The sequence below is a fragment of the Flavobacterium sp. ACN2 genome, assembly GCF_002303885.1.
Classification (GTDB): Bacteria; Bacteroidota; Bacteroidia; order Flavobacteriales; family Flavobacteriaceae; genus Flavobacterium.
Map to the genome: position 1 here is coordinate 115,343 of NZ_MRCM01000004.1, position 115,343 is coordinate 230,685.

The 115,343-nt window shown below is 33.0% G+C and carries 108 protein-coding genes, 3 tRNA genes and 1 pseudogene (2 of these 112 running past the window's edge); 63 read left to right on the forward strand and 49 right to left on the reverse strand.

Annotated elements, in window-relative coordinates:
• The 3 genes from BSF41_RS06030 to BSF41_RS06040 form a co-directional block, all read left to right on the forward strand.
• Nucleotides 1–234: the 3' portion of a SulP family inorganic anion transporter gene (locus tag BSF41_RS06030; protein WP_095928616.1), read on the forward strand. Its footprint begins 1,296 nt before the window's first position; only the last 234 of its 1,530 coding nucleotides appear in the window; its start codon lies off the left edge, out of view; it ends in the stop codon at nt 232–234.
• A 334-nt stretch (nt 235–568) separates the two neighbouring features.
• Nucleotides 569–1,477, forward strand: coding sequence for an AraC family transcriptional regulator (locus BSF41_RS06035; protein ID WP_095928617.1), 909 nt, complete (start codon nt 569–571; stop codon nt 1,475–1,477).
• 92 nt (nt 1,478–1,569) lie between these two features.
• On the forward strand, nt 1,570–2,409 hold the full coding sequence (locus BSF41_RS06040; protein ID WP_095928618.1) for an oxidoreductase: 840 nt from the start codon (nt 1,570–1,572) through the stop codon (nt 2,407–2,409).
• 323 nt (nt 2,410–2,732) lie between these two features.
• Here BSF41_RS06040 and BSF41_RS06045 read toward each other — a convergent pair whose 3' ends face one another.
• The 11 genes and pseudogenes from BSF41_RS06045 to BSF41_RS06095 form a co-directional block, all read right to left on the reverse strand.
• A complete protein-coding gene (locus BSF41_RS06045; RefSeq protein ID WP_095928619.1) occupies nt 2,733–3,932 on the reverse strand; it encodes an ectonucleotide pyrophosphatase/phosphodiesterase in 1,200 nt (399 codons plus the stop codon).
• 452 nt (nt 3,933–4,384) lie between these two features.
• Nucleotides 4,385–6,016 (reverse strand): chaperonin GroEL, encoded by a 1,632-nt coding sequence (gene groL / locus BSF41_RS06050; protein ID WP_095928620.1) that lies wholly within the window; start codon nt 6,014–6,016, stop codon nt 4,385–4,387.
• Nucleotides 6,017–6,094: 78 nt separating this feature from the next.
• Nucleotides 6,095–6,370: a co-chaperone GroES gene (gene groES, locus BSF41_RS06055; protein WP_008467105.1), complete on the reverse strand. Its 276-nt coding sequence runs from the start codon at nt 6,368–6,370 to the stop codon at nt 6,095–6,097.
• 144 nt (nt 6,371–6,514) lie between these two features.
• Nucleotides 6,515–6,859, reverse strand: a complete 345-nt coding sequence (gene secG, locus BSF41_RS06060; protein ID WP_095928621.1) for a preprotein translocase subunit SecG — start codon at nt 6,857–6,859, stop codon at nt 6,515–6,517.
• 3 nt (nt 6,860–6,862) lie between these two features.
• The gene (locus BSF41_RS23880) at nt 6,863–8,680 is read right to left on the reverse strand and encodes a tetratricopeptide repeat protein (RefSeq protein ID WP_216359039.1); all 1,818 of its coding nucleotides are present in this window, start codon (nt 8,678–8,680) and stop codon (nt 6,863–6,865) included.
• Nucleotides 8,681–8,779: 99 nt separating this feature from the next.
• Nucleotides 8,780–9,283: an LptE family protein gene (locus tag BSF41_RS06070; RefSeq protein ID WP_095928622.1), complete on the reverse strand. Its 504-nt coding sequence runs from the start codon at nt 9,281–9,283 to the stop codon at nt 8,780–8,782.
• Nucleotides 9,284–9,364: 81 nt separating this feature from the next.
• Complete coding sequence (locus BSF41_RS06075; protein WP_095928623.1) at nt 9,365–10,624, reverse strand: sigma-54-dependent Fis family transcriptional regulator; 1,260 nt, start codon at nt 10,622–10,624, stop codon at nt 9,365–9,367.
• Nucleotides 10,625–10,732: 108 nt separating this feature from the next.
• On the reverse strand, nt 10,733–11,104 hold the full coding sequence (locus BSF41_RS06080) for a GxxExxY protein (protein ID WP_095928624.1): 372 nt from the start codon (nt 11,102–11,104) through the stop codon (nt 10,733–10,735).
• 78 nt (nt 11,105–11,182) lie between these two features.
• Nucleotides 11,183–12,628, reverse strand: coding sequence for a tRNA (N6-isopentenyl adenosine(37)-C2)-methylthiotransferase MiaB (gene miaB / locus BSF41_RS06085; protein ID WP_095928625.1), 1,446 nt, complete (start codon nt 12,626–12,628; stop codon nt 11,183–11,185).
• Between the two features lie 300 nt (nt 12,629–12,928).
• Nucleotides 12,929–14,023 (reverse strand): annotated as a pseudogene (locus BSF41_RS06090) (ATP-dependent endonuclease); the annotation flags it as partial.
• Nucleotides 14,024–14,038: 15 nt separating this feature from the next.
• Nucleotides 14,039–14,977, reverse strand: a complete 939-nt coding sequence (locus BSF41_RS06095; RefSeq protein ID WP_095928627.1) for a hypothetical protein — start codon at nt 14,975–14,977, stop codon at nt 14,039–14,041.
• 270 nt (nt 14,978–15,247) lie between these two features.
• Here BSF41_RS06095 and topA point away from each other — a divergent pair, with 270 nt between their 5' ends.
• The 8 genes from topA (at nt 15,248) to BSF41_RS06135 (ending at nt 26,240) form a co-directional block, all read left to right on the forward strand.
• Complete coding sequence (topA, locus tag BSF41_RS06100) at nt 15,248–17,764, forward strand: type I DNA topoisomerase (RefSeq protein ID WP_095928628.1); 2,517 nt, start codon at nt 15,248–15,250, stop codon at nt 17,762–17,764.
• A 6-nt stretch (nt 17,765–17,770) separates the two neighbouring features.
• A complete protein-coding gene (locus tag BSF41_RS06105) occupies nt 17,771–18,922 on the forward strand; it encodes a formimidoylglutamase (protein WP_095928629.1) in 1,152 nt (383 codons plus the stop codon).
• Between the two features lie 262 nt (nt 18,923–19,184).
• Nucleotides 19,185–20,579 (forward strand): gliding motility lipoprotein GldK, encoded by a 1,395-nt coding sequence (gene gldK, locus BSF41_RS06110; protein WP_095928630.1) that lies wholly within the window; start codon nt 19,185–19,187, stop codon nt 20,577–20,579.
• Nucleotides 20,580–20,635: 56 nt separating this feature from the next.
• Complete coding sequence (gldL, locus tag BSF41_RS06115) at nt 20,636–21,283, forward strand: gliding motility protein GldL (RefSeq protein ID WP_095928631.1); 648 nt, start codon at nt 20,636–20,638, stop codon at nt 21,281–21,283.
• A 51-nt stretch (nt 21,284–21,334) separates the two neighbouring features.
• Nucleotides 21,335–22,876, forward strand: coding sequence for a gliding motility protein GldM (gene gldM / locus BSF41_RS06120; protein WP_095928632.1), 1,542 nt, complete (start codon nt 21,335–21,337; stop codon nt 22,874–22,876).
• Between the two features lie 44 nt (nt 22,877–22,920).
• On the forward strand, nt 22,921–23,910 hold the full coding sequence (gldN, locus tag BSF41_RS06125) for a gliding motility protein GldN (RefSeq protein WP_095928633.1): 990 nt from the start codon (nt 22,921–22,923) through the stop codon (nt 23,908–23,910).
• Between the two features lie 188 nt (nt 23,911–24,098).
• Nucleotides 24,099–25,088 (forward strand): gliding motility protein GldN, encoded by a 990-nt coding sequence (gene gldN / locus BSF41_RS06130; protein ID WP_095928634.1) that lies wholly within the window; start codon nt 24,099–24,101, stop codon nt 25,086–25,088.
• Between the two features lie 78 nt (nt 25,089–25,166).
• Entirely contained in the window at nt 25,167–26,240 is a 1,074-nt protein-coding gene (locus BSF41_RS06135; RefSeq protein WP_095928635.1) for an FAD-binding oxidoreductase, read from the forward strand.
• Here the strand turns inward: BSF41_RS06135 and BSF41_RS06140 are convergent.
• Nucleotides 26,221–26,604, reverse strand: a complete 384-nt coding sequence (locus tag BSF41_RS06140; protein WP_095928636.1) for a DUF983 domain-containing protein — start codon at nt 26,602–26,604, stop codon at nt 26,221–26,223. The two genes, BSF41_RS06135 and BSF41_RS06140, sit on opposite strands and share 20 nt — an antisense overlap.
• 337 nt (nt 26,605–26,941) lie before the next feature.
• On the opposite strand from BSF41_RS06140, the gene BSF41_RS06145 reads away from it, so the two are divergent.
• The 17 genes from BSF41_RS06145 to BSF41_RS06230 all read left to right on the forward strand — a co-directional run bounded on the left by BSF41_RS06145 (nt 26,942) and on the right by BSF41_RS06230 (nt 42,913).
• Nucleotides 26,942–27,517 carry a TerD family protein gene (locus BSF41_RS06145; protein WP_095928637.1) on the forward strand — a complete coding sequence of 192 codons (576 nt, stop codon included), beginning with the start codon at nt 26,942–26,944 and terminating at the stop codon, nt 27,515–27,517.
• 9 nt (nt 27,518–27,526) lie between these two features.
• Nucleotides 27,527–28,192, forward strand: coding sequence for an HAD family hydrolase (locus BSF41_RS06150; protein WP_095928638.1), 666 nt, complete (start codon nt 27,527–27,529; stop codon nt 28,190–28,192).
• Nucleotides 28,193–28,194: 2 nt separating this feature from the next.
• A complete protein-coding gene (locus BSF41_RS06155) occupies nt 28,195–29,001 on the forward strand; it encodes a phosphoribosyltransferase family protein (protein ID WP_095928639.1) in 807 nt (268 codons plus the stop codon).
• A gap of 3 nt (nt 29,002–29,004) precedes the next feature.
• Entirely contained in the window at nt 29,005–29,559 is a 555-nt protein-coding gene (locus BSF41_RS06160; RefSeq protein WP_095928640.1) for a TerD family protein, read from the forward strand.
• Between the two features lie 3 nt (nt 29,560–29,562).
• Nucleotides 29,563–30,171 (forward strand): TerD family protein, encoded by a 609-nt coding sequence (locus BSF41_RS06165; protein ID WP_095928641.1) that lies wholly within the window; start codon nt 29,563–29,565, stop codon nt 30,169–30,171.
• A gap of 5 nt (nt 30,172–30,176) precedes the next feature.
• Nucleotides 30,177–31,262: a toxic anion resistance protein gene (locus BSF41_RS06170; protein ID WP_095928642.1), complete on the forward strand. Its 1,086-nt coding sequence runs from the start codon at nt 30,177–30,179 to the stop codon at nt 31,260–31,262.
• A 35-nt stretch (nt 31,263–31,297) separates the two neighbouring features.
• Nucleotides 31,298–32,263 carry a hypothetical protein gene (locus BSF41_RS06175; protein WP_095928643.1) on the forward strand — a complete coding sequence of 322 codons (966 nt, stop codon included), beginning with the start codon at nt 31,298–31,300 and terminating at the stop codon, nt 32,261–32,263.
• Between the two features lie 7 nt (nt 32,264–32,270).
• The gene (locus BSF41_RS06180) at nt 32,271–32,822 is read left to right on the forward strand and encodes a TerD family protein (protein ID WP_095928644.1); all 552 of its coding nucleotides are present in this window, start codon (nt 32,271–32,273) and stop codon (nt 32,820–32,822) included.
• Between the two features lie 19 nt (nt 32,823–32,841).
• The gene (locus BSF41_RS06185) at nt 32,842–33,501 is read left to right on the forward strand and encodes a TerD family protein (RefSeq protein WP_095928645.1); all 660 of its coding nucleotides are present in this window, start codon (nt 32,842–32,844) and stop codon (nt 33,499–33,501) included.
• A 177-nt stretch (nt 33,502–33,678) separates the two neighbouring features.
• Nucleotides 33,679–34,317, forward strand: a complete 639-nt coding sequence (locus BSF41_RS06190; protein ID WP_095928646.1) for a VWA domain-containing protein — start codon at nt 33,679–33,681, stop codon at nt 34,315–34,317.
• A gap of 77 nt (nt 34,318–34,394) precedes the next feature.
• The gene (locus BSF41_RS06195; protein ID WP_095928647.1) at nt 34,395–35,030 is read left to right on the forward strand and encodes a VWA domain-containing protein; all 636 of its coding nucleotides are present in this window, start codon (nt 34,395–34,397) and stop codon (nt 35,028–35,030) included.
• An 18-nt stretch (nt 35,031–35,048) separates the two neighbouring features.
• Complete coding sequence (locus BSF41_RS06200) at nt 35,049–35,498, forward strand: hypothetical protein (RefSeq protein ID WP_141248123.1); 450 nt, start codon at nt 35,049–35,051, stop codon at nt 35,496–35,498.
• A gap of 252 nt (nt 35,499–35,750) precedes the next feature.
• Nucleotides 35,751–36,803 carry a TerY-C metal binding domain-containing protein gene (locus tag BSF41_RS06210; protein WP_095928650.1) on the forward strand — a complete coding sequence of 351 codons (1,053 nt, stop codon included), beginning with the start codon at nt 35,751–35,753 and terminating at the stop codon, nt 36,801–36,803.
• 5 nt (nt 36,804–36,808) lie between these two features.
• Nucleotides 36,809–38,218 (forward strand): PP2C family serine/threonine-protein phosphatase, encoded by a 1,410-nt coding sequence (locus tag BSF41_RS06215; RefSeq protein ID WP_095928651.1) that lies wholly within the window; start codon nt 36,809–36,811, stop codon nt 38,216–38,218.
• Nucleotides 38,219–38,220: 2 nt separating this feature from the next.
• Nucleotides 38,221–39,732: a helix-hairpin-helix domain-containing protein gene (locus BSF41_RS06220; RefSeq protein WP_095928652.1), complete on the forward strand. Its 1,512-nt coding sequence runs from the start codon at nt 38,221–38,223 to the stop codon at nt 39,730–39,732.
• Between the two features lie 29 nt (nt 39,733–39,761).
• Nucleotides 39,762–40,760, forward strand: coding sequence for a TerC/Alx family metal homeostasis membrane protein (locus tag BSF41_RS06225; RefSeq protein ID WP_095928653.1), 999 nt, complete (start codon nt 39,762–39,764; stop codon nt 40,758–40,760).
• 230 nt (nt 40,761–40,990) lie between these two features.
• Complete coding sequence (locus BSF41_RS06230; protein WP_095928654.1) at nt 40,991–42,913, forward strand: ABC-F family ATP-binding cassette domain-containing protein; 1,923 nt, start codon at nt 40,991–40,993, stop codon at nt 42,911–42,913.
• Nucleotides 42,914–43,119: 206 nt separating this feature from the next.
• Here the strand turns inward: BSF41_RS06230 and BSF41_RS06235 are convergent, their stop codons facing one another.
• Nucleotides 43,120–44,082, reverse strand: a complete 963-nt coding sequence (locus tag BSF41_RS06235; protein WP_095928655.1) for an App1 family protein — start codon at nt 44,080–44,082, stop codon at nt 43,120–43,122.
• Nucleotides 44,083–44,143: 61 nt separating this feature from the next.
• On the opposite strand from BSF41_RS06235, the gene BSF41_RS06240 reads away from it, so the two are divergent.
• Nucleotides 44,144–45,013 (forward strand): diacylglycerol kinase family protein, encoded by an 870-nt coding sequence (locus BSF41_RS06240; protein ID WP_095928656.1) that lies wholly within the window; start codon nt 44,144–44,146, stop codon nt 45,011–45,013.
• 197 nt (nt 45,014–45,210) lie between these two features.
• Here the strand turns inward: BSF41_RS06240 and BSF41_RS06245 are convergent, their stop codons facing one another.
• Nucleotides 45,211–46,356 (reverse strand): GNAT family N-acetyltransferase, encoded by a 1,146-nt coding sequence (locus BSF41_RS06245; protein ID WP_095928657.1) that lies wholly within the window; start codon nt 46,354–46,356, stop codon nt 45,211–45,213.
• Nucleotides 46,357–46,475: 119 nt separating this feature from the next.
• Nucleotides 46,476–46,964, reverse strand: coding sequence for a DUF1761 domain-containing protein (locus tag BSF41_RS06250; RefSeq protein WP_095928658.1), 489 nt, complete (start codon nt 46,962–46,964; stop codon nt 46,476–46,478).
• Nucleotides 46,965–47,142: 178 nt separating this feature from the next.
• Between BSF41_RS06250 and BSF41_RS06255 the strand changes: the two genes are divergently transcribed.
• Both BSF41_RS06255 and BSF41_RS06260 read left to right on the forward strand, forming a co-directional pair.
• A complete protein-coding gene (locus BSF41_RS06255) occupies nt 47,143–47,985 on the forward strand; it encodes a Two component regulator three Y domain protein (protein WP_095928659.1) in 843 nt (280 codons plus the stop codon).
• A 260-nt stretch (nt 47,986–48,245) separates the two neighbouring features.
• Nucleotides 48,246–48,551 carry a hypothetical protein gene (locus tag BSF41_RS06260; RefSeq protein WP_095928660.1) on the forward strand — a complete coding sequence of 102 codons (306 nt, stop codon included), beginning with the start codon at nt 48,246–48,248 and terminating at the stop codon, nt 48,549–48,551.
• Between the two features lie 74 nt (nt 48,552–48,625).
• Here the strand turns inward: BSF41_RS06260 and BSF41_RS06265 are convergent, their stop codons facing one another.
• The 3 genes from BSF41_RS06265 to BSF41_RS06275 form a co-directional block, all read right to left on the reverse strand.
• Complete coding sequence (locus tag BSF41_RS06265) at nt 48,626–49,882, reverse strand: PQQ-binding-like beta-propeller repeat protein (protein WP_253251764.1); 1,257 nt, start codon at nt 49,880–49,882, stop codon at nt 48,626–48,628.
• Between the two features lie 168 nt (nt 49,883–50,050).
• Nucleotides 50,051–50,122 (reverse strand) — tRNA-Glu (locus BSF41_RS06270).
• Between the two features lie 298 nt (nt 50,123–50,420).
• The gene (locus BSF41_RS06275; protein ID WP_095928661.1) at nt 50,421–50,648 is read right to left on the reverse strand and encodes a helix-turn-helix domain-containing protein; all 228 of its coding nucleotides are present in this window, start codon (nt 50,646–50,648) and stop codon (nt 50,421–50,423) included.
• 154 nt (nt 50,649–50,802) lie between these two features.
• Between BSF41_RS06275 and BSF41_RS06280 the strand changes: the two genes are divergently transcribed.
• On the forward strand, nt 50,803–51,132 hold the full coding sequence (locus BSF41_RS06280) for a hypothetical protein (RefSeq protein ID WP_095928662.1): 330 nt from the start codon (nt 50,803–50,805) through the stop codon (nt 51,130–51,132).
• 66 nt (nt 51,133–51,198) lie between these two features.
• Here BSF41_RS06280 and BSF41_RS06285 read toward each other — a convergent pair whose 3' ends face one another.
• Nucleotides 51,199–52,101 carry a DUF4238 domain-containing protein gene (locus tag BSF41_RS06285; protein ID WP_095928663.1) on the reverse strand — a complete coding sequence of 301 codons (903 nt, stop codon included), beginning with the start codon at nt 52,099–52,101 and terminating at the stop codon, nt 51,199–51,201.
• A 255-nt stretch (nt 52,102–52,356) separates the two neighbouring features.
• Nucleotides 52,357–52,734, reverse strand: coding sequence for a hypothetical protein (locus BSF41_RS06290; protein WP_095928664.1), 378 nt, complete (start codon nt 52,732–52,734; stop codon nt 52,357–52,359).
• Between the two features lie 562 nt (nt 52,735–53,296).
• Here BSF41_RS06290 and BSF41_RS06295 point away from each other — a divergent pair.
• The 6 genes from BSF41_RS06295 (at nt 53,297) to BSF41_RS06320 (ending at nt 58,225) form a co-directional block, all read left to right on the forward strand.
• The gene (locus tag BSF41_RS06295) at nt 53,297–53,674 is read left to right on the forward strand and encodes a DUF4440 domain-containing protein (RefSeq protein WP_095928665.1); all 378 of its coding nucleotides are present in this window, start codon (nt 53,297–53,299) and stop codon (nt 53,672–53,674) included.
• 46 nt (nt 53,675–53,720) lie between these two features.
• On the forward strand, nt 53,721–53,999 hold the full coding sequence (locus tag BSF41_RS06300; RefSeq protein WP_095928666.1) for a hypothetical protein: 279 nt from the start codon (nt 53,721–53,723) through the stop codon (nt 53,997–53,999).
• A 443-nt stretch (nt 54,000–54,442) separates the two neighbouring features.
• Complete coding sequence (locus tag BSF41_RS06305; RefSeq protein ID WP_095928667.1) at nt 54,443–55,276, forward strand: AraC family transcriptional regulator; 834 nt, start codon at nt 54,443–54,445, stop codon at nt 55,274–55,276.
• A 152-nt stretch (nt 55,277–55,428) separates the two neighbouring features.
• On the forward strand, nt 55,429–56,799 hold the full coding sequence (locus BSF41_RS06310; protein ID WP_172426856.1) for a serine hydrolase domain-containing protein: 1,371 nt from the start codon (nt 55,429–55,431) through the stop codon (nt 56,797–56,799).
• A 396-nt stretch (nt 56,800–57,195) separates the two neighbouring features.
• Nucleotides 57,196–57,726, forward strand: a complete 531-nt coding sequence (locus BSF41_RS06315) for a hypothetical protein (protein WP_095928669.1) — start codon at nt 57,196–57,198, stop codon at nt 57,724–57,726.
• A 148-nt stretch (nt 57,727–57,874) separates the two neighbouring features.
• The gene (locus BSF41_RS06320; protein ID WP_141248124.1) at nt 57,875–58,225 is read left to right on the forward strand and encodes a hypothetical protein; all 351 of its coding nucleotides are present in this window, start codon (nt 57,875–57,877) and stop codon (nt 58,223–58,225) included.
• Nucleotides 58,226–58,361: 136 nt separating this feature from the next.
• On the opposite strand, the gene BSF41_RS06325 is transcribed toward BSF41_RS06320, so the two are convergent.
• From BSF41_RS06325 to BSF41_RS06335, 3 genes are all read right to left on the reverse strand, one after another.
• Nucleotides 58,362–58,434: transfer RNA gene (locus BSF41_RS06325), tRNA-Met, on the reverse strand.
• 91 nt (nt 58,435–58,525) lie between these two features.
• Nucleotides 58,526–59,050 carry a DUF4269 domain-containing protein gene (locus BSF41_RS06330; protein WP_095928671.1) on the reverse strand — a complete coding sequence of 175 codons (525 nt, stop codon included), beginning with the start codon at nt 59,048–59,050 and terminating at the stop codon, nt 58,526–58,528.
• Nucleotides 59,043–60,575, reverse strand: a complete 1,533-nt coding sequence (locus BSF41_RS06335; RefSeq protein WP_095928672.1) for a glycosyltransferase family 39 protein — start codon at nt 60,573–60,575, stop codon at nt 59,043–59,045. Before BSF41_RS06335 ends, BSF41_RS06330 begins: the two co-directional genes overlap by 8 nt.
• A gap of 230 nt (nt 60,576–60,805) precedes the next feature.
• Here BSF41_RS06335 and BSF41_RS06340 point away from each other — a divergent pair, with 230 nt between their 5' ends.
• Nucleotides 60,806–61,225, forward strand: coding sequence for a hypothetical protein (locus BSF41_RS06340; RefSeq protein WP_095928673.1), 420 nt, complete (start codon nt 60,806–60,808; stop codon nt 61,223–61,225).
• A gap of 68 nt (nt 61,226–61,293) precedes the next feature.
• Here BSF41_RS06340 and BSF41_RS06345 read toward each other — a convergent pair whose 3' ends face one another.
• Nucleotides 61,294–61,842 carry a DUF4494 domain-containing protein gene (locus BSF41_RS06345; protein ID WP_095928674.1) on the reverse strand — a complete coding sequence of 183 codons (549 nt, stop codon included), beginning with the start codon at nt 61,840–61,842 and terminating at the stop codon, nt 61,294–61,296.
• Nucleotides 61,843–62,262: 420 nt separating this feature from the next.
• On the opposite strand from BSF41_RS06345, the gene BSF41_RS06350 reads away from it, so the two are divergent.
• Nucleotides 62,263–62,520: a hypothetical protein gene (locus BSF41_RS06350; protein WP_253251765.1), complete on the forward strand. Its 258-nt coding sequence runs from the start codon at nt 62,263–62,265 to the stop codon at nt 62,518–62,520.
• An 11-nt stretch (nt 62,521–62,531) separates the two neighbouring features.
• Here BSF41_RS06350 and BSF41_RS06355 read toward each other — a convergent pair whose 3' ends face one another.
• Both BSF41_RS06355 and BSF41_RS06360 read right to left on the reverse strand, forming a co-directional pair.
• On the reverse strand, nt 62,532–63,470 hold the full coding sequence (locus BSF41_RS06355) for a hypothetical protein (RefSeq protein ID WP_095928676.1): 939 nt from the start codon (nt 63,468–63,470) through the stop codon (nt 62,532–62,534).
• 117 nt (nt 63,471–63,587) lie between these two features.
• Nucleotides 63,588–64,097, reverse strand: a complete 510-nt coding sequence (locus BSF41_RS06360) for a helix-turn-helix domain-containing protein (RefSeq protein ID WP_253251766.1) — start codon at nt 64,095–64,097, stop codon at nt 63,588–63,590.
• 179 nt (nt 64,098–64,276) lie between these two features.
• Here BSF41_RS06360 and BSF41_RS06365 point away from each other — a divergent pair, with 179 nt between their 5' ends.
• The gene (locus tag BSF41_RS06365) at nt 64,277–65,743 is read left to right on the forward strand and encodes a glycoside hydrolase family 130 protein (RefSeq protein ID WP_095928677.1); all 1,467 of its coding nucleotides are present in this window, start codon (nt 64,277–64,279) and stop codon (nt 65,741–65,743) included.
• A 148-nt stretch (nt 65,744–65,891) separates the two neighbouring features.
• Here the strand turns inward: BSF41_RS06365 and BSF41_RS06370 are convergent, their stop codons facing one another.
• Both BSF41_RS06370 and BSF41_RS06375 read right to left on the reverse strand, forming a co-directional pair.
• A complete protein-coding gene (locus BSF41_RS06370) occupies nt 65,892–66,668 on the reverse strand; it encodes a TIGR03915 family putative DNA repair protein (protein WP_095928678.1) in 777 nt (258 codons plus the stop codon).
• 5 nt (nt 66,669–66,673) lie between these two features.
• The gene (locus BSF41_RS06375) at nt 66,674–67,930 is read right to left on the reverse strand and encodes a putative DNA modification/repair radical SAM protein (protein WP_095928679.1); all 1,257 of its coding nucleotides are present in this window, start codon (nt 67,928–67,930) and stop codon (nt 66,674–66,676) included.
• 294 nt (nt 67,931–68,224) lie between these two features.
• Between BSF41_RS06375 and BSF41_RS06380 the strand changes: the two genes are divergently transcribed.
• Nucleotides 68,225–68,470 carry a hypothetical protein gene (locus BSF41_RS06380; RefSeq protein WP_095928680.1) on the forward strand — a complete coding sequence of 82 codons (246 nt, stop codon included), beginning with the start codon at nt 68,225–68,227 and terminating at the stop codon, nt 68,468–68,470.
• 37 nt (nt 68,471–68,507) lie between these two features.
• Here the strand turns inward: BSF41_RS06380 and BSF41_RS06385 are convergent, their stop codons facing one another.
• Nucleotides 68,508–70,088, reverse strand: a complete 1,581-nt coding sequence (locus BSF41_RS06385; protein ID WP_095928681.1) for a hypothetical protein — start codon at nt 70,086–70,088, stop codon at nt 68,508–68,510.
• Between the two features lie 541 nt (nt 70,089–70,629).
• On the opposite strand from BSF41_RS06385, the gene BSF41_RS06390 reads away from it, so the two are divergent.
• The 7 genes from BSF41_RS06390 to BSF41_RS06420 all read left to right on the forward strand — a co-directional run bounded on the left by BSF41_RS06390 (nt 70,630) and on the right by BSF41_RS06420 (nt 77,389).
• Nucleotides 70,630–71,751 carry a DcaP family trimeric outer membrane transporter gene (locus tag BSF41_RS06390; RefSeq protein ID WP_253251767.1) on the forward strand — a complete coding sequence of 374 codons (1,122 nt, stop codon included), beginning with the start codon at nt 70,630–70,632 and terminating at the stop codon, nt 71,749–71,751.
• A gap of 36 nt (nt 71,752–71,787) precedes the next feature.
• On the forward strand, nt 71,788–73,236 hold the full coding sequence (locus BSF41_RS06395; RefSeq protein ID WP_095928683.1) for an aspartate ammonia-lyase: 1,449 nt from the start codon (nt 71,788–71,790) through the stop codon (nt 73,234–73,236).
• Between the two features lie 20 nt (nt 73,237–73,256).
• Nucleotides 73,257–74,327 (forward strand): type II asparaginase, encoded by a 1,071-nt coding sequence (locus BSF41_RS06400; RefSeq protein ID WP_253251768.1) that lies wholly within the window; start codon nt 73,257–73,259, stop codon nt 74,325–74,327.
• Between the two features lie 81 nt (nt 74,328–74,408).
• Nucleotides 74,409–74,888 carry a DUF4440 domain-containing protein gene (locus BSF41_RS06405; RefSeq protein ID WP_095928684.1) on the forward strand — a complete coding sequence of 160 codons (480 nt, stop codon included), beginning with the start codon at nt 74,409–74,411 and terminating at the stop codon, nt 74,886–74,888.
• Between the two features lie 86 nt (nt 74,889–74,974).
• The gene (locus BSF41_RS06410; protein WP_095928685.1) at nt 74,975–75,454 is read left to right on the forward strand and encodes a hypothetical protein; all 480 of its coding nucleotides are present in this window, start codon (nt 74,975–74,977) and stop codon (nt 75,452–75,454) included.
• A 77-nt stretch (nt 75,455–75,531) separates the two neighbouring features.
• The gene (locus tag BSF41_RS06415; protein WP_253251769.1) at nt 75,532–76,596 is read left to right on the forward strand and encodes a hypothetical protein; all 1,065 of its coding nucleotides are present in this window, start codon (nt 75,532–75,534) and stop codon (nt 76,594–76,596) included.
• 505 nt (nt 76,597–77,101) lie between these two features.
• Nucleotides 77,102–77,389 (forward strand): hypothetical protein, encoded by a 288-nt coding sequence (locus BSF41_RS06420; RefSeq protein ID WP_095928687.1) that lies wholly within the window; start codon nt 77,102–77,104, stop codon nt 77,387–77,389.
• Between the two features lie 31 nt (nt 77,390–77,420).
• Here the strand turns inward: BSF41_RS06420 and BSF41_RS06425 are convergent, their stop codons facing one another.
• The 8 genes from BSF41_RS06425 to BSF41_RS06460 form a co-directional block, all read right to left on the reverse strand.
• On the reverse strand, nt 77,421–77,840 hold the full coding sequence (locus BSF41_RS06425; protein WP_095928688.1) for an arsenate reductase ArsC: 420 nt from the start codon (nt 77,838–77,840) through the stop codon (nt 77,421–77,423).
• A gap of 131 nt (nt 77,841–77,971) precedes the next feature.
• Nucleotides 77,972–78,445 (reverse strand): DUF6428 family protein, encoded by a 474-nt coding sequence (locus BSF41_RS06430; RefSeq protein WP_095928689.1) that lies wholly within the window; start codon nt 78,443–78,445, stop codon nt 77,972–77,974.
• A 59-nt stretch (nt 78,446–78,504) separates the two neighbouring features.
• Nucleotides 78,505–78,831, reverse strand: coding sequence for a helix-turn-helix transcriptional regulator (locus BSF41_RS06435; protein WP_095928690.1), 327 nt, complete (start codon nt 78,829–78,831; stop codon nt 78,505–78,507).
• A gap of 122 nt (nt 78,832–78,953) precedes the next feature.
• Entirely contained in the window at nt 78,954–80,054 is a 1,101-nt protein-coding gene (locus BSF41_RS06440; RefSeq protein ID WP_095928691.1) for a DUF1254 domain-containing protein, read from the reverse strand.
• A 58-nt stretch (nt 80,055–80,112) separates the two neighbouring features.
• Complete coding sequence (locus BSF41_RS06445) at nt 80,113–81,513, reverse strand: DUF1254 domain-containing protein (RefSeq protein WP_095928692.1); 1,401 nt, start codon at nt 81,511–81,513, stop codon at nt 80,113–80,115.
• 225 nt (nt 81,514–81,738) lie between these two features.
• Nucleotides 81,739–82,836, reverse strand: a complete 1,098-nt coding sequence (locus tag BSF41_RS06450; RefSeq protein ID WP_095928693.1) for an exopolyphosphatase — start codon at nt 82,834–82,836, stop codon at nt 81,739–81,741.
• 336 nt (nt 82,837–83,172) lie between these two features.
• Nucleotides 83,173–83,709: a porin family protein gene (locus tag BSF41_RS06455; protein ID WP_095928694.1), complete on the reverse strand. Its 537-nt coding sequence runs from the start codon at nt 83,707–83,709 to the stop codon at nt 83,173–83,175.
• Between the two features lie 88 nt (nt 83,710–83,797).
• Nucleotides 83,798–84,934 (reverse strand): AraC family transcriptional regulator, encoded by a 1,137-nt coding sequence (locus BSF41_RS06460; RefSeq protein WP_095928695.1) that lies wholly within the window; start codon nt 84,932–84,934, stop codon nt 83,798–83,800.
• Nucleotides 84,935–85,301: 367 nt separating this feature from the next.
• On the opposite strand from BSF41_RS06460, the gene BSF41_RS06465 reads away from it, so the two are divergent.
• Nucleotides 85,302–86,114 (forward strand): SUMF1/EgtB/PvdO family nonheme iron enzyme, encoded by an 813-nt coding sequence (locus tag BSF41_RS06465; protein WP_095928696.1) that lies wholly within the window; start codon nt 85,302–85,304, stop codon nt 86,112–86,114.
• 181 nt (nt 86,115–86,295) lie between these two features.
• Nucleotides 86,296–86,937 carry a hypothetical protein gene (locus BSF41_RS06470; RefSeq protein WP_141248125.1) on the forward strand — a complete coding sequence of 214 codons (642 nt, stop codon included), beginning with the start codon at nt 86,296–86,298 and terminating at the stop codon, nt 86,935–86,937.
• A gap of 81 nt (nt 86,938–87,018) precedes the next feature.
• On the opposite strand, the gene BSF41_RS06475 is transcribed toward BSF41_RS06470, so the two are convergent.
• Complete coding sequence (locus tag BSF41_RS06475) at nt 87,019–88,062, reverse strand: serine hydrolase (RefSeq protein ID WP_095928698.1); 1,044 nt, start codon at nt 88,060–88,062, stop codon at nt 87,019–87,021.
• 371 nt (nt 88,063–88,433) lie between these two features.
• Between BSF41_RS06475 and BSF41_RS06480 the strand changes: the two genes are divergently transcribed.
• The gene (locus BSF41_RS06480) at nt 88,434–89,822 is read left to right on the forward strand and encodes a serine hydrolase (RefSeq protein ID WP_095928699.1); all 1,389 of its coding nucleotides are present in this window, start codon (nt 88,434–88,436) and stop codon (nt 89,820–89,822) included.
• 153 nt (nt 89,823–89,975) lie between these two features.
• Here BSF41_RS06480 and BSF41_RS06485 read toward each other — a convergent pair whose 3' ends face one another.
• A complete protein-coding gene (locus BSF41_RS06485; RefSeq protein ID WP_095928700.1) occupies nt 89,976–90,383 on the reverse strand; it encodes a helix-turn-helix domain-containing protein in 408 nt (135 codons plus the stop codon).
• 399 nt (nt 90,384–90,782) lie between these two features.
• On the opposite strand from BSF41_RS06485, the gene tssD reads away from it, so the two are divergent.
• From tssD to BSF41_RS06515, 6 genes are read left to right on the forward strand one after another with little or no spacing between them, the layout of a single operon-like run.
• Nucleotides 90,783–91,181, forward strand: coding sequence for a type VI secretion system tube protein TssD (gene tssD / locus BSF41_RS06490; protein WP_095928701.1), 399 nt, complete (start codon nt 90,783–90,785; stop codon nt 91,179–91,181).
• A 12-nt stretch (nt 91,182–91,193) separates the two neighbouring features.
• Nucleotides 91,194–94,433 carry a phage baseplate assembly protein V gene (locus BSF41_RS06495; RefSeq protein WP_095928702.1) on the forward strand — a complete coding sequence of 1,080 codons (3,240 nt, stop codon included), beginning with the start codon at nt 91,194–91,196 and terminating at the stop codon, nt 94,431–94,433.
• Between the two features lie 9 nt (nt 94,434–94,442).
• The gene (locus BSF41_RS06500) at nt 94,443–95,231 is read left to right on the forward strand and encodes a hypothetical protein (protein ID WP_095928703.1); all 789 of its coding nucleotides are present in this window, start codon (nt 94,443–94,445) and stop codon (nt 95,229–95,231) included.
• Nucleotides 95,232–95,281: 50 nt separating this feature from the next.
• On the forward strand, nt 95,282–95,695 hold the full coding sequence (locus BSF41_RS06505; RefSeq protein ID WP_095928812.1) for a hypothetical protein: 414 nt from the start codon (nt 95,282–95,284) through the stop codon (nt 95,693–95,695).
• A 24-nt stretch (nt 95,696–95,719) separates the two neighbouring features.
• Complete coding sequence (locus BSF41_RS06510; RefSeq protein WP_141248126.1) at nt 95,720–96,136, forward strand: hypothetical protein; 417 nt, start codon at nt 95,720–95,722, stop codon at nt 96,134–96,136.
• Nucleotides 96,121–96,459 (forward strand): DUF4280 domain-containing protein, encoded by a 339-nt coding sequence (locus BSF41_RS06515; RefSeq protein WP_095928705.1) that lies wholly within the window; start codon nt 96,121–96,123, stop codon nt 96,457–96,459. The genes BSF41_RS06510 and BSF41_RS06515 overlap by 16 nt, the downstream gene beginning before the upstream one ends.
• A 380-nt stretch (nt 96,460–96,839) precedes the next feature.
• On the opposite strand, the gene BSF41_RS06525 is transcribed toward BSF41_RS06515, so the two are convergent.
• A tRNA-Met gene (locus BSF41_RS06525) sits at nt 96,840–96,912 on the reverse strand.
• A 117-nt stretch (nt 96,913–97,029) separates the two neighbouring features.
• Between BSF41_RS06525 and era the strand changes: the two genes are divergently transcribed.
• From era to BSF41_RS06540, 3 genes are all read left to right on the forward strand, one after another.
• A complete protein-coding gene (era, locus tag BSF41_RS06530; RefSeq protein WP_095928707.1) occupies nt 97,030–97,911 on the forward strand; it encodes a GTPase Era in 882 nt (293 codons plus the stop codon).
• Between the two features lie 237 nt (nt 97,912–98,148).
• Complete coding sequence (gene der / locus BSF41_RS06535) at nt 98,149–99,462, forward strand: ribosome biogenesis GTPase Der (RefSeq protein WP_095928708.1); 1,314 nt, start codon at nt 98,149–98,151, stop codon at nt 99,460–99,462.
• A 157-nt stretch (nt 99,463–99,619) separates the two neighbouring features.
• Nucleotides 99,620–102,370, forward strand: coding sequence for an outer membrane beta-barrel protein (locus BSF41_RS06540; RefSeq protein ID WP_095928709.1), 2,751 nt, complete (start codon nt 99,620–99,622; stop codon nt 102,368–102,370).
• 195 nt (nt 102,371–102,565) lie between these two features.
• Here BSF41_RS06540 and BSF41_RS06545 read toward each other — a convergent pair whose 3' ends face one another.
• The 8 genes from BSF41_RS06545 to BSF41_RS06580 form a co-directional block, all read right to left on the reverse strand.
• On the reverse strand, nt 102,566–103,306 hold the full coding sequence (locus tag BSF41_RS06545; protein ID WP_253251770.1) for a DUF2490 domain-containing protein: 741 nt from the start codon (nt 103,304–103,306) through the stop codon (nt 102,566–102,568).
• A 146-nt stretch (nt 103,307–103,452) separates the two neighbouring features.
• Complete coding sequence (locus BSF41_RS06550; RefSeq protein WP_095928710.1) at nt 103,453–105,999, reverse strand: TonB-dependent receptor; 2,547 nt, start codon at nt 105,997–105,999, stop codon at nt 103,453–103,455.
• A gap of 251 nt (nt 106,000–106,250) precedes the next feature.
• Nucleotides 106,251–106,664, reverse strand: a complete 414-nt coding sequence (locus BSF41_RS06555) for an Rrf2 family transcriptional regulator (protein WP_012023964.1) — start codon at nt 106,662–106,664, stop codon at nt 106,251–106,253.
• 93 nt (nt 106,665–106,757) lie between these two features.
• Nucleotides 106,758–107,597 carry a YgcG family protein gene (locus BSF41_RS06560; protein ID WP_095928711.1) on the reverse strand — a complete coding sequence of 280 codons (840 nt, stop codon included), beginning with the start codon at nt 107,595–107,597 and terminating at the stop codon, nt 106,758–106,760.
• 3 nt (nt 107,598–107,600) lie between these two features.
• A complete protein-coding gene (locus tag BSF41_RS06565) occupies nt 107,601–108,038 on the reverse strand; it encodes a TPM domain-containing protein (protein WP_095928712.1) in 438 nt (145 codons plus the stop codon).
• Between the two features lie 31 nt (nt 108,039–108,069).
• Nucleotides 108,070–108,654: a LemA family protein gene (locus BSF41_RS06570; protein WP_095928713.1), complete on the reverse strand. Its 585-nt coding sequence runs from the start codon at nt 108,652–108,654 to the stop codon at nt 108,070–108,072.
• A gap of 34 nt (nt 108,655–108,688) precedes the next feature.
• Nucleotides 108,689–109,021: a MerR family transcriptional regulator gene (locus tag BSF41_RS06575; RefSeq protein ID WP_026730479.1), complete on the reverse strand. Its 333-nt coding sequence runs from the start codon at nt 109,019–109,021 to the stop codon at nt 108,689–108,691.
• Between the two features lie 48 nt (nt 109,022–109,069).
• Nucleotides 109,070–110,047 carry a M23 family metallopeptidase gene (locus BSF41_RS06580; protein WP_095928714.1) on the reverse strand — a complete coding sequence of 326 codons (978 nt, stop codon included), beginning with the start codon at nt 110,045–110,047 and terminating at the stop codon, nt 109,070–109,072.
• A gap of 276 nt (nt 110,048–110,323) precedes the next feature.
• Between BSF41_RS06580 and alaS the strand changes: the two genes are divergently transcribed.
• Nucleotides 110,324–112,963 (forward strand): alanine--tRNA ligase, encoded by a 2,640-nt coding sequence (gene alaS / locus BSF41_RS06585; RefSeq protein WP_095928715.1) that lies wholly within the window; start codon nt 110,324–110,326, stop codon nt 112,961–112,963.
• A 186-nt stretch (nt 112,964–113,149) separates the two neighbouring features.
• Complete coding sequence (locus BSF41_RS06590) at nt 113,150–113,527, forward strand: GxxExxY protein (RefSeq protein ID WP_095928716.1); 378 nt, start codon at nt 113,150–113,152, stop codon at nt 113,525–113,527.
• Between the two features lie 96 nt (nt 113,528–113,623).
• On the opposite strand, the gene BSF41_RS06595 is transcribed toward BSF41_RS06590, so the two are convergent.
• Nucleotides 113,624–115,343: the 3' portion of an ABC transporter ATP-binding protein gene (locus tag BSF41_RS06595; RefSeq protein WP_095928717.1), read on the reverse strand. Its footprint extends 26 nt past the window's final position; 1,720 of the gene's 1,746 nt are visible here — the last part of the coding sequence; its start codon lies off the right edge, out of view — the gene reads right to left on this strand; the stop codon is at nt 113,624–113,626.

Below are 115,343 nucleotides of genomic sequence, written 5' to 3' on the forward strand. Positions count from 1 at the left end.
AAATTTGATATTCAGAACGATCCTGATCATATTATAATAGATTTTAAAGAAAGTCGAGTTTCTGATATGTCGGCAATAGAAGCTTTAAATAATCTGACAAAAAAATACAATCAGCTAAATAAAACAGTAGAGTTGCAGCATTTAAGCCCAGACTGCAGGCAATTACTCAAAAATGCAGATGCGGTTATAAATGTTAATGTTATTGAAGATCCGACATATAAAGTGGTTAGTTAATTAGATAATGTGTCCATTTGATAATGTGTTAATTTGAGAACGTGTCAATTAGAAAATGTGGCAATTTGATAATTAGATAATGATTTTGGAAACGTGTATCTGTAGAGACGCACTGCAGTGCGTCTACACAATGTATATAAATAACAAACCCGACAGGTTTTAAAATCTGTCGGGTTTGGTGTTTTTGTCAGGCTGAGCGAAGTCGAAGCCCGCGAGCTAATTAGAGCACCCTTCGACTTCGTTCAAGGTGACAATCAGTTTATTATCAAATTTTCTAATTGACACATTCTCAAATTATCTAATTGAAATAATTTGATTTTTGTAACTTTGCCAAATGAAACTGACAGAAACTTTAGAAGACTTTTATACAGTAAAAATAAAAGGAATGCCGGAGAATCTTAAAAAGGAGATCGGACATTTTAATGTTTTTAAATTGGATGATTATGTTGGAAGCACTTGCAATCCATTGCCTTATACCAGAAAAGACTTTTATAAGATAAGTTTAATCATTGGTAAAAACAAAGTGCATTATGCAGATAAGGTTGTAGCGATTGAAGATCAGGGATTATTCTTTGCAAATCCACAAATTCCGTATAGTTGGGAGCATATTGATGAAAATCAAACGGGCTTTTTCTGTATTTTTACAGATGCATTTTTTAGTCAGTTTGGAAATTTAAAAGAATATCCATTATTTCAGCCAGGCGGGAATCCTGTTGTTCCTGTTTCTGCAGCATTAGCAGAATCTCTAAAAACAGTTTATTTAAAAATGTTCGAAGAAATCAATTCTGATTATGCTTTTAAATATGATGTGCTTCGAAATCTGGTTTTTGAAATTATTCATTTAGCATTAAAAACACAAACCGTAACTGCTTCATTATATAGTAAATCGAATGCTACAATTCGAGTTTCTTCTTTGTTTTTAGAATTATTAGAAAGACAATTTCCTGTCGAATCCATTTCACAGCAAATTAATTTTCGTTCGCCGTCAGAATATGCCAATCAGTTAAATGTACATGTAAATCATTTAAATAAAGCGTTAAAAGAAACAACAGGAAAAACAACTTCTCAGATCATTTCGGAGAGAATTGTTCAGGAAGCCATGATTCTTTTAAAGCAAACTAATTGGAATATTAATGAAATTGCTTGGTGTTTAGGTTTTGAAGAATTGTCTCATTTTATTAATTTCTTCAAAAAAAATGTCCAGGTTTCTCCTAAAAACTATCGATTATCAGAAATTGATTGATTTTTGTAACTTCTTACTTGATTGCTTTAATTTTTAAGAAGCGCTTCGCCAATACCTTTGTCCTGTAATTATAAACGTAAAAATTTAAAGTCATGGGAAATAACAAAGTTTGGTTCATTACAGGTGCTTCAAAAGGACTTGGATTAGAGTTAGCTAAAAAATTATTAGCAGAGGGTTTTAAAGTGGCTGCAACGTCAAGAAATGAAGCTTCTTTAAGTGCAGCATTAGGAAAAGCATCAGAGAATTTTCTTCCTCTTGAGATGGATTTAGTGGATGAAAAAAGTGTAAAAAAAGCAATTGATAAAGCCGTAAATCATTTTAAAACAATCGATGTTTTAGTCAACAATGCTGGTTACGGATTATTAGGAGCTTTAGAAGAATTAACAGATGCAGAAGCTAGAAAAAACTACGAAGTAAATGTTTTCGGATTATTAAATGTAATTAGAAATGCAATGCCTATTCTTCGTGCCAATCAATCGGGGCATATTTTTAATATTTCTTCTGTTGGAGGATATTATGGGGAATTTCCGGGTTGGGGAATTTACTGCTCGACTAAGTTTGCGGTTGCAGGTCTAACTGAATCTTTAGCGGCAGAAATTAAGCCTTTTGGAGTGCATGCTACAATTGTTTATCCAGGTTATTTTAGAACCGATTTCTTAAAAGACAGCTCGCTTTTAGTGCCAGAAAATCCAATTGCCGAGTATAAAGAAGTGAGACAATCTGAAAGTGCTCATAAAGACGATATCAATGAGAATCAGCCAGGTGATCCAGTTAAATTGGCGGAAGCTTTAATTAAAGTAAGTCAAGACCAAAATCCGCCTTTGCATTTATTTTTAGGTGAAGATGCTTTTAATATGGCAAACCAAAAAATAGCAAGTGTTCAGAAAGAATTAGAAGGATGGAAATCGGTTTCGGTTTCGACTGGTTTTTAATGGGCCAATTTGATAATGTGTCAATTAGAAAATTTGTTAATTAGAAAATGATTTGACATCATGTATGTCTGTAGAGACGCACTGCGGTGCGTCTCTACAGATATATACTGTGCGAATTTGTTTTTTTTGAATTGCCTCCAGCTTTAGCTGGAGGTAAGCATTTAGAATAGAAGAAAGGCTTTAGCCAAACGACAAAGTTTGCCTAAAGCCTTTCTCTTATAAAGTTTAATTTTTTTATTCAGCTTTAGTTGCAGGCAATTCAATTAATTATTTAATTCAAGAATTTTCTAATTATCAAATTTTCTAATTGCCTCATTCTCTTATTAGCGAAGCATCGATTTTACATCACTTAACTTCCCGTCAATTTCTCCAATCTGCAGACCTAAAATATGAGCAATTAAAGGGTAAACCGACACATTCTGAAATGTTTTTACTGTTTTATCAACTTTAAAAGCAGGACCTTTTGCATAAAATATAGCGTGCATGTCTTTTTCCTCATTGTCATAACCATGCGTTCCGCCATTTATATGTGTGCTTTCTTTGCTTACTAAACTCCAACCTTTATCGGCTTCTATAACGAAATCATGCACACGCGGATTTGTTCCGTAATGTAATCTTTTTGGGACTTCTGTCGCTTTCCAAAATTTAATATGTGGCACTTTTTTCAAAGCATTGGCAATAGAATCCTGATAGCCTGGTTTTGCCTGCAAACTCATAATTGGATTGACAACATCCTTATATCCTAGCCATTCTGGTTTTAAATAATCTAAAACAGCTACTTTTTTATCGTTACTGATGGTGGCCATTCCGTGATCTGAAACGATAATTAAATTAATTTGTTTTCCAATAGGCAATTGATCTAATCTTCTTGATATTTCGCCCATAATCGAATCCATTTTGATCACTGTTTTTTCAGTTTTTGGCGAAAGCGGACCAAAATTATGACCTGTATGATCGGGTTCGTCAAAATATAAAGTAACCAAATGCGGACGTTGCTTTTCTGGAAGCTGTAACCATTTCATAACCGTATCAATTCTAGTGCCGTATGGAACTTTACCATCGTAGTTTTTGAAATAACTCGGATTTCTTTTGTCAATATCAGAACCTGGCCAAAAGAAAGAAGCGGTTTTTACACCTTGCTGTTCAGCTAAATTCCAAATCGGATTTCCGCCATAAAATCTCGAATCATTTTTAGCATTACTAGATAATGAGAAAGATTGATTCAAAGAAGCATCATAAAACACATTATTGATGATTCCGTGATGATCTGGGTAAAGTCCCGTTACAATCGAATAATGATTTGGAAAAGTTTTACTTGGGTAAGAAGGTTTCATTGATTTGGCATGAACGCCTTCTTTTTCAATTTGCTTCAGATTCGGAAGATTATACATTTTGCCATAATCCCAACGAAATCCGTCCATGGAAATTAAAACAACATAATTGTCTTTGCTATTTTGGGCTTGTAAAAAAGTAGTAAGAAGTAAAAATGTGAAAGATAAAAAGTGAGTTGTGAATGTTCTCATTGTGCAATTTTTAATAGAACTGCAAAGGTAGAGATAACAGATTTTTTAAAGAAAAAGAGAATGTTAAATAAAAAAGATAGCCACGACTCGACCGAAGAATAGCCACGAATTCACGAATTATTTTTTTTATAATCTGTATCTATTTTATTAGCCACAGATTACACAGATTAAAAGGATTAAAATAAAATCTGCGAAATCTGTGGGAGTAAATTTTCACGCAGATTTAAAAAAGATTTAAGCAGATTTTTTAAATTTTAATCTGCATAGATCTGCCAAAATCAGTAAAATCTGCGTGAAAAAAATTATAGAGAAAGCTTGGAAAATCCATTAAATCAATGAAATCTGTGGCAAAAAATAAACACACAGATTTGAAAATATAATTCGTGAATTCGTGGCTAAAAAAAAGCGCCAGAAGTAAATCCAGCGCTTTTAAGTTTTAAGAAGAGAATGAATTACATCATTCCTGGCATTCCGCCTCCCATTGGCATTCCGCCTCCAGCATTTTCTTCTTTAATATCAATTAATGCACATTCTGTAGTTAAGATCATTCCAGAAACAGATGCAGCGTTTTCAAGAGCTACACGAGTTACTTTTTTAGGATCGATAATTCCAGCAGTAAGCATGTCTACATATTCGTCAGTTTTAGCGTTGTATCCAAAATCACCTGAACCTTCAGAAACTTTAGCCACAACAACAGAACCTTCAAGACCAGCGTTTTCAACGATAGTTCTTAATGGAGCTTCAACCGCGCGAGAAACGATTTGGATTCCAGTAGCTTCGTCAGCGTTGTCTGCTTTTAAATCCGCTAAAGCAAGTTTAGCTCTTAATAAAGCAACACCACCACCAGCAACGATTCCTTCTTCTACAGCAGCACGAGTTGCGTGTAGAGCGTCATCAACTCTGTCTTTTTTCTCTTTCATTTCAACTTCAGAAGCTGCACCAACATAAAGAACTGCAACACCTCCAGCTAATTTAGCTAAACGCTCTTGTAATTTTTCTTTATCGTAATCAGAAGTAGTAGTTTCCATCTGACCTTTAATTTGGTTTACTCTGTTTTTGATGATATCAGCTTCACCAGCACCGCTTACGATAGTTGTATTATCTTTATCGATAGAAACTCTTTTTGCGTTTCCTAACATTTCGATAGTTGTATTTTCTAGCGTATAACCTCTTTCTTCAGAAATTACAGTTCCGCCAGTTAAGATTGCGATATCTTCTAACATTGCTTTTCTTCTGTCTCCGAAACCTGGAGCTTTTACAGCAGCAATTTTAAGCGCACCTCTTAATTTGTTTACTACTAATGTAGAAAGAGCTTCTCCGTCAACATCTTCAGCAATAATCAATAATGGTTTTCCTGATTGAGCAACTGGCTCTAAAACTGGTAGTAATTCTTTTAAAGAAGATACTTTTTTGTCGTATAATAAAATGTAAGGAGAATCTAATTCAACTTCCATTTTCTCTGGATTTGTTACGAAATAAGGAGAAAGGTATCCTCTGTCAAACTGCATTCCTTCAACAACGTCAACGAAAGTATCAGTTCCTTTAGCTTCTTCTACAGTGATAACACCTTCTTTTCCAACTTTAGCGAAAGCTGTAGCGATTAATTCACCAATAACTTCGTCATTGTTAGCAGAGATAGAAGCAATTTGTTTGATTTTATCAGAATCGCTTCCAACAACTTTAGCTTGTTTTGCTAAGTCAGCCACGATAGTTTCAACAGCTTTGTCGATACCACGTTTCAAGTCCATTGGGTTTGCACCCGCAGCAACGTTTTTAAGACCTTCTTTTACAATTGCTTGCGCTAAAACTGTAGCCGTTGTAGTTCCGTCTCCAGCTAAATCATTGGTTTTAGAAGCAACTTCTTTTACCATTTGCGCACCCATATTTTCTAGTGCGTCTTTTAATTCGATTTCTTTTGCAACAGAAACACCATCTTTAGTAACAGTTGGTCCACCAAATGATTTTCCGATAATTACGTTACGACCTTTTGGTCCAAGAGTTACTTTTACAGCATTTGCTAATGCATCAACACCACGTTTTAATCCGTCACGTGCTTCAATATCAAATTTTATATCTTTTGCCATTTTTTTATTTTTGTTTAAAGTTTGATTTGTTTCAAGTTAAATGAAGTTCTTAATACTTCGTACTTAATACAATATTTTTTAGATGATTGCTAAGATATCGTCTTCACGCATAATCAAATAATCAGTACCCTCTAATTTTAATTCAGTACCAGCATATTTACCGTAAAGAACAGTATCTCCAACTTTTACAGTCATTGTGTGATCTTTAGTTCCGTTTCCTACTGCAACTACAGTTCCTTTTTGTGGTTTCTCTTTGGCAGTATCTGGAATAAAAATACCTGAGGCAGTTTTAGTTTCAGCTGCAACAGGCTCGATAAGTACGCGGTCTGAAAGCGGTTTAATGTTTAAAGCCATGATTTTATATTATTATAAGTTATACGTTTTTTTTCTGTTCTATAAACTTTCAGAAACTATGCCATGCTAGAAAAACTGACATTATTTCTTAAAAAAAATGCCAGCTTTGACAGGCTGGCATTAGATTGTATATCGAGCTACTTTTTATTTTGCTGGTGCAGGTGTTGCAGGAGCAGGAGTAGTTCCTTGTGCTGGAGCTGCAGGTGCATTTACAGGAGCTTCAGTTTTATCAATGATTTTAGAATCTGTATCACTTAAAGATCCAGAGAAGCTTAAGCTAGAAAGTAAAATTAGCACAATTAAAACAGTAGCTAAAGTCCAAGTACTTTTATCTAAAAAGTCAGTTGTTTTTTGTACTCCACCTAACATCTGCGTTCCGCTGATAGTAGAAGACAATCCGCCTCCTTTAGGGTTTTGTACCATGATAACGATGATCAATAGAAAACAAACTATTGTAATTAAAACTAAAAAAATTGAAAATGTGCTCATTACTTAATTATTGTTATTGTTATTTTGTTGTAAAATCTTTATATCCGATATGCGGTCTGCAAAGAAAGTAATTTTTTCTGGATATTTCAAAATTAATATTTCATAAGCTTGAATTGCTTTTGTATATTTCTTTTGTTCCAGATATACTCTGGCCAGAGTCTCGGTCATTAAATACGAATTGTCCTCTATAACGGGCTCAATTTGAACTGTTGGAGTACTTGTTCCAGGTTTAATTGGAGAGATTTTCGGATTGGTTTCGATAAATTTATCGATAATTTCAGCCTTCTTTTGTCTCTCTTCTTCTTTAGCCGCTTCAATTTTAGCTTGTTCTTCTGGAGAAATTTCATTTGAGCGGTCAATTGGTTCTGTTCGAGACAATTGAAGCCATTCTTGAAATGAATGTTTTTCGCTAAGAGAAAAATCCAAAGGTTTTCCAATTTCTAAATGTTCTGCAGCTGTTCTAGCAGGCTCATTAGGCTCTTCCTCTTCGATTATTTCTTCAAGCGGCTCTTCATTTTCTTCTATGATTTGCTCTTCTTCTTTATCCTCAGATTTAAGAACTTCTAGGATTTCTGCTTTTGGTTCCTCAGGTGTTTTTGTTTCAGCTTCTTTAATCGAAGAAAGAATAGATCGTTCAACAGAGTTCATTTTAAATTCTGGAATAATCATTTCTTCAATTACGCTGTCGTCTTCATCTTCTTCAACAACATTTAGAGCAGGTTCTTCTACAATAGGATCTGCTTTTACTTCTTCAGTTTCTATAGGTTGTTCAGCGCTTTTGGCTTCTGCTTTTTTAATCGAACTTAAAATAGAGTTTTCGACACGCTCATTTTTAGGTTCTTCAGCTTTTACAGGTTCTGGTAGAGAAGGTGTTTCAGAGCCCTTTATCGAACTTAAAATGGAACTCTCTATACGATCAATTTTAGGTTCTTCAGTTTGTATTGATTCTGAAAACGGAGCTGTTTCAACTTCTTCTTCTATATTACCTGAAATAGTAAGTTCAACAGAATCAATTTTCTGTTCCTCTTCTATTGTAGGTTTTTCAAAAGTTACAGTTTGCGCTTCTTTTATGGCAGTAAAAGTAGATAAATCTATTTCTGGAAGAGGTTTTGGTTTTTCCTCTTCTATTATAGGTTTTTCAAAAGTTACATTTTGTGCTTCTTTTATCGCAAAAATAGAAAAATCTATTTCAGGAATTGGTTTTGGCTCTTCTTCCTTAATTGATGGCTTTTCAAAAGTTATTGTTTGAGCCTCTTTTATGGCAAGAAAAATAGAAGGATCTATTTCTGGAAATTTTTTAGGCTCTTCAACAATTACTGGTTCTTGAGCTTTTATTTCCTCAACTTTTACTGGTTCTTCAGTTTTTGCAAATTCTTCAACTTTTGCAGGCTGTACAACCGAAGGTGTTTCAATAACCGAAGGTTGAGTTTCTTTAATTGTATCTGAAACAGGTAGTTCTTCAATATCTGCTTTTACTTCAATTGCTTTTTGAATCTGCTCTGGTGAAATTATTTCACTGTCAAAAACAGTAATCTCGAGAAGATCTCTCAATTTCTGTTCGTAAAAATCATTTTGAATAGAGGTGAAAGCTTCAGATGTAATAAAATCAAATAAAACAGAACGATCAGCCGTGTATGCTGCTGTAACTTTCAAAGCATAATTATACTTAAAACTATTTTGATTGTAAAGTCCTTTTAATCGCAATGCGCGCGCACTTTGAAAATACGGAAATTCATTCAAAACACTTCCTAATGCGTCCGCCTGCTTTTCTGTAATAGCATCGGGTTTATTCATTAAGTAGGTATAATCGCTAACGTTCATTATTTGTTTTTTTGTTTGATCGGTTAATTGTTTATTTGTTTTTGCTTGTTTTATCGATTAAACGGTTTTATAGTTTAACGACTAAACAAACAGGTGAAACTACCATTTTGCCAATGATTGATTAAAGATATCTTGCGTGATTCTTTCAAAAATTACTCTGATTGCCTCGTTTAAAACAGACCCTGTTGGAAGATCACGTCCAGGGAAATCATAATAGAATTCAAAAGATTTTTCAAAATCGTCTGTTTCTTTCTTTTTGTTTGTAAAACGCACATTTACACGAATAGATAAACGGTTTTGTGCTGCCTGCTGATCTGCAGTTGCTGTCATTGGTGTAATTCGGTAATCTGTAATTTCACCTTCGTAAACCAAATCGCCACTATTGCTAACCAAGTTTAAGTTGGTCTGATTCATAATCAAATCCTGCAAAGCCAAAGTAAAAGTTCTATCGATTCCTGGTTCAATCAAATCTGCATTATTCTGAAAGAAGTTAACCTGAAATGTTTTGGCATCGATTTTTCCAGTTCCTGTAAAGTTGTAAACAGAACAGCCACTCAACATAAAAAGGCTTAATAGTGCGAAAAGAGAATATATTTTTTTCATAATGTGTATTAGTCAAATTCCAAATTCCAAATTTCGCCAAATATAGTAATTTGGGATTTGGGATTTAAAAATTGAGATTTATTATAGGTCGAATTGCTTGATTTTACGGTATAAAGTTCTTTCAGAGATACCTAATTCATCAGCAGCGGCTTTACGTTTTCCTTTATTTTTTTCTAATGATTTTTTGATCATTTCGATTTCTTTCTGCTCCAAACGTAAAATTTCTTCCTCCTCGATAGTTTCAGCAAATAAATAATTATCGTCTTGCATCTGATAATTATCTTCACGAACAACAGGAGAGGTCACAACAGCGGTTCTTGGCTCTTCTTCAAAATCAATCTCGCTATCATTTTGCTGATTTCCGTAAATTTTCTGGATCAAATTCGGGTTAATGTCTTGAACTTTAGAAGTCCCATTTTTCATCAATTCGAGAGTCAGTTTTTTCAAGTCGTTCAAATCGCTTCTCATATCAAAAAGCACTTTGTACAAAATATCTCTTTCGGTACTAAAATCACTTTCTTTTTTGCTGTCGTTAATAACTGAAGGTAAATTGCTTCCTTCGGCAGGCAAATAAGATTGTAAAGTAGCTAAGGTAATATCACGATTAGTTTCTAAAACTGAAATTTGTTCTGCCACATTTCGAAGCTGACGAATATTTCCGCTCCATCTGAATTTCTGCAAAAGCTGAACAGCATCATCATCCAGTCTTAAAGGAGGCATTTTGTATTTATGAGCAAAATCGGCTACAAACTTTCTAAACAACAAATGGATATCGTCGTTTCTTTCTCTTAATGGAGGTAAAGTAATTTCGACTGTGCTTAAACGATAATACAAATCTTCACGGAATTTACCTTTTTCAATAGCATTAAATAAATTCACGTTGGTTGCTGCAACAATTCTCACATTCGTTTTTTGAACCTGAGAAGATCCTACTTTTATAAATTCACCATTTTCCAAAACACGAAGTAATCTTACTTGAGTTGTTAATGGTAATTCTCCAACTTCATCAAGAAATATTGTTCCGCCATCAGCCACTTCAAAATAACCTTCACGCGTGCTTGTTGCGCCTGTAAAAGCTCCTTTTTCGTGACCAAAAAGTTCACTGTCAATAGTTCCTTCTGGAATTGCACCGCAGTTTACGGCAATATATTTACCATGCTTTCTGTGCGAAAGCGAATGTATAATTCTAGGAATATTTTCTTTACCAACACCACTTTCCCCAGTTACCATAACCGAAATATCAGTTGGAGCAACCTGAATGGCTTTTTCGATAGCACGATTTAATTTTGGATCATTACCAATAATCTCAAATCGCTGTTTTATTGCTTGAACTGTTTCCATATCGATTTTGTTTCAAGTTTTTTGTTTGTTTTAGGTTTTGCCTAAAACTTTGGCTTGTATTTTTGTTTGCCACGAATTTCTCGAATTTCTCGAATTTTTGAAATTGTGTCAATGAATAACTCTTTTGTGTTGTAATGTCTTTTTATTAAAATTAACGATAATTCCTAAATCACTATCAGCTAGCTTTAAATAATTTATTGTTTGAGCAGTATATTCATCAATGATTTCTTTTGATGCTTTTACTTCTAAAATGATTTCGTCATAGACAACAAAATCAGCAAAGAATTTATGTGCTAAGACAATTTCTTTATATTGAATGTTATATTCTTTTTCACGTTCGTAAGGAATACTATGTTTTCTAAATTCATATTCTAATGCATCTTTGTAAACAATTTCCAATAGGCCACCACCTAAAATTCTATGTACTTCCATACAAAGCCCAACAATTTTATAATATTCTTCTTTTCTATATAATTCCATGATTTGTTTTTAAAGCAAATCTATAGAAATTTTTGAAAGAAAATTCGTGTAAATTTGTGAAATTCGTGGCAAAAAAAATTAATTCATGCTACTCAAACCAACCGCTTCACCTTTTAAAGTTCCACTTGTACAGCTTGTGATTTTTACATTTACGAAATCTCCAATTTTATAATTCTCTTTTGGGAAAACAACCGTAATACTTTGAGAGTTTCTTCCAGAAAATTCGTCTTTTGATTTTTTAGAAACTTTCTCGACTAAAACTTCAACTGTTTTTCCAACAAATTCTTCGCTTCTAAACCAAGCATGTTTTTGTTGTAAATCAACGATTTCTTGTAATCTTCTTGCTTTAGTTTCTTCCTCCACATCATCTTTCATTTTTCTCCCTGCCAAAGTTCCAGGGCGCTCAGAATACGAATACATATAACCGAAATTATATTTTACATATTCCATCAAGCTCATTGTATCTTGGTGGTCTTCTTCAGTTTCTGTTGGGAAACCAGCAATCATATCTTGCGAAATCGAAGCATCAGGAATAATTGCCTTAATTTTATCAATCAAAGCCATATATTCTTCACGAGAATGCAGACGATTCATTTCTTTTAAAATTCTATTACTTCCAGATTGAACCGGTAAGTGAATATGTTTACAGATGTTTGGATATTTCGCAATAACATGCAGAATGCTTTCGTGCATATCTTGCGGATTAGAAGTCGAAAATCGAATACGCATTTTTGGAAAACCAACAGCAACCATTTCTAGCAATTGATCAAAATCAACCGCAGTTGCTTTCTGCATTTCAGAAGCGTTTATAAAATCCTTTTTCAAACCGCCGCCATACCAAAGGTAGCTGTCAACGTTTTGGCCTAAAAGAGTAACTTCTTTATAGCCTTTGTTCCATAAATCCTGAATTTCAACCATAATACTCTGTGGTTCACGACTGCGTTCGCGTCCGCGTGTAAAAGGCACAACACAGAACGTACACATATTATCGCATCCACGAGTAATCGAAACCAAAGCTGTAATTCCGTTACTCATTAAACGTACGGGTGAAATATCTCCATACGTTTCTTCTTTTGATAAAATTACATTAATGGCATCACGTCCTTCTTCAACTTCAGCCAATAAATTCGGAAGATCTTTATAAGCATCTGGACCAACAACTAAGTCAACGATTTTTTCTTCTTCTAGAAATTGGCTTTTCAAACGCTCCGCCATACAGCCCAAAACGCCTACCTTCATTTTTGGATTCGTGCGTTTTACTGCATTGTATTTCTCTAAACGCTTGCGAATAGTCTGTTCTGCTTTATCTCTAATAGAGCAAGTGTTCACCAAAACCAAATCGGCTTCTTCTAGAACAGAAGTAGTGTTATAACCTCCGTCAGACAAGATGGAAGCTACGACTTCACTGTCCGAAAAATTCATCGCACAACCGTAACTTTCTATAAATAGTTTTTTAGTATTCTCAGGTTTATTTTCCAAAACAAGACTTTCGCCCTGTTTGCTTTCTTCAATAATCTTTTCCATTGTAAAAATTCAAAGTGCAAAGATAGCGTAATTGAATCTAATATGACAAGATGTCAGATAAAGAATTAACAATGTTTTGAGAAATGTTGATTAATAGTATTTTATATTTCTCTTTTACGTTTTTACAATATTTTAGGAGCTATTTCCAGCTTTCCACTTCAAGTCCTCATAAAAAAAGCAAAGTTTCTAATGTTTCAAAAAGAGCTTCCTTTGGTCGCTTTTTTAAAACAAGAAACTTTTGCTTTTTTTACTCCGGGCTTTCCGTTGCAATCTGGGCTATCAGCTTATATGGTAGGAGAGTTATTTCTTCAGTATAAATTCAAATATTTCTTCAGTTATAATCTTTACGGTTTCATTTTTTGAAAAATCTTCCCAAGTAATCTCTTTGTTGATTGTTTTGTCTAAAATTATTTTACTTAAATAAGCTTTGTACTCACTTTTAAGTGATTTGGGGGTTTTTCCAGAAGATTCAAAAACATCGTTTAACTCAGATATTTTTAATGCTTTAAGATACTCTCCAATATATTTATCTTTATAGTTTTCAAGATTAGTTTTTGCAATTTTATTATTTATGGATTCTTGAACTGATATTTTTTCTTCTTCCTTTTTGATTTTATTTTTATTGCATAATTCAATCATCGTTTTTGACCATATTTCACCACTTAATAAGTTTTCGATTTCTCGATACGGACTCGTTGATTTGTATTTTAAATTTTCAGGATTTAATTCACAAAGTTCTTTATGTTTTTCATGTTTTTCTTCTTTTCCAGAATCATTATCAGCAAGAATGAAAATCTTATTATTTAAAGCAAAAGCTTTAATGTTGTCGTTTTCTTCATAACTAAATTCATAGTGTACTAAGTTTGATCCAGCATATTCAAGGAAGGCAAAGTCAATATCTTCACGTGGCATGGACTTTTTTTCAGAATTGCAATAAGCAATAAGAAAAGCTTTGATATAATTTCTATCTGATATACCTTCAACCCAAATACTTGAATTGGCAAGAAATACTGAAGAATTATTAACACCCAATTCTCTTATTATTTCATTGTTTCCTGCATTAACATTTTTGATTTGGAATTTACCATTTTCTTTTTTGGAAAATGAATAAACAGAAATATTGTCTTTTTCTATTGTTAAATCTAATAAATGATTAGAATGAGTAGCAATTACATAGGTTAGTTTTTTCTTCGTTAAGGCAGGGTTGTTTGTTATTTGTTCGAGGAATAATCGTTGCATTCCTGGGTGTAAATTCAATTCAGGCTCATCAATAAAAACCATTGTGTTTTCAGGAGCGATAAATATCGTATACATTAATATAATCAAAGATTGTATACCATCTCCTAGATCGTGGAGATAGTTGCTTTTGTCTTTTATATGAATATTGATAATTTCATTTTTATCATTGTTTTAATGTTTTTCATTAATGTTGAATTGTGCTACAATATCTATAGGTTCGCTATTAAAAAATTCTTTTCCTATGAATTTTTCAAACTCATCAAATCTTTTTCTCTCTTCTTTTAAGCCATTTCGAGCGTTAACAATTTGATTGTAGAGATCTAGTCCTGTAAAAGTGTATATTTTTTTTTCTGAAGACTCTTGTTTTTCTTTAATAGTTGGTTCTATACTTTTAAAAGAGCTTAAATTATAATTTTTTGTAATTGTATCTAAAAAAATATTTTTTTTAATCTTGCAGTAATCATTATTTCCAATTTCTTTTTCTTCAAAAAGAGAATGAGCTGTTCTAAGTGTTGGGATTAAATAATTTAATTTGGTTCCTATGATTTTAACTTTGTAAAAAGTAGTAATCTCTTCATTTAAAAAAATAGTTTCAGCTAGTAATTGTTTAAAGTTAGAAGGTATATTTACACGTATGTTGTACTTTGCATCAATATAATAATTTTGTATAGTGCTGAAATGTATCGCATGAAGGTCATTTAAAAGTTTTTTTTGATTTTCAAACTTTCCTATAAAGGTTGTTTTGAAATAGTCATCCTTTTGTAAGTCTAATGGTAATATTTCAAGCTTAAAATTTTCAGTAATAAACGGATGTATGGAACTTGAATATATGTTAGGATCTTTTATCCAGTCAATATTCAGATTTAATAGGCTTGTGTTGTAATTTTCAATTTTCTCCTCTAAAATATTCAAATCAAATATTCCAGAATTTGTATTTTGTTTCATCAATGCTCTTATAAATCTACTTTTTCCGCTATTGTTTGATCCAACAAAAATATTTATTGTATTAAAGTTTGGTAATATTTGAATAGATTCTTCTTCATTGAATAAAGAATAATCGTTAAAATCAAGTTGTTCTGACTTGTGTAATAAAAGGTCATATTTATTCATTGCTAGATGATTGAAATGTTTAAACTAAAAATGGAATTATTCTTTTAAGACATTCTAAACTTATAAAAAAAATATTATTTAATCTAGAATCTAAAATTAAAAGGGATTTCTTGGTTAAAAATCACTAAAAGTTATACCTATATATATTATCGAGATTATTACAGATAAATCTGCAATTTTAAGTTTCATAATATCAAAATACCTCAAAAATGCATTCGTAAGGTTAATATTTAAAAAAAATAAATACTTTTGTTGCAGAAAAATAGAGCAATGGCAAAGAATTTAGTAATAGTGGAGTCACCTGCAAAGGCGAAAACGATCGAGAAATTTCTTGGGAGTGATTTTCAGGTGGAGTCAAGTTATGGACACATAGCAGACTTACCATCAAAGGAAATAGGAGTAGATGTAGAAAATGGTTTTAAACCTAAATATGAAGTTTCTCCGGATAAAAAAGCCTTGGTAACGAAGCTGAAGTCACTTTCTAAAAATGCCGAAACGGTTTGGTTAGCATCCGATGAGGACCGCGAGGGAGAGGCTATTTCATGGCACTTGGCGGAAGAATTAAAGCTAGATAGAAAAAAGACCAAACGAATTGTTTTTCACGAGATCACAAAATCTGCGATTCTTAAGGCAATCGATAATCCAAGAGAAATTGATTATAATTTAGTAAACGCACAACAAGCACGTCGTGTTTTAGACCGTTTAGTGGGTTACGAATTATCTCCAGTTTTATGGAGAAAAATTAAAGGCGGACTTTCAGCTGGTCGTGTACAGTCAGTTTCTGTACGTTTAATTGTAGAAAGAGAACGCGAAATTCAAAACTTCAATGCAGTTGCAACGTACTCAATTGTTGCAGAATTTGTAAACGAAGCAGGAAAAGCTTTCAAAGCAAAACTTCCAAAAAACTTCAATACTAAAAAAGAAGCCGAAGATTTCTTAAATCAAAACATCGGTTCTAAATATAAGGTAGCTGATTTAGAAACTAAACCTACCAAAAAATCTCCAACAGCGCCTTTTACAACCTCTACATTGCAGCAAGAAGCAGCAAGAAAATTGTACTTGCCAGTTGGAATTACCATGCAATTAGCACAGCGTCTATACGAAGCGGGACTTATTACTTATATGAGAACCGACTCGGTAAACCTTTCTAAAGAAGCAATGGATGCTGCACAAGCAGAAATTATCAAATCTTACGGAAAAGAATTCTCTAAACCGAGAGTTTTTGCTAATAAAAGTAAAGGAGCACAAGAAGCGCACGAAGCAATTCGTCCGACTGATATGTCTCGTCACACCGTAAATATTGACCGTGACCAAGCTCGCTTATACGATTTGATCTGGAAAAGAACTTTGGCTTCGCAAATGAGCGACGCACAATTGGAAAGAACAAACGTAAAAATCGAAGCAGATAATCACAGCGAAATTTTTACAGCTTCTGGAGAAGTATTGCTTTTTGAAGGTTTCTTAAAGGTGTACTTAGAAGGTCATGATGATGATGAGGAAGAGCAAGAAGGAATGCTTCCGGCTTTAAAAGTAAACGAAAAACTGGCGAATAACTATATTACAGCCACAGAACGATATTCAAGACCACCTGCACGTTACACTGAGGCATCTTTGGTTAAAAAATTAGAGGAGCTTGGAATTGGTCGTCCATCTACATACGCACCAACTATTTCGACAATTATCAATAGAAATTACGTTGAAAAAGGAACTCTTGAGGGTGTAGAACGTAATTATACACAACTTACTTTGCAAAACAGTAAAGTAGGAGAGAAGCTTCTGAAAGAAAATACAGGTTCTGATAAAGGAAAATTGGTTCCAACAGATATCGGAACTATTGTTACAGATTTCTTAGTGAAGAATTTCGGAAACATTCTAGATTATAATTTCACTGCAAAAGTTGAGCAAGATTTTGACGAAATCGCCGAAGGAAATATTGACTGGGCAAAAATGATGCAGGATTTCTACAACAAATTCCACCCAAATGTAAAAGAAGTTGAAGCAAATGCTGAACGCGAAAGTGGTGAAAGAATTCTAGGAAAAGATGCAGACGGAAGACAAGTTTCTGTTCGTTTAGGAAAATTTGGGCCAATGGCTCAAATTGGAGAAGCAGACGATGAAGATAAAAAGTTTGCTAGCTTAATGGCAGATCAGAATATTGGAAATATAACATTAGAAGAAGCTTTGAATTTGTTCTTGCTTCCAAAAAGTTTAGGTGAATATAAAGGAGAAGAAGTGGAAGTGAGCAATGGCCGTTACGGTCCTTACGTTCGTCACGGAAGCGTTTTTATTTCACTGCCTAGAGGAGAAGATCCGCTAAGTGTTTCTAAAGAAAGAGCTCAGGAATTAATTGACGAAAAAGCACTTGCTGATGCTCCAATTGCAGTTTATAAAGGAGAAGCTGTTCAAAAAGGAGTGGGACGTTTTGGACCATTCATTAAATGGAACGGACTTTTTGTAAACGTAAGTAAGAAATACAATTTTGATAATCTTTCTCAAGCTGATGTTGAAGAGTTGATCGAAGATAAACTTCAGAAAAACATTGATAAGGTTATCCATAATTGGGAAGAAGAAGGAATTGTAGTAGAAAAAGCCCGTTGGGGACGCTCTGTGATTCTGAAAGGAAAAATCAAAATTGAATTAAGTAAAGATGTTGATGCAACGAAATTAACATTGGCTCAAGTTCAAGAAATGATCGCGGCAAAAACACCAGCAAAGAAAACTGCTGCTAAAAAAACAACAACGGCTAAAAAAGCTCCAGCTAAAAAAACAGCTGCTAAAAAGAAATAAGTATAAATGGAATTTGATTTTCTAGAACCAGTTAATGACGCAATTGTAAAATTCGTCGGCGCACTGTCTTCACAAGAGCTTGGAAGCAAAGTTGTCTTTCATACCCAAGATCAGTTTCCTGATATTGCACAGATTAATATTGCTATAATTGGTGTTTTAGAAGACCGTACAAATATCAATATGATTAACGAAGTTAATCTTTCTGCTGTACGTAAAAAGCTTTACGGAATGTTTCCTGGCAACTGGGATGCTTCAATTGCAGACCTTGGAGATATACTTGCAGGCGATTCTGTAGAGGATACTTATTATGCATTAAAGAAGGTTACGGCAGCATTAATTAAGAATAAAGTCATTCCTATAGTCCTGGGAGGTTCTCAGGATTTGACCTATGCTTTGTATCGTGCTTACGATGATTTAGAGCAAATGGTAAATTTGGTTGCAGTTGATAATAGATTTGATTTTGGTAAGGAAAATGAATCAGTTTCGGCTAATTCGTACCTGACAAAAATTATTATTGATGAGCCAAATAACCTTTTCAATTACTGTAATATAGGGTATCAGACCTATTATAATTCGCAAGAAGAAATTGACTTAATCGAAAAGTTATTCTTTGATGCATATCGTTTGGGCGAAATTTCAAACAAAATCACTTTGGCTGAGCCGGTTTTCAGAGATGCAGACTTGGTTAGTATTGATTTGAATTCTGTAAAGTCTTCTGCTTCAGCAAACATGGTTACTTTTGAGCCAAACGGATTTAATGGAAAAGAAATTTGTGCTTTAGCAAGATATGCTGGTATTAGTGATAAAGTTTCTTCATTTGGAATATTTAATCATAACAGTACAACGGCGGAGTCGGCTATTATTGCGCAAATTGTTTGGTATTTTATTGAAGGCTATCACTATCGCTCAAAAGAATATCCATTTGGAAGCCGAGCAAACTATTTAAAGTATATAGTTCCGCTGGATGATGAAGAATTGATATTCTATAAAAGCGATAAAACAGATCGTTGGTGGATAGAAATTCCATTTGAATCAAACGGCAACAATAAATTGAAAAGAAATACGTTATTACCGTGTTCTTACGACGAATATTTGTCGGCTTGCAATCAAGAATTGCCAGAAAGATGGTGGAAAGCGCAACGAAAAAACGCTTTGTAGTTCGAAAATTTAAGCGAAATCTTAAATTTTTAAAACTTGTTTAAAATAGTTAAAATTAATTAGTAAGAAAATATGTATAATATATAAAAATTAACGTTTTACATCGATTTTTTAGAACAGTTTATCGATAAAATATTTTTTTTTTATTTTATTTAACATTATTTTTGAACGGTAAAATAAATTCGCAAGTAGTATTGTTTTTTAGATAAATAATAAATACGTTTACGGACTTTTAATAATGAATAGATAATCCCAAATTTATATGAAGAAGTTTATTGCATTTGCAGCAATGTTAACACTAGTAATCGGCTGTGGTAAGTCAGGTGACAAAGGTGAATTAGTTGGTGTTACAGGAGGGAAATGGCATCCCGAGAAGCCTTATGGAATGACATTAGTTCCGGGCGGATCTTTTATTATGGGTAAATCAGATGCTGATTTAGCTAACGTAGAAGATGCTCCAACTAAAACTGTAACCGTGCGTTCATTCTATATGGATGAAACAGAAATTACAAATAGTGAATATCGTCAATTCGTAGAATGGGTGAAAGATTCTACAATGAGAGTTCGTTTAGCAATCTTAGCAGATGAAACTGGACAGAAAGCTACTGATGGAAAAGGTAAAAAAGGCGGAAGCATTGCTGATTACGCTTTTAATGATTCTGATCCAGAAAAAATGACAGCTTATGATAAATATATGTATGACAACTATTATAGTGTTGGTACAAAAGATGATCCATATGCTGGAAGAAAATTAAACAGAAAAGTTAAGTTAATCAAAGATACAAAAGCATATCCAGACGAGTATTACGCTGAAGTAATGGATTCTATGTATTTGCCAATTGAAGAATCATACAATGGTTTAAGAACAATTGATGTGAATAAATTGAAATTCCGTTATTCTTGGATGGATATTCAAGCTGCTGCAAAAGCTAAAGTTGGAAAAAGAAGTGACTTCGTAAAAACAGAACAGGTAAATGTTTATCCTGATACTGCAGTTTGGATCAAAGATTTCGCATACTCATATAATGAGCCAATGCACAACGATTATTTCTGGCACAAAGCTTATGGAGATTATCCTGTAGTTGGTGTTACTTGGAAACAAGCTAAAGCATTCTGTGCTTGGAGAACTTTAAACAAAAACAGTTATATTAAATCTAAGAAAAAAGGACGTGATCTTGTAAACTCTTTCAGATTACCAACTGAGGCAGAGTGGGAATACGCTGCTAGAGGAGGTCTGGAATCTGCTACTTACCCTTGGGGAGGTCCTTATACTAAAAGTGATAGAGGTTGTTTCTTAGCAAACTTTAAACCAAGTAGAGGAGATTATGCTGCTGATGAAGCTTTATATACAGTAGAAGCAAAATCATATGACGTAAATGGTTATGGATTATACAATATGGCAGGAAACGTTTCAGAGTGGACAGATTCAGCTTACAATCCAAACGCATACGAATATGTTTCTACAATGAATCCAAACGTAATTGATGGTAAAAATCAAAGAAAAGTTGTTCGTGGAGGTTCTTGGAAAGACGTTGCTTATTTCCTACAGGTAAGTACTCGTGACCACGAATATGCTGATTCTGCTAGAAGTTATATCGGATTCAGAACTGTACAAGATTACATGGGTACTCAAGTTACAGGAAACAGAAAAAAGTAATTTTATAATTTTATCAATATCCAACAAATCTATTTTAAACCTAAAAAAAAAGTATTATGGCATTATTAAGTAAAAAAGCAATGAATTTCGCTTATGGTATGGGAGCGGCAGTGGTAATCGTTGGAGCGTTATTCAAAATTACTCACTTTGAGATTGGACCATTAACAGGTACAGTTATGCTTTCAGTAGGATTAGTTACTGAGGCGTTAATTTTTGCGCTTTCTGCTTTCGAACCAGTTGAAGAAGAACTAGATTGGACTCTAGTTTACCCAGAATTAGCTAATGGACAAGCAAGAGAGAAAAAAGCTAAACCTGAATCTGCAACTGATGCTCAAGGATTATTATCTCAAAAATTAGACACATTATTAAAAGAAGCTAAAATTGACGGTGAATTAATGTCAAGTTTAGGAAACAGCATCAAAAATTTCGAATCTGCTGCTAAAGGAATTGCTCCAACTGTAGATTCAATCGCTGGACAAAAGAAATATTCTGATGAATTAACTTTGGCTGCTACTCAAATGGAATCATTAAACGGTTTGTACAAAGTACAATTGGAAAGTGCTTCTAGAAATGCTGAGGCTAACAAAGAAATTGCTGAAAACGCTACAAAATTAAAAGAACAAATGGCTTCTATGACAGCAAACATTGCTTCTTTAAACAGTGTTTACGGTGGTATGCTTTCTGCAATGAGTAACAAAGGATAATTAGTTTTTAACTAAATATTAAATTTATTAATAAGAACTAATTAAAGAAAAATGGCAGGAGGAAAATTAACCCCTAGACAGAAGATGATTAACCTGATGTACCTGGTTTTCATCGCAATGTTAGCAATGAACGTATCAAAAGAAGTAATTTCTGCTTTTGGTTTGATGAATGAAAAATTCGAAGGTGCAAACACTAGTTCTATAGAGTCAAACGCTGGTTTATTAAGCTCTTTAGATCAAAAAGCTGCTGAAGCAAAAGGAGAATTTGCTATTGCTGCAGTAACAGCTCACAAAGTTGAAACAATTACAAAAGATTTTTATGATTATATAGCTACTCTAAAAGCTCAGGCAGTTAAAGGTTTCGAAGTTGATAAAGCAACAGGAAAAATGCCTTACGAGTCTATGGATAGAGGAGATAATATCGACGACTGGTTTACAGGAGACGGTTACACTAAAAAAGGTAACGAAATTATATCTAAAATCGAAAAATATAAAGCTGATATTAAAGCGGCTTTAGGAACAGACAAAAAATACGCGTCAATCATTTCTGAGGTTGAAAAGAAATTTGATGTTTCTGATGTTAAAAACAAAGAAGGGATTAAAGAAAAATACTTAGCGTACCACTTTAAAGGATTCCCTGCAATTGCTACAGCTGCAAAACTTTCAGCTTGGCAGAATGACGTTAAAAAAGTTGAAACAGACGTTTACAACAGTGCTTTAGGTAAAGCTGCAGTTGCAGCTGCTTCTTACAGCAACTACCAAGCAATCGTTGTTTTAGATAAAAATGCTTATTTCCAAGGAGAAAAAGTTACAGGTAAAGTTGTTTTGGGTCGTTATGATGAAAATACTACACCAACTTCTTTTCAAGGTCCAGGACAAATTGTGAACGGACAAGCTGTTATCTCTTTAACTGCAGGTGGAGTTGGAGAACAAGACATCAACGGACAATTTACTTTCTTAGAGGATGGAAAAAATATTCCTTTAAAATTCTCTGGAAAATATGTTGTAGTTCCAAGACCAAACGCTGCTACAATTTCTGCAGACAAAATGAACGTAGTATATAGAGGAGTTGTTAACCCAATCTCTGTATCTTTTGCTGGTGTTGATGCAAACAAAATTGTTGCAAGTGCTCCAGGTTTAGCTTCTGCTGGAAAACCAGGAAAATATAACATGAGCCCAGGTCAAGGTACTGAAACTACAATTTCTGTAACAGGTACTTTACCAAACGGTGACAAAGTAACTGATAAGAAAACATTCAGAATTAAAGGTATTCCTGGTCCAACAGGAACAATTAGAGGTGAGATGGGAGTTGTTAAAGGTCCTAAATCTAACTTAGAGATTGCTACTATTGGCGCTAAACTTCTTGATTTTGATTTTGAAGTTGGTTTAGATGTTGTTGGATTCAATATGAAAATTGCTGGACAACCTACAGTTGTTGTTACAGGAAACAAAATGAATGCACAATGTAAACAAGTACTTTCAAGAGCAGGTAAAGGAGACCAAGTTACTATTTCTGAAATTAAAACTAAACTTGTTGGAGCTGGTAGTTATTTATTACCAAGAACTGCTCCTGTAATTTACGAAATACAATAATAAAGTAGTGTAAGCTACATTCAATATCTTATAACGATACCACGATGAAAGTAAGAAATTTTTTAATAGCTATTGTTTCTATCGCTGGAGGTTTTGCTTCTAATGCGCAATCTAATTTGCTAAACGCTAAAACTCCTGCTCAGATTGGACTTAAAACTCCTGCTCAATTAATATCTGATAATGATAAGCCATTGGCTTATGGTTATGTAGATGATAGAGATATCTTGATGGGAAAAACAACATGGGAGATCATTGATTTAAATGAAAAAATCAACTTTCCATTATATTTTCCAGTAGATACAGCTAATATTGGTCCTAACAGACGTTCTCTTTATGACGTTTTAACTAAAGCTATTAAAGGTGGAAAAGTTACCGAAGTTTATACTGACAGTTATTTCAATACTAAAAAATCTATGAAGGACATCGAGGGCTCATTATCTCGTATTGATACAACAGATGCAGGTAGAGAGTTAATTAACCAATATCCAGATGACTATAAATCACGTGTTGTGAAGAAAAAAGTTGTTTCAGGTAAAGGTAAAAATAAATCAGTTTCTTATGTTGAAGAGACAGTTGGGCCAACAAGAACTGTTCCTGCTGAATATATCTTAAAACAAGATCTTACTGCTGCAGATGTTACTCAGTATAAAATTAAAGGATACTGGTATTTTGATAAACGTCAAAGTGAATTAAAATATCGTTTACTAGGAATTTGTCCTGTAACTCCAGACGTTTATACAATGAATAGTGATGAAAAGGATTATATTGAATTGTTTTGGGTATTCTTCCCAAATGCCAGAGAAGCATTGCATGAAGCAAAAGCTTTCAATGACAACAACTCAGCTCTTCCAATTTCATTCGATCAGATTTTAAATTCAAGACGTTTTAATGCTGTTGTTTACAAAGAAGAAAATCTTTATGGAGACAGAGCAATTAGCGATTATATGAAAGACAACGCACAAAATCAGTTGTTGGAATCTGAAAGAGTGAAAGAAAAAATTCGCAACTTCGAACAAGATATGTGGAACTATTAAGTTGATACATAGCATGATAATTAAAAAACTCTTACTACCTTTGTAGTAAGAGTTTTTTTTTATGTCAATATGTTAATATGTTAATATAGCTGCCTAATGTAGGTAAGATATATTATTTTATATTTATGTAAGAAAAATAACAATATTTATGATAAAATTTCGTTTAATGTCTTGTAAAAATTATCATGATGAAAGTAAGAAATTTATTAATCGCTATTGTTACTGTTCTTGGAGGCATATCTTCTAATGCTCAGTCTAATTTACTTAATGCCAAAACTGCTGATCAGATAGGGTATAAGACACCCGCTCAAATGATATCTGATAATGATAAACCTCTAGCGTATGGTTATGTTGATGATCGAGATGTTTTGATGGGAAAGATGGTTTGGGAAATTATAGATTTAAATGAAAAGATAAATTTTCCGTTATATTTTCCGGTTGATACGGCCAATATTGGTCCAGATAGACGTTCGCTTTATGATATTCTAACCAAAGCAATGAGAAACGGTAAAATAACAGAAGTTTATACAGACAGTTATTTTAATACAAAAAAGACTTTAAAAGACATTCAAGGATCTTTGTCTCGTGTTGATACAACAGATGCGGGTAGAGAACTTATTAATCAATATCCTGATGATTATAGAACGCGTGTTGTTAAGAAGAAAGTGGTTACAGGTTCTGGAAAAAATAAGAAAGTCAATTATGTAGACCAAACGGTAGGACCAACTAGAACAGTTCCGGCCGAATATATTTTGAAGCAAGATCTTACGGCGGCTGATGTAAGTCAATATAAAATTAAAGGATTTTGGTATTTTGATAAGAGGGAAAGTGCATTAAAATATCGCCTTCTGGGAATTTGCCCAGTAACGCCCGATGTTTATACTATGAATAGTGATGAAAAAGATTATATTGAGCTATTCTGGGTTTTCTTTCCCAATGCCCGAGAAGTACTGCATGAAGGAAAAGCTTTTAATGAACAGAATTCCGCCTTGCCGATTTCCTTTGATCAGATTTTAAATTCAAGACATTTTAATGCTGTGATATATAAAGAAGAAAACGTCTATGGCGATCGTGAGATTAAAGATTATATTAGAGATAATGCACAAAGCCAATTGCTAGAATCTGAAAGAGTAAAAGAGAAGATTCGTAATTTTGAAGAAGATATGTGGAATTACTAAGTTCATAAACTCATAATAAGAAAAACTCTTGCTACCTTTGTAGTTAGAGTTTTTTTTATTTTATCTATACACTTCACAATGCTTGATTATTTAATCGTCGGATCTGGATTGGCTGGAATTTCTTTTGCCGAAATCGCCTTAAAAAACAATAAATCTATTTTAGTTGTTGATGACAAATCTCAGAATTCTTCGAGAATTGCTGGAGGTTTGTACAATCCCGTTATTCTGAAGCGTTTTAGTGAAGTCTGGAACGCCAAAGAGCATTTGGTTTTAATGAATGAGTTTTACCAACAGGTTGAAGACAAACTGAACGAGAAATTCAATTTTAAAATGCCAATTCTTAGAAAGTTTTTTTCAATTGAAGAACAGAATAATTGGTTTGCAGCTTCAGATAAAATAAACTTGGCTCCTTTTTTATCAACGAAACTAATTACTAAGAAGTATCAAGGTATTGATTCTCCTTATGATTATGGAGAAGTTCTACATACAGGCTATGTTAAAACTGGACAACTATTAGAAAGCTATAAAACCTACTTAAAGGAAAATAATTTGCTTCTTGAAGAATCTTTCCATAGTTCTTTCTTGGAAATTCTTGATTTAGGAATTCAGTATAAAAATATTAAAGCACGCCATATCATTTTTGCAGAGGGTTTTGGATTGCATAAAAACCCTTATTTTAATTATCTCCCTTTGGATGGAACAAAAGGGGAACTGTTTTTAATAAAAGCGCCAGATTTGAAATTGGATTTAATTGTTAATACCAGTGTTTTTATTTTACCAGTAGGAGGCAATTTGTTTAAAGTTGGAGCTACCTACAATTGGCATGACAAAACAGATCTTCCTACCGAAGAAGGGAAACAAGAGCTTTTAGATCGCATTAAAGAAATTATTACCTGCGATTTTGAAATTGTAAAACATTTTGCTGGAGTTAGACCAACAGTTGCCGACAGAAGACCTTTGGTAGGTACTCATGAAGCATACGAATCGATTCATCTTCTTAACGGATTAGGGACACGTGGTGTAATGCTCGGACCGGCTTTAGCGAAAATGTTGTATGATAATATTGAAAGCGGAACTCCAATAGATAAAGAAGCAGATATAAAACGCTTCCATAAAAGATATTTAAAATCTCTTATTCCTGACCGGCCTTAGGATCGTACGAAACAAACATATTAATGTATAAGTTTCTTGAAAGACGAAGTACAAAAGGAAACAATGCAACTAATGTCAAGATAATTGCAATAAAGGCTTGTTCGATTGTGGCTCCAAAAAAGACAAATGAAACAATAAAAGCAGCAATTCCTACCGCAACATTTAATCCGTAACTAACGTACATTGCGCCATAAAAAAAAGAAGGTTCAATTTGGTATTTGAATCCGCAATGGCTGCAATGCTCGTTCATTTTGAGAACCTTACTCAAATGAAGCGGATTTTTGTCTTCATACATGCTTTCTTTTTGGCATTTTGGACAACTTCCTGTTATAATGCTATTTAATTTGGAACCTCTTTTAAACATTTTAATGCTGATGTAATTTTAGAAATATTGTAAACTAAGAATTAATCTTTATAAAAGTGCTTACAATTTCAATTTTGAGTTTTTAGAATAAAATGTAAATATAGCAATAATGTTTGTTTTTTGCTCGGTCTTGTATTCTCATTAGTTTAAGATAAATCTTTGTCGTAATTTTTTGTTGGTAAATAATTTATTATGTAAAAATTAAATCAACGCAATTTTAATAGAATTGTGCTTTAATTTGTTGATAATTTTTTTGCTTTTACGGTTTTCCTCATTATTAATGGTCTTCTTTTTCGTATTATTGTGCAAGTTAATTTTTTTAATATAAAATAGAATAATGGCAATAAATTTACAAAAAGGACAAAAAATTGATATAGGCCTCTCTAATATTACTGTTGGTTTAGGATGGGATCCAAATGAAGGAACTGGCCATGATTTTGATTTAGATGCTTCAGCCATTATGATTAATGCTGATAGAAAACTTTTAGGTGAAAGCTATTTTGTTTTTTATAATAATTTATCATCTCCAGATGGAGCTTTATTGCATACAGGTGATGATCCAACTGGAGGAAATAGTGATGGAGACGATGATGAAGCGATAAAGGTAGATTTAGCTAAAATTAACGATGCAATAGAAGAAATCCTTTTTGTAGTTACAATTGAAGATTTTGAGCGCAGAAAGCAAAACTTTGGACAGGTCCGAAATTCTTATATTAGAATTGTTGACGATTCAAATGGTCAGGAGATTGCTAAATATGAATTAGGAGAAGATTTTTCTATTGAAACAGGTGTTGAATTCGGAAGATTATATAAGAGAAATGGTAACTGGAGATTTGAGGCTTCAGGAATTGGCTACAGAGCTGATTTAGGTTTCTTCTTAGAGAAATATTATTCGGGAGAAATAATTAAATAAAGGAGATTCTTGAAAATAAATCATAAAAATTACAGCCATCTTTCTTTTGATTTATGGCTGACATTAATAAAATCAAATCCAGAATTTAAACAAAAAAGGAATCTGTTATTTAAGGACTTTTTTGAAATGGAGCATGGAATTGAAAGGGTAAATGAAGTCGTAAGATACTACGATGTTTTATGCAATAATATTAACGAAAAAACAGGATTAAATATTGATACGTACGAAATTTATTATTTAATTTTAGCGGCTTTAAATGTTGATTTTGATAAAAATGGTACAGATCGCTTAAAGGAGTTTTACAGCCATACAGAAGAACTATTTTTAAAGTATAAGCCAGTTTTAATTTATTCTGATATCGAAAAGATGTTTAAAGAAGTAACTAATCAAGGTAAATCGATAAATATTTTGAGTAATACAGCATTTATTAAAGGAAAGGTTTTAAGAAAAATATTAGAACATTATGATCTGGCTGAATATTTAAAATTTCAGATATATTCTGATGAAGTCGGATTTTCAAAACCAAACACTGAAATTTTTAAATTGGTATTTGATGAAGTTAATAAATATAAAAAAATAGAAAAAAAGGATGTTTTACATATTGGCGATAATAGTATTGCTGATTATAATGGAGCATTAAAATTTGGTTTTGATGCACATCTATTAAAAATATAAAAGTGAATATAAGCTATAGTTTACATAAAATTGTTGAAGAAGAAATCTGTCCTTTTAAAGAGACAGAATACAGCAGATTTAAATTTGGAGATAAGTTTTTTGCAGAGAAATTTGCAGAAGATCTTTTTGACGGATTTGTTGCTCAACATAAAGATTTAATTTTATCAAATAGAGACATTGTTATTTTACCAAGTCCTTATTTATCTATTCCAACTGCATCCAACTTTTTGTGCTATTATTTTAAAAAAGAACTAAACAGCTATTTGTTTAAAAATGGGAAAAAAGCTTGTATTGAATCTAAAATTTATAGAAATCAAACTTACGTAACAGATTACGGAAATTTAGATTTTGAACAGAGAGTAAAATTAATATCGAATGATACGTATTACATCGATCGTAATTTTATTGAGGGCAAACTATGCATTTTTGTAGACGATATTAAAATAACAGGTAGCCACGAGCATACAGTAAATAAAATTTTGGATCAGTATAATGTGAAAGGAGATTTTCTATTTGTTTACTACGCAGAATTGACTAATAAAGAGATTCATCCGAAAATAGAAAATCATTACAATTATTTTGCGGTTAAAAACGTAGAAGACATTGTCTCTATTGTAAATAGTGAAGATTTTCAATACAATACGAGAATCGTAAAATATATATTAAGCCTGGATGACAAACAATTTGCTTATTTAATTTCTAATATTTCTAGAAAGAAAAGTAACGAATTATTTCATCTTGCAATTAGTAATAATTATCACCAGATTTTAGAATATCAAAACAATATTAACGTAATAAAAATAGATTAGATTATGGCTATTAATTTACAGAAAGGACAAAGAGAAAATATTAATGCACCAAAATTTACAATTGGTCTAGGATGGGATACAAACAACAGTAGTACAGGTTCTAGTTTCGATCTTGATGCTTCGGCTTTTATTGTTGGTGCTAACGGAAAAATATTATCCGATTCTCATTTTATCTTTTACAATAATCTAAAAGCTCCAGACGAATCTGTTATTCACACAGGGGATAATTTAACAGGAGATGGAGACGGTGATGATGAGCAAATTAAAATAGATTTAACTAAAATAAATCCCGCTGTAAAAGAAGTTTGTATCGTGGTTACAATTCATGATGCTCAAGAAAGAAGACAGAATTTTGGACAAGTGCGTAATTCATTCATTCGTATTGTAGATGATTCTAACAATACAGAAATGGTTAAATATGAATTGGAAGAAGATTTCTCTATCGAAACTGCAGTTGAATTTGGAAGAATTTACAATAAAGATGGGCAGTGGAAATTTGAAGCAATGGGTGTTGGAATGAAAGGCGGATTGGAAGATTATTTAAATAAATATAACTAAGATATGGCAATTAATTTAGAAAAAGGACAACGTATTAATCTTGAAAAAAGTAATGGCTCAAAACTAGTAAACATCTGTGTAGGTGTGAATTGGGGAGCAATCGAGAAAAAAGGTTTTTTTGGCACAAAAAAAGAAGCAGTAGATCTAGATGCTAGCTGTGCTGTTTATGACGACAAGAAAAATCATATTGATTCGGTAAACTTTAGAAAATTAATTTCTAATGATCGTGCAATTAAACACAGTGGAGATGATTTAACGGGAGATTTAAATGGTGACGACGGATTGGATAATGAAGTTATCACTTTAGATTTTTCTCAGTTAACGCCTTCTGCAAGTCATGTTGCGTTTTTTATAAACAGTTTTAGAGGTCAGGATTTTAAAGATATTCCTTTCGCATCTATCAGAATATACGAAGGGACTCCAACTAGAGTAACTCAAGAATTTGCGCGTTACGATGTTGCAAATGATGCTTCATTTGCCGGTAACGTATCCATGATTTTAGGTGTTTTTTATAAAAGAAACGACGAATGGAAATTTAACGCAGTTGGAGTACCAACAAGCGATAAAAAATTAGAACAAACTATTGTTACAATTCAACAGAATCACTTATAAAAATCATGGAGAATCAATTAGTTACTCAGGAGAATACTGCTTTGATTGATAAAGATGGAAATGTAAATTTAGCTTCAATTACAGAAGCGGAAGTAAATAGTTATAAAAGCATTTCAAACCAATTGAATGAAAATGACGCCAATTCGATTCTGAATTATGGTGCAGAAATTCAAAATTCTATTGCTAAACAAAGTGATAATTTCTTAACGAATGTAAGAACTTATAATTCTGGCGAAGTAGGAGGTTTGATTAATGATTTATTAACTGAACTTAATTATATTGATGTAGAGCAGTTAAATCAAAGTCCATTTAAAAGATTTATATCAAAAGTTCCATTGCTTAATAAGTTTATTATTGACGTAAAAAAATTATTTCAGGAATACGACAGAATTACTGTAAATATTGATAAAATCAGTAATAAGGTAAAAGCAGGAATGATTAATTCTGTGAAAGATAACAGCGCACTTCAAACTATGTTTGATGGGAATGTGAATCTTATCAAAGAAATGGAAAAACACATTATTGCAGGACAAATTCGTTTTAAAGAATTAAACGAAGAGCTTGCTGTAATGGAAGCAAATAGCGCTCAATATCAGGATTATCAAATATCAGATAAAAGAACTTTCATCAATCGTTTAGACAAACGTCTGGCAGATATGAAGATTGTACGTTTTATCATGTTACAGTCTTTAGCGCAAATTAGAGTTGTGCAAAACAATAATACTTCTATTGCAGAAAAAGCACAGTCTATACTGACTACAACAATGCCAGTTTGGAAAAATCAGCTTACTCTTGCGGTGGCACTTCAAAGACAAAAACAAAATATAGAAGTACAAAGAAAAGTATCAGAAACAACAAATACTATTTTACAGAAAAATGCTGAAATGCTGAAACAAAATAGTATTGAAGTGGCTAAAGAAAACGAAAATACAGTCGTTTCTCTTGAAACGCTTAAGATGACAACGAAATCTTTGATTGATACTTTGACAGAAGTAAAGCAAATTCATGAGCAAGGTGCAGAAACCAGAAGACAACTTGATGCCGGTTTACAAAGTCTAGAACAAGAATTGAAAAAAGGTGTTGTAAGCTAAGATTAATAAAAATTGAATGTTTGGAAATTAAATAAATGCAGGAGGAAGAGGAAAGATATCTTGAAATAATAAAAGAGAGTAATAGAAAATTAGTGGTTTTAGAATTGTTAGCCAATTTCTTTAATCACAAGGATCTTGTTGGAGTTTTGGTACGAACAAAAATCATTCACAAACTCTTCGAAAAAAATAGAATTTTAGATATTAATAAACTGGAACTTTTTCATATTCAATATACTAACAGTTTAATTGATTTGTTTCAAAAACTAAAAAAATCAAAAGAACAGCAGTATGTTTTAATTTCAGATGAGATTTATATTAACGAAGATATTTTAGCAAAATTAAAATCGGAAATCGGGGAGACAAAGCTTGCAAAACAACTGCAGCTTCATGCTCAAAATATGTCAAGAAAGATAGAAGAACTCTATCAATTGTTTGTTACAGAAAAAGATGTTTTTTTCAATTGGAATGATTTGTTGACTTTCTCACAAAGCATTCAAGCAGAATATTATAGAGAAATTACTATTGATCAATACGAGAAGCTTTCGCAGTTTAATAAAAGTGTATATGAAAATGCACACGCACGATTTGAAAGAAAGCTTTTAGGACGACTAAATATTTTAGGTTTTAAGATCAAATTTTGTTGCGGATTAGTTTGTAATAATGAGATTATAGAAGTTTATGAATTCAGGGATTCTAATGACAAATTTGTTTTTGTTGCTAACGAAAAATCATTCTATTTCTTAAATGAAGAAGCTGTAAAAGGAATTGATCTTTCTAAAAATGATTCTTCTAAACAAATTATTATAAAAGGGCTGAAAAATAAAAATGCGGACCTAAAAAATGAACTTAGTACGATAAAAACAACACTGCCTGAAAGTGTTTTAGAAGTGCTAAATGAATATCTAGAAAAAATTTCGTCTGTCGATTTTCTGGATGAATTACAGAATGTTGATGAACAGACTAATATTTTAAAAACAATGTTGAATATTAATATTAATTAAAAATAAAATGGCAATTAACTTAGAGAAAGGACAAAGACAAAGTATCGATGCTCCAAAATTTACTGTTGGATTAGGATGGGATAGTAATTCAAGTAGCACAGGATCAAGTTTTGATTTGGATGCTTCAGTTTTTTTAGTTGGTGCAAATGGAAAAATTCCGAATGACAATCATTTTATTTATTACAATAACTTAAAATCACCTGACCAAGCAGTTACTCACGCAGGTGATAACTTAACAGGAGATGGTGACGGCGATGATGAAAAAGTATACATCGACTTATCTAAAATTTCTCCAGAAGTTCACGAAATCTGTTTTGTGGTTACCATTCACCATGCTGATACAAAAAGACAAAATTTTGGACAAATTAGAAATTCATTTATTAGAATTTTAGATCAAGCTAATGTTGAGTTAGTTAAGTATGAGCTTGACGAAGATTTTTCTATAGAAACGGCTGTCGAATTTGGTAGAATTTACAAAAGAAACGAAGAGTGGAAATTTGAAGCTGTTGGGATTGGAATGAAAGGCGGTTTACAAGATTACTTAAATAAATATAATTAATTTTAAAACATTAACTCAAATGGCAATTAACTTAACCAAAGGTCAAAAAATTGATTTAAGAAAAACTAGTGGTGAAACATTAACCAACTTCTGTGTTGGAGTAAACTGGGGAGCTATTGAAACAAAAGGCTTTTTAGGATTATCAAAAAATGTAGTGGATATTGATTTAGATTTAAGCTGTGTATTAATCGACGATCAAAACAAACTATGTGATCATTTGTATTCCCCACTTTACAGAGTAGAAGTTTTACAACAATTTGGTTTGCCAAAAGGTAAATTGATAAGTGTAGATGGTGCATTGAAGCATACCGGTGATGACCTTGCAGGTGATACAGGCGGCGACGATGGTTTGGATAATGAAATTATTACAGTTGACCTTTCTAAAGTTGATGCCAAAGTAAATCAGATATTTTTCTTTTTGAATAATGCAGGAAAAGAAGACTTTTCTCAAATTCCTTATGCAAAAATTAGAATGTATGAAGGAACTCCAACAAAAGTAGTTTCTGAATTTGCGTCGTATAATGTAGCCGCAGACCGTCAATACGTAAACAAGCGTTCTATTATTATGGGTAAATTGTACAAACGTAATGGAGAATGGAAATTCAGCGCAATTGGAGATCCAACAGACGATACTTTTTTAGGACAGACTATTCATAAAATAGTTCAATCTTACCTATAAATCGAAAACATTCATGGATTAGAGTTTCTCAGGTGATAGATCTGTTTATCAAGCTGAGAAACTTATAATATTTTCATGCATTATTTCATTTTTAGTAGCGACTTTAAAAAGAAGCTCTAATATTTATAGCGCTTTTGAAACTTCAACCTATAATATTCCTGTATAAATCGTTATATCATGAGAAGACTGCCTGTATATTTACTTTTAGACACATCTGGTTCAATGACTGGCGAACCTATTGAAGCCGTTAAAAACGGTGTGCAAATGATGATCAGTTCGTTGCGACAAAATCCGCAAGCCATAGAAACTGCTTTTTTGAGTGTCATTACTTTTGACAGTACGGCACAGCAGATTATTCCATTAACCGATTTGGCATCTTTTCAAATGGTTGATTTAAAAGCGACTGGAGTTACGGCTTTAGGCGATGCTTTAAAATTGACTGCACAGAAAATAGAAACTGAAGTTGCAAAAACAACCACAGAGCAAAAAGGCGATTGGAAACCATTAGTATTTATTATGACTGACGGAATTCCGACAGATAATTGGGAAAACGGTCTGGCAGAATTTAAAAAAGTAAAAACAGCTTTTACGGTTGCTTGTGCAGCGGGAGGCGGTGCAGATACCAATGTTCTAAAACAAATTACCGATACTGTAGTAAGTTTAGAAAACGCAGATAGCGCTAGTATTGGCAAGTTTTTTCAATGGGTAACAGCTTCAATTGGTGTAACTTCTACAAAAATTGAAGATTTAGGCAGAGAATTTACAAATGTAAAAGAATTACCTCCGCCACCATCTGAATTAAACATTGTGGTTTAAATTCAGTAAAAGGCGGGGTTGTACCGTCTAATTAATAGTTCACGAATTCATTGTTTTACTAGTTTTTAAAAATTATTATGAGAAGACTACCAGTATATTTTTTGCTAGACACTTCGGGTTCAATGTACGGAGAGCCAATTCAAGCTTTGAATAATGCTTTAAGTGGTATGATTAATACATTGCGTTCAGACGCGCAAGCATTAGATTCTCTTTGGATTAGTATTATAACCTACGACAGAGAAGTAAAAGAAATTGTACCCTTAACCGAATTGGTTCATTTTCAGCTTCCTGAAATAACTTGTCCGCAAAGTGGTCCAACCAATACGGGAGCAGGTTTAGATTTTGTAATTCAGAAAGTAAAAACAGAAGTTATAAAAGGATCTGCAACTTTAAAAGGCGACTGGAAACCATTATTATTTGTTTTTACAGACGGAAAACCATCAGATATTCAATTCTACAGAGAAAAAATTCAAGAAATTAAAGCCTTAAATTTTGGTGCAGTTGTAGGTTGTGCGGCCGGACATATGGCCAACGACAGTATTTTAAAGGAACTTACAGACAATGTTGTCCATTTAGATTCTGCTGATAGTTCTACTTTAAAGCAATTTTTTAAATGGGTTTCTGAAACTATCGAACAAGGAAATAAAAGCCAGGGAACAGGAGAAAGTGTAACGCTTCCGCCACCGCCAAGCGAAATAACAGTTGTGATTTAATTAAAAAAAATGCTTGATATGCTATTTACATTTTCAAAAGTGCTTATACATGTTGCCACAGCAGTGGATGAAGCTTATTATGAAGGAAAAGAAAATGAGCTTGAAAATTTAGAGCAAACTTCAGATGAGATATTAGACACCATGAATATAGATAATATCAATATGTGTTACGGGACAACAGGTATTGAAGATTTCAATATTAAAAATGTAGAGCAGATCTTAAAGCAGAATTACATTAAAAAGGATTTTATTATCCACGATGTAATTGTTAGAAAAAGTTGTGCTTATTTAAAAGTGAAACATGATATACCTTTAAATGGAGGAAATAAATGTTATGGCGCTTGTTTCTCTATAAATTATATGCAACCAAATAACGGAATAGCAGTTTACGGCTATCCAACCAAAAATACCGCAGAAAGAGAGGCTTTTAAGGAAATAGCGAGCGAGATAATCAAGGCACTTTCATAATGTATACAATTAAAATTCTTATTGAAATTCTGATTATTGCATTATTTTTTTATTCCAAATTATTGCCATATAAAGATAAGCTTCATCCTCAGTTTAAATCGTATTTTGATTTTTTCAATAGTATATTTTCCCCCATATTAAATTTCCTGAAAACATTTGTAAAACCTGCTCAAGTCGGCGCTGGATTGGCAGTTGATATGACACAAATTATCCTTTTATTTATTTTTTTAATGCTATTAAAATTCCTTTAAAATGAGAAGATTACCAATATATTTTTTAATTGATATTTCAGAATCAATGGTTGGAGAACCTATTCAGCAAGTTGAAGAAGGTTTATCAACTATTATTCAGGCATTAAAAACAGATCCGCATGCTCTGGAAACGGTTTATGTTTCTATCATCGTTTTTGCAGGACAGCCAAAAACTTTAGTACCGTTGCAGGAAATAGTGAGTTTTTATCCGCCTAGATTTCCAATTGGAAGCGGGACATCGCTTAGTAAAGGTTTAGGGCATTTAATGTATGAATTAAGAAATAATATTGTTAAAACGACTTATGAAGTAAAAGGAGATTGGAAACCAATCGTTTTTTTATTTACTGACGGAGTTCCGACAGACGATACGCAGGCAGCAATAAACGAATGGAAAAATAATTGGCAGCGAACTGCAAATTTAATTGCGGTTTCATTTGGAAACGAAACAGATACAAAATTATTAGGGCAGTTGACAGAAAACGTACTTCACTTTAAAAACACAAATGTACAATCGTACAAAGAATTTTTTAAATGGGTTACAGATTCTATTAAAACCAGCAGTATTAGTGTAGAAAATAATTCATCTGGTTTTGAATTGGCAAAATTAGATGGAGAAACGCTTTCTAAAATTGATTTGACAAAAGAAGAGCCAAGCAAACAATATGTAGATGATAATTATGTGGTTTTAAGCGGAAAATGTCAAAATACTAAGAGGCCATATTTGATGAAATACCGCAAAAATATTGCCCCATCTATTTATGCTGGAATCGAATTGGCGTCAAAAAATTACAAATTAGTTGGCGCTTATCAAGTTGACAATAATTATTTTGAATTGGCTGATACTAGTAATTTTAATACAAAAGTAAATACAGAAGAATTGTTTGGTGCACCAACTTGTCCATGTTGTGGCAATCAAATTGCATTTGCAGTTTGTGTTTGCGAAAAAATACATTGTATTGGCGACGAGCAAATTAGTACATGCCCGTGGTGTAACAATCAAGGATCTTACGGTTATGGCGAAGGTGGTTTTGATGTAAACAGAACGCAAGGATAATACGTATGGAAGAGACCAAAAGATATCTTCAGTCTTTTTTATTCCAGAATAAAATCGATATTCCAAAAGGCAAACAATCGCTTTTTGAAGATTTTATCTCTAGTGAAATGAATATTACAGCAGTAAAAATAATAAAAGAAAAACAGCAGATCATTATGCAAAATTGGAACTTAATAAATCGAATAGATGATATTACGAATCAATCTGTTTTTCTGCCAAACGGTACCGTAAATAAAGCATACCAAGCAAAAATTGATTTTATGCAATTGGGTTGGGATGATATTATTGCGTACGAAATGGAAAATTTACAAGAAACTGGACTTTCATTTAATCGTGAAAATGAAGTGCTTTCGGGAAATCCGAAAATAAGCGGCGATTTAAAAATAAAAATGCTTTTTAAAATTGATGGCGAATCGGAAGAAACGTCTTTAAACGAAAAAGTTTTTACCATAATTATAAATCCTGACCCAAAATCACTTTGGAAAAGTATTGAAAGTGACAAAAATGCTCCTTTTGCTAAAGAAGATAATGTAGCGGTTGCGAGTACTTTTTTAGATAAAAAAATTGTTGTAGCTTCCAAAAGAGGAAGAAGTCATGCCAATGTGGGCTCTTTTAGAGAAGACGATTTTGCATTCAAAAATTTTGATACAAATGGCTGGAGTGTTTTGGCTGTTTCGGATGGAGCGGGTTCGGCGGCTTTATCGAGAAAAGGTTCAAAATTAGCTTGCGATACTTTAATTGACTATTTTGAAGAAAATCTGGATAAAGAAAATTTAAAAGAATTTGACGAGATTTTACTTCATCATTACCATAAAACAGATTCAGATTCATCAAAAAAAATAAGTCATTTTGGTTACAATACATTGTCAAAAGCGGCTCATTTTGTTAATCAAAAGATTGAAGAATTTGCGGCGGCGAATAACGAAGAACTGAAAAAATTTCATGCAACTTTAATTTTTGCTTTAGTTAAAAAATATGATTTCGGATATGCCATCTTAACTTTTGGAGTTGGGGATTGTCCCATTGGTTTGCTAAATAAAGATTTAACCGAAATTACATTGATGAATGTTATCGATGTAGGCGAATTTGGAGGTGGAACACGTTTTATTACCATGCCTGAAATTTTTCAAAGCGATAAACTTTCTTCACGTTTCGGCTTTAAATTAGTAGATGATTTCTCTTATTTAATGCTGATGACAGACGGAATTTACGATCCTAAATTTGTGGTCGAAGCCAATTTAGAAAAAATAGAAAAATGGAATGAATTTCTGTCTGACTTAAAAGGCAATAATGAAGATAGATCTAAAGTTGATTTTGAATATGAAAATGCAGATATTGCGACACAACTTTCAACCTGGATGGACTTTTGGAGTCCAGGAAATCATGATGACAGAACGCTTGCTATAATTTACTAAATATGAGTACAGTTACAGTAAAATCAATAAACGACTCTACCAAAACGTATCAATTTGTTGATAACGGAGAACCCATGCGCGGTGGTGTAAAAGACGTTTATTTTAGTCCCGACAGAAAATATGTAGTCGCTATTTTTAGAGAAAAACTAGATTTTAATCAGAAAGAAAGACTGCAAAAAATTACCAATAAATATTATACTCAAATCCAAAATGGGGAAGCTGGAGATTATTATTTAAATGAAGTTTTCAGATGGCCGACAGATGTAATTGAATACAATAATCTAACAGGAATTATAGTTCCAGTTTATAAACCAAAATTTTTCTTTAAAAAAGGATATCAAACCAGCGAACTAATAAAAGGAAAAGAAAAAAACGGAAAATGGTTTGCAGGACCAAAATTTAGAAATCCGCATTTTCCGTTGCGTGTTGCCAGTTCAGAATTAGGCGATTGGTTAAGCTATTTTCAGGTTTGTGTAAATCTTTCTAGAGGCGTTAAAAAAATGCATGCCATGGGATTGGCTCATTCTGATTTATCATACAATAATGTGTTAATCGATCCGATAGAAAGATCGGCTTGTATGATAGATTTGGACGGATTGGTTGTTCCAGGATTATTTCCTGCAGAAGTAATTGGTACAGCCGAATTTATTGCGCCAGAAGTACTTTCGAGCAAACATTTAGATAAAAATGATCCGAACAGAAAATTGCCAAACAGATTAACAGATTTGCATGCATTGCCAGTTTTGATTTATATGTTTCTATTGCATAGGCATCCGTTAAAAGGAGGAAAAGTCCATGATTTAGATACCGAAAAAGACGATTTATTGTCAATGGGCGAAAAAGCGATGTTTATCGAACATCCAACCGATGCCACAAACAGACCAAAACTAAACCAAGTTTCGAAGTGGGATTTACCTTGGGCAGATATTACAAAATTGCCTTATACCATCACAGGACCTTATTTAAAAACCTTGTTTGATAAAGTTTTTATAGACGGATTACACAATCCGATGCAAAGACCAAACGCAGAAGAATGGGAAATTGCATTGTTAAAAACAACCGATTTAATGCAGAAATGTCATAATCCGACTTGCGACCAAAAATGGTATGTTTTTGATAATACAAATACTCCAAAATGTCCTTTTTGCGGTACTCCACATCAAGGAACACTGCCTGTTTTAGATCTGTATTATCAGTTTCAGGAAACGACTTGGAAGCCCGAGAATCATCGATTAATGGTTTATAATGATCAATATTTGTTTCAATGGCATGTTAATCGTAATATTGCCAGAAATGAGAAATTAACACCGCAGCAAAAAGTGCCTGTTGGTTACTTTACTTTTTTTAATGGGAAGTGGGTTTTGGTCAATCAAAAACTGACTTCGCTAAAAGATTTAACTGAAGACAAAGAAGTTCCAATTGGTACAATGGTAGAACTTACACACGGAAAAAAAATACTGCTTTCTAACGAAGAGGGCGGAAGAGTCATTGTGGTAACAATGGCCAATACATAATTTAAAAATTAACCTAATTAATATCTAAAATGAATCAACACCCAATCTTTTCGGAACATCCCGGTTTAATTATTGTTTTTGCGGTTGCAGTAGTTATTATGCTGTTGCTAGATTTAGGAATCTTCAACAAAAAAAGTCACGTCGTAACAAATAAGGAAGCTATAACTTGGTCATTAGTTTGGATCAGTTTAGCCATGATTTTTAGTGGTTTAGTGTACTATTTTGCAGGTGCAGCTAAATTCTATGAATTTCAATCGGCATATTGGATCGAAAAAGCGCTTTCTGTTGATAACCTTTTTGTATTCATATTAGTATTTAAATTTTTTGATGTTGCCAATAACAACAAACATAAAGTGTTGTTTTGGGGAATTATCGGAGCATTAGTTTTAAGAGCAATCTTTATTTTCTCTGGTGCTTTCTTAATCGAATTGACGTATTTAAACAAACTTTTAGGCCTTGCAGGATTAGAAGGATTTAAATATGATATTAACTTAATCATGACAGCTTTCGGATTGTTCTTGGTATATGCTGGGGTTAAATCTTGGTCTTCTGGAGACGATGACGATGATGAAGATTACAACAATACTAGAGGAGCTAGATTGATTAGAAAGTTCTTTAAAGTTAGCGATAAGTATGACGGAGATAAATTCTTTACATACGAAAATGGTAAAAAATTAGCAACTCCACTTTTAGTAGTTGTAGCCGTAATTGAATTTACAGATTTACTGTTTGCAGTAGATTCTATTCCTGCGATTTTTGCAATTTCAAATGATCCATTTATTCTTTATACTTCTAACATTTTTGCAATTTTAGGGCTTAGAGCATTGTTTTTCTTGTTAGACAACTTTATTCACTTGTTTAGTAAATTGCAATACGGTCTAGCCATTATCTTGTCATTTATTGGAATAAAAATGATTATTTCTCCATTCTACCATATTGAATCTATTTATTCTTTATTAGTAATTGGAGGTGTACTTTTAATTTCTGTTTTAGCTTCGATCTTAATGCCAGAGCCTAAAGAAGCTTAAAAAAGCATTCAATAATTTAAATTTTAAAAACGGATTGAAAATCACATTGAATTTTCAATCCGTTTTTTTGTTTTAGAATATGGTAAAAGCGATTGTTTTTCAGTATAAAAACTTCAATTAAAAGTTATACTTTTGCACTTTCAAAATTGTAAATGCCAAAGGTTTATTTACAGTTTGTTTTTTATTAATAAAATAAAGGTTTTTCACAGCCTTTAGTTTTTACTCAAATTATGCTTAATATACACAATCTTTCCGTTTCTTTTGGAGGAACCTATTTATTTGAAGAAGTTACTTTTCGTTTAGGCGCCGGCGACCGTGTAGGTCTTGTTGGTAAAAACGGAGCTGGTAAATCTACAATGCTAAAAATGCTGGCAGGAGATTTTAAACCAGACTCAGGAGTTATTTCGCAAGAGAAAGATATCAGAATGGGTTTTCTACGTCAGGATATTGATTTTGAACAAGGAAGAACCGTTTTGGAAGAAGCCTATGAAGCTTTTACAGAGATTAAAGTTGTAGAGAAAAAACTGGAAGAAATCAATCATCAATTGGTTACTAGAACCGATTATGAAAGTGAAGAATATGGGCAAATCATTGAAGATTTATCTGATTATACACATCGTTTTGAACTTCTTGGAGGTTATAATTATGTGGGAGACACAGAGAAAATTCTTTTAGGTCTTGGTTTTAAAAGAGAAGTTTTTAATAACCAAACAGAAACGTTCTCTGGAGGATGGAGAATGCGTATCGAATTGGCTAAATTATTATTACAATCCAATGATGTATTGCTTCTGGATGAGCCAACCAACCACTTAGATATCGAAAGTATCATTTGGTTAGAGAATTTCCTTCGTAATTATCCTGGAGTTGTCGTAATTGTATCGCACGATAAAATGTTCTTGGATAATGTAACGAATAGAACAATCGAAATTTCGTTAGGTAAAGCCTATGACTTCAATAAACCATATTCTCAATATTTAGAACTGCGCCATGAAATTCGAGAAAAGCAATTAGCTACTCAAAAAAATCAGCAGAAAAAGATTGAGGAAACAGAGAAATTAATCGAGAAATTCCGTGCAAAAGCTTCAAAAGCTTCGATGGCGCAATCGCTGATTAAAAAATTAGATAAAGTCGAAAGAATCGAAGTTGACGAAGATGATAACTCAGTAATGAATATTTCGTTTCCAGTTTCAAAAGAACCAGGGAAAGTTGTTATTGAAGCTGAACATGTAACGAAAGCTTACGGTGACAAAACGATTCTTAAAGATATAAGTTTACTGGTTGAAAGAGGAAGTAAGATTGCTTTTGTTGGACAAAACGGGCAAGGAAAATCGACTTTCATCAAGGCTCTAGTAAACGAATTTGAATATGAAGGAAATATCAAATTAGGACACAATGTTCAATTAGGATATTTTGCTCAAAATCAGGCTGAATATTTGGACGGAGAAATTACTTTGCTTCAAACAATGGAAGATGCTGCAACTGACACAAATCGTATGAAAGTACGTGATATGTTAGGTTCGTTTTTGTTCCGTGGAGATGATGTGGAGAAAAAAGTGAAAGTACTTTCTGGAGGTGAACGTAACCGTTTGGCACTTTGCAAATTGTTGTTACAGCCAATTAACGTCTTGCTGATGGATGAGCCTACGAACCACTTAGATATTAAATCTAAAAACGTTTTAAAAGCAGCACTTCAAAAATTTGGCGGAACTTTATTATTAGTTTCTCACGACAGGGATTTTCTTCAAGGAATGTCAAATATCGTTTACGAATTTAAAGACCAAAAAATCAAAGAATATTTAGGAGACATTAACTTTTTCTTAGAGCAACGCAACCTTGAAAATATGCGTGAAGTAGAGAAAAAAGATGTGGTGAAAAATACGCCAGCTGCAAAAGAAAAAGAAGCTAGTAAATTATCTTACGAAGATCAGAAGAAAGGAAAATCCCTTCAGAACAAATTAAGCAAAATCGAAAGCCAGATTCAGCAATTAGAAAAACAAATTCAGCATGATGATAAAATGTTGGAAACCAATTATGACAAGCATATCGAAGATGCCTCATTTTTTACTGCTTACAACAAAAAGAAACAAGATTTGGAGCAATTGTTAATCGATTGGGAAGTTGTTTCAGAAGAGATTGATGGGTTGAATGCTTAATTTTTTTGTTTCAGATTTCAGGTTTCAAGTTTCATCTTGACGAGTAAATTTAACCGCAAGGCACGCTAAGTTTTTTGTAGTTGGCATTTACAATTTACAAAGTTCGCAAAGCTTTATCAATAGATAGCTTTGCGAACTTTGCGTTTTACAAAACTTGAAACTTGAAACTTGAAACTTGAAACTTGAAACTTGAAACTTGAAACAAACTACTTAATAATCCCGATCGATCTAGAATGATCAATTGCTTTACTGCTTTCCTTAAAATAGCAAACGGAAACATTTATGCTTTCCAGATTTTTTAGAATCTTTTGGACTTCTTTTTTAGGAGATTTACCCGTTTGTCTAATATAAACCGCAACAACTGTAACGGGAAATATTTTGCAAATTCTTTCGTAAAGCATTGGGTCGTGCTGCGAGTCATCGCCCATTAAAACATATTTTAAAGTTGGGTAGAACTCCACAACATGCTTTATTTTTTCGTATTTATGATCGTGATTTCCTCTTCCGCTCATGAAGAAATCGGTGACTCCTCTTTTGATGTCTTTTAAGAGAAAAACGGCTTTAGGGAGCTTGTGAATTCGGGTGAATTTAGCAATAAATCGGTATAAATTCCATTCGCTGCTAGAGATGTAGAAAAAAGCATTTACTTCTTCTGCATTGTCTCTTCCAGCAGAACTTAAAGCTTGATAATGAGGTACAACATCCTTAAAAACTTTTCGGTCATTTACATTTTTAAATAATAAAATATAAAGTTTTCGAAAAAAGTTATTGGTGTGTGAAATCAGAAAAGTGTCGTCAATGTCAGATATGATTCCGAGTTTTCCTTTGTGAGGTCTAATAAAACTGCCTTTGCAAGTTATGGTTTCCTCTTTATATTTTAAACTCACTTCGTAAGACATCCATCCAAAATGGGTTTCTTTTTCTAATGGAATGCAAAAATTGAAAAAGCCATCATCTAATGTTTTAGTGTGGATGACTTCGCCATTATAATGAAGATAAACATCAAAATTTTTAATGGTTTTTATTCGGAACAGTCTGAGTATCGAAGTGGCATTTTTTAATTTTCTTTTCTCAAAATCGTATTTGTTTTCTCTTTTTAAAACATGCCCCATTACAATTAACTCTTGCTCATTTGCATAACCGCGATATAATTGTAGAATTGGTTTCATTAATTACGTATATTTATGTAACTGTAAATTACTTAATTTAATTGGTTTTAAAAATAAAATTTTGAAAAAGAATATTCTATTTGTTGTAAATCCTATTTCTGGTGACTTGGATAAATCAGATGTTATTGATGCTGTTGAAGAGTTTGCAGCGACCAATCATTTCGATTTGAAAGTCTACGAAACTACGGGAAAAAATGATCTAAGAACCATACAATCTTTATATAATGAACATGAGCCAGAGCGCATTATTGTTGCAGGAGGCGACGGAACGATAAAAATGGTGGCCGAAGCGGTGGAAGAGCAAGATGTTATAATCGGGATTTTGCCTGCAGGTTCTGCAAACGGACTTTCGGTTGACTTGAATCTTCCTGATGGAATAGAGGAGAACCTTAAAATAGCGTTTCTACACCATTATATCGAAATGGATATGATTTGTATTAACGGAAAAAAAAGTATCCATTTAAGCGATATCGGATTAAATGCCAATTTGGTTAAAAATTATGAAGAAAGTGATGTGCGTGGTTTTTGGGGATATGCATTGCAAGCTTTCACAACGCTCAAAGAATCTGAAGAACCTTTCATTGCTACCATTTCGGCAAATAACAAAACGGTAGAGCATGTAGCAAGAATGATTGTAATAGCCAATTCGCAGAAATATGGAACTGGAGTTGTAATTAATCCAAATGGCGCTATGAATGACGGTAAGTTTGAGCTCGTAATTTTAAAGAGTCTCGACCTGCTTTTAATCGGAAAAATAATTACCGGAAATATGCCAATTGATTCTGATGATATTGTAATTATTTCAACCGATAAGGCTGAAATAAAAACGGATTATCCTGTAAATTTCCAAATTGATGGTGAATATTGTGGTGCCCAGACTTCTTTAGAAATTCATATTTTGCACAAGCAAATGAAAATTGCGGTACCGTAGGTTTTGATTGATTTTTATTAGGGAAATATTGGTGTCGCTCCGCTGGAGCTTTTAGCACTTTAGGGCAAACATTTCTATAAATATTTCGCTCTTCCAGAGCTCAAAAAAAAGCTTCTTGAGGAGCAAAGTATATATAGAAAAATTAGTCTATAATATTTTGCTCTTCCAAAGCAAGCTCCGGAGGAGCGACACATTTTTTATTTAAACGGATTACGTTCCTGCCATTCTGTTTTTGGTTCTAAATAATTGAAAAACCTTGAAATGTTATGGTTAATCAATGCATTGCTATGGGTGATTAAACCATACATTTTAACTGGTTTTGCCCCAACCGAACTTTTAATTTCAAGAGCTGTTCTGGCAAAAACAATTTCTTTGAAACCTTTCTTAATAGAATAAGCAATCATATCGTAGAGCATATTTAAATACAGCATTTTTTCGCGCTGAACACTTTCATCATAACCGAGAAAATACGTATCCATTACATCGCCATTTTTGATTAAAGTGTTGAAGCCGATTAGTTTTTCGTCTAAAAAATAACCATAGAGAAGAAAGTTTTCTCCCATGATTTCCTTGAAAAAGCTGAAATGATTTCTTGCTAGAAAAAAGGTATTGAAAGGCGCATTTTTTGCAACATTAAAATATAAATCGTAAATCACATCTTCATATTGTTTAATGTCAGAAAGAGACATTTGCTGTTTTACAATTCCTTCCGATTTTTTGCGTGCCCGTTTGTATTGATCGCGATATTTTTTTAATAAAGCATCAATATAATCTTGTTCGGTTTTCCAATTTTCATTGATTTCAAAAATCATATTTGGTTGGGTCGAAAACGTGTAGTTGTTTTTGAATTCTGCCTGAAGCGGTTCGATTTCTTTTGCTGTAAAATCTTTTATGCTCGTTATATGAACCTTTCTTCCGCTTTCTTTCAAATCTTTTTTAAGCTGATTGATAGCTTTATGAAGTGTTTTAATTGCTTTGGATTCTTTGATGGTCTTGTCAAAAATAAAAGCATTTTGTCCTGTAAGCATATTGTTTCCAACAAATAAAACGTGTGAAGCAAAATTCTTTAATGCAAAATTACGTACCGAAGTTTTTAAGCATTTATCACGCTCTCCAAAAGATTCAAGTTTTTCTGCAAATAAGAATTGCGTTAAAGCAATTCCGATTAGTTTTTTTTCTTCAAAAAGCCCAATAAAATGGCAGGTCATATTTACTGGAGAAGAATTTTCCAGTACTTCGAGATATTCTCGTGTCAAAAAAATGTTATTTGCTGCAAGCGAGTTCCATTCTAAAGGCAATAACGATGCGCTTTTGTAAATCTGGAAAGAATAAGTTGTATTCAAAAGAGTGAGCTAATTTCTTCAAAATTAGATAATATTTATAATAACTAATGGGGTTTAAGTTATTATTAAGAAAAAACCATTTGAAATAAATTTTTCAAATGGGTTTTTTATAAATGATATTAAGCAAATCCGCAGATGATTCCGCCCATAAGAGTCAGAGTAAGAATCCAGTATCCGCTATGGATAAAAATATATTTCCAAGATTTTCTTTCAAACAAGCCATTGATTCCAATTAAGGGAAAAGCAAAAAATAGTCCCGACATAAAACCGTGAAGCGCACCATGCTTGAAAGTTCTGTAAGCCATTCCGTAATCTGCCATAAAAGCAGCAAATGAAGGTTTTGCACTGTCAATTAATGGCGGTCCACCAACCATTCCGATTGCGCCAGACTGATGAATGGTTAGAGACATTAAAGTCATTGTAATCATTAGAGAAAAAATATACGTTAGCCCGAAGATTTTAAGCATATTTCCTTTTTTTAACTCTTCTTGAGTAAGATTATTTTCTTTCATCCAGATTGTTCCGAATACTTTTGGGCTGTACCAGATAAAACCAGTTACGAGTGTGACAATTGCTGCAAGGAATAAAGCAACGAAGTTAATTTGCATAATGTGAGGTTTTTAGAATTAGTTGATCAAATGTAATCAAAAAAAATGCAGGTTCTGAAAAATAATAAATATAGCTTAAATCTTACATTTTAAATTTTTTTCAACAGTTTGCCGATATTTGGTGTATTATAACTGTGAATTGTATAATTTTACGCGAGTAACAAATCCCAAATCTGTTATGAAAATTTTAATTACTCTTTCTTTATTATTTGCTTTTTCGCTAAACGTTTTGGCAGATACCATTTCGGATAAAGAAAAAGAAGCGCTTGTAAAATTGTATCATGCAACAAATGGTTTGCAATGGAAAAACAAATGGGACTTAAGTCTGTCTGTTTCTACTTGGTACGGTGTTAAAGCCGAAAACGGAAAAGTGGTCGCGCTCAATTTGGCAGATAATAATCTGCAGGGAGAATTGCCTGAAGCTTTTTACGATCTTGTGAATTTAGAATCGCTGAATCTGGAAAAAAATAAAATTGAAGGAAGTTTGTCTTCTGCCATTTTTAATCTGAAAGAGTTAGAAATGCTTAATATTGCCGATAATAAATTATCAGGAGCAATTCCATCTTCGATTTGCCAGTTGACTAAATTGAAAGATTTGGAGCTTTTTATGAATAAGATATCTGGAGAGCTTCCGTCGGAAATTGGAAAACTAAATCAGTTAGAAATTTTAGCTGTTTGCAATAATGAATTAAACGGAAAACTGCCTGTTTCGATTTATAAAATTTCTGGTCTAAAAGTATTGCTGCTGAATAATAATAAGCTGTCGGGAAATTTGACAAATGAAATTATTAATTGGAATGTATTAGAAAATTTTAGTTTATTTGACAATGAATTTTCAGGCGCAATTCCGCAAGAAATTGAAAAGCTTAACAAGCTTGAAGAATTGAATCTTTCGTACAATAAATTTACAGGCGAGGTTTCAAAAAAGACAGCATTATTAGATGCTTTGAATATGACCATGATAGACGAAAATGGAAATCCGTTTTTATTAGAAATAAACCAAGAAAATAAATTACAATAATTACCCAAAATTAATCGATGCTTATGAATGAATTTTACACTCGTTAAACAAGTTGATTAAATATATTTAGTTAATTGCCAAAACCGTAATTCGTTACGGTTTTCTGGTTTCTAGAGGTTTCGTTTTTTTGAAAAAATAACATTTAATTTAGAATTGAATTCTTTATGTTTGCCTAAATTTTTATAACTTTAATATAAGTATCCGGAGAACCAAAAACCGATTAACCAACGGCATTACTAATCACTTAATAAGAAGAAATTATGACACTGCAATATCAAGGAGAACAGTACGGAAAACCAACCACTTTTACAATTAGAATTATTGGTAATAACTTATCAAAAAGCAGTTCCAACTACCAGGTTGATCTTTTGGTAGGAGATAAAAAACTGCCGACTTTTACAAGTGAAATTCACCAAAGTCTTTCTAATTGTTTAAAAGAAATTTACTTGTTTAGAAAATATAACGGAATCACATTCAATGAATCGTCAGAGAAAATAGTTTCGCTTTATGTTGCTTATGATAAAGTTTTGTACAACTATAATAAATATGCTTTGTTTAGAGCGTAAATTTTTCTCAAAAGAGTATAAAAAAGACCATTTGAAAAAATGGTCTTTTTTTTATTTCAAAAAGCAGCAAGCTATTATCGAATTATCTTTAAATAAGCGCTATATGGATCGTCTTTAAGTGAGGTACGCATGTAGTATACGTTTTCGTCTTTTTCTTTTAAATCAAACTGAATTAAGCCTGCATCGCAATAATAGTAAAGTAGGTTGTCATCAGCAGGAAATTCTATATTGGAAATTGGCAGTGTAGTTAGTTTTTCTTCAAATGCAATTTCACCGTTTGATAAGTCCAGTTCAAAAAGCTTCTTTTTGCGAGTGTATCCCCAAAGATTATCAACTTCTTTAACGATGTATTCCACATTATCGCCTTTAAAATCTGTTTTCCAAAGCTGAGTTCCTGTTTTAGAATCAACAGCATAGATAGAAGAAACTTCTGGCCCTTGCGCTGCAAAATATAGCTTTTTGTCGTGGCATACTATACGTTCCTTAACGTTATTCTGGTTTTCTTCTATTTTAAACTGCCACAAAACATCAAGGCTATTTGGTTTTAAAGCATACAGCCAATTTTTATCGCCTGCTATAAAAACACTTTCGCCATCTGTAACTGGTTTCCCGGTCATGGTTTCATCAAAGCTTTTTTGGTAAAGTAATTTTCCTGTATTAGCCTCAAAACAATATACATTTGTTCCGCTTTGGGTAAAGATCTTATTATCGAAAAAAAGTGGCTCAATATCGTTGTTTGGAGTGTCTAATTTGTAGTTCCAAGCCAAGCTGCCATCTTTTAAATCTAAAGCGTATAAATTACTGCTCTGATTTTGATTTTGAGCAGTTATAAAAAGTTTTCCGTTAGCTATAATCGGAGTTTGGTCTTTTAGAACAATCTGGTCTGTAATGTTTCCTATTCTAGATTTCCAGAAAATAGTTCCTGTTCCATTATCTACTGCGTAAATTTCTCCATTAATAAACGGAATATACACAACTCCGTCATGAATGGTTATTTTGTTGGCGCACATCTCTGTGTGGGCATCTGAAGCTTTTACTGTCCAAACAATGCTTTCGACTTCCAGATCCCATGAAAAAAGCGAACCGTCGTAATCGTAAATTAAAATTGAGGTATCGTCTAGAGAAATCTTTTTAAGCGGTTTTAGAGATTTATTAGTAACAGCTTCTTCTGCAGGTAATTTGCTGTTGGTGTAGTTGGTTTTGCTGGCGGGCGCTTGTCCAGACATATTTGCAAAGGCGAATACAAATAAAAGGGCTATTAATTTGTGTTTCATTTTAAGATTTGGGTTGATTTTCTGATTGTGTTTGTAATCTGAAATTACTTCATTCATAACTTCTTGTTTGCTTTGTTATTGTGTTTGCTGTATTTGTGTCTTTATTAATTGCCAATTTGTAGGTTTTGTGCGCTTTTAATACTGTTCTAAAATCCTCAAACATTTAAAGAAGTAAATATAAACAAAAAAAGCTCCAGATTTCTCTGAAGCTTTTGTCTTAGTAAGTAGTCCGTGGGGGAATCGAACCCCCCTTACCAGGATGAAAACCTGGCGTCCTAACCGATAGACGAACGGACCTGCTTTGCTATTGCGGGTGCAAAAGTGCAACTATTTTTGAGATGTACAAAGCATTTTGAGAAAAATTTTTAATTTTTTTTTGATGGAAAACCATTTTGAACGATCAATATTCGCATGTTAATCGAGTTAGTGGTTTTGTATTTATTTGATTAATAAATTGTTGTTATGAGGTTATGTGGGCGAAATGTTTGTTTTTTAAGTGAAAAATAATTTTTAGAAATATTGTAAAATTTTAGGTTTGAGAGAATATTCTTCTGTCTTTTTATTGTGTTTTATGTTTTAATGAAGGGAAGAATAATCATGTTTTCTGAAATAGTTCAGATATTTCAACCCCTAAAGCTTTAGAAATTCGAATAACTTTATCGATACCCATAATTTGTTTGCCCAACATATATCTTCTTAAAGCTTCAATATCTAAATCAGAATCGCTAGCCACATGTCTAACTTTTAGTTTTTTTTCTTTAATAATCTCATTTATATTATTTCCAACAATTTTTACAGATTCTGGAACTTCTTTCTTTCTCATTTTTTCATATTATTTGAACTTGAAAATTATGAGTTAGTAGTCAAAAAAACAGGAACGAATAAGTCCAGTCATATATGACTGTTTTTTATTATATTTGTAATGTAGTGAAAATATTACACTGGTAAATGAATAAATGTATATAAACTGTTAGAACATGAAATTAGAGAGAAACGAACCATCGGTAGATTTTTTAGAATCAGTAAGTAAAATGAAATATTTTACGAAACTAAATTCAGATCAAAAGAATGATAATTCATTTAGTGTAATGCTAAAAATTGCTTCTTATAATGAATTAAATATTATAATTTCTTCTTTGTTGAAAGCGAGTATTAATGCGTTAAATAATAAATCTGATAGTGAAGAAATTGATATAATGCTTTTACTTGAAATGGCTTTACAGTTGCTTCCTAGTGATGAAATGGAATTGTTAGATGAGATTTATGGAAATGTTTTTGAGATAGAAAAGGCTTCAAATGAGGTTTGATATTTTTTTTTGTAATTGATAAAAGCTTCAGATAAATCTGAAGCTTTTTAGTACGAAGCATTAAAACTAGTCAGTTTTTTGAGAATTTTTGTTGTATTCTAAATTGAATTCTACTCTGTTATTGCATATTTTTTTTAAGTACTCCTCATTTTCACAGGCTACTTTATCTTGACAGTAATCAAGATTAATTTTGTTGATTTCTTCAACTTGTGATGAAGGTATATACAATATTATAGAACTAGGTATATCTGTAGTTTTAAAAAGTTTTTCTGAGTAGAAACGTAAATATATTTTACTATGTAAGGGTAGGCTTATAAAGGCAATTTCTTTGATATCTGGATTAAAATATTCGTTAATTTTTTCACGTGCAGTACCTGCAGTGAAGTCTGGAATTATAAAGTAATCATCTGCATTATTAGGGATTAAAATTTGAAAAATTAAATTACCCATTTTTTTGAAAATCTTTTCAGCTAATTCTGTATAACTCCCAGTGTTGCTATATTTTACTTCTTTTTCGTATGAGAACATTTTTTCAATCTGAGATTTAAGCTCTTCTGTTGCATTGTGTGTAATTTCAGTTAAGCCCTTTTTTATAGCGTTGTCAATTTCTTGCTTGAATCTTGGAGTTCGCATATCACCAATTATCCCATATTTTGCAAAATAAATTAAAGCTATATTTACGGACTCAGTATAATTCTTATCTATAATAAATTGTTGAATTACTTCAGTATTTTTTGAAAAGTCTTTCTCAAAGTAATAGTTAAGCTCTTCTTCAATTGAAGAATGGTCAACTATCCCATTATGGAATTTAGAATTTAGTTTAGGTTCGCTGAATAGGGATTTTGTTGTTTTTTTATAATAATGATTGTCTAATATTTTATCATATACATAAATTTTTTGCTCTTTATCATTGAAGAAATTTTTTAAATGCACTTGAGAAACAAAATGATGATTTAGAGGTATGCTCATAAAAAAGAAATTGTTATTATACTTGATTTTTTTAGATATGTTTATATATTGTCAATGTAGATTATGCTATTGGCTAAAAAGAGTTTTAAGTAATAGTAAAGATAGGTAAAAGCTTTCCATTCTTATCAAAATGGTCAACGGAAATACTGCGTCAATATCTATGAATTGCCTTAAAATAGTGATTAATTTTTTTGAAGAAGTTCATAGCGTTTTTTTGCATAATTATGGTATTTGGTTATTGCTCAAAATAATATGCTACTGCTGTGTAGCAGATGCACTTTTCTTTACACCGTTAACATTGTTTGATTTAGTTGGTGCATCACTCTCTTTTTTTTGTGTGTATTCATCTAATTTTTTATTAATGCCTGTGCCAACTTCTGCTGCCGTGCTTCCTGGTTCTTGTCTTTCCATTCCTTTGTTAAAGCCTTCTAGTGTTTTTGTAGTTACTGTTTTGTTTTCTTCTGCTCGAATTAATTTTTGTGTATCCGTAAGTCCTCCTGAATTTTCTGCATTCTGATATGCAGGCTTTCTGGCAGGTTCAGTTGTAGTTGATTTTTTTGTTTCTTGCGCATTAATATTAGAAATAAAGCCAACTAATATAAAAGCTCCTAATGTTAATATAATTTTTTTCATGTTGATATATTTAAAAATTAATTTAACTAAATTACAAAGAAAAAAAACAAAAGACAATAAGTGTAAATGCCTATTTTTCAGTTGTTTAATCGATTGTTTTTAATGGGGTTTACAAATGGATTTATTCCCTCGCTCTCCGAAGAGTTTCTAATGAAAAGCTGCGCAAATGTCTCTGACTTTGCGCATTTTTTTTTCGTCATATTGAATACAAAAATGTCTCAAAAGTCTCCTGACTTTTTTTCGTTCATCTCTTGTTAGAAGTTTTGTTTTAAAGTCATAGACTTTGAGACGTTTATGTTTTTTGGGTATATTTGTTTTGAGTAGCGCAAAGTCAGAGACATTTGCGTAGCACTAATGGAGAACACTTTTGCGGAGCAGGTATTTTCTCCAGATTGCACTAGCATCTCGCTCACGCCAACAGTTGATAGATCCTAAAACCATTTCGTTTGATCAAGATGATTATTAAGAAGCTTTCTCACGAAATTAAATCTATGTTAAAAGAGCAACTTCATGTCAATATTAATTTGAAATTTGTGAAATGTCTAATTAACAACGAGATAATATGGAAGGTCAAATTATAGAATTGGAAAAAAAATACTGGCACGGAGTTGAAAATAATGACTATGAAACGGTAAGAAACCTAACGCTGTTTCCTTGCATAGTTGCTGGGAAAAATGGCATTCAGAGTATCAGCGAGACTGAGTTCAAAAATATGTTCGACTCTGGGCAAACCAATAAAATAAAAGTGCTGAACATCTATGATGTAAAAGAAAAACTAATTGCCGAAAATACTGCGGTAATAGGATATCGTCTCGATTTTGAGATAGTAGATCAAAGTCAAAAAGAACCTATAAAGTGCGTTTGCACTTCTGCCTGGATTAAAGAAAACAGCAAGTGGGCGTGTGTGATGCATACTGAAACAGAATTGGAAAAGAATTAGCCCAATGGTAGATATCTTTAGATCTTTACAAGAGACATTAAAATTAATGGCAATTCCAAACCATATTAGCATTAATGAAAGGGATGATTTAATTAGATTTAATTTAGAAGAATTAGAGGGTGATTTTTATACCTTTCTGAATCCTATTAATCTCAATAAGTTGCATTCAGAAAACTTGATTGATGGTGATATTAAATTTAAATTGGAACAATTATTTATTCTTTTACAAGATATTGAGAGTAAAGATTGGAACACTGAATCTTTTTTGACTAACCCAAAATGGTTTGTAATACGTAATCTGGCTAAAGAAGTAACCCAGTATTAAATAATATTTAGACTGCTAATTTGAGCGTAATGCTCTTGAAGGCAATGGATATAACAGTTTTAATGATAGTTCTAAAAAAAGCTTCAGAGAAATCTGGAGCTTTTGTATTGGTAGTGAGGACAGTACTCGAATCGGTATCCGTCGTGGCGGATATAAGCCCAACGAACTGTTAGGATTTAAAATAAAAAAACATCAGCTTTTTTAAGTGGTATTTTTCTTAGTAGCGGGAAGCATTCAAACATCTAACTAGATTATCTTTGATTATTATGATTTTTAAAAATGAACACCTTAACTTTTTTCTCTTCTTTTTGTTTGCATAACCACATTTATAAAATAAGTTAGGAGTAATTTTAGTGAACCAAACGGCAAACGGTAAAAGATTTGTCAATGCATAACAAATTTAAAGTCTCGTTGACAGCTGGTGAATCCAATTTTTATAAACTATGAAAATAAAAGTTTATTCCCCTTTAAATCCTTTGCTTAAAAAATACATAGAGTGTATTTATATACTCACGCATACATCTAAAGAAAACCCCGCCCAATATATAACCTTCCCATCTATTTTTACCATTGTATCAATAAGTGAAAAATCAAAAACTATTAATAAAGGAAATAAGTTAATAATTGGGCAATGCGATGACAATAAGATTGAAACAAATTTGGTTTCTAATTTCAATAAGCCGGTGTATGTTCAATACGAAGGAGAAATAAAAGAAATTACTATCTATTTTAAGCCGTTAGCTATTAATTCATTTTTGGAGCATGAATTAAGCCACTATAATAGTTCAAATTTTTCTGAATTTTCACCTTTTAAAGATTATAGAAAAGCTATGATTGAAATTCTTTCCTTGCAAAATGATACCGAAAAAATTCAAGCTGTTGAAAGTTATTGGTTATCCAAATTAATAGGGTTTCAGCATGATTTTCTTGAAACTATTTTGTCTGAAATTATGTGTGAAGAAAATGATGCTTTAACGATTACAGAACTATGTAAAAAAAATGCTATTTCACGTACAACGCTAAACAAACACTTTGGCAGGCATATCTGCAAAACTCCATCTCAATTCAAAAAGATACTAAGATTTCGAAATGCGGTTAATAAATACTCATCAAACAATACAAGAAACAGCTTAACGGATATTGCATATAGTGTTGATTATTTTGACCAGTCCCATATGATAAGAGAATTCAAATCATTGACAGGGTTCTCTCCTAAAGTTTTTTTTGAAAAAACAACTGCGCTAGAAAGAAAACAAGTGCACTGGCTGTTTTTATAGGTTTACATTTATACAATTTTTCGTTTTATGGTTAAAGTAGTTTTGTCTCTTTAATCATAAAATGATACCATATGACAACCCGTCAAATATATTTTATTATATCGATCTTCTTTATATCGCTTTTGCAACCTATCGCGGTCCAATCACAAAATTTGGAAAGTGTAGTTTATCCGATAAGGTCTTACTTAGAAAATCTTGAAAAAGAGAATAACTTAAGTGGGGTTGTTCTTATTGCAAAAAATGGCAAACCAATATATAGGGAAGCATTTGGTTTTGCCAATTTGCCAGACAGTATAAAAAATAAGCCAGACACAAAGTTCAACTTAGCTTCTATAAACAAGATGTTTACAGCAATAGCGATTATGCAATTGGTAGAATCGGGCAAAATTTCGCTTCAAGACAAAGTAGGCAAATATCTTGCAGATTATCCCAATAAAACTGTTGCCGACTCTGTAACAATCCACCAATTGTTAACGCACACTTCGGGAATGAACAGTTTTTGGGAGGAGGAATACGATAAGCTTGCAAAAGAAAAATTCAAAACGGTTTCTGATTACCTTCCATTGTTTGTCAATAAAAAACTAGCCTTTGCCCCAGGTACCAGCTTCTCGTATAGCAATTCTGGATACATGGTTTTAGGATTAATCATAGAAAAGGTGTCGGCTCAAAATTATTTTGATTACGTAAAAGAATATATATACAAACCTTCAAAAATGATTAATACTGATGCTTACGAATTGGATAATGCTATTCCAAATTTAGCTACTGGCTATACAATGTCATTAGAGGAACCAGGACAATGGAAAAATAATATTTTCGTAAATTTAGTAAAAGGAACTCCTGCTGGTGGCGGCTATTCAACCGTTGACGATTTGCTGAGTTTTGCCAATGCTTTACAAAACGGTCGTTTGCTTAGTAAAGAAAATATTGCTCTTTGTACATCGGGTAAAGTGAAGTATAGAGAAGGAATGTATGGATATGGATTTGAAGAAAACAAAATAAACGGGCACCGAATTTTTGGACATACCGGTGGGCATGATGGTATTGCTTGTGAACTAATGATTTATCCGGATTTGGGCTATACTGTTATTATTCTAACAAATGGAGAAGTCGAAAATTATTGGGAAGTAAGTAATCTAATTAAAAAACAATTAGTGGGTTCAGCACCATCAATTGACAATTTTTTTTATACTAAAGATATAATTAAGATAGTATGCAATAAAGGTTATGAATCTGGTATTAAAGAAATAGAACGCAATTCGAAGAAGTATTCATTAAGAGAAAATCTTATTGAAAGATATGGTTGTAAGCTATTGTTCGAAAAAAAGACGAATCAGGCAATAGATTTATTTAAGTTAAATAATCACCTTTTTCCAGACTCCACCTATGGGTATTATTATATAAGTGAGGCATATAGGTTTTCAGGTCAAAAAAAACAAGCGATTGAATATCTAAAGTTATACATTGAAAAAGAGCCAGAAGACAAGGATGCTAAATTAAAATATAAATTGCTAATGAAATAGCTAGTCCAATCTCCGAAGAATTCCTCATGAAAAGCTGCGCAAATGTCTCTGACTTTGCGCATTTTTTTTGGCATATTGAATACAAAAACGTCTCAAAAGTCTGCTGACTTTTTTCGTTTATATCTTGTTAGGAGTTTTATTCTAAAGTAAGAGACTTTGAGACGCTTATGTTTTTTAGATATATTTGTTTTGAGTAGCGCAAAGTCAGAGGCATTTGCGCAGCGCTAGTGAAGAACACTTTGCGGAGCAGGGGGGGGTAACGTAAGAGACTTTGAGACGCTTATGTTTTTTAGATATATTTGTTTTGAGTAGCGCAAAGTCAGAGACATTTGCGCAGCACTGATGAAGAAGATTTTGCGGAACACGAAATAATTAACTCAAAATTTAAAACTATAAATGAGCACACAAGAAATATTTGATGAATGGCATAGAAGAGAATATCCAAGTCAATATATTTGGGAAAATTATACGTATCCAAATTTCGGAATTAGTGATGATCAATTAGTGTGCAGATTGCCAATTAGAATTTTTAATTGTGATAATTGTCAATTAATAATTGATAATGAAGAGATTTCAGAAATCCATAAATCAACAATTGAATATATTGTTAGAAATCAAGAATCATTTATAGAAGACATCCGAAAAGGTATTTTTGATTATTATACATTTCTATGGAACGATTACTTGAATGAATTTGAAGATGATAATAAATATCCTAATCCAATGAATAAGGATGCTCAAATTATTGATTTAATGATAAAACCAAAAGCAATTCATATGGCAGGAAAAATAGATGAAGGTTATTTTGGAATCTGTTTCAATTCGACATTTGAAGGAGATCACGGACTTGGGATAGAAATGAGAAATTACAAAGTGAAAAATGTAGGAGCCGAATCTGTTGGGTTTAATTTGCACTCTGTGGAATAATTCAATGAATAAAATATAAATTGTTGCTATTTAAATTTAAAATATGCTAAAGGTTAAAGCTCTTCTTTTTTTTGCTCTTTTAATTATTTTTTTTTCGTGCGATAAATTGGATACGAGAGAGTTGCTTTTAAAAAATAATTCAGAGAAAGTGATATTTGGTATCCTGTCAGGAAATGATAGTATGAATGATGGATCATTTTATTATGAGTACAAAGATGACTTTTCTGAAAGTAAAAGAGGAGATTATGATGCGCCTTTTGTTTTTGAGGAAATTAAAAAAGGGCAAATAATTGCGAATTCTGATAGACCTCGATATTGGAACAATTACTTTAATTCATTAGAAGATAAACAGGCAAGATTATTCATTGTTGAAAAAGATAGTGTAGATAAGTATGGATGGAAAACAATTTTCAGTAAAAATATTTATAGTAAAAAATATCTCTTCACAATTGAAGACTTAGATAATCTGAACTGGACAATTACTTATAAAGGGAAGTAAGTAACAGTTTTGATATTTCTTAAATTTTTTACCTGCTAGTGTTAGTCATCCCGCTCGTGAACACAACGAATATAAAAGTTTCAACAATAGTTCAAAAAACAAAAAAGCTCCAGATTTCTCCGAAGCTTTATCTTAGTAGCGGGAACAGGACTCGAACCTGTGACCTTCGGGTTATGAGCCCGACGAGCTGCCTACTGCTCTATCCCGCGATGTTTCGGGTGCAAAGATACACACTAAATACGGTTATGCAAACAATTTTAGTACTTTATTTTTTATAATTTTTAGAAAAGACGGTTTTTCTTATAATTTAAAATCCAGTAATTCTTGGTAAACGTTTCCGTTTAAGCCTAATAGCAAGCCAAATGCTGGTTCGGTTTTTATGCCTTTTTCTTTCAGTTTTATGATGGCTAATCTAAAGTTTTCGCCTTTTGAACTTAGAATTTGGTGCTCAATGAGCATATGTCTGTAACCATTTTGAAGTTCGGTCGGGATATTTTGTCCAAAGATTTCTATTTCGAAAGTCTCAATAAAAAAGTTTGCCACAACAGATTCCTGGTTATCAATCACAATTTCTTGAATGGTAAAATTGCTTTCTTTTTCGAATAAAGATTTAATCCTTTCAATAAAATCAACTTTGCTTTTCCAGTAGCAGGCAATATCCAAATCGCTATTTTCAATATCAATATTTATCGGAATCGTGCCAACCAAAATAGGATCAAACTCAGTAAGGTTTTCCAAAACTCTATGTTTAGTCAAAACATGAAATGCGGCTTGCTGTTTTAGATTTCCAGTTTCTAAATACGATAGGTCCTTGAAATTAATCATTTATAATAGCGCTTTTTACTTCGTTGATTTCTTGTTGTAATCTTTTATTGATATCGATTTTAGCATTCGTGAACACAAAAATCGTAGCTCCGTATTCTCTAGCATATTGATTAGTTATCTGACCGCCAATTGTTGCCGTTGCAAAATACGGACTCGTTTCTTTAAGTTCTTCATTGTTTTCGTCATATTCCTTAACGCGAATCAGGTTTTTGTATGGAATGCTAAGATCAAACCAGTTCAAATAATCGGCATTGGAGGAAACCGCTTTGATTCCTTTTTTAGAATAAAAATTAATCGCTCCCGCTTGTCCGTAATTATCGCAGAGCACAATGGTTTCTTTTTGGTTAGGCATTAAAGCATAAATCGAATCTGTCTTTGTGGCCAGTTCTTTCCAGCCTAGCATATCCGCAAAATCCTGTGGAAGATGATGGTCTTTTCCGTCTTCCCAGCGCAGCATTCCCATTTTTTTGTATTTCTCAGGATGCGCCACTATATATTCTGGACTTTTATTAGGAAAAGCCATTTCGTACATCGGAATAAAAAACAATAAGGGCAGTGCTATAAATACAGGTTTTAAATATCGTTTCCATCCGTTGTTTAAAATTTGAGATAGAAAAACAGAGCCAAAAGCAATATAAATTGGATATAGGCCAATTACATAATACGATTTTGCTTTAAAGTAAATAAAGATCAGCATTGTAAAAACGAAAGAGGTAAAAAAGAGCCTGTATTTTTGAAAAGGTTTATACAATAAAACCGCAAAAAGTCCAGTCAAAATAACCAATAATCCGCCAATAAAAAATAGAATTTGATCTTTTACAAAATCACCTAAATCAACATTAACCAATTGCGTTTCGGCCAATTCCTTCATGTGATGCACAATTGGAAAATGATTGCTGTATTGCCAATAAAGGTTAGGAAGAATTAGAATTAATCCTAAAATCAGAGCAAAGTAGAATTCTTTTTTTGCTAATATTTTTCGCTGTTTAGAAATTAAAATAGCAGGAATTAATCCGAGTAATAAAAATACGATATTGTATTTGTTCAAGAAACCAAAAGCGAAAATTACGCCTGCCCAATAAAACCATTTTTTATTTTCTAAAGTCAGGTATTGTAGTAAAACATAATAAAATGCAGTCCAGCATAAAACATCAAATGAGTTTGGCTGATAAAGCATATTTAAACGCAGTAAACATGAAAATAAAACACATAAAGCACCAAGAATTAACGCATAAAGATTGCCTTTTAAAAGTTCGATAGCTTTCCAGACAATCAAAAGTGTCAAGGCGCCAAATAGAGCAGGGAAGAACTTAATCCAAAAAACCGAATTTCCAAGCAACAGAATAAGATACGAAAACCAAGAGGTAAGCGGCGGAACAGACAAATATCCCCAAGCCAAATGATTTGCTTGGTCCAGATGCAGATATTCGTCGCGCTGTAAATCGTATTCGGAACTAACTAAAACATATTGCAGGATAAATTTTAAAACTATAAATCCGAATAAAATTAGGTTTCTTTTGGTCATATAGATTCTGGTTTCTTAGGTTTTTTGACTTTGGTGCTGTAAGTGGTTTTAAATCAACGCGCAATTCTGTAGCTAAGATAGGACTTATTTTGATTTATGAAGATTTGCAATGTTTCTTGCTGAAATAGTATAAAGTACAGGTTTTTAGATGTTTATGATTTTAAAATGTCAGATGAATTCACATTTTTATTACCTTTAGTATCAAGCAAATAACTTTAAAAGAAAATACCATGAAAAAGAAATTATTGATTTTAGCTGTCTTTTTAGGGACAATTTCATTTGCAAATGCACAAAGCATAGGAGACGTAACAAAAGCAGCCAGTAAGGCATCGACAACAGCAGTACCTGCTTTTGATGTTGCTAGTGTCGCAAATCAGGTTATGGGCGTACTATCTCCAAAATTGAAATTAACCGAAGCTCAAAAACCGGTTGTGAATTCGTTGGTAAATGAAACGCTAAATAAAAAGAAAAATATTTTGCCTACAATGGCTACAGACAAAGCAGGTTATACTTCTAAAATGACCAACACTAGAGAGTCTTTTATAGCCAAAATGAAAAAGAATATAAGTCCAACACAATTTGATGCGCTTACGTCTTTACTCCCAAAATCGGCTTCGGCAGTAACGCCATTGGCAAAAATGCTTTATTGAAATAGTCTAAAATAAAAAAGCTTCAGACCATTCTGAAGCTTTTCGTTTTTTTTATGCATTTTAGGATATTACTCCTCTAAAGCCGTTTCAAATTCCATATGATCGATCATTTCTGCCTCTGGTTTTTCTGGCTTAGACGCTTTCAAAGCGTTGAATCTTTCCAGCATTTCTGATTCGCCTTCTTCACCGCTGAAATAAGGAAAAACATCCATAATTGCCGTTTCTGAAATGGCCGGAATAGAATATTCGCCCATTGTATTTTTCATGATGTGAAGTGTATTGTCAAAGGCTTCGCGAACATCATTTGCTTGAACGAGCATATACATGCTTGTTTTTCTTTCCTTACCGCTTTCTTCATCATAAGCTATTAAGGTGATTTTAGATTTAAACCATCTATCTGCATTCTCAAAAGGATGAATTTCGGCATAATTTGCCACTTTGATAGCCGTGATTTTAAATTCTTCACTTGTATACGCGGCCATTTCTTCGGTCATTCTTTTTTCAGCTTCTGTATAAGACAAAGCATCAACCAAATAGGGCTCGGTTAAAACTTTTTGTCCTCCAGTTTCATCTGTCTTTCTATATTTTACTTTGCATTCGTACCAAGTTGCGCTCATCTCTTTTTAAATTTTAAGGATGCCAAAGATAAATCTTACTGCAAAATAAATAGTTAAATCTTCAAATAGATATTCACAATTTTAGATGATTTTTGCTAATGTTTTGAGATTCTGAAAGTTGTGTTTTTTAGCGGTAAAAATGATTTGTAATCACATTCATTCTTTTCTATTTTGATTAAAATAAAAAATAATTCAAGCCTATTTTTAATTTAAATATTTGTAATTCAGTTGTTTATTTTCTTGAATTAAAAATTAGTAAAAAAATAAGAAAATTTCTAAATCCAAAAAATCAATTTGTTCGTAAGTACCAATAACAATGGCTGGGAATGGAGTAGAATTCAAATGGTATTGGTTTTTGGAGCATATTGAATTTGTCACATTTCCAGCTATTGTTTTTATAATTATTAAAAAAATAGGTTGGTGAAATTAAACGTTCAGAAGTTAAAAGAGACTTTAAAATATTTGGAAAGCAAACAGCGTGAATTAAAAAAACAAAATCAAAACGATACGCGAAGTCTAGAATCGATGATTAAATATTTAAAAAAAGATATGATGGAACAGCACGATTTGTCTGATCATCATCAGTTGATAAAACAAGAAATCAAAGACACCGAAAGTTTTATCGAAAATGTCAAAAATATCATCAAAATCAATTCTTTAAACCATTTTTTATTGTAGATTTTTACTTTTTATTCCAACTTAAATTTTTCGTTTTTACAATCCAGAATTAATTTGTGCTGGAGGAATAGTTTGTTACCAATCATTCCCTGCATTCCAGACCGCTTCATTAAGAATTTTTGAAGGTCTGAAGTGCCTTCTATATGGGTAACTTCAGAGAGGTCTAAAATCACTTTGCCAAATTGTATTTTCTTTTTCGCAGAAGCGGAATAAATACTCAAAGTATTTCCCCACGAATTTCCTTTTTCGGTTTTTATAGCGCTGTTTTTGTTTCGGTATTGCTGCCAGATTTCTTTTGTCGTTATCAGTTCGTAACCACTAGTTCCAGAATCGTACAGCAGTTTTAGTTTTTCATTTTCGATATTTGATGGAATTAAAATTTTACGTTTTTTAAATTCAAAATCGGTAAAATCATCTTCTTTAGTTTTTTGGATGAAGGAACATTGATCGTTTTTGAAATCTAAAATAGTAATTCGTTTTTCTAATAAATCGGTTCCAATTGTTCCGATTATATTTTCAGCTTTTGGATCATCAAAATTGATTTTTTCACCATAATTCAAAACTTCAAACGTATTTGAAATTACATTCATATTTTCGATTGTAAAGTCAGTTGAAATCGATGAGTTTTCATTATCAATTTTCAGCTGATTTTGAAATTTTTGAGCAATAGATTCCAATGGTTTTTTGTAGAAAACCGTAACGGCAGAACCCGAATCAAATTGCATGTAAAAGGTTCGGTTTATTCCGTTCACTTTTATGGGCAAAAGCAAAGCAGAATGGGAATTTCCGTCGCTCGAAATCCATTTTATCGGAGTATTTTCTACAATTCCCGAAACCTTCAAATAGTTTTCTGGCGGAGTGAATTTCTTTTGAAAATAAAAATATCCTCCCAACAAGAATAAAATAATAACGACTAAAAATACGGTTGCAATTTTCTTAAATACTTTCATGGTTTATTTTTTCTGCAAGATTCGGTTTTCGATTCCGATTTTCTTGCGAAAACAATACGACAGTTTTACGCCATTTTTATGACTTTGGTTATAAGAATTTGTTTTTCAGTTTTATAGCTAATTCTTGTTTTTGGTTAAACTGATTCCGTTTAGAATAACAATCAGAAATTTTATGCTAAGAAAGGCAATTAAAGGAATGATGAAAAGCGGAAATTTGAAAGTAAATAAACGTTGAATAAACGGACTCACAATCATTAGAACCGAAAGAATAAGACTTAAAACAATTTGAAGGCTTACAATTTGTTTTCCTATTTCTTTGTTTGCAGCATCTTGTGTTTTATACGTTAAAACTAAAGGAAAAATAATGCTTCCAAACGGGATAATAAGTCCAGATAAAACAGAAAGGTTAATGAGTTTGGCTCTTTCGATTTGGATATTTTCCTTTTTGATAATCAGATTTTCGGGATTGGTTTCTAGAGCTTCGGCAATTGTTTTTAGGGTAAAACCTTTGAGAATATTTCCCGCTTCAATTCGCTGAATGGTTCGCAATGAAAGACCCGATTTTTCGGCAAGTTCATTTTGAGTCATGTTTTTCTCTTCTCTCAAAAATTTAACTTTATTCTTCATTGTTTTAAGTTGGATGTCCAGAGACGAATTTATGAAAAAACTTTTGATGAAATCGGTATAAAAGAACCTAGTATTATAGGCTAATTCTAAGTTTTAATAAAAAATTAAGTTTTTTACTTTAACAAAAATCACTAACTTGTTGGATAATAAATGATTTATTATCATAAAAATTCCCAGTTATGCGAGTATCCGTTGTCCGAAAAAATATAAAGTTTTTACCAGATTCAAGAAGAGTTGTTGCCCGATATTTTATGAATGGGCAAGAACGAACCCAGCAAATGGTACTTCGGATAATGATGCTGGACGAGAAACAGGTACTTCAGACTTTGGAGCAGACGCTTCGTGAATTTGCTAGGAGGCACCGAAATATTTCGGCAGTATTCTTCAGACACTGCGAAAGAATACGACCTATAATAGAAGGAATGCAGATCGATTACGAAGGGATGTCTCTAGACCGAAAAATGCTTATTGGATCGTATTGTACAATGGAGTATGCCATCGAATCTGCAGCGATTTTTAATCCGTCAATAGTAGAAGATTTTGATCAGACGGGATTAGAAGCAGGAGAAAAACGCGTTATTATTTCTTTTCGAGCAACGGGTGAAGGTCATATTTCGTCGATTGTTTTTAGAAGAGCAATTTTAGATCGTGACAATAATCTGCATATCATGAAAATAGGAAATCATATTGATCAGGCAGAAATCGAGCATAAAACGTTGTTTAATAAAGAGCGATTTTTGACCAAGCTGTATGAGATGCATACTACTGATAAATATATCGCTCAGATTATGCAGGATCTTCCCGAAGAATTTGAATTTGCTGTTCTTAAAAATACGTTGATTGAGGCTTTAAAAGATCCTTTAATTCGTGAAGAAAGAAAAGTGGCGCTAGAAGAAATTTTGTGGCTGGCCAATTCTTTTTACGATTTGCAGTTCAAACACGATTCGGATATAACGGAACGTGTCATATTTCCGATTTCTGATTCTGAAAGCCGCGGAATAGAAGATGCACGTTTTGTACGTTTTGTTGATGATGATGGTTCAGATCGTGTTATGGCAACCTATACGGCTTATAACGGACACACGATTCTGCCGAAGTTAATTTCTACCGAAGATTTTTATAGTTTTAGAGTTATGCCATTGCATGGAGAAGGCGCACAGAACAAAAATCTGGCTTTGTTTCCTCGAAAAATAAAAGGCAAATATGCAATGCTGGCCAGAATTGATGGTGTTAATAATTACATTATGTATTCTGAGCGTGTCACACAATGGAACACGCCCATTCTTTTACAAAAGCCTAAGTTTAATTGGGAATTGACTCAAATAGGAAATTGCGGTTCGCCATTATGGACAGAAGAAGGCTGGCTTGTTATCACGCATGGAGTAGGTACAATGAGACGTTACTGTATTGGTGCTTCATTATTTGATCTCGACGATCCATCAAAAGAGATAGGAAGATTGACAGAACCGTTGCTTTCTCCGTTGGAAGATGAGCGTGAGGGCTATGTTCCTAATGTAGTATATTCTTGCGGGGCGATTATTCATAACAACAGTTTAATTCTGCCTTATGCGGTCTCAGATTATTGCTCAACTTATGCTGTGGTAGATATGGTAGAGTTGCTGGACGCACTTAAGAAAAGTAAATAGTAACACTTTGTGTGAAGCTTTTAACACGTAGAAACATAGTTTTTGAAGACTTAAAAAAGGCGTTTCACTAGTTTAAATGTACATAGTTTTCTATGTTTCTATGTGTTAAAGAGTAATTTTTTAATTTCGACTAATGGCTTAGGTAACATTATCTTTTGTTGAGGTTTGGGATTTTCTCCGTCAGGTTTTTCCAATATCGTTTTGGCATGTGTTTGATATGAAGTTTGGTGTTTTTTCTGGATTCGATATTGACACTTTTGAAATAATTGCGCCATAGATTCTCGAAAAATTCTTCGTTTTCATCGTTGATTTCGGCTAGAAAACTAGAGGATGGATTTGACTCAAATTGCATTTCGACCGTAGAGACATTTTCAAGGTCATAATAAATTCCGTACTTGCGTTTTGAATCGTAAATGAGCCAGCGCTGGTCGGCGTAACGGTTTTTAAAATGCTGTTCGATAAGTGGCAAAACGTCGCAATCTGGTTCTATAATGGCATAATATAATCCGTCTTTTGTTAGTTTAAAACGAACAAAAGCCTTCATTCTATGGCTTTCTTTTCCCGTTAAATGTGCTGCTTTTTTTACGTTCAATACTTCGCTTCGGCTTAAATCTCCTTCAATATTGATTTTACTCGCAAAAGCATAGGCTACAAATCGGAATAAGATTTCTTCAATCTGATCCAATTCAGATAAAAAAGCAAAATAAAGATTGTTGAAGCCATGATGAGAAAGACGTTCCTGCAAACCATTCAAAACCCGATTAGCTTTTACCTCATCAGTCGTTACAGAATGTGTGTTGGAGAAAAGCAAAGTGTTTGAAATCTCTTCTTTGGCAAAAACAACATCTTTAAGTTTGTACTCGTAGATTTCAAAAATCGCTGTAAGCCAGCCTTCATAACTTCCATCATAAAGAATTTGTGTCATTTGAATTAAAATAAAGCTAGCTGGTTCGAAAAATTATTCTTGTATTTACTGTTTTGCAAATTCAAAATCTGATTTTTTATTTGAATCGGAGTCAAGTCTTTCTGTAAATAAAAAGGCGAAGAGAAAGCCAAAAAATACTTGGATCGACTGTACGAAATGCCAAGTTTCTTTAAATCATCTGGCTGTAATCTTTTAAAAGTTCTAGCGGCAACAATCTTTTTCGCGCCCAAAAATCCTATTCCCGGAATACGTTGGATCATTTCTAAATCGGCTGTATTGATATCCACAGGAAACTGATGAAGATTTCGTAAAGCCCATCCTAATTTTGGATCAATATCCAAGTCAAGATTCGGCTGATCAAAACCAACAATTTCATTTACATTAAATCCATAATAACGAATTAGCCAATCGGCTTGGTATAAACGGTTTTCGCGAATCATAGGTACTGGAGTCCCAATTGCAGGAAGCCTGTTGTCGTAACTTATTGGTACATAACCAGAATAATAGACCCGACGCATTTTCATTTGTTCGTAAAAGTAATTGGCCATTCCAAGAATTTCCAGATCATTTTCTTTTGTTGCGCCAATTACCATTTGCGTGCTTTGTCCAGCAGGAGCAAAAAGCGGTGTTTTGTAGTTGGATTTTTTCTCTTCCTGATAACCAATAATCTCATTTTTTAGATATTGCATTGGTTTAATCACATCTTTATGATTTTTGTCTGGAGCAAGTAATTTGAGGCTTTGTTCTGTCGGCATTTCGGCATTTACACTCAAACGGTCGGCGTATAATCCAGCTTTTTTTAGTAATTCTTCGCTGGCACCGGGAATTGCTTTTAGATGAATATAACCATTAAAATTTTCTTCCAATCTTAGTTTTTTGACAATTCTAACCAGACGTTCCATCGTATAATCTGCATTGTCAAAAATTCCAGAGCTAAGAAATAATCCTTCGATATAATTTCTTCTGTAAAAACCAATTGTTAAGTCTACAACTTCTTGTACGGTAAAAGCAGCCCGTTTGATGTCGTTGCTTTTTCGGCTTACACAATAAGCACAATCAAAAATGCAATGATTGGTAAGAAGAATTTTTAGAAGAGAAACACAGCGTCCGTCTTCAGTAAAGGCATGGCAGATTCCGCCTCCAGTATCTCCTAATCCTTTGTTTTTATTTTTTCGCGTGCTTTGTCCCGATGAGCAAGAAACATCATATTTTGCTGCATCTGCTAAAATTGCCAATTTCTCCATCACTCTTTCCTGTACCATTTTGCTCTTTTTTAGTTGTTTTTGAAACAAAAATTCATTCTTTCAAAACTAGGAATTCATGCTAAAAAAGAAGCAAAAGAAGCTGTTCTAAATTGTATCAATTTTTTTTTGGAAGGTAATTTTTACATTAAAAAATTAATTATATTTAAGATTCAAAAAACAGGTATAAATACGGGGTTGTAAATTGTCAAAACTTTTTACATTCGCCGAAATAGAAAAACTGATTTCCCCCCTTAACATTGGTTTTTCAGATTTAGAAGTATTAGCAAATATTAGTAACAAAAGGCTAAAACAATGAAATTTGTAAAAGGACAAGAGGTATCCTACACAGCAATAAGTGGGAGATCTTACAAGGGAACCATAATCGAAAGAAAAATGGATTTAAAGAAGGGATTTATCATAAAATCGACTTCAAAAGAAAGAGATTTTCATTATCTCATCGAAATACAAAAGTACGGCACGACCGAGAAAATTTTGTGTGCCGAAAATCATCTTAAATTATTAGAAAAGAAAAAACATGCAGTAAAGAAGGTGGCTTAGTTTTAGAACATAGTTTTTTGATTAAATCTCTCAGAGATCAGATGCCATCTTTTAATCCGATTCTTTTTAAACTGTTGATGATTTTAAAAACAATTTCATCAGAAAACATAAAACTGAAAAGCGTTTCTTTTATTTCTGTCGCAGTTTGTGGCTGTAGTTCTAGAAGGTTATTCAAATATGCTTTTGCTTTTGCATCTTCGCTGAGCAGAGATAAAGAAACGGCTTTAAGCAAAGGATCCCAAATAGTCTCTTCAAAATCCATTTTTTCTGCCCAATATAAAGACTTTTGATATTCTTTTTTATGAATGAAATAGTAACAATATCCAATGCTAATCCACCATGGATGTGCAGGATTTATATGAGTGGCATTTTCTAATAAATTAAAACCTTTTTCAAAATAACCTGCAAAAATCAGTATACAGCCTATTCCTGAAGCAATGCCTGACGAATTAGGGTTCATTTTTATGCATTGCTCTGCGGCATAAAGACAGTTGTCTTGATCTTTTCTAAAACAATGTAAAAGAGTCTGTGCGTACCAAGCCTGCTGGCAATTAGGATCAATATTTAAGGCTTTTGTGATGCAGTGACTGCTTTTTTCGATAGTTTTTTTGCAATTGTCTAATCCTAGGGCAATAGAAGCCAAATGCATTTCGCCCAGCATTGCCCATGCAATAGAATGGTTTGGGTCTATTTCTACGGCTTCAGTTAAATTAGAAAGGGCGGTAGCGTAATTTTCAATAGAAAAGGAACATTGGTATTCGTGGTAACTGCAGACTGCCTTTGAAACGCTTGAGTGGTTTGAAATTTTAGATGATGAAGTTTTTACCATTTCTTTAAAAATAGTACCATAATAACCGCCCATAGTAGAAACGATATCCTTTACGATTTCATTTTGAATTCTAATGCCATCCTCTATAGTAGCTGGAGTAAATACTTTAGTCGAAATAAATTTCCCTGAAGATGAGCTTATTAGGCTGACTCTTATGTGCAGTTTGTTATCGATAATTTGAATGTGTCCTGTAATAAGAAAATCTGCTCCAATCATATTGGCCGCTTCTAGAACATTTTCGTTAATTTTTGAAAGGACATCAGAAGGGAAATGAGCTATTACAGATATATCTTGAAAACGGGAAAGTTCTGCACTGATCTCCTCAGAAAGTATTTGCGAAAAAGCTTCTAAATCTGGTCGATGGACCATTGTTTTAAAAGGAAAAACGGTAATTAATGGATTGGTTTTACTAATACTGATAGAGAGATCAGTAGGTCTCATTTTATTATTATGAATAAATTCTGGAACGTAACCGCCTTTTGGGACATGAATGATAACCGAATTGCCTTTTCCATCGGTAGAATAATATTCAGTAAGTAATTTTCTTAATCGTCCTGCATGAATGCGAACCATGGCATCATCATGCGGATTAAAATGGGAGGGTCTACTTAAAGCATTTACAGCTATAGAATATTCTTTGATAAACTGCTGTCTTTCATCTATAGTCTCGGTGACAATATAGCGAAGAAAATTGCTTAAAAGAGTGGAGTTCTTAAAAGAATAAAACTTTAAAACATTTTCCAGCTCATTATAGATTTTATCCGAGGGGATTTTTTTTATAGACTCCATAATAAATTATTTGAAAATTATTAATGTCAAAAAAAAGTCACTTAGGCGTATAAAATGTTAAAGACCAATTACTTATGAAGATATAAATTTATGAAAATTTTTAACATGTTAGTATTATTTATCTGATATTTTTAACGGTTAAATGTAACGGTTAATAACCCTAGTCGTGCTATTGTATTAGTTATATTTGTTTGATAATCAGGTAAAAGCTGTGTTTTGTTTCTTTTTTTAAACAAAAAAGACTGTAATGTATAGGTGTTAAAATTTTTGCATTCCCGTATTAAGAGCTTTTAGGATCAGATAAAAGCTTTTGAGGTGAATAAAAATTCGTACTGAGAAATATCCATTTTTTAAAATAAAATGACTTTTATTTTAAGCCAGGACTGCAAAAATCAGATTAAAAGTTGTATCCCACAATAAACAAACTATAATCATTATGAAAAAAAGATTTTTGCAGATCGCAACGATGAGGTGTCGTGTCCTCATAATTTTTTTTCTTCTTTCAGCATTTGTTCGAGCTCAAGACGAAGGGAATAAAAGCATGGAAATCTACGGTTTTATTATGACCGATATTGGTTATAATTTTAATCAGATACAATCAGATTGGTACGATGTAGTGAGACCTACAAAATTGCCAGCTTTTAAAGACGAATATGGACCAGATGGCAGTTACTACGCTTCTGTGCGCCAGACCAGATTAGGTTTCAAAAATTACTTTGATACAGGAATTGGCGAATTAAAAACTCATTTTGAATTCGAGCTGTTCGGTACGGGTGTCGATGCTGGACAAACTACTTTTCGTTTACGTCATGCTTATGCCGAATTAGGAAAATTTGGAGCTGGACAAACTTGGAGCCCATTTATGGATATTGGTGTATTTCCGAATTCATTAGAGTATTGGGGGCCAACAGGAATGGTATTCTTCCGTAATATTCAAATTCGTTATATGCCCATTCAAGGTGATACCCGTTTAACTATCGCATTAGAAAGACCTGGAGCAAGTGCCGATCAGGGAGATTATGCAAATCGTGTGGAACTGCAAGGCGTAAAAGCGCGATTTCCGTTGCCCGATCTTTCAGCAGAATATCACGTTGGAACAAAATGGGGATATGTAGAATTAGCAGGTATCTTAAGAAAAATTGAATGGAAAGATATGAATAATGATCAGTATGATTTGTCTGGAGATGCTGTAGGATGGGGGCTTAATTTAAGTACCAACATCAACTTTAGTAAAAATGATGTTTTTAGAGGGCAGGTGGTATATGGAGAAGGAATACAGAACTACATGAACGATGCTCCTGTGGATATAGGTATCGAAAACAATTTTGATAATCCGGTGACTCCTGTAAAAGGTGTTGCGCTTCCTTTGGTGGGTGTTGTAGCTTTTTTAGATCATACTTGGAGTGATAAATTTAGTACTGCAATTGGATATTCTATGATTGATATCGACAACTCTGATGGACAAATAGATGAGGCGTTTAAAAAGGGACAATACGCTCTTGTAAATGTCTTGTATACTCCTGTAAAAAATTGCACAGTTGGAGCAGAATTTCAGTGGGGTGACCGCGAAAATTTTAATGATGGATGGAGTACTTCAATAAACAAATTACAGTTTTCTTTTAAATATAATTTCTCACAATCATTTTATAAAAGAAACCAGTAAAAGCTTTTGTTTTTTAATTAATAAAAAAAAGAAAATATGTGTAAAACTGTACAATACCTGCTATTGTTCGGATTGTCTTTAGGCATTCTTAATGCTCAAACCCGAACTGAAAAAGATCTTCTAGGAGAAAAACAAATCCCAGCAAATGCTTACTACGGTGTGCAAACTGCACGTGCGTTAGAAAATTTTCAGATCAGTAGCTTGACTACGCAATCTTATCCTGACTATGTAAAAGCTTTTGCAATGGTTAAACTAGCTGCGGCACGTGCCAATGCTGATGTAGGCCGACTTAAAAAAGACAGGCTTGCTGCTATAGAAAAAGCTTGCCAAGCTGTAATTGACGGCAAATATCACGATCAGTTTTTGGTCGATTTGTATCAAGGTGGTGCTGGTACTTCTGCCAATATGAATGTGAACGAAGTTTTGGCCAATATCGCGCTAGAACTAAGCGGTCATAAAAAAGGAGAATATCAATACATTGAACCTCACGATGATCTTAATATGGGGCAATCAACAAACGATGTGTATCCAACAGCTATAAAAGTAGCATTACTGCTCCATAACGACAAACTTCTTAAAGAGGCCGATCTTTTGGCGAAAGCTTTCCATAAAAAAGGTGATGAATTTAAAGACATCCTAAAAATGGGAAGAACTGAAGGGCAAGATGCTGTACCAATGACGGTAGGTCAGGAATTTCATGCTTTTGGGAATCAACTTGATGCGGAGATTAGCGCTTTAAAAAAATCGGAAGTTTATCTGTGCGAACAAAATATGGGGGCTACTGCTATCGGGACAGGAATTACTGCTTCTCCAGGTTATGCTGAGAAAGTAGCGGCACATCTGGCAAAAATTACAGGAAAACCAATCGTGATGAGCAAAGATCTTATTGCTGCTACAACTAGCCAACAAGGTTTTGTAATGTATTCTTCTACACTTAAGAGCATGGCAGTTGCTTTGGCAAAAATAAGCAGCGATTTGATCATTTTGGCTTCTGGTCCTCGTACTGGTTTTTTCGAAATCAATTTGCCTGCACTTCAGCCAGGATCTTCAATTATGCCAGGAAAAGTAAATCCGGTTATGCCAGAATTGATGAACCAATTGTGTTTTAAAGTAATGGGGAATGACCTGACTGTAACGGTTGCCGCACAATCTGGTTTGTTGCAATTAAATGCTTTTGAGCCTGTTCAGGCTATTGCCATGATGGAATCGCAAGGATTGTTTTTTAAAGCAATGCCATTATTTAGAAAAAACTGTATCGATGGCATCACGGTAAATAAAGATGTTTTAGCGCATTACATGGATAGAAGTGTAGGTGTTGTAACGGCTCTGAATCCTGTTTTGGGTTATGAAAAAACAACCGAACTGGCCAAAGAAGCACTCGCAACCAACAAAGGAATTTTAGAACTTATACGCGAAAAGAAATTGCTGACAGAAGATCAAATTAAAAAACTTCTGGATCCAGCAACTTTAACGGGCCAAAAATAATCTCAATCTAAAACTACAAAATGATGAAATTCAATATCAACTCTTACAAAAAAATACTTTTACTGCTGATACTGTCATTAAATATCAGCATGTTCGGACAGGCTAAACCTAAAGTTTTAATATTGGCAACAGGCGGAACAATTGCCGGTTCTGCTAAAACGGGGGTACAATCTGGATACACTTCTGGGCAGGTTACTATTGATGCAATGGTAAATGCCATTCCAGATGCTTTAAAAGTAGCAGATATAAAAGGCGAGCAAATTGCGAATGTGGGATCTCAGGATATGTCATTTGAAATTATGCTGAAGGTAGCTAATCGAATTAATGAATTGGCTAATAGCAATGATGTAGACGGTTTTGTAATTACACACGGAACTGATACGATGGAAGAAACGGCCTATTTTTTAAATCTAACTACAAAAACAGATAAACCAGTAGTGCTTGTAGGATCAATGCGTCCGTCAACAGCCATTAGTGCAGACGGACCTTTAAATCTTTATAATGCGATTGAAGTAGCTGGCGATCCTAAAGCAAGAGGTCGCGGAGTGCTTTTGGTAATGAATGATTGGATTCATTCTGCACAATCTTTAACAAAAGTGAGTACAACAGCCGTTCAGACTTTTATGTCTCCGCTTCGTGGACTTATCGGTATTACTTCTTACGGAACAAATGATTTCTTTAATTTCCCTAGTCAAAAATTTGGGAAAAACTCAGAATTTGATGTGAAAGGTGTTAGCTCTTTTCCTCGTGTAGATATTATTTATGCCGATGCCGATATGAAACCAGATTTAATTGATGCTTCGATAGAACGCGGTGCTAAAGGAATTGTAATTGCTGGAGTAGGAAACGGAAATATGAATAAAGCTTCTCTAGATGCTTGCGCAAGAGCCAGCAAAAAAGGAATTATCGTAGTTCGAAGCACGCGCGTTGCGACTGGACTTGTAAGCCGTAATGTAGAATGCAATGATGATGAACTTGGACTTATTGCCTCATACGCTTTGAATCCGCAGAAATCTAGAATTTTATTATCAGTAGCATTGCTGAAACAGAGAAGTTTGGCAGAACTCCAAAAGATATTTGAAGAATATTAAAAAGGCCTGTGTTTACGAACAATTTTTTGAACCTGTTTGTAAAATGAAATAATCTTATAACAATTTGAAAATTTAATAGGTATGAAAAATAAAATAATTACAAGAGCGGTTCTCGCAGGGTTTTGTGTTTTATTGGTTTCCTGCAATACAAAAAAAGACGAAAATGTTGTAATTGACTTAAAACAAGTCAAGAAAGAAATTCAGGCAAAAGAAAATGAATATGCTGCAACATACAATGCTGGCCAGCTAAAAGAGATTGGTTACTATGCAGATGATGCCATAACTTTTTATCAAAATAGGCCACCCATTATTGGTAAAGATGCCAGATATGAATTTTTAGAATCAGATTTGGCTAATAATACAAATATAATATCTTTTGAAACCAAAGAAGTTTTTGTTTCTAAGGATGGTAATATGGTTGTAGAAGTAGGATACTACAAAGTAACAGATTCTACTAACACTCCAGTTAATACTGGAAACTATATGAGCCTTTTTGAAAAAAGAGATGGCAAATATGTATGCTTAAGAGACATGAGTGCATCTGATGGATTGACAGAATAAAAATAACATTGAAATACTCCCAATTTAGTTTGGAGTACCGCTTAGCTAAACTTTAGCAAGTAATTAAAAACTATAAAATTAAGATTATGAAAAAAATAATATTTATACTGTCACTAGCTTTTGGATTGAATGTCACGGCCCAGAGCTCTGTTGATGAAATTAAACTCATCCAAGACCTTTACGGAAAATCTAAAGCAGAAGTGGTTAAAGAATATTTGGGCTTGACCGATGTACAGGCAGCTGCATTTCAGCCTATTTACGACAAATACGAAACAGAACGCAAAGCCTTAAGTCAGAAGAAGATTCAAATTCTAGAAGATTATGCGAAGAATTATGCCAATTTGAGTGACGCTAAAGCGACAGAATTAACCTCATCGAATTTAAAGTACAATCAAGAAGCTGAAAAACTGCTTGCGAAAACCCATTCTAAACTGGTAAAACCAATTGGCGGAATCAATGCTGCAAAATTTGTACAGCTTGAGCAGTATTTGCAAGTAACCATACGAGCAGAAATTCAAGATGCAATTCCTTTTATTGGCGAATTGGATAAAACTAAAAAACACTAGACGATTTCTGGGTACAGATTAGAAAGTATAGAAAGAATCATTTTCTACTCTTCTTATTAATATTTTATACTCTTACTATGATAAAGATATTTACAAAATATTTGACAGTCGCATTAATGATGTCTGCCCAGTTGATTTTTTGTCAAGCTGAAAATGATGGCCCAGAACTTGGGCTTCCAGGAGACAATCTTGATTTATATGCCGTGATGTCCCTGTTTCAGAAATCAAAAACTATTGAAGAATTTGAGAAAAACCTGAATTTAGAGAAAACAGGAATCAATAATCTGGATTTGAATCTGGATAAAAAAGTAGACTTTATAAAAGTAGTCACAAAGAAAAACGGAAATTCGTTTACTTTTATTCTTCAAGTTGCTGTAAACAAGAACGAAAATCAGGACGTTGCTGTTATTTTGGTTGATAAAGATAAAAACGGAAAGGTAAAAATGCAGATTGTAGGCGATGAGCTGCTGTACGGAAAAGATTATGTCATTGAACCAGTAGCTAAATCCGCACCAGCAAAAACAGCAAACCCAGCTTATGCAGGAGACGATCCCGTACAAAGCGCGCCAGCCGTAACGGCAGTTGTAGTAGAAACGGTGCCCATTGTACAATATGTATATTCACCGGCTTATGTGCCGTATTATCCACCTTATTATTACGGATTTTACCCGCCTTATTTCGCCGCTTTTACCGTAATGGCGGTCGGAATTTATCGTCACAACCATTATTACCATCATCATGGTTATCATGGCGGTCATTATCATGGCGGACATAATAACGTATACATTAATAACAGAAACAATTTTAATAATTACAATAATAATAGATCAAGATCTAACACAGTACGAGACAATTCTACCAATAACAGATACAATACCAATCGAGGTAATTCGCGCCCTTCTGCAAGCACACGACCATCGACAGGAACAGGAAATCGAGCAGGAAATACCAATGCATCTGGAAGAACACGCCAGAGTGCATCGCCAAGTGCGGGGACTTCAAATCTTAATAGAGGAAGTTCTTCAAACTCCAATTTTAATAGAGGCGGAGGAGCTTCGTCAAGACCAAGCGCTGGACAAATGGGAGGTGGTTCTCGTGGCGGAGGCGGCTTTGGCGGCGGAGGTGGTGGAAGAAGACGATAAACGGCGTTTTTTATAATGTTTCATCAGAAAAAATGCGTAAGTCCTTTTGGGTTTACGCATTTTTGGTTTTTATATCGATGAGGTAATGTTTAAAAATAGACAAGATTCTTCCAGCTATTCATTCCGTAGGAATGTTTCGTTGGTAGAAATAAGATTTGAATCAGAAATACACGTTCCGTAGAAACGTCTCGTTGGTAGAATTTAAATATGAACCAGATTATACGTTCCGTAGGAACGTTTGATTAATTAAACGTTTTTTTATTTCCCTAAAATCAGGTGTCCCTACAGGACACACTGCGAAACAATATTATTTTTTTTCTACCGATGAGATATTCCTAACGGAATATTCAATAATGTTAATTTGCGTTTTTCTGCAGTGAGGTTATATTGAATAAAATTTTATCGAAAAAAAAGCATTTATTTTGCTGGTTATCATATAAGATAACCCAATAGTGAAAATATATTATGACATTTGAATTATTGAAAATGATATAAAATTGAAAGAATGGAAGCGGCAGAAATAGAGTACCTAAAAAAGCAATCAGCTCAATATTTAAATATTTTGAAATCGGCTAATAAAGGTTACAACGCAGAAATTAATGTTTTGAATTACTCCGAATTAGGCTGTGTGATAACAAATATGTTAAAGATGTGTGTTTTAGCATTAGAACAAGATAATGGAAAAAAGCTATCTATAGATGTTGGACTGGTTTTGGAACAAGCGCTTCAATTATTTCCAGCTGATGAAATGGAATTGTTGGATATTATTAACGAAATGTTGGTTAAGGAATAAAAAAAGCTTCAGATTGTTCTGAAGCTTTTTGTTATGCTAAATTTTCTGCTACAAAGTTTTTACAATAACCTTTTATCAGCTCTCTTACGCTTCTAAACTGCTCCATGATTTCAGAATCTGTTCCTATTGCTTTTGCAGGATCGGGAAAATTGTAATGAAATTTGACTGCTTTTGTTGGAAAAAATGGGCATCGTTCTTTAGCATTGTCGCAAACCGTAATCACAAAATCAAAATCAATATGCGTATATTCATCAATATTGTTCGAAGTATGATTTGAAATGTCTATTCCATCTTCCTTCATTATCAAAATGGCTTTTGGATTAACGCCATGAGTTTCTACACCCGCGCTGTAAACCTCAGCTTTATTTCCTGCAAAAAATTTCATGTAGCCTTCGGCAATCTGGCTTCTGCAGCTATTTCCTGTACAAAGTATTAGTATTTTCTTTTTCATAATTAAACAAATAACCAAATGATATTTATGATGCAGAATTTGGGTTCAAAACCGAAAATAAGTTGCAATAAAATAACGGATGAGGTTATTATAATTGGTTTCTTGTATTTAAAGATTTGTTCTTTCATTTTTTAGCAGCATCCAGAATTTGGAGTACAGCATGAAGCATTGTCATTGGTTAGTTGAGTAAGATTGATCTTTTGTTTTTCAGCAGGAATACCGCAAGCGTCTTGGGCTAAACAAGCTGTGGTTTTGTTTTTTAGGACAAAAGTTTTTCCGTTAAATTCTAAATCATATTTTCCAATTGTGGTGCTTTGGTATTCTACTTCAATTTCGAAGTCTTCGATGTTTAGCTTGTCTTCAGACAATTGAATGATGTGCAATAGTTTATTTGGTTTTAAACGATGCTCAAAATCATTGGCATCCCAAAGCTGAAAGTTTACTGCTTTTTCATTTCTGATTACTCCGCCGCAATCAATAAAATTTTTGGTAATTACCCCAACTTCTGTCACATGAAAATGTTCTGGTACAAAAGTTCCGTTTTCTAATTGAAATTCAACATTGTTCAATGTTGGTAAAATCTGTTTTATTTGTGATAATTTCATCTTGTTTTTATTTATTTGTTAATTGCAATATTACGATATAGTTACTCAAAAAAAATGTTTTAGCAACATTTTGATTTTGAAATGGTTTGTGTGATGTTTAAAAAATAGGAGTTTAAAATATCAATTGTTTTTTCGTCAATACAATAGCAAATTGCATTTCCAGAAATATTTCCTTTAATGATTCCAGCATTTTTTAACTCTTTTAAATGCTGAGAAACAGTAGGCTGGGCAAGAGGCAGTTCGTTTACAATATCGCCACAAATACATTCATTCACTTGCAGTAAATATTCGATTATGGCAATTCTTGCAGGATGTCCTAATGCTTTAGCAATTGTAGCAATTTGATTTTGTGCGTCTGTAAAATGTTCTGTTTTAGTTGCTCCCATAATTATTATATTAATATTGCAATATTACGATATAGTTTTTAAATGATGAAACTTTTCAGAGATTAATTTAAAATAAAAAGCTCCAGATTTCTCTGAAGCCTTAATTTTATTGATACTAGTATTTATTTAACCTCAACCGCTTCAGGAAATTTCCATGAGCCATTAAGTATTTCTTTCTGCGGACGATATAGTCTAACCCAATAATTCCAGCCTGGAGCGACAGGAATACAATTTGGTGTTTTTCCGTCACAGCCTCCAAACTGTATAGTGATCGATCCGTCAACATCTTTTTTCGCTGTAATATTATTTAAGGTATACATGTTAAGATCGTTTTTCTCAAAATAGCCTTCTTTATTGTATACACTTATAGACCAAAATCCATCAACAGGAACATTTTTAACTTTAAGTTTATAGACCGTTTTTCCGTCATTTTTTTTAGGATAAACAGAAAGATAAAGTGCGTCTTTTTCTGGATTTCCGCCCCATCCTGTTGCGCTTCCTAATAAATGGCGTGTTTCATCAACTTTACCTTTTAAGCCAAACATTCCTTTTGTATCAGATAATTTTTTAGAAACGCCAATTAAAGAATCTCTAACTTTTTTTTGACTCACTAGATCCCAATTTGGAACCGAAAAAGTTCCTTTATCTTTTTGGCTAATTTTAATTGCATCTTGCAATGCTGTAACTTTCGGTAAATCATTAGGATCGTTAGGATCAATAAAAGTTCTTATTCCTAACATCAGATAGCGTGTTCCGATTTTTTCCTTTGTAAAAGTAAAAGTTCCGGGAGCGTAATACGTTTCAGAATATTGATCTTCATCGATAGTCTGCATCGACATAAAACGTTTCCCTGGATCTGGTAGTGTAACGGTTATTGGTCCAGCATCGAGATCATAAACTCCAGAAGAATACAATACATCTCGGTTAGCACGAATTACAGCTTGTTTGTCAATTGGCATTAAAGTTCTATAATGATGTATATTACCAATACCGCCAGCATCTTTAACCGAAGTCGTAAAGTAAAGATCTGTTTCTGCGCGGTTAAAGTTTGATGCAGTAACCTTAACACTGTTTTTTTGTGTCAATGAATCAGCAGTTACAACAGTTGAATCTTTTACTGCTGAAGAATCGGTTTCTGATTTGTCATTATTCTGTTTGCAGGAAGAAATCAGTAATGATATCGTAACTAGAAATATTCCTGATAATAATTTGTAATTTTTCATATTATTTGAAATTAAAATTAGAAAAATGGTTATGATTTTATTTCTGAAATTATGATTTTCATTTTACAATTTCTGGAAGAGGCATTTTCCAAATATTATTAATAACGTTGGGCTGCGGACCGTAAATTCTCATTACAAACATGAATTTTTCGTCTTTAGGAGTCGGAAGCCAATTGCTTTCTTTGTCTTTTCCAGGAGAGCTTTTTTGTAAATAAATGATCAAATCTCCGTTAGATTCATATTTTAATCCTTTTGTTTTATTGCCAATAGAATATCTGTTAATTGGGTTTGGAATCAGAAAACGTTTAGGAAGATTATACATCGTGATGCTCCAAAAGTATTTGGCTTCAGGCAGTTGATCTTTAGTAAATTTTAAAACATAATTATTATTGCCTAAAAGCGGCTGATTATTTTTATCGACACTGCTTCCGGTATAAACGGCTTCTTCTTTAGTGTTTCCGTAAATTCCGGCAGCTGCGGCAATTGCACGGTTCAGAAAATTGTTTTTAAGTTCTGCGCGTGTACCGAAAAGGCTTCCCGCATCTTTGACATTATCTATTTTAGATTCCAGTTCTTGTTTGGCTTCAGCAATTCCTTTTTCAATTGCTTTTATCGTTTCAGGCGAGTATTTTGAACTGTCAAAAGGTTGTCCAGGCACAATTCCAATTTTAGCAAAACGTTTTCTCAGTTCTTTTTCGCTGCTGTCTTCGTTTGCGTATTGTAATAAAGCATTTAGCGCACTAATAAATTGAAGCGAGTTGTAATCGCTTTCTTTCCAGACTGGCAAAGGCAGATTGTATTTTTTTACAGGAGGAGCTGGATGTTTTGTATATTCATGCAGCGGAATTAATTTATACTGTGCCTGTATTTTTTTAAGATTTGATACATCGGCAGGATCGTGTAACTGAGTACGGCCTACGACAAATATTAAATTGGTTTCAGAATGTAAAACCTTATCAATGCCTTTAGGAGTTTCTCCTTTCCAATCTGGTCCTGCAATGAGATATTTACCTGCATTATTGCCAGTTGCTCGCGATCCTACATATTCAAAATTAAAAGTGTAGAGGTCTACAAACTGCATTACATAATATCGATCGTTTTCTATTTTTGGCACTTGAAGAATAACCGGCTCGTCTGAAACATTAATCGCTGCCATTGAGTACGGAGTATCGTTATTTATGGTTACTATTAAAGTATCTGCGGGAGTTGCACTGGTAGCTACGCTTTTGAATTTGTTAAATCCTGAGTATTCTTTAGCTTCCTTGTTGATTGCACTGGAGTAAATGGTTTTGTAATTATAAAATATGGGATAGCCATATATCCAAGCTTCTTTTGCAATAGCAGTTATGGAGTCAGTAGACAATGCATTTGCTGTTTCTTGATTATCTTTTGATGGTTCTTTCTTGCAGGCAGTTACTGCTAAAAGAGTTACGATAAAAAAAGCGGTTAAATTTTTCATAATCGGGAGATTTTTATGTTGTATAAGATTTTTTCCTGATTTTTAAAATTAGAGTTTAAAAGAAAAACTATGCTTTTTTGAATGGTAAATATGGTTGCAAATTATAAGTTGCAACCATTTTGAAATAGTAGAAGTTAGAAATATCAGTATGTTTTAAATTGAAATGAGAAGCAATAAAAAAAGCCCCAGATTTCTCTGAGGCTTTAAATATTCAAAAAAAACTTTTTAGAAATTAGTATTTATTTTTTTAGAACGATCTGCAATATAAGAGATTAGCCAGATTACTTGTCCTTCTTTTACAAACAGAATTTTCTTTGTTGCGTAGTCTGGAATACTTTCAAGACAAGTTACAAGGATGTTGTTTGCCGAAATCAAGTATTTTTGGTCGTAAGTGCTTAAAACTCTCGCAGCTTCTTTATTTGTTTTGGCAAGATTAGTAAACTTGTTAAAGTTGTTTTTAAGAATAGCATCATAATCGATAACATCTTGAAGAGTTAGAGCAACATAATGTTCTTTATTCACATTTTCGTCATAGAAAAGAGTTGAAAATGCCCAAACAGCTCCACCAGATAAGTATAATTTATCCTTTTTTGCTAAAGGAGGATTCGCATCAAATAATTCTTTTGTCTTTTTACGTAGAATTACATTATAGTCAAAAGATTTTTCCTGATAAGTCGACATATCGTTTACCTGACTTTTGTTTACCACTGTTTTTTCTACAGCATCAGTAAGTGTCATTGTACCAAAACTAAGCTCTAAAGGAATAAACTCTAATTTACCGTCTTTAAGTTCGTCGATATAACCTCCTTTTGTAGTTTGAGCACCAATATCAAGAAGGAAAGCATTAGCAAAATCAACAGGTGGTATAGCACCTTTTACAAGTGTTTTTGCTTCTTCATTAACATCTAATACTTCTAATTGCTTTCCAGTTAAAATCGCAATTTTATTTTTTAAAACATCTAAGTTACGTGCAGAAGCAAAAACAGGAGCCGCTACAACAAAAATGTTTTCTTCAAGAATTTTGTTTTCAGCTTTAATTTTTTGCAATTGGTTAGTAACTATAACACTAGTTCTAGTGATATCTTCTTGTGTAAGTTCACCGTTAGCAGTAATATGGTCAGCAAACGGAATTCTTTCAGTCCAGAAAGAAAGAATTTTGTAATCAGCTTTTCTGATGTTATTTACATCAATTACAGAAACTTTAATAGCTCTACGTCCAATTTCGATTCCGGCGTAAACACTTTTTTGAGAAAATAAATTGACAGAAAAAAATAAGGCTAAAAGGGCAAAAAATAAGAATTTGGGGTTGTGTTTGTTTTGCATTGTGTTGAATTGTAATTATAATATAATTTGTTTTTAAAAGATTATAAAGTTACTTTTTGTGGTATTGATATGAAAATCATAATTTTAGAATGAAAACAAATGGTTTCATTACGGAATTGCGAATTTAAGAAAACATTTAATAATATAAAATCAGTTACTAAGAAAACATGATATTAAATTATTGTAAAGAAATAACGGGTTTTATATAAATAAAGTATATTTATAAAAAAAGCTCCAGATTTCTCTGAAGCTTTAATTAAAATCTATACTCATCGGTTATTATGATCTTCTTTTTCTAAGGAGTTCCAAGTGTAAAAGCGATGAGAGTATTAAACTTTAGAAAAAGAAGTAACCAACAGATACTTGAAATACTCCATTTCTATTGTCAGTATCAACTTTAGTTATTCCCAAGTTATATCTAGCACCAAAATTAAGTCCGTTTTCTAATTTATAGCCTACGCCAAAATTAGCGCCAAAATCAAAAGTAGTAAATGAGTTTGTTACTTTCACGCCTTCATTTTTCGCAGAAAGTAAAAAACCTATTTGCGGTCCGGCTTCAAGACTTAATCCTTTTGTTACGTAATATTTTCCCATTAAAGGAATGTTCAAATAATTCATAGCAACAACATCATTATTGAAGCTATATCCTTGACGCGAATACATTATTTCAGGCTGGAAGGAAAATTTATCAGAAATTGGAATTTCCGATACAACACCAAAATGATATGATGTTACATAATCAATGTTGTTGGTGTTACTTCCATTAACAGTTGAAAAGTTTAAACCTGCTTTAGCTCCAAATTTAATTTCTTGGGCATTAACATTTGCAAATCCTAAAACTGTAAAAACAGCTAGCAATAAAATTTTTTTCATAAAAATTGATTTGAATTATTTGAAGCCAAAATTGGCATAAGAAAAATTAGAAAAGGTTTCAAAAACTCAAAAATGTATAAAATGGTACTTATTTGAGGTTATTTTTATACTCATTTGGTGTTTGGCCAGTAAGTTTTTTAAAAGCTTTATAAAAAGTTGTTTTGGAAGTAAAGCCAGATTCTAGACCCATTGCAAGCAAATTATAGTTTTCATATTCAGAATTTGAAATCATTTCCTTAACCGCTTCAACCCGATATTTGTTGATGTAGTTGGCAAAGTTATCTTCTGTTATTGTGTTTACAATTAGAGAAACATATCCTGGGCTTATACCTAATTTTTCGGCAACTTTTTCTCTGTTTAATGTACTGTCAGTATAAATGTGCTGCTCTTTGCAAAGAAGTTCTAGTTCTTGAAAGTAAAGATTATCTGCCGTGATAGATTCACTGTATTCTTCGCGAGTGTCATTTTCAATAATTTGAAGATTGGCGGGCGAAATGGCTAAATCTCTGTTTAAAAAATTGTAAACCGCTTCGTGGTCTTTGGCCAGCTTGTATTTATAAATGCCAATATAAGCAGTCCAATGAATTATGAATGTGGCAAAAAAAGCCAAGATGCTCATCGTTGCAGAAAGGTCAAATGGAAAAATCTTGTTGGCTAGGGCAATAATAAGAAAAGCGAATAATGATGAAGAAACAATTGTTAATAGGATAAAGATCCAATTTTTTTCTTGTGGATCTTTTAAATGTCTTAGCATAAAATAAGAGTAACACAGCAAAAAAGGCATGAATGTAATGGCTAACACAAGATGAATCAGACCCAGTATTTTGAGTAAACCAGAACCCGATTCAGGAATAGTATAAAGTCCAGCAACACGATCCAGATCGCACGCAATATTAAGGATAGCGGTATAGGCAAAGGGAATAAAACACAAATACGATTTTTGCTTGCTTTTTATACTATCGTCAATTCTATTTATAATAAAAAGGAATATAAAAGCAGCTATTAGAAATGTCCATTCGATATGATCAATAAAGCGAAGGAAAGGGTAAGGAGTAAACGCATCTTCAACCTCAAAAACATGATTCAGTAAAATAATGGAAAGTGTAAAAAGTAAACCTGCTAGATATTTATTTGAATTACTATTGAAAATGGAAGACTTTAAAATAATAAAGCCTAAAACTATTCCCTGAAAAACCGCAATATTTAAAAGTGTGGTATAAATCACGTTTTGGTATTTAGTTGTTTTTAAGTTTTGTTTTTGGAATGTAATTTTAATGATGCTATTTTTTAAAATATAGCTAATTTCATATTAAATGACAGAACGAATTTATAGTAATGCAAATTGTTTTCTTAGCAGATTAAGAAATGATTAACTAAAATTAAGAAAGAATTATAAGATACTTTTGTCTAGGGCGACATGGAGGTTTATTGGAAAAGTTTTATTTGGAAAAGGCAAAAAAGTTTAGGATTTTTTTAAGAGATTTTGTCTTTGTCACAAGGAATTTTGTTTCTTAAACTATCGTAGTATTATACAAATTTGGATAGATTTGTGTAGTTGTCAGATATAGTGACAGTACTTTTAAGCAAACCATATGAAAACACAATTACTTATAATCTTTCTTGGACTTTTGGTATTTACTTCCTGTAAAGACGACAATCTTGACTGGATTTTCGTAGAGGGTGGCACTTTTGAACAAGGCAAAAACCAAATCGTCATTAGCCCTAAAGGAGACACCATAAATGGTTTTACGAGTCCGCACCGAATGGTTGAACTCGATGATTTTTATATAAGTACATATGAAATAACGGTTAAACAGTTTAGGGAGTTTTGTGAAAAAACGGGAAGAAAAATGCCAGACGCACCTACAGAAAATGCACATGGAGTAAAAGTATATTATAAATGGATAGACGAAAATCCGATGCTTGCCACATGGGATGAAGCAAATGATTATGCAAAATGGGCAGGAGGAAGATTACCAACAGAAGCAGAGTGGGAGTATGCTGCTAAAGGTGGAAAGAAAACTAAAAACTACAAATATAGCGGCAGTAATAATCCAATTGAGATTGGTTGGGTAAAAGAAAACTCAGATAGTATTTTTCATAAAGTGGGACTTCTTAAACCGAATGAACTAGTAATTTATGATATGACTGGTAATGTCGGGGAATGGGTTTCTGATTGGTATAACCCCGAGAAGGATAGTTTAGTAAGCAAACACAATCCTCAAGGACCACCGGAAGGAGAAGGATCATATAAAATCTCGAAAGGTGTAAGTTGGTTTTACGAAACCCAAAGTGCAGATGGAAAACCATTAGAATACGGAATTCATATGCCGGAAGTGAGATACCAATCTCCAAAAGATACACGAAACGATGGATTTGGATTTAGAATCGCAAAAGACAAATAAAAACTGCTAAACCGAGGTATTTTTTTGCCTAATAATCCTCATAAAATAGTTAAGTAGGCAAATGGAAATATTAGTTTATAAATACAGACAGAATGTTGTAGGATTTGAAGATGTGATACTTGTAATTATTCCTTTAATTTGAGAACATTCTGTAGAGCAGATCATATAAATGTTAAGTCATATGAGAAAAATCATTACAAGATTGATATTATTGATCTCTATTCTATCTTTTGCACAAAAGAAAGGCAATTGGAATGAAGTTACAATTAAAACTTTAGACTCAATACAAAACGAATTAGAGCCAGAACAAATCGAGTGTTTTAAATTATTAATTTCAAAAAGAGAAGATTACCAAACTCAAAAACGAATTGATACAACAAGTTCAACAATTTTAATAGTTGAGGGATATAATTTTTTGGAAAGCAAATATGGAATTTATGAAGATTTTCTTTTCGATAATAATCATATATACTCTTACGGAAATGATGCTAAAGAAATTGGAGTAAGTTTCAACGATTATGAAGATTTTATAAAACCTGTTCTCAATAAAAAAGCTTTGGACTCTATTGGACCAAGAAAGTACAAAGTAGTTTTTGGTTGTTCGCCTACTAAAAGGACAATGAGGAAATCAAGGAAAATAATTAAAATGGCTCAAAAAGAAGGAATTATACTCGAAAATTATGTAAAAATATTAACCTTGATTGAAAATAGAACTGGAAAAATAAAAATCTCATTTTTGATTCCAAAAGCAGGAAAAAGAGAAGTTCAAATTTCTTACGGACCTTATTACTCAGAAAAGAAATTGGAATATTGGCTGAATTAAATGGCTATAAGTTATTATTAAAGCTTAAAAGCATTTAAAATAACATTGGTAATTATAAAGTAAGTTGTCCCGTTTTTTGGTTTATTTTTTTATATCATCATACAATTTATTGACTACATTTTCTAAAATTTCTCCTGTTTCATTAAAGCTTGTATTTGTAATTATGGATATCCCTATGCTTTGTTTAGGATAAATTACAAACCAATTCTGCATTCCGTATATACCTCCGTGATGTCTATAAATTAATTCTTTTTCATTTTCTATGATGTACCAATGATAGCCTTCCCAAAAATCAGAACCTTCTTTGTATAATTTTCTATGCGATTCATTTACAATAGGATTTGACTTGTCTAGTTGCAATTTCATATATTTTACTAAATCCGTAGGCGTAGAATGCAATCCCGAAATTCCGCCCCATAAAGTTCTAGTGAAGTTAGGCATTAACTCTTTTTTATCATTATAGCCTTTTACCAATCTTGTTTTATCATTTTCAGTTAGTGTAAACTTGGTTTGGTTCATTTTATTTGGTTTCAAAATAAATTCAATTACCAATTCCTCATAAGGCTTTTGATACACTTTTTCAAGTATGTATGCTGTCAACTCGGGAGCAGTATTGGAATAGGAATATACTTCTCCAGGTATCGTTTCAATTTTGATTAGTTTTAGTCCTTCAAAAAAAGCCTTTTTATTTTCGCTTTTTATAGGGAAATTAGGAAAACCACTTGTATGTGTAATAAGGTGTTTGATTTTTATAGGTTCGCCTTTAAATTCTAAATTAGGATAAGGTTCATCGAGGTAAATTCTAATATCGTCCTCTAAATTTATTTTTTTATCAAGCACCGCTTTAGCGGCTACATAACCTGTAAAAGTTTTAGTTACCGAAGCCAATTCGTAAAGTGTAGAATCGTTTGGTTTATTTCCTTCTCCGATCGTTAATTCACCAAAATGTTTTATTGTGGCTTCTCCATCTTTAAACACTGTAATGGAAACAGAATGAAATCTTTTGTCCTCTAATAACTTAGCCGCGTTATTTGTAATCGCATTTTCAACAATTTGTTTATTAGTTTTATGAACACTGTTACAGGCAAGTATTGTGAAAAATAAAATAGCGGTTAAATATTTCATTGTCGTAAGGTATAGTTTAATTCTCTGGTTAAGTTGTTAAAAGTTTAAAGATTTTCGACTTTTCTAGTGTAAATGGGGTAGAAATGTCATTCTTTCTTTGTTTCCAAAAATAGGATTTTTATTTCGTAAACATTAAAAAGGCATTTTTATTTTTTGAATACTTTTCGTGTTAACATTAATGTGAATTTCGATTGTTTATCTAAAGTTTGTATTCGAAAAATTATATATTTGAAAGATAAATAATGTATGAGATTTATCACATATAGCTACCCAAATTTGGATGGCTTTATATGGTTTTGTCACACATATAAATAAGTTGGTGGCAATTTTGCGAGCCATCTCACCTGCATTAATTAACCAGAAATAAAAAAATGAAATTAACAATTACAATCGGACTTCTTTTAGTTGCACATCTTACATTTGGACAAGATCGAATTCAAAAAATCGACAGTTTACTCAATTCTCTTTATTCAAAAGAGAAAATCAATGGAAATGTTCTAATTGCAGAAAAAGGGAAAGTTATTTATAGCCATAGTTTTGGACTTGCAAATGAAACAACAAAAGAAAAATTGAACGAAAATTCGATTTTTGAATTGGCATCTTGTTCAAAGCAGTTTACAGCTATGGGGATAATGATACTTAAAGAAAAAGGGAAGTTGAATTTGGACGATGACATCACAAAATACTTACCCGAACTTTCTTTTTATAAAGGAGTAACGGTAAAAAACTTATTGAATCATACCGGAGGTCTGCCAGACTACATGCAGCTTATGGATAGTTTATTTGACAAATCTAAAATTGCCACTAACAAAGACATAATTAATATATTTAGTAAACATCAACCAAAAATACTATTTGAGCCAAATACTAAATGGGAATATAGCAATACGGGCTATGCACTATTGGCATCAATAATTGAGAAAGCATCGGGTATGACATACGCTGACTATCTAAACAAGGCTATTTTCCAACCGTTGAAAATGAAAAATACCTTTGCGTACAATCGTAGATTATCGCCAAAGAAAATTGACAATTATGCTTTTGGTTATGTTTACTCAGATAGTTTGAAAAAATATGTTTTACCAGACGAATTGGAAGAAACTAAAATTGTTATTTGGCTTGATGGTGTTGTTGGAGATGGAGGAGTTAATTCAACTGTAAACGATTTATTGATTTGGGATAGAGCATTATATACCAATAAATTACTCACAAAAGAGGATATGAAAGCAGTTTTTGAATTAGCAACTTTGAAAGACGGAGCTAAAAGGAATTATGGTTTTGGTTGGGGAATTGAAGAAAATGCTGATTTTGGAAAAATTGCAAACCATGATGGGGGGTGGCCAGGCTATGTGACTTTTATTGATAGACATATTACAAATGATAAAACAATAATAATACTTCAAAATCACAGCAACGTTTCAATTCCTTCTAAGGCAATTAGAAGTATTCTATATAATAAACCATTGCCTGTGCAAAAAATCAGAAAAGAAATTAGTATTACTCCTGAAGAACTTCAAAAGTTTGTTGGGACTTATGTAGTTGAAAATGAGTATGAAATAAAAATTTCATTAGATAAAGATCAGCTTTTTTCACAATTGACAGGACAAAATGCATACCGAATATTTGTAGAAAGTGAAATGTTATTTTTCTACAAAGTAGTAGATGCACAAATTCAGTTTGAAAAGAACGAAAAAGGAGAAATTTCAAATTTGTTTTTATTACAGAATGGAAAAAAGATCGAAGCAAAACGTATGAAATAGAAATCCTATCACTCCGATATTTAGACAACGATAGCGCAGATTTGCAATCTGTGCCCACAAAGAGAATCAGGGAAAGTGTAATAAAAAAGCTTCAGAGAAATCTGAAGCTTTTTTATTACAACTGTGGTATCTGTATTTAAATTAATATATGCTTTATTTATTGATTAGCTTTTCAAGCCTTTCCATCATTTCGTCTTTTTCTTTCAGCATTCGTTCATACAAAGCAATTTTTTCTTCGTGAAGTTTTAAAACCTCTTGAATAGGGTTAAATACTGGATGTAAATTAATTGCGGAAGCTCCATCTTTAAAATCTGAAAATGTATTGGAAATAATATTTACAGCCTGTTCTTCATCAAAGTTTTGAAAAGCTTCGACAGGAATTTTCAATACTGTAGAAATTTGTCTAAGTATATTATCTTCAATTACATCTTTCTGCTCCAATAAAGAGATTTTCTTTTGATTCCAGTCTTCTCCCAGATCATAAGCCAGTGCTTCCTGCTTTATGTTAAGCATTTCTCTAAAACGTTTTACGTTTCTTCCCTGATGTATTTTCTGTTCCATAATAAGTTTTGATTTTCCAAAAGCTCAAAGATAAAGCCATTCGGATTAAAGACTGAATTTCAAAGATAAAAAAATATCTGTAAATATTCTTTTTGTCAGATATTATATCTGTTTTTAAATAAATTATCCATGTTCTGAGGAGTTTTTTGAATTGAGGTAGCAACTTTACAAAAAAGTTGTATGTAATAAAAAAAGCTTCAGAGCAATCGGAAGTTTTTTTTGTTAGTAAGAATTATTTTTTAATAAAAAAAAACAATATTTTTCTTACAATGTAATAAAAATTTATATATTAGCAATATATTTAAATGTAATATTTTTATTGCTTAAATACCACTTCTCATTATTGATTAAAGTTAGAAATATTATTTCATGACAGCTTAAATCAATACCTATATAAATATGAGTTTTTTAGCAAAGCTAGAATTAGACAATGAAACATTTAATGTTTTAGAGTTTGAGATCCATTTTACCCAACAGACAGACAGTAATGGCAAACCGGCAAGTAAGACAAAAGGAGGCCATATCAAATTAGTTGTAGAAAGCACACAAACCGATTTGTTTTCGGACTGGATGGTTTCTAAAACCAGCGTAAAAGACGGCAAGATTATTTTTTATCGCAGAGATGCTATGAGCACCATGAAAAATGTTGCCTTTAAAAAAGCCTATTGCATTTCTTTCAGAAAAAAGTTTCAGAGTGAGGGAGCTTCGCCTATGACAACTGAAATTCTGCTTACTTCAAATGAAGTTAAAATTGGCAATACCATATTTGAGAGCAATTGGAAAACAGATAACCTTTAATCCAGCTGCATCATGGCTTTACAAACTATTACCGCAATAAAAATTGGACAGACTGTAATCACCAATTTTACCAGCTTAAAAGTCGTGCAGAAAATTCACGACCACCATACTTTTTCTCTAGAAGTAAGACAGGATTTCTTAGTAGAAGAGTTTAAGAGTATTATGCCTGTTTCTCAGCAGTTATATGGCGAGAGAATAAGCATTGAGATAAAACCGATTGATGGGCTTAATGACCCGCTCATTATGGCAGACCCTAAAAATTATATCATGCAGTTTTATGGTATAGTTTCAGGCGTCAGCATGAAAAAATCTTGCATTGACAATATCGAAGAAAGTTTTTTGATAGAAGGATACAGTACTTCTTTTCTGCTGGAAAACGCACCAGAATCTAACTCCTTTACAGGAATGACGCTGAGTGATATTGTTAGCAGAGTAAAAACGGGCTACAATATTGATATGCAGATAAGACCTTTTCATGATGCAATTATCCCGTATACAGTACAATATAACGAAAGCTGTTTTGCTTTTTTAAACCGTCTGGCAATGCGCTATGGGCAATATTTTTATGATAACGGCAGAGTCTTAATTTTTGGAGATTCTGCAGATATCATCCAGCCGCACCTGATTTACGGCGTAAATATGCATGAGTTTAGGTACAGTATTAAACTAATGCCTACTTCCTTTACCGTTGTAGAAAATGACAATCGCGATGGCAGCTACAGTACAGATAATACAATAAATTACCGAAAAGAGCTTGATGGCTTCCATCAAAATTTCATCAATAAGTCTAACGCTGTTTACAGTAAAAAAACGGTAATGCAGCTCAATCAAAATGCCGTTGACGGGCACGGAAGCCTTACAGGTGAAGTATATACCCAGAATAAAATGCGTGCTGTATTAAGCGGTTTGATGGAGATTATCGCATCAAGCGAAGTGCCAGGCGTTACGGTTGGAAATAACGTTAGAGTAAGCGGAGTAGACAAACAGCATGAAAGCTTTTATCGCGTAACCGAAATTGTACATTCTTGTGACGATGGCGGTGGTTATGAGAATCATTTTAAGGCAGTAAATACCAGCGACTCGGTGTTTTCGCCTAAAACAAATCCTGATTTAATACCTATTTGCGGCAGCCAGACCTCGGTGGTTATCGCCAACGCAGACCCCGACGGACTTAGTGCCGTAAAAGTGCAGATGCCATGGCAGAAATTAAAAGGAGAATCAACGCCCTACATTCCCTTAGTGCAGGAATACAGCGGAAACGGCAGAGGCAGGCATATTCTGCCCGAAGTAGGCGATATGGTATTTGTAGATTTTCAAGGCAATAATGCCGAATTGCCAATTGTAGTGGGAACTATGACCAGCCGAAAAGAAAAAAGCGGCTATGGTACGGAAAATAATGATATTAAGGCGCTCCATACCAGAAGTAACAATCTTTTATTGATGAACGATGCTCAAGGAAGCGTATTATTGCAGGACTCTGCAAAAAGCTTTTTACAATTTGACGGCAAGCGCAAAATAGAATTAAACACAGATATTTTTGAAATCAATGTAAAAAAGCTAATTATAAACGCATCACAGAGCACGGAAATTACTACAAACGATTATGTGCTCAATGCCTTAACCCGTATTTATATTTTAAGCAAAACCATGCAGCAGAAAATATCTGGATTTATGAACCTGTTTAGCGGTACAGCACTTATAAACAGCAATGACAAAATAGATATTGAAGCAAAAGTAACCAAACTGCATGGTAAAGAAAAGGCTCTTTTACATTCAGATAAAGAAGCGGTTGTAAACAGTACAGGAACCGCAAAAATGCATGGTGCAGAAGGAAACAGCCTTACTAATACTGCAAAAGAGATAGAAGCATCGTCTACAGATTCTATAGCGCTGGCGGTTGTTTATTTTAGACCGCTTTCTTCATGGAATGGAGAATTTGGATTTGACTGGCTAAGAGAAAAAGATAATGGATTAGCTGATCCAAATGATCCTGCTTATGACAGTATTATTGAGGGAGGATATAAGGACGGTCTAAGCAACTTAACATCGGGAGCTAGTGGAACGGCGTATGCACAGTTAAAAACTGAGTACGAAAATATTCCTATTACCAGAAAACCAATTCTTGCTGGTATTAATTCCCCTGCAACAATGCCTTCTCCAGATTATTTTGTCCCTTATCTTACTTTGTTTTCTGAGGAATTTATAAGTTTAATGCCTGCTACAGTAATTAATAAGCCAACATATCAAGCAGATTTAAAAATATTAGTTGATATAGAAGAAGAAATTGACAAATTAGAATTTGATTATGATAGTACGTTGTTTATTATTGATAAAATAACTCTTCAAGATAAAAGTAAAACAACAGGTTTGGTGAATTCTGCTGACAACACTATAAAAATTAAATGCCTTAAAGATTTAGATAGTGATAAAGAAATTAGAATTTATGTTTATCCAAAAGGAAGTACCGTAAAAACATCTGCGGAACAATTACTTGAACGGAAGTTGGCAGGAAAAATAATAGTACTTAGAAATGACAGCACCGCTAGAAAAAATCAAAAATTTGTTTTAGTGCCTGTAAAAACTAGTATAGCTAGCTTGAGAGTAAAAACTGGGTCGGCATCTCCAATTGAACAAAAGAGATTGCAACAAGGATTACATCAATGTTTAATTACAAGTGAAATTTATACTGGATTACCTTTGGATTTAACTGGAGATTCAAAATTTAAGGTACTAACTAATCCGTCAGGGAATCAAATTTATGGGGAATATATTTTTAATAATATAAGTGGTAGTACACAGCATACAGGGGGTAATATAAATGAAGATAAAACAGGTATATTTGATTATATAAGAAATTTATATATAAATCAGAATCCACAGTATACAGACTACTATACTATATTTTGCTTTGATGAAAATACGTATGATAGTTTTGACAATCCTTTTACTGGTAGGGCAGCGGCAGTACCTGGCCAAGTGCAAGATGTCAATATTAAAAATGTTTTTTTATTTAACGGAATTCGAGGAGCAATAAGGAACGACGATACAATTACACATGAGGGGCTTCATGGTTTAGGATTGTATCATACGCATCTAGATAGTACACCTATTTTAGAATCAAATATAAAATACGTTTTTGCTAATGGAAATATAAATTTAGCGAACTCTACAGATAATTTTATGAGCTATGGGTCAAAAGTAAAAAAATCAACTTGGAAATGGCAATGGAATATAGTTCGAAGTAATGTTTAAATAAAAAATATGAAACAATTTGCATTAGCAGTAATCTTTTTACTTATTCTAAATACTTGTAAAGCCCAAGAAAGAAATAGTAAAATTAATTTGAAAACAATGAAAACATTTGATATAAAAAAATTTGAAGAAAATAAAGGGAAGCAGGGTTTTGCGAATGAATACCGTTATATACTAGCGAATAAACTTAATGTAAGAGAATTGGATATTACAAGTAATGCAACGCAAAATATTAAGACCTACCAACGAGAAGTTACCAAAGAGTTTGATCCAAACCAATCCGTTTATAACTATTATAAAACTGGAAATATTAGAGAAGAAATTTTATTATTTAATGATTCAGAGATCAAAATTCTTAATTATGATGAATCTGGAAAATTAGTAAATGAAATAAATTTTGATACAATATTCAAGCATTCATTTAAAGAAATTCGAGACATTGTTTTGAAGGAAAAAAACGTTGACATTTATGATACCAGACAAGCTACCGCTTTAAGACATGATACACCTGATGCAGTAATCAAAAAATATTATCAAATTCATGTAATTAAGAGTGAGCTAATAGACGGACAGTGGTATGCTCAACCTAATTATAGTTTTATTATTGATGATGCAACTGGTAAAGAATGGGATCCGAAGGTAGAAGCAGAAAATAATTCCTATTACAAGACCTACAAAGGCAAGGACTACACCAAAAAAGAATGGGAAATTTTTGAAGAAGAGTGGCATAAAAATTATGAGGAAAATAAAAACAAAGGTTTTTGGGATGATATATTTAAACGACCTGGTAAAAAATAATGAAGTCAATAAATAAAAAAAGAAGTGTAATTTATAAACACACAAAAAAGATGAAAAATTTAATTTTTTTAATACTATTGATTTGTGCTTTTTTGGTTTCTTTTAAAACAAAAAATTCAAGAAACAGCCAAAGTTCTTTTGATTATTATTTTGCAAATTCTAAAAATAGATGGAGTGATAAAGAAAAATTTGGTAAATGGATTGAAAAGCAAGATACGGTAATTTTTACTTTAGGCTATTTCAGAGGAGATTGTTGTGGTAGTATTCCTGAGCCCAAAAATATGTTTGCGGAAATAGTTAATGATACTATTTATTATGATTATAGAAATGAAATAGATCCTGATTGTGATAGTAGTATTGGAATTTGCGGTGCCGTAATTGATTTTGTGATAAATAAAAATAAGTATCCTAATTATAAAAAATTTATATGGAAGTACAGAAAAAAGCCTCAAAAGGATTATTGAATTAAACATTAATAAAGATAACTCATGAATAATATTTTTATTGCCTTGTTGTTGTTTGCTAGTTTTATCATGAAAGGTCAAAATATTAGAGGGAAATTTTTTGTTGCTCAAACAGGTATTGCTTGTAAGGAATATTCAGGCGGCGGTGGATGTGAAATGAGATATTACTGTTATTTAGAATTTCAAAAAAAATATGTTAATGTATTTTACAGGACTATTTATAGATGTTCTCCAAAAGAAATGGAATCAACTTATGATAGCTCTCCTTCTAAAATAAAAAAATATATGTGGAAAAAAGAAGGCAGAACAATATCAATTAACGGATTTACAGATTATGATGTATTAAAAATAGAATCAGGTAAATTGATTGGCACAAAAAAGATAAATTATCAGCAAAATGAAATAATAGAATTTAAAGAAGAGCCATGCCAGAAAAAATAACAGAGTCAGCAATTCTAATCTGCAATAAAGGAGCAAAACCCAGCAAACTAAAAGTAACAAGTCAGGATTTTTGCATGGCAGAGAGCAAATTAATTGCTACAGAAAATGATAAACAGGCTGAAACTAATATTCCTAACTTTAGTGCTTGCAGTATTACGAGAAGCCAATGCAATCCTGCTGTAATTAAATGGGAGAATACAGCAGAAAAAGATACAATTAATAATTATAAAATTCTTACAGATAAATCTACTTGTCAATGTAGTATCGGCGGTAAAATTTCAGTTCAATTTAAAGGATATAGTGAAAAACATAATCTTGATTGAAAAGAAAAGTTTTATATGAGAAAAAAACTAGATTTTAATATGCGAAGCTTTAAAATAAATTGAATAAACTACGCATATCGAGAATGCTATTAAACCAATATATAATCCATTAGTAGAACCGTTAAATTTTATAATCCATATATCTAAGAAAAGACCTAATCCTATTAAATTATAAAGAAAAGAAAGTGAATTAACCATTCCTTTATGAAATGTTTTACCAAATTCAGAATTGTAAAATGTGTTTTGAAAGGTCTTTTCGATTAGAATAAATGCCAAAGAACATTGCAATTAAAAGGTTTAAAAATTCCATAAAATAATTGGTTTTTGATTTTAAGCAAAAAAAAAACACCACTTGTAATAAGTGGTGTTTTTTACTTTAGTAGCGGGAACAGGACTCGAACCTGTGACCTTCGGGTTATGAGCCCGACGAGCTGCCTACTGCTCTATCCCGCGATGTTTCGGGTGCAAAGATACGTCGATTTTTGAGAAATCCAACGAAAACTTTAAAAAATGTTTTATTTTCTGTATTGAGTTGATATGACTACCTTTGCAAAATAAATAAAGCAAAAAATGTCACATAAAGCAGGTTTCGTAAATATTATCGGAAATCCAAATGTTGGAAAATCAACATTGATGAACGCTTTCGTTGGAGAACGATTGTCGATCATTACATCAAAAGCACAAACTACACGTCATAGAATTCTAGGAATCGTAAACGGAGAAGACTTTCAGTTAGTTTTGTCTGATACTCCTGGAATCATCAAACCAGCATACGAAATGCAGGAATCGATGATGAACTTCGTAAAATCGGCTTTTGAAGATGCAGACATTTTAATCTATATGGTCGAAATAGGCGAGCAAGATCTAAAAGACGAAGCTTTCTTTAATAAAATCATTCATGCCAAAATTCCCGTTTTATTACTTTTAAATAAAATAGATAATTCTAATCAGGAACAATTAGAAGAGCAGGTTTCTTTTTGGAAAGAAAAAGTACCAGATGCAGAAATTTTCCCGATTTCGGCTTTACAGAATTTTAATGTTCCAGAAGTTTTCGGAAGAATTATCGAATTATTGCCAGAATCTCCAGCTTATTATCCGAAAGATCAGTTGACAGACAAGCCAGAACGTTTCTTTGTTAACGAAACTATTCGTGAAAAAATCTTATTGAATTATAGCAAAGAGATTCCATACGCGGTTGAAATCGTAACAGAAGAATTTTTTGAAGATGAAAAAATCATCAGAATCCGTTCGATTATTATGGTAGAACGTGAAACTCAAAAAGGAATTATTATCGGACATAAAGGTGCCGCTTTAAAGAAAGTTGGAACCGATGCTCGTGCCGATTTAGAGAAATTCTTCGGAAAACAAATTCACATTGAACTAGTCGTAAAAGTGAATAAAAACTGGAGAAGTAACGCCAATATGCTAAAACGATTTGGTTACAATCAATAAAGCTTTTAATTGTTTCAAGTTTCGGGTTTCAAGTTTTATCGCAGACGTAAAACTTGAAACCTGAAACTTGAAACAAAATAATTAAAAAACTTAGGTACTTAGAATCTTAGCGTCTCAGCAACTTTTTTTAACTACCTTTGCAAAAAATTTAAATAAGGCATTTTGGATTACAAGTGATTAGGTTTTTAGGAAGCTAAGAATCTGAAATTTAAAGTCTAAAATCTAAAAATCAATAAAATGAGTAATAACATTGTTGCGATAGTAGGAAGACCTAATGTAGGGAAATCGACCCTTTTTAATAGGCTGATACAAAGAAGAGAAGCTATTGTAGATTCAGTATCTGGGGTTACCCGTGATAGAAACTATGGTAAAAGCGAGTGGAACGGAAAAGAGTTTTCTGTCATAGATACAGGTGGATACGTTCGCGGAAGCGATGACGTATTTGAAGGTGAAATCCGTAAGCAGGTAGAACTTGCTATCGACGAAGCCGATGTTATTATTTTTGTGGTTGATGTTGAAGAAGGAATTACCCCAATGGATGAAACTGTTGCAAAATTACTTCGTAAAGTAACAAAACCAGTTTTATTGGCTGTAAATAAGGTTGATAATGCTATGCGCGAAAAAGACGCGGTAGAGTTTTACAATCTTGGTTTAGGTGAATATTATACATTCGCAAGTATTTCTGGAAGTGGAACGGGAGATTTATTGGATGCTTTAATTGATGCTTTCCCAGAAAAACCTGAACCAGAAACGCCAGAAGTTGAATTGCCACGTTTTGCAGTTGTAGGACGTCCAAATGCAGGAAAATCTAGTTTTATCAACGCCTTGATTGGTAAAGATCGTTATATTGTTACCGATATTGCTGGAACAACTCGTGATGCAATTGATACTAAATTTGACCGTTTTGGTTTCGAGTTTAACTTGGTTGATACTGCCGGTATTCGTCGTAAAGCAAAAGTAAAAGAAGATTTAGAGTTTTATTCTGTAATGCGTTCTGTGCGTGCGATTGAGCATGCAGATATCTGTATTTTAGTTATCGATGCAACTCGCGGATTTGAAGGTCAAGATCAGAGTATTTTCTGGTTGGCAGAGAAAAACCGTAAAGGGATTGTAATCTTGGTGAACAAATGGGACTTGGTAGAAAAAGATACGATGTCTACTCGTGATTACGAAGAGAAAATCAAAAAAGAATTGATGCCTTTTACAGATGTGCCAATTTTATTCGTTTCTGCTTTAACAAAACAGCGTTTATTAAAAGCATTAGAAGCAACAGTTCAAGTTTTCGAAAATAGAAAACAAAGAATTGCAACTTCAAAATTCAACGAGTACATGTTAAAAGTGATTGAGGCTTATCCGCCGCCAGCAACAAAAGGAAAATATGTAAAGATTAAATATTGTATGCAATTGCCAACACAAACACCTCAGTTTGTATTTTTTGCCAATATGCCACAATATGTTAAAGAACCATATAAAAGATATCTCGAAAATAAAATTAGAGAAAAATGGGATTTTGCAGGAGTTCCGATAGATATTTATATTAGAGAAAAATAAAAAAAGAATCCCCTTGAATTAGGGGATTTTTTTATGTTTGGTGTCTAGATAATTAAAAGATCAATTTTTTATTGGCATTATATTTGGATAAATGTAAAAAATACAATTAAACCTTTTGCGTTTTTTAAAGTCTTACTGATCTAACTAACCTAATTTTATGACCAGAATTTATTCATTACTATTGTTTTTAGCCTTTGTATATTCGGCAAATGCCCAGAACAATATTGTTATTAAAGGAACTGTAGTCGATATTAACTCGCAACTTCCGCTAGAACTCGCCACCGTTTATTTTACAGCGGTAAAAGATTCAACCATTATTGAATATGCTACGACCGATAAAAACGGAAATTTCATTATCAATACTAAAAAGTATGATAAGCCCGTTTTTCTGAAAGTAAATTATACGGGATACCAAGCGTATTACGAAGAACAAAAAGGACTTACAGAAAGTAAAGATTTTGGTAAATTGTACATGCTTGAAAATGCAAATGTCTTAAATGAGGTAATCATAAAAAGCGAAGCACCGCCCATTACCATCAAAAAAGATACATTAGAATTTAACGCCGGATCTTATAAAGTGCGTCCAGATGCAAATGTGGAAACTTTATTGAAACAGTTGCCAGGATTTGATGTTGACAATACAGGAAAAATTACCGTAAATGGACGAGAAGTCAATCAAGTTTTAGTGAACGGAAAAGCATTTTTTGATAAAGATGGAGCTATTGCGATTAAAAACCTTCCGGCAGATATTATTAAAAAAGTTCAGGTTTCTGATTTTAAAACCAAAAAAGAAGAACTTTCTAAACAAGAATCTACTTCAGATTATTCGAGTATAAATATTACAATCGACGAAAAGAAAAACAAAGGGTATTTTGGTAAAGTACTTGGAGGATATGGTTCAGACGAACGCTATGAAAGTAGTTTGATGATGAATTTCTTCAAGAACAAACAAAAAATTAGTGTTTTAGCATCTTCAAATAATATCAACTCAACCGGATTCTCTATGGATGAGGTGTTTGATAATATGGGAGGAGGAAGAAATGCAAAAGGAGGCAGTCAAGGTGCGAGCAGTGGAGGAAAAGGGATTACACAGTCGACTTTGGCTGGGATTAATTATTCTGACGATTGGACAAAAGATTTGGAGTTTATGAGCAGTTATAACTTTACAAATGCGGTGACTAAAAATGACAGCAAATCCAACCAGCTTAGTTTTTTGCCAACGGGAAATATCTTGACAGAAGCCGATTCTAAAACTAGAAATGAAAATACAGGAAACAAGGCCAATTTTGAATTAGAATACAAAATCAATCCTACGATGCAGATTGTTTTTGCTCCTAAATTGAATTTATCGGAATCAAATAGTAATTCGTCTTCTTCGACTTTCTCTGAAAATGAAAATGGCGATGCGTTGAACGAAAGTACGGCAACATCGCATGCCGAAAGTTCAAATACAAGTTTTGCCAACAGCATTAATTTCAACAAAACGTTTGAAAAAAAGTCGCGAAATTTAAGTGTAGTTTTTAATAACAATAACACTAAAAATGATTCGAACGGTATCAATATTTCTGAGACGATTTTCTATCAGGATAATAAACCGAACGACGAAAGAAATCAGAACGCAAAAAATACTTCAAAAAGCGATGCTTATTCACTAGATTTAGAATATACAGAGCCAATTACAGATTCGCTTCGCGTTCGTTTTGGTACCGATTTTGACTGGCAAAGTTCGATGAACGATCAAAAGACATTTAATTTTGATGATGCTTCACAAGACTATTCAGATTTAAATTTGTCCTTAACAAATTATACCACATCCAAACAAAATTCGATTACACCAAAAGTTGGTATCAGTTGGCAGAAAAGTAAATACACGCTTAATATCAATTCTAGAACATCAATTGTAGAGTTTGATAATCATTCTTTTTATTTAAATCAAACAACCGATTTGAATAAAAGATACATGCTTCCGTACGGAACGGCACAACTTCGATATAAATTTAATCGTTCTAAAAATTTAACTTTTAAATACGATTATTCTAATGCGCTTCCGTCGGCAACACAATTAATGCCAGTTGCAGATTTAAATAATCCGTTGAATAGTGTAATTGGTAATCCAAATTTAAATCCGATTGAGAAAAATACGGCAGGAATCGATTTTAAAAACTTTGACTTTAGAACACGTTCTGGCTATAGCCTGTTCCTTAAAGGAGATTACTACAATAATGATATAGTTTCAACTTCTATTTATGATGATAGCGGAAAAAGAAATACAACTTATGTAAATATTTCGGGAACGTATTCGGCTTCTGTTGGAGGAAACTGGAATCAGCAGGTTAAAAAAGATGCTCATACTTTAAGATATGGCTTGCGTTTAAGCGGTAATTATAATTTTGATAAAGGATTTACAAATGCTATTATGTACAATGCAAAATCGGTTGTAATTACGCCAAGTGTTTATGCTTCTTATGATTATGGAGAAGTGCTTTCAATCGCGCCATCTTATAGTTTATCGTACAACGAAACACGATATGAAAACTATTCTAGAGATGCGACTTCAAACGTAATTCATAGAATTAATTTGCAGACAACATCCTATTGGCCTGCTAATTTAATTTTCGGAAATGATTTTGGATATACTTATAATTCTAATATCTCAGACGATTTCAAAAAAGATTTCTTCCTTTGGAATACGAGTCTTTCTTACGGATTTTTGGATAAAAAATTATATGCAAAAGTGAAAGTGTATGATGTTTTAAATCAAAACCAAAGTGCCACAAGAACCATTTCGCCAACCTCAATTCGAGATGAAGAAAATACAGTTTTAAAACGCTACGTAATGTTTTCTCTAGCCTATAAAATTGGAAACTTTGCTGAAAGCAAAAAAGGAAGAAAACAGAGAGGATCGTGAGTTTTTTTTAGGTTCTGAAGTACTGAGATGCTAAGGTTCTAAGGCTCAAAGATTAAAAAAACCGAAAATCAAATTTTTGATTTTCGGTTTTTTTATTAGAAAATCTAAAATCTAAAATCTAAAATCTAAAATCTAAAATCTAAAATCTAAAATCTAAAATCTAAAATCTAAAATCTAAAATCTAAAATCTAAAATCTAAAATTTCCGATTAATTCTATGGTAAACCGTGAATCGGATAATATCACGATCGTAAAAATCTACACCGCTGGCGCGTCTTTGAAAGTTCTTTAAATAACCCAGCTCCAAACCAAGATTTGGATTGAAATGATAACGTAAAGCAACGTAAAAACGGTTTTGATCGAAAGTATTTCTACGATTATCTTTTCCGAAATTGAATAACACTTCGTCAGAAATAGTTCCTTTTATGCTTCTTCCTTCTTTTTCCCAAAGGGTAAACATAGATTGTAATCGGTATCTAAATCGGTAAGCAAATGAGAATTCGTCTAAAAGTCCATTTTTATCTGCTTTTTGAATGAATCGTTCTTCGAGCTGAAAGCGATTATGAAAAGTTATTTTGGCAATATCATTAATTAAAGTAAGATCTTGCTGTGCACGATATTCGGGAACAGAATAATCAGGGTCAAGGTTTGGGTTTTGAGTATTGACGCTAAAAAAAGCAAATCCAGCACCAAAATCCATCATATTAGTCGCTCTGTAACGAGCTTGAGACCGTATAACGAAAAGATTTTCGTGAACAGGGTTTACAAAGCTTCGATTATCAAATTCAGAATGAATAGCCCATTTTTCGGATAACGGAAAAATATTATAGTATCGAATCCAGGTCAAAGTCTGCTGGTCGATATTTCTTTGATTTTGCCCAGTAATTAGCTGGCAAAGAAAGATTATGGTAAAAAGTAATCTAAAAGATCTGTTCAAAAACTATAAATTCAGGCTGCGAATTTATACAAATGATCTTATTTCCGTCTATTTTAAAATTTGATTTGAAAGTTATTTTGTGAAATAAAAAAAAGGGACACATTTTAAAATGTATCCCTTTTTAATACTAAAACTAACTAACCATCTTACAGTGAATACTTGAATGTAACTCCGTAAGTTCTTTGATCACCAAGAACTCCAGCATATTGACCTGAGTTACCACCTGCAGGCAATAATTGCTCGTAGTAATCTTTATTGAAAAGGTTTCTTCCCCAAATCTGAATAGATAAACCTTGCGAAGCACGGAAACCTAAACGAGCATTAAAGATTGCATAACCTTGTACGACTAAATATTTTGAAGCCGAAGGACTTGAAGAAAATTCAGAACGAGCATATCCGTCAGCGGCGAAGAAAATTTTTCCAGCATTACCAAAGAATTTTGCTTTATCCGAAAGTTCACCTCCAAGAGAACCTGCCCATCTTGAAGCTCCTGGCAATTCAGTTCCAGAAACATCTTTGAAGGCAACTGGCGCTCCAGTTTCTTCTAACGGAAGTGGCGCATTAGTAAACTTCACATATTTACCATCTGTATAAGTTGCCGCTCCATTAATTGTTACATGCGAATTGATAACAAAACTTGCATCCAATTCTGCACCTCTTACACGTACTTTATCTGCATTGGCAAGATATCCACGGTTTACACCCAATTCAGCTGCCTGAACGTTAGTTTGGAAATCTTTGATATCAGTATTAAAGAACGTTAAATTGAAAATTGAGTTTTTAAACGGAGATGTTTTTACTCCAATTTCATAATGATTTACCTTTTCTGGCTTAACCACTGCAAGGTCTGTCATTGGCTGTCCTGCTGCGTTTGTTGGAAGACCTGCTACGTTAACTCCAACTGGCTTGTAACTTTTTGCATAAGTTGCATAAGCATTGATTTTGTCTGATGCTTTATAAGTAAGCGTTAAGTTTCCAGAAAAGTCTGTATTGTCAGTATCTGAGTCAAATGCCTGATCAGAGTAAACCGATTTTTTCAAAGCCAATAAGGCAGGATCTGTAGTTTGAAGTCCTCCATAAGTTTTACGAGAATAACTTGCATCTTTTTTATCAAAATTATATCTCAAACCAGGTAAAATGTGGAATTTCTCTGTAACAGCCCAATCAAGCTGTCCGAATACTGCAGCACTAGAAGCTCTAATTCTTGCGTCAGTTTTAATTCCGTATCCTTCAAAAAGACCTGGAGTTTTCCATAATGGACTAGTTGTACTTTGAGAGAATCTCCATTGTGCATTTCCTGATTCTTCTGTACCATCTGTCTGAGAGGTCTGATCGATAAAGAATACTCCTGCAACACCACTAATTTTTGAAGTTAATTGTCCAGCATAACGAACTTCTTGTGTAATCTGAGTTTGTCTTGTTGGGTTTTGAGATTTAGCTAAAACTTGTAATCCTGTAAAATCTCTATCGTTTGACGGATCCCAGTTCCAGAAACGCCATGCAGTTGTAGAAGTTAGAGTTCCGCCTCCAATTTTTGTATCAATGTTTAAAGAAACACCTCCTAAATCTTGTCCAGAACGCCAAGGTGTATCGTGATCTATTTTACGGTCAAAAGCATTTAAACTTGGCAATTGATAATTTAAATCTTTAATAATAGCATCAAACTGACGGTATGCAGCCCTTTGAGTAGGGGCAACACCAGCAACAACCTGCGCATATCCGTCAGGACGCTGTGTTGTTAAATCTCCTGCAAAAGTAATGTTTGTATTTTCAGTAGGAGTCCATAATAATTGTCCTCTAAAACCTTGATTGTTCAAAGTATTGGTTGGTCTTCCTGTCGCAATGTTATCAATTAAACCATCACGTTGTGTACCTGAGAAAGATAAACGACCAGCGACTTTTTTTCCTAATGCTCCAGTGATAGAAGCTTTAGCTTGTAAAAAGGCATAATTTCCGTAACTCAATTCAAAATCGGCACCAGTTGTAAAACTTGGTTTGCGAGATGTAATATTAAAAGCTCCAGAAGTTGTGTTTTTTCCGAATAAAGAACCTTGTGGACCACGTAATACCTCGATTTGTTCTACATCGATAAAATCTAAAGTAGTTGCTGCAGGACGAGCATAATAAACACCGTCTACGTAGAAACCAACTCCAGGATCGATACCATCGTTGGTAAGTCCGAATGGTGAACCTAAACTTCTAATGTTGATTCCAGTATTTCTTGGATTAGAAGAATATAATTGTACAGAAGGAACCAATTCTTTAATACGGTTTACGTTGAAAGCTCCTGCTGCTTCTGCTTGTTTTCCTGTAACTACAGAAACGGCAATAGGTACGTCTTGTACTTTTTCAATTCTTCTTCTTGAAGAAACTACAACCTCAACAAGTTTGTTTTCTTCGCGTAAAGTCACCAATAATGGTGAAGCAGGGATAGCTGTAATTTCAAGCTCAGCAGTATTATAACCAATGTATTGAACGAGGATTGTAAGTGGTAATTTTCCTTGTGATTCTATCGAAAATCTTCCCTCAGAATCTGTAATCGCGCTAAAAGTGGTTCCTTTAATTACCACATTGGCTGCTTCTAAAGGAATATTTTGATCTGTTGTAACAACCCCGTCAATTTTTTGTGCGAATGAGATTGAGAATGTTAAAACTGCAAGAATTGTAAGTATATTTTTTATAGATGTCTTCATTTTTTATATTAAGTATATATGATTAGTAGAATTTAAAATTAAATTTTTTTTACCAACACATACACATCATAGATGAAGCAGTATTCACAGTTGTGAAATTATAATTATGTTTTTTTTGCAAAAGATTTTGTCCACCTGATTTACTAGAATGTACTTTCATGAGTTAAAATTTTGTAAATGATTAGTTAATTATTTTTGGCAAATATATATAATTAATTCTATCGATTTACTAGACTTTAGAAAATATTTTTTTATTTTTTTACCAATGAGGCGATTGTGATGCCTTCCATAGCCTTTAAAGTTTTATCTCTAATTAGCATTAAACCGTGACGAAGACTGCATTCAGACTCGGTTTTACAATCAGAGCAAGGCTCGTAAAAATTTAAAGAAGCGCATGGCAAAAGGGCAATTGCACCGTCAAATAATCGGTGAATTTCTGCCAAAGTGATATCATTTTTGGATTTAATTAGATAGTATCCGCCAAATTTTCCCTGCTTACTGCTTACAAAACGGCCGCGTTTTAGATCTAATAAAATCTGCTCTAAAAACTTTTTAGGAATGTTAGCGCCATCAGCGATTTCTACAGTTCTAGAAATGTGATTTTCGTCTTGTTCTGCTAAATAAAGTAAGGCCTTAAGGGCGTATTTTGCTTTATGTGATAACATCTATTAATAAATTGTAAAATGTAAATGTATGATTTTTTAAGATTGAAACCTAAACTTGAAACCTGAAACGAGGAAAATTAGAACCAGAATAAATTACCAGCCTCCGCTAGATCCGCCGCCAGAGAAACCTCCACCGCCAAATCCGCCTCCGAAGCCACCGCCTCCGCCAAAACCACCGCCAGATGATCCGCCGCCGAAGCCTCCAAATCCGCCTCCTCCGCCACTTCTTCCAAGATTACTCAGAATAATAACATCGAGCAGGCTAGGGCCTCCGCCGCCATTGTTGCCAGAATTTCCTCCTCCGCCTCTTTTATTTCGAGCGAGTAAGATTAAAACAATTACAACAATTACAATAAAAGGCAGAATAGGAAAATCTTGTCCTTTTGCTTGTTTGCGTTCGCCTTTGTATTTTCCTTTAAAAACATCAATAATAGCATCAGTTCCTTTATCAAGACCGTTGTAGAAGCTTCCTGCTTTAAACTCAGGTATAATAATATTTCTGATAATTGTTCCGCCAATACCTGCCGTTAAACGATCTTCAAGACCATATCCAGGATTGATGGCAATTTTTTTTTCATTTTTAGCTAAAAGAATGACCACTCCATTATCATCTTCTTTAGTTCCTCCAATTCCCCATGTTTGCCCCCATTTAGTTGCTAATTGGCTTACATCTTCTCCTTTTAAACTCTCAATTGTAATTACTACGATTTGAGTAGTGGTAGAATCAGAGTAACGAATTAGTTTTTCTTCTAATTGTGCCTTTTCTGTAGAACTTAAAATGTTAGCGTAATCGTAAACAGAAGTCTGGAAACTTGGTTTGGGTGGAATCTCAAATTGCGCAAAAATAGCATTGCTGATAAATAATGCGATAAACAAAAAAGTAATCTGAAAAATTCTATTGGAATTTGGGATTTTAATTTTGGAATTTTTCATTATTTATCCTTTTGAGATTTCGTTAGATAGTTCGTTTACATCATCTTCCTGAGACGGAAAATATTTTTTGAGCTGTTCTCCGGCATTCAAAATACCGTCAACAATTCCTTGTTTAAAATTGCCGGATTTAAAATGATTCACCATAATGTCTTTGGTACAATCCCAAAAATCGTTAGCTACGACATCATTAATTCCTTTGTCTCCACAAATCACAAAGTTTTTATCTTCAACTGCAAAATAGAGTAATACTCCATTTTTCAATCTGGTTTCATCCATTCGTAATTCATGAAAAACTTCTAAAGCCCGATCAAAATGGACTTTAGAAGTTGTTTTTTCTATATGTACTCTAATTTCGCCAGAAGTATTGTTTTCGGCCACGCGAATTGCTTCAACAATTTCATGCTCTTCTTCTTTGGTTAAAAAATCTTCTACTTTTGACATGAAAATGATTTTAGAGTTTAGATTGTAGATTTTAGAATTTTACTTCAACAGGTTTATCAGCTCCAGTAGAGGCTTCAAAGTATGGTTTTTCTTTGTATTCGCTCAAGAACCAGTTGTTTGGAATCTTTAAAACGTATCCGTTGTAAACTTGTACAGCTTCATTAAAACGAGTTCTAGCAGTTAAAATTTGGTTTTCAGTACTTGCTAATTCGTCTTGTAATTTTAAGAAATTCTCGTTTGCTTTTAAAGTTGGATACTGCTCAACAGATACCAATAATCTTGATAATGATGAACTTACGCCACTTTGAGCTTGGTTAAATGCTGCTAATTGTTCTGGTGTAACATTGCTAGGATCGATAGTTACCGATGTAGCTTTGGCACGAGCTTCAATTACTGCTGTCAAAGTTCCTTTTTCAAAGTCAGCAGCACCTTTTACAGTGTTTACTAAATTCCCGATAAGATCATTACGTCTTTGGTAAGCCGTTTGAACATTTCCCCATTCTTTATTAACAGCCTGACTGTGTTGCAAAGCAGTATTTTTAATACCAATCGACCAAAATGCGATAATAGCAATAAGTGCTACAATAATTCCTACAGGGATTAACCACTTTTTCATATTTGTTTTGATTTAAGTTTATTTCTATTTTTAATTACAATTCGTTTTTGATGTCGTTCAGCTGCGTTTTTATCGACTCTAATTTACGTATTATTTCGAATTTATCTAACGTTTTCTTCTGACCCTCTTTTAAGTGTATTTTGGCACCTTCAAGAGTAAAACCTCTTTCCTTTACTAAATGATAGATCAATTGAAGGTTGGTAACATCTTCTGGAGTGAACATTCTATTTCCCTTTGCATTTTTTTTAGGTTTTAGAATGTCAAATTCGCTGTCCCAAAATCGTATCAAAGAGGCATTGACATTAAAAGCTTTGGCAACTTCGCCAATACTGTAATATCTCTTGTCTTTAGAAAGTTCAATATGCATGATTTGTTTTTTTCTATTTTATTTCAAAAATACTATTTTTTCGTGATATTAATCTAATGATTGGTTTTCTTGGTTTGCCATTTGCGAAATCGCCACATATTCTACAGCCGAAATATTTCCGTAATAGAAATTCAGCGGATTTACGACTTTTCCGTCTTTATGCACTTCATAATGACAATGCGGACCTTCAGATCTACCCGTACTTCCAACGAAACCAATCACATCGCCTCGTTTCACTCTTTGCCCCGGACGGCAGTTGTATTTACTTAAATGCGCATATAAACTTTCATATCCAAAACCGTGCCTGATCACGATGTGGTTTCCGTATCCCGAAGCTGTATTGTCAGCTCTTTCTACAACACCGTCACCTGTTGCATAAATGGGAGCTCCAGTATTGGCGGTAAAATCCATTCCGTTATGCATTTTTCTCACTTTCGTGAAAGGGTCAATTCGGTATCCAAAACCTGACGCGACACGTTTTAAATTTTCATTTCGAACTGGCTGAATGGCAGGAATCGCTAACAATAAATTTTCTTTAGCTCCAGCTAATTTTAAAATATCATCTAAAGATTTAGACTGAATGGCCAACTGCTTCGATAGTTTGTCGACTCTTTTGGTTGCATTTAAAACCAATTGAGAATTATTATATCCTTCTAGCGCTTTGTATCTGTCAGAACTTCTAAAACCAGCTTTCCTGATCGAATCTGGAATTTCAGCTTTGTTAAAATATACACGGTAAATATTATTGTCACGTTCTTCTAATGCATCTGCGGCAGCGTCGATTTCGTCCAATTTTTTATTTAAAATGGCATATTGCAGTTTTAAATTTTCAATTTCACGGGCTTGTAAACGATCTTTTGGGGTTTCAAAATAAGGCGTGTTTATTAAAAGTACAAAAACTAAAAAACCAAACAGTGCCGATGCCAGTAAAAACAGGAATGCGTAACCAATTTTTATTCTTTTTCTGGTTTTTATTTTCGTATAAGCCAGATTTTCTGAGTCGTAATAATATTTTACTTTCGCCATATTTTAAAATACGCTATTTTTGCACCTTGTAAAATGAGTTAGTCGAACGAAACTGCGAAATGTTTCAGTTGTTCGACACTTTTTTACAAGGATTAATGATTAGATATTGGGGCTATTTTATCATTAGATAATGCGCAAAATAGGTAATTTATTGTTTAAATTATAAGTTTTTTCAATACATTATAAAAAACTTAACGCATCATCAAATGAATAAATTAGCTAATTATCTAATTTTCAAATTGACACATTAAAACAGACACATTTTCTAATTAAAATATGAAATCACAAGACGTACGTAAACAATTTTTAGATTTTTTTGAGAGTAAAGGGCATACTATTGTTCCTTCAGCTCCTATTGTACTTAAAGACGATCCAACCTTAATGTTCAACAACTCGGGAATGGCCCAGTTTAAAGAATTTTTCTTAGGAAACGGAACTCCAAAAAGTCCAAGAATAGCCGATACGCAAAAATGTCTTCGTGTTTCAGGAAAACATAATGACCTTGAAGAGGTTGGTATTGATACCTACCACCACACTATGTTTGAAATGTTAGGAAACTGGTCTTTTGGTGACTACTTTAAAAAAGAAGCAATCAACTGGGCTTGGGAATTATTGACAGAAGTGTACAAAATCCCAAAAGAAAATCTTTATGTTTCTGTTTTTGAAGGAAGTAAAGAAGATAATGTTCCATTTGACCAAGAAGCTTGGGATATTTGGAAAACATTAATCGACGAGGATAGAATTATTCTTGGAAATAAAAAAGATAATTTTTGGGAAATGGGTGACCAAGGGCCATGCGGACCTTGTTCTGAAATTCACGTTGATTTACGTTCTGCAGAAGAAAAAGCTTTAGTTTCTGGAAAAAGTTTAGTGAACAACGATCATCCGCAAGTTGTTGAAATCTGGAACAATGTATTCATGGAATTCAACCGTAAAGCAGATGGTTCATTGGAAAAACTTCCTGCACAGCACGTTGATACTGGAATGGGATTTGAGCGTTTGTGTATGGCTTTGCAAGGAAAAACATCAAACTATGATACTGATGTTTTCATGCCTTTAATTAGAGAAATCGAAACCATTACTGGAGCAAAATATACAACTAATGATGTAACAGACATTAGTGAAGAACAAAATAAAATGAATATTGCTATTCGTGTAGTTGCAGATCACGTTCGTGCGGTAGCATTTGCTATTGCTGATGGACAATTGCCTTCTAACACGGGTGCAGGATATGTAATTCGTAGAATTTTACGTCGTGCTATTCGTTACGGATTTACTTTCTTAGGAACAAAAGAGCCATTTATTTTTAAATTGGTTGAAACTTTAAGCGAGCAAATGGGAGATTCTTTCCCAGAAATCAGAACACAGAAAGCACTTTGTTCGAATGTTATTCGTGAAGAAGAAAACTCTTTCTTAAGAACATTAGATCAGGGATTAATTCTTTTGGATGCTGTAATCTTAAATAATGCAGGAGATACAATCGACGGTAAAAAAGCTTTTGAATTGTATGATACTTATGGTTTTCCAATCGATTTAACGGCTTTGATTCTTTCAGAAAAAGGATTGAAATTAGACGAAAAAGGATTCCAAGAGCAATTACAATTACAAAAAGAAAGATCTCGTGCAGCTTCTAAAGTAACTGCAGGTGACTGGAATGTAATTGTTGAAGATGAAATTCAGGAATTTGTTGGTTATGACAGATTATCACAACAAGTTAAGATTACGAAGTACCGTAGAGTTGAAAGTGCAAAGGATGGAGAAATTTTCCAATTAGTTTTCAATGCTACTCCATTTTATGGAGAAAGTGGAGGACAAACTGGAGATAAAGGATATTTAGAAGCGCAAAACGGAGATATCATTTATATCATCGACACTAAAAAAGAAAACAACCAAACGATACATTTGGCAAAATCACTGCCGGAGAATCTAACTGGAACTTTTAATGCTGTTGTTGATGCTATTCAAAGAGCTAAAACTTCTTCAAATCACTCTGCTACGCACTTGTTGCACCAAGGTTTACGTAAGATTTTAGGAACGCATATCGAGCAAAAAGGGTCGATGGTAAGAAATGCTTCATTGCGTTTTGACTTTTCTCATTTTGCTAAAGTTACAGATGAGGAATTATTAGAGGTTGAAAACTTTGTAAATGCAAGAATTCGTGAGAGTTTGCCATTAATCGAGAAAAGAGCGATTCCAAAAGATCAAGCTCTTGAAGATGGTGCAATTGCTTTGTTTGGTGAAAAATATGGTGATTTAGTTCGTACTATTAAATTCGGAGATTCTGTCGAATTATGCGGAGGAACGCACGTTGCCAATACATCTGATATCTGGCACTTTAAAATTGTTTCTGAAGGAGCTGTTGCTGCTGGAATTAGAAGAATTGAAGCGATTACAAGTGAAGCTGCAAAAGAATATTTTGAGTCTCAAGCAATTTCTTTCGGAGAAATTAAAGAAGTGCTAAAAAATGCTCCAGATCCTGTAAAAGCGATCCAAGCATTACAAGACGAAAATGCGCAATTGAAAAAACAATTGGAAGTTTTATTGAAAGATAAAGCTAAAAATATGAAAGCTGATTTGGCTAAAGAATTACAAGAAATCAACGGAGTTCAATTCTTAGCAAAACAAGTAGATTTAAACCCAGAAGGTGCAAAAGATTTAGCTTACGAATTAGGTGGTTCTTATAACAACTTATTTGTAGTTTTAGCAACTGCTCACGAAGGAAAACCAATGTTAACTTGCTATGTTTCTAAAGAAATTGTAGCAGAGAAAAACTTAAATGCAGGACAAGTAGTTCGTGAATTAGGTAAATACATCCAAGGTGGAGGAGGAGGTCAGCCTTTCTTCGCGACGGCAGGAGGTAAAAATGTTGATGGAATTGGGGAAGCGCTTGCTAAAGCTGTGGATTTTGTGAAGTAAGTTTTTTTTAATCTCGCAAAGACGCAGAGTCGCAAAGTTTAATTTTTAAGCTTTGCGACTTTTTTTTAAGTAATTTAATCTTTAAGATTTTTTTGCTAAGTTGAAGGTATTTTAATCTCGCAAAGTCGCAGAGAAGCAAAGTTTTTGAATTTTATTTTTGTAAGTTTATACTTTAATTTTGTAAAAATGAATGAGAATGAAATTTCGGCTGTTGTAGTTGATGTTTGCTATAAAATACATGTCAAATTAGGACCAGGATTATTGGAATCAGTTTATGAAGCAATTTTGTTTCATGAATTAACAAAGAGAGGATTAAGTGTAGAGAGACAAAAAACGTTGCCTGTTATTTGGGATCAAATAAATCTGGATATTGGATTTAGAGCAGATTTAATTGTTGAAAATAAAGTAATTCTAGAGATTAAATCTATCGAACAAGTGACAGATGTACATGCAAAACAAGTTCTCACATATCTCAAAATAACAAAAATGAAATTAGGTTTACTAATTAACTTTAACGTACCAATTATCAAATTTGGAATAAAAAGAGTAGTTTCAAATCTTTAGTATAAAACACTTAAAAACTTAAATAAAAAACAGAGTCACAAAGCTTTAAAAAAAACTTTGCGACTCTGCGACTTTGCGAGATTCTTTACCCACCAACTATTTTCTCTCGCCAATTTGCTGGCGCCACATAGCATAATAAAGCCCTTTTTCCACAATTAAATCTTCGTGTTTACCTTGCTCAATAATTTTACCTTGTTCCAAAACAAAAATCCTGTCTGCGTGCATTACAGTTGATAAACGGTGTGCAATTAAAACTGTAATTCTATTTTTATCTGAGATATTTCGGATCGTATCGTTAATTTCTTCCTCGGTAATTGAATCTAAAGCAGAAGTCGCCTCATCAAAAATTAATAAATTCGGATTTCTTAAAATTGCTCTTGCAATAGATAGACGTTGTTTTTCACCACCAGAAACTTTAATTCCGCCTTCTCCGATTGTAGTATTTAAACCATCTTCGGCGCGTCTCAGAAGTTTGTCACAGCTTGCGCGTTTTAAAGCATCGTATAATTCTTCGTCGGTTGCATTTGGTTTAACGAATAATAAATTCTCGCGAATTGTTCCAGAGAATAATTGTGCATCTTGAGTTACGAAACCAAGCTGTTTTCTTAAATCTAGTAAATCAATTTCGGTTGAATCAATATCATTATATAAAACCTGACCTTCTTCTGGAGTATACAATCCGACTAATAATTTTACTAAAGTTGTTTTTCCAGATCCCGATGGGCCTACAAAAGCAACGGTCTGACCTTGTTTGATTTCGAAATTGATATTTTCAACTGCTTTAAATTTGGCAGTTTTATGCTGAAAACTCACATTTTCGAAAAGCAGCTTCTGAATTGCACCAATGTGTATTGGAGTTTTTGGGCGGAATTCTTTTGGGGCATTCAATAAGTTTTTGAAATTCTCCATCGAAACTTTTGTTTCATTCAAAGCAATGATAAAGTTTCCTAACTCCTGCAAAGGGCCAAAAATAAAGAAGGTGAAGAATACCATTGTCAATAAATCTCCAACGATAATTTTTCCTCCAAATAAGAAATAATACAAAGCAAAAACAACACAAGTTCTCAAGAAATGAACAGTTGTTCCTTGAATAAAACTTAAACTTCTAATAAATCTTATTTTTTGTAACTCTAGTTGAAGAATCTTAAAAGTATTTAAGTTTAAACGTTTTTCTTCCTGATAGGTTAAGCCAAGACTCTTTACTAATTCGATATTTCGTAAACTTTCGGTTGTAGAACCTGCCAATGCATTGGTTTGATTGACAATTTTTCGAGAAACAATTTTGATCTTTTTTCCTAAATACAAACTTACCAAAGCAATAATTGGAGCAGTAATTAAAAAGATAATTGAAATTCTCATATCAATTCGGGCTACATAAACGATTACGAAAATGAAACCAATAATAGTTTGGAAAATTAGAGAAATAGAAAGTGTAATTAGTTTTTCAGAGTCAATTCTAACCTTTGTCAATTTGCTTAAAGTTTCACCGCTTCGTTGATCCTCAAATTCGGCGTAAGGAAGATCTAGAGACTTTTTGATTCCGTCGGTATACATTTGCGCACCGGTTCTCTGAATTACCACATTGGTAAAATAATCCTGAAAGTTTTTGGTAATTCTGGAAATCATGGCAGCACCAAGTGAAAGCCCAAGCCAAAAAGCTAAAGATTTTATAAATCCGATTTCATTTCCTTTGTATTTTGCCAGACCGACACCGCAGTCCTGCATTAATTTTCCTGTAATTACAGAGTCAGATAAACTGAAACAAATGTTGATAGTAGCCATTATCAAAGCAAAAAACAGGAGCATTTTATGTTTG

Bases quoted from the DNA above. Each gene is read 5' to 3' on its own strand.
- BSF41_RS06045 (WP_095928619.1), bottom strand. From the start codon at position 3,932: ATGAGAACATTCACAACTCACTTTTTATCTTTCACATTTTTACTTCTT.
- BSF41_RS06260 (WP_095928660.1), top strand. From the start codon at position 48,246: ATGACACTGCAATATCAAGGAGAACAGTACGGAAAACCAACCACTTTT.
- BSF41_RS06445 (WP_095928692.1), bottom strand. From the start codon at position 81,513: ATGAAAAATTTAACCGCTTTTTTTATCGTAACTCTTTTAGCAGTAACT.
- BSF41_RS06105 (WP_095928629.1), top strand. From the start codon at position 17,771: ATGGAATTTGATTTTCTAGAACCAGTTAATGACGCAATTGTAAAATTC.
- BSF41_RS06250 (WP_095928658.1), bottom strand. From the start codon at position 46,964: ATGCAAATTAACTTCGTTGCTTTATTCCTTGCAGCAATTGTCACACTC.
- BSF41_RS06475 (WP_095928698.1), bottom strand. From the start codon at position 88,062: ATGAAATATTTAACCGCTATTTTATTTTTCACAATACTTGCCTGTAAC.
- BSF41_RS06305 (WP_095928667.1), top strand. From the start codon at position 54,443: ATGAAAATAAAAGTTTATTCCCCTTTAAATCCTTTGCTTAAAAAATAC.
- BSF41_RS06440 (WP_095928691.1), bottom strand. From the start codon at position 80,054: ATGAAAAATTACAAATTATTATCAGGAATATTTCTAGTTACGATATCA.
- era (WP_095928707.1), top strand. From the start codon at position 97,030: ATGTCACATAAAGCAGGTTTCGTAAATATTATCGGAAATCCAAATGTT.
- BSF41_RS06165 (WP_095928641.1), top strand. From the start codon at position 29,563: ATGGCAATTAATTTAGAAAAAGGACAACGTATTAATCTTGAAAAAAGT.
- BSF41_RS06180 (WP_095928644.1), top strand. From the start codon at position 32,271: ATGGCAATTAACTTAGAGAAAGGACAAAGACAAAGTATCGATGCTCCA.
- alaS (WP_095928715.1), top strand. From the start codon at position 110,324: ATGAAATCACAAGACGTACGTAAACAATTTTTAGATTTTTTTGAGAGT.
- BSF41_RS06230 (WP_095928654.1), top strand. From the start codon at position 40,991: ATGCTTAATATACACAATCTTTCCGTTTCTTTTGGAGGAACCTATTTA.
- BSF41_RS06220 (WP_095928652.1), top strand. From the start codon at position 38,221: ATGAGTACAGTTACAGTAAAATCAATAAACGACTCTACCAAAACGTAT.
- BSF41_RS06580 (WP_095928714.1), bottom strand. From the start codon at position 110,047: ATGGCGAAAGTAAAATATTATTACGACTCAGAAAATCTGGCTTATACG.
- gldL (WP_095928631.1), top strand. From the start codon at position 20,636: ATGGCATTATTAAGTAAAAAAGCAATGAATTTCGCTTATGGTATGGGA.
- BSF41_RS06565 (WP_095928712.1), bottom strand. From the start codon at position 108,038: ATGTCAAAAGTAGAAGATTTTTTAACCAAAGAAGAAGAGCATGAAATT.
- BSF41_RS06515 (WP_095928705.1), top strand. From the start codon at position 96,121: ATGCCAGAAAAAATAACAGAGTCAGCAATTCTAATCTGCAATAAAGGA.
- BSF41_RS06450 (WP_095928693.1), bottom strand. From the start codon at position 82,836: ATGCAAAACAAACACAACCCCAAATTCTTATTTTTTGCCCTTTTAGCC.
- gldM (WP_095928632.1), top strand. From the start codon at position 21,335: ATGGCAGGAGGAAAATTAACCCCTAGACAGAAGATGATTAACCTGATG.
- gldN (WP_095928634.1), top strand. From the start codon at position 24,099: ATGAAAGTAAGAAATTTATTAATCGCTATTGTTACTGTTCTTGGAGGC.
- BSF41_RS06540 (WP_095928709.1), top strand. From the start codon at position 99,620: ATGACCAGAATTTATTCATTACTATTGTTTTTAGCCTTTGTATATTCG.
- BSF41_RS06465 (WP_095928696.1), top strand. From the start codon at position 85,302: ATGAAAACACAATTACTTATAATCTTTCTTGGACTTTTGGTATTTACT.
- BSF41_RS06275 (WP_095928661.1), bottom strand. From the start codon at position 50,648: ATGAGAAAGAAAGAAGTTCCAGAATCTGTAAAAATTGTTGGAAATAAT.
- topA (WP_095928628.1), top strand. From the start codon at position 15,248: ATGGCAAAGAATTTAGTAATAGTGGAGTCACCTGCAAAGGCGAAAACG.
- BSF41_RS06140 (WP_095928636.1), bottom strand. From the start codon at position 26,604: ATGTTTAAAAGAGGTTCCAAATTAAATAGCATTATAACAGGAAGTTGT.
- BSF41_RS06340 (WP_095928673.1), top strand. From the start codon at position 60,806: ATGAAAAAGAAATTATTGATTTTAGCTGTCTTTTTAGGGACAATTTCA.
- BSF41_RS06405 (WP_095928684.1), top strand. From the start codon at position 74,409: ATGAAAAATAAAATAATTACAAGAGCGGTTCTCGCAGGGTTTTGTGTT.
- gldK (WP_095928630.1), top strand. From the start codon at position 19,185: ATGAAGAAGTTTATTGCATTTGCAGCAATGTTAACACTAGTAATCGGC.
- BSF41_RS06430 (WP_095928689.1), bottom strand. From the start codon at position 78,445: ATGAAATTATCACAAATAAAACAGATTTTACCAACATTGAACAATGTT.
- BSF41_RS06185 (WP_095928645.1), top strand. From the start codon at position 32,842: ATGGCAATTAACTTAACCAAAGGTCAAAAAATTGATTTAAGAAAAACT.
- BSF41_RS06170 (WP_095928642.1), top strand. From the start codon at position 30,177: ATGGAGAATCAATTAGTTACTCAGGAGAATACTGCTTTGATTGATAAA.
- BSF41_RS06315 (WP_095928669.1), top strand. From the start codon at position 57,196: ATGAGCACACAAGAAATATTTGATGAATGGCATAGAAGAGAATATCCA.
- BSF41_RS06175 (WP_095928643.1), top strand. From the start codon at position 31,298: ATGCAGGAGGAAGAGGAAAGATATCTTGAAATAATAAAAGAGAGTAAT.
- BSF41_RS06040 (WP_095928618.1), top strand. From the start codon at position 1,570: ATGGGAAATAACAAAGTTTGGTTCATTACAGGTGCTTCAAAAGGACTT.
- BSF41_RS06355 (WP_095928676.1), bottom strand. From the start codon at position 63,470: ATGAAAGTATTTAAGAAAATTGCAACCGTATTTTTAGTCGTTATTATT.
- BSF41_RS06215 (WP_095928651.1), top strand. From the start codon at position 36,809: ATGGAAGAGACCAAAAGATATCTTCAGTCTTTTTTATTCCAGAATAAA.
- BSF41_RS06570 (WP_095928713.1), bottom strand. From the start codon at position 108,654: ATGAAAAAGTGGTTAATCCCTGTAGGAATTATTGTAGCACTTATTGCT.
- BSF41_RS06345 (WP_095928674.1), bottom strand. From the start codon at position 61,842: ATGAGCGCAACTTGGTACGAATGCAAAGTAAAATATAGAAAGACAGAT.
- BSF41_RS06425 (WP_095928688.1), bottom strand. From the start codon at position 77,840: ATGAAAAAGAAAATACTAATACTTTGTACAGGAAATAGCTGCAGAAGC.
- BSF41_RS06295 (WP_095928665.1), top strand. From the start codon at position 53,297: ATGGAAGGTCAAATTATAGAATTGGAAAAAAAATACTGGCACGGAGTT.
- BSF41_RS06290 (WP_095928664.1), bottom strand. From the start codon at position 52,734: ATGAAAAAAATTATATTAACATTAGGAGCTTTTATATTAGTTGGCTTT.
- BSF41_RS06575 (WP_026730479.1), bottom strand. From the start codon at position 109,021: ATGCATATTGAACTTTCTAAAGACAAGAGATATTACAGTATTGGCGAA.
- BSF41_RS06380 (WP_095928680.1), top strand. From the start codon at position 68,225: ATGAAATTTGTAAAAGGACAAGAGGTATCCTACACAGCAATAAGTGGG.
- BSF41_RS06590 (WP_095928716.1), top strand. From the start codon at position 113,150: ATGAATGAGAATGAAATTTCGGCTGTTGTAGTTGATGTTTGCTATAAA.
- BSF41_RS06235 (WP_095928655.1), bottom strand. From the start codon at position 44,082: ATGAAACCAATTCTACAATTATATCGCGGTTATGCAAATGAGCAAGAG.
- BSF41_RS06365 (WP_095928677.1), top strand. From the start codon at position 64,277: ATGCGAGTATCCGTTGTCCGAAAAAATATAAAGTTTTTACCAGATTCA.
- BSF41_RS06560 (WP_095928711.1), bottom strand. From the start codon at position 107,597: ATGAAAAATTCCAAAATTAAAATCCCAAATTCCAATAGAATTTTTCAG.
- BSF41_RS06300 (WP_095928666.1), top strand. From the start codon at position 53,721: ATGGCAATTCCAAACCATATTAGCATTAATGAAAGGGATGATTTAATT.
- BSF41_RS06080 (WP_095928624.1), bottom strand. From the start codon at position 11,104: ATGGAATTATATAGAAAAGAAGAATATTATAAAATTGTTGGGCTTTGT.
- BSF41_RS06415 (WP_253251769.1), top strand. From the start codon at position 75,532: ATGATAAAGATATTTACAAAATATTTGACAGTCGCATTAATGATGTCT.
- BSF41_RS06420 (WP_095928687.1), top strand. From the start codon at position 77,102: ATGGAAGCGGCAGAAATAGAGTACCTAAAAAAGCAATCAGCTCAATAT.
- BSF41_RS06265 (WP_253251764.1), bottom strand. From the start codon at position 49,882: ATGAATGAAGTAATTTCAGATTACAAACACAATCAGAAAATCAACCCA.
- BSF41_RS06400 (WP_253251768.1), top strand. From the start codon at position 73,257: ATGATGAAATTCAATATCAACTCTTACAAAAAAATACTTTTACTGCTG.
- BSF41_RS06505 (WP_095928812.1), top strand. From the start codon at position 95,282: ATGAAAAATTTAATTTTTTTAATACTATTGATTTGTGCTTTTTTGGTT.
- BSF41_RS06135 (WP_095928635.1), top strand. From the start codon at position 25,167: ATGCTTGATTATTTAATCGTCGGATCTGGATTGGCTGGAATTTCTTTT.
- BSF41_RS06255 (WP_095928659.1), top strand. From the start codon at position 47,143: ATGAAAATTTTAATTACTCTTTCTTTATTATTTGCTTTTTCGCTAAAC.
- BSF41_RS06190 (WP_095928646.1), top strand. From the start codon at position 33,679: ATGAGAAGACTGCCTGTATATTTACTTTTAGACACATCTGGTTCAATG.
- BSF41_RS06285 (WP_095928663.1), bottom strand. From the start codon at position 52,101: ATGAGCATACCTCTAAATCATCATTTTGTTTCTCAAGTGCATTTAAAA.
- secG (WP_095928621.1), bottom strand. From the start codon at position 6,859: ATGAGCACATTTTCAATTTTTTTAGTTTTAATTACAATAGTTTGTTTT.
- BSF41_RS06395 (WP_095928683.1), top strand. From the start codon at position 71,788: ATGTGTAAAACTGTACAATACCTGCTATTGTTCGGATTGTCTTTAGGC.
- BSF41_RS06435 (WP_095928690.1), bottom strand. From the start codon at position 78,831: ATGGGAGCAACTAAAACAGAACATTTTACAGACGCACAAAATCAAATT.
- BSF41_RS06200 (WP_141248123.1), top strand. From the start codon at position 35,049: ATGCTATTTACATTTTCAAAAGTGCTTATACATGTTGCCACAGCAGTG.
- BSF41_RS06485 (WP_095928700.1), bottom strand. From the start codon at position 90,383: ATGGAACAGAAAATACATCAGGGAAGAAACGTAAAACGTTTTAGAGAA.
- BSF41_RS06410 (WP_095928685.1), top strand. From the start codon at position 74,975: ATGAAAAAAATAATATTTATACTGTCACTAGCTTTTGGATTGAATGTC.
- miaB (WP_095928625.1), bottom strand. From the start codon at position 12,628: ATGGAAAAGATTATTGAAGAAAGCAAACAGGGCGAAAGTCTTGTTTTG.
- BSF41_RS06210 (WP_095928650.1), top strand. From the start codon at position 35,751: ATGAGAAGATTACCAATATATTTTTTAATTGATATTTCAGAATCAATG.
- BSF41_RS06550 (WP_095928710.1), bottom strand. From the start codon at position 105,999: ATGAAGACATCTATAAAAAATATACTTACAATTCTTGCAGTTTTAACA.
- gldN (WP_095928633.1), top strand. From the start codon at position 22,921: ATGAAAGTAAGAAATTTTTTAATAGCTATTGTTTCTATCGCTGGAGGT.
- der (WP_095928708.1), top strand. From the start codon at position 98,149: ATGAGTAATAACATTGTTGCGATAGTAGGAAGACCTAATGTAGGGAAA.
- BSF41_RS06555 (WP_012023964.1), bottom strand. From the start codon at position 106,664: ATGTTATCACATAAAGCAAAATACGCCCTTAAGGCCTTACTTTATTTA.
- tssD (WP_095928701.1), top strand. From the start codon at position 90,783: ATGAGTTTTTTAGCAAAGCTAGAATTAGACAATGAAACATTTAATGTT.
- BSF41_RS06480 (WP_095928699.1), top strand. From the start codon at position 88,434: ATGAAATTAACAATTACAATCGGACTTCTTTTAGTTGCACATCTTACA.
- BSF41_RS06375 (WP_095928679.1), bottom strand. From the start codon at position 67,930: ATGGTACAGGAAAGAGTGATGGAGAAATTGGCAATTTTAGCAGATGCA.
- BSF41_RS06195 (WP_095928647.1), top strand. From the start codon at position 34,395: ATGAGAAGACTACCAGTATATTTTTTGCTAGACACTTCGGGTTCAATG.
- BSF41_RS06360 (WP_253251766.1), bottom strand. From the start codon at position 64,097: ATGAAGAATAAAGTTAAATTTTTGAGAGAAGAGAAAAACATGACTCAA.
- BSF41_RS06335 (WP_095928672.1), bottom strand. From the start codon at position 60,575: ATGACCAAAAGAAACCTAATTTTATTCGGATTTATAGTTTTAAAATTT.
- BSF41_RS06070 (WP_095928622.1), bottom strand. From the start codon at position 9,283: ATGAAAAAAATATATTCTCTTTTCGCACTATTAAGCCTTTTTATGTTG.
- BSF41_RS06160 (WP_095928640.1), top strand. From the start codon at position 29,005: ATGGCTATTAATTTACAGAAAGGACAAAGAGAAAATATTAATGCACCA.
- BSF41_RS06370 (WP_095928678.1), bottom strand. From the start codon at position 66,668: ATGACACAAATTCTTTATGATGGAAGTTATGAAGGCTGGCTTACAGCG.
- BSF41_RS06390 (WP_253251767.1), top strand. From the start codon at position 70,630: ATGGAAATCTACGGTTTTATTATGACCGATATTGGTTATAATTTTAAT.
- BSF41_RS06470 (WP_141248125.1), top strand. From the start codon at position 86,296: ATGAGAAAAATCATTACAAGATTGATATTATTGATCTCTATTCTATCT.
- BSF41_RS06510 (WP_141248126.1), top strand. From the start codon at position 95,720: ATGAATAATATTTTTATTGCCTTGTTGTTGTTTGCTAGTTTTATCATG.
- BSF41_RS06095 (WP_095928627.1), bottom strand. From the start codon at position 14,977: ATGAATAAATATGACCTTTTATTACACAAGTCAGAACAACTTGATTTT.
- BSF41_RS06145 (WP_095928637.1), top strand. From the start codon at position 26,942: ATGGCAATAAATTTACAAAAAGGACAAAAAATTGATATAGGCCTCTCT.
- BSF41_RS06075 (WP_095928623.1), bottom strand. From the start codon at position 10,624: ATGGAAACAGTTCAAGCAATAAAACAGCGATTTGAGATTATTGGTAAT.
- BSF41_RS06280 (WP_095928662.1), top strand. From the start codon at position 50,803: ATGAAATTAGAGAGAAACGAACCATCGGTAGATTTTTTAGAATCAGTA.
- BSF41_RS06225 (WP_095928653.1), top strand. From the start codon at position 39,762: ATGAATCAACACCCAATCTTTTCGGAACATCCCGGTTTAATTATTGTT.
- groL (WP_095928620.1), bottom strand. From the start codon at position 6,016: ATGGCAAAAGATATAAAATTTGATATTGAAGCACGTGACGGATTAAAA.
- BSF41_RS06035 (WP_095928617.1), top strand. From the start codon at position 569: ATGAAACTGACAGAAACTTTAGAAGACTTTTATACAGTAAAAATAAAA.
- BSF41_RS06385 (WP_095928681.1), bottom strand. From the start codon at position 70,088: ATGGAGTCTATAAAAAAAATCCCCTCGGATAAAATCTATAATGAGCTG.
- groES (WP_008467105.1), bottom strand. From the start codon at position 6,370: ATGGCTTTAAACATTAAACCGCTTTCAGACCGCGTACTTATCGAGCCT.
- BSF41_RS06495 (WP_095928702.1), top strand. From the start codon at position 91,194: ATGGCTTTACAAACTATTACCGCAATAAAAATTGGACAGACTGTAATC.
- BSF41_RS23880 (WP_216359039.1), bottom strand. From the start codon at position 8,680: ATGAACGTTAGCGATTATACCTACTTAATGAATAAACCCGATGCTATT.
- BSF41_RS06330 (WP_095928671.1), bottom strand. From the start codon at position 59,050: ATGATTAATTTCAAGGACCTATCGTATTTAGAAACTGGAAATCTAAAA.
- BSF41_RS06455 (WP_095928694.1), bottom strand. From the start codon at position 83,709: ATGAAAAAAATTTTATTGCTAGCTGTTTTTACAGTTTTAGGATTTGCA.
- BSF41_RS06500 (WP_095928703.1), top strand. From the start codon at position 94,443: ATGAAACAATTTGCATTAGCAGTAATCTTTTTACTTATTCTAAATACT.